Annotated in this window: 91 protein-coding genes, 2 rRNA genes and 1 riboswitch (1 of these 94 running past the window's edge); of the genes, 52 read left to right on the forward strand and 41 right to left on the reverse strand. The window is 64.7% G+C overall.

Translation table 11 applies throughout. From position 1 onward, the window contains the following. The 3 genes from DZC52_RS10655 to DZC52_RS10665 all read left to right on the forward strand — a co-directional run. A 23S ribosomal RNA gene (locus DZC52_RS10655) occupies nucleotides 1–2,580 on the forward strand (it extends 305 nt beyond the left edge of the window). Between the two features lie 164 nt (nucleotides 2,581–2,744). Further along, a 5S ribosomal RNA gene (gene rrf, locus DZC52_RS10660) occupies nucleotides 2,745–2,859 on the forward strand. A gap of 298 nt (nucleotides 2,860–3,157) precedes the next feature. Continuing rightward, nucleotides 3,158–4,378, forward strand: a complete 1,221-nt coding sequence (locus DZC52_RS10665) for a multidrug effflux MFS transporter (protein WP_116651214.1) — start codon at nucleotides 3,158–3,160, stop codon at nucleotides 4,376–4,378. A gap of 32 nt (nucleotides 4,379–4,410) precedes the next feature. On the opposite strand, the gene DZC52_RS10670 is transcribed toward DZC52_RS10665, so the two are convergent. After that, nucleotides 4,411–5,709 carry a dicarboxylate/amino acid:cation symporter gene (locus DZC52_RS10670; protein WP_116651127.1) on the reverse strand — a complete coding sequence of 433 codons (1,299 nt, stop codon included), beginning with the start codon at nucleotides 5,707–5,709 and terminating at the stop codon, nucleotides 4,411–4,413. Nucleotides 5,710–5,985: 276 nt separating this feature from the next. Between DZC52_RS10670 and DZC52_RS10675 the strand changes: the two genes are divergently transcribed. Then, nucleotides 5,986–7,677, forward strand: a complete 1,692-nt coding sequence (locus DZC52_RS10675) for a glutamine--tRNA ligase/YqeY domain fusion protein (RefSeq protein ID WP_116651128.1) — start codon at nucleotides 5,986–5,988, stop codon at nucleotides 7,675–7,677. A 26-nt stretch (nucleotides 7,678–7,703) separates the two neighbouring features. On the opposite strand, the gene DZC52_RS10680 is transcribed toward DZC52_RS10675, so the two are convergent. The 5 genes from DZC52_RS10680 to aroK form a co-directional block, all read right to left on the reverse strand. Further along, on the reverse strand, nucleotides 7,704–8,333 hold the full coding sequence (locus DZC52_RS10680; RefSeq protein WP_116651129.1) for an energy transducer TonB: 630 nt from the start codon (nucleotides 8,331–8,333) through the stop codon (nucleotides 7,704–7,706). Between the two features lie 117 nt (nucleotides 8,334–8,450). Then, the gene (locus tag DZC52_RS10685) at nucleotides 8,451–9,131 is read right to left on the reverse strand and encodes a hypothetical protein (protein WP_116651130.1); all 681 of its coding nucleotides are present in this window, start codon (nucleotides 9,129–9,131) and stop codon (nucleotides 8,451–8,453) included. Next, a complete protein-coding gene (gene hemE / locus DZC52_RS10690; protein WP_116651131.1) occupies nucleotides 9,131–10,183 on the reverse strand; it encodes a uroporphyrinogen decarboxylase in 1,053 nt (350 codons plus the stop codon). Before hemE ends, DZC52_RS10685 begins: the two co-directional genes overlap by 1 nt. After that, nucleotides 10,180–11,253, reverse strand: coding sequence for a 3-dehydroquinate synthase (gene aroB / locus DZC52_RS10695; RefSeq protein ID WP_116651132.1), 1,074 nt, complete (start codon nucleotides 11,251–11,253; stop codon nucleotides 10,180–10,182). Before aroB ends, hemE begins: the two co-directional genes overlap by 4 nt. Beyond that, nucleotides 11,250–11,783, reverse strand: coding sequence for a shikimate kinase AroK (gene aroK / locus DZC52_RS10700; RefSeq protein ID WP_116651215.1), 534 nt, complete (start codon nucleotides 11,781–11,783; stop codon nucleotides 11,250–11,252). The genes aroB and aroK overlap by 4 nt, the downstream gene beginning before the upstream one ends. Before the next feature lie 233 nt (nucleotides 11,784–12,016). Here aroK and xrtH point away from each other — a divergent pair, with 233 nt between their 5' ends. From xrtH to DZC52_RS10720, 4 genes are all read left to right on the forward strand, one after another. Then, nucleotides 12,017–12,553 (forward strand): exosortase H, encoded by a 537-nt coding sequence (gene xrtH, locus DZC52_RS10705; protein ID WP_116651133.1) that lies wholly within the window; start codon nucleotides 12,017–12,019, stop codon nucleotides 12,551–12,553. Further along, nucleotides 12,550–13,362 carry an SDR family oxidoreductase gene (locus DZC52_RS10710; RefSeq protein ID WP_116651134.1) on the forward strand — a complete coding sequence of 271 codons (813 nt, stop codon included), beginning with the start codon at nucleotides 12,550–12,552 and terminating at the stop codon, nucleotides 13,360–13,362. Before xrtH ends, DZC52_RS10710 begins: the two co-directional genes overlap by 4 nt. Beyond that, a complete protein-coding gene (pdxH, locus tag DZC52_RS10715) occupies nucleotides 13,359–13,955 on the forward strand; it encodes a pyridoxamine 5'-phosphate oxidase (RefSeq protein WP_245960807.1) in 597 nt (198 codons plus the stop codon). Before DZC52_RS10710 ends, pdxH begins: the two co-directional genes overlap by 4 nt. An 81-nt stretch (nucleotides 13,956–14,036) precedes the next feature. Beyond that, nucleotides 14,037–18,575 carry a glycosyltransferase gene (locus DZC52_RS10720; RefSeq protein WP_181918903.1) on the forward strand — a complete coding sequence of 1,513 codons (4,539 nt, stop codon included), beginning with the start codon at nucleotides 14,037–14,039 and terminating at the stop codon, nucleotides 18,573–18,575. 22 nt (nucleotides 18,576–18,597) lie between these two features. On the opposite strand, the gene DZC52_RS10725 is transcribed toward DZC52_RS10720, so the two are convergent. The 3 genes from DZC52_RS10725 to trmH all read right to left on the reverse strand — a co-directional run bounded on the left by DZC52_RS10725 (nucleotide 18,598) and on the right by trmH (nucleotide 21,595). Further along, nucleotides 18,598–19,488 carry a class I SAM-dependent methyltransferase gene (locus DZC52_RS10725; protein ID WP_116651136.1) on the reverse strand — a complete coding sequence of 297 codons (891 nt, stop codon included), beginning with the start codon at nucleotides 19,486–19,488 and terminating at the stop codon, nucleotides 18,598–18,600. Nucleotides 19,489–19,491: 3 nt separating this feature from the next. Then, nucleotides 19,492–20,868 (reverse strand): hypothetical protein, encoded by a 1,377-nt coding sequence (locus DZC52_RS10730; protein ID WP_116651137.1) that lies wholly within the window; start codon nucleotides 20,866–20,868, stop codon nucleotides 19,492–19,494. A 106-nt stretch (nucleotides 20,869–20,974) separates the two neighbouring features. Further along, on the reverse strand, nucleotides 20,975–21,595 hold the full coding sequence (gene trmH / locus DZC52_RS10735; protein WP_116651138.1) for a tRNA (guanosine(18)-2'-O)-methyltransferase TrmH: 621 nt from the start codon (nucleotides 21,593–21,595) through the stop codon (nucleotides 20,975–20,977). A gap of 39 nt (nucleotides 21,596–21,634) precedes the next feature. Here trmH and DZC52_RS10740 point away from each other — a divergent pair, with 39 nt between their 5' ends. After that, the gene (locus DZC52_RS10740; protein WP_181918904.1) at nucleotides 21,635–22,087 is read left to right on the forward strand and encodes a tellurite resistance TerB family protein; all 453 of its coding nucleotides are present in this window, start codon (nucleotides 21,635–21,637) and stop codon (nucleotides 22,085–22,087) included. A gap of 11 nt (nucleotides 22,088–22,098) precedes the next feature. On the opposite strand, the gene DZC52_RS10745 is transcribed toward DZC52_RS10740, so the two are convergent. From DZC52_RS10745 to DZC52_RS10760, 4 genes are all read right to left on the reverse strand, one after another. Then, a complete protein-coding gene (locus tag DZC52_RS10745; protein WP_116651140.1) occupies nucleotides 22,099–22,545 on the reverse strand; it encodes a DUF4426 domain-containing protein in 447 nt (148 codons plus the stop codon). Between the two features lie 286 nt (nucleotides 22,546–22,831). Further along, nucleotides 22,832–23,374, reverse strand: a complete 543-nt coding sequence (locus DZC52_RS10750) for a YggT family protein (RefSeq protein ID WP_116651141.1) — start codon at nucleotides 23,372–23,374, stop codon at nucleotides 22,832–22,834. Then, a complete protein-coding gene (proC, locus tag DZC52_RS10755) occupies nucleotides 23,374–24,186 on the reverse strand; it encodes a pyrroline-5-carboxylate reductase (protein ID WP_116651142.1) in 813 nt (270 codons plus the stop codon). Before proC ends, DZC52_RS10750 begins: the two co-directional genes overlap by 1 nt. A 270-nt stretch (nucleotides 24,187–24,456) precedes the next feature. Beyond that, entirely contained in the window at nucleotides 24,457–25,155 is a 699-nt protein-coding gene (locus DZC52_RS10760; RefSeq protein ID WP_116651143.1) for a YggS family pyridoxal phosphate-dependent enzyme, read from the reverse strand. A 119-nt stretch (nucleotides 25,156–25,274) separates the two neighbouring features. On the opposite strand from DZC52_RS10760, the gene DZC52_RS10765 reads away from it, so the two are divergent. From DZC52_RS10765 to DZC52_RS10785, 5 genes are all read left to right on the forward strand, one after another. After that, on the forward strand, nucleotides 25,275–26,312 hold the full coding sequence (locus tag DZC52_RS10765) for a type IV pilus twitching motility protein PilT (RefSeq protein ID WP_116651144.1): 1,038 nt from the start codon (nucleotides 25,275–25,277) through the stop codon (nucleotides 26,310–26,312). A gap of 30 nt (nucleotides 26,313–26,342) precedes the next feature. Then, entirely contained in the window at nucleotides 26,343–27,470 is a 1,128-nt protein-coding gene (locus DZC52_RS10770; RefSeq protein WP_116651145.1) for a PilT/PilU family type 4a pilus ATPase, read from the forward strand. 219 nt (nucleotides 27,471–27,689) lie between these two features. Next, on the forward strand, nucleotides 27,690–28,382 hold the full coding sequence (locus DZC52_RS10775; protein ID WP_116651146.1) for a response regulator transcription factor: 693 nt from the start codon (nucleotides 27,690–27,692) through the stop codon (nucleotides 28,380–28,382). Beyond that, nucleotides 28,360–29,643 (forward strand): sensor histidine kinase, encoded by a 1,284-nt coding sequence (locus DZC52_RS10780; RefSeq protein WP_116651147.1) that lies wholly within the window; start codon nucleotides 28,360–28,362, stop codon nucleotides 29,641–29,643. Before DZC52_RS10775 ends, DZC52_RS10780 begins: the two co-directional genes overlap by 23 nt. Before the next feature lie 303 nt (nucleotides 29,644–29,946). Beyond that, on the forward strand, nucleotides 29,947–30,213 hold the full coding sequence (locus tag DZC52_RS10785) for a hypothetical protein (RefSeq protein WP_147307665.1): 267 nt from the start codon (nucleotides 29,947–29,949) through the stop codon (nucleotides 30,211–30,213). A gap of 6 nt (nucleotides 30,214–30,219) precedes the next feature. On the opposite strand, the gene DZC52_RS10790 is transcribed toward DZC52_RS10785, so the two are convergent. Both DZC52_RS10790 and DZC52_RS10795 read right to left on the reverse strand, forming a co-directional pair. Continuing rightward, nucleotides 30,220–30,741 carry a hypothetical protein gene (locus tag DZC52_RS10790; RefSeq protein WP_116651149.1) on the reverse strand — a complete coding sequence of 174 codons (522 nt, stop codon included), beginning with the start codon at nucleotides 30,739–30,741 and terminating at the stop codon, nucleotides 30,220–30,222. A gap of 49 nt (nucleotides 30,742–30,790) precedes the next feature. After that, nucleotides 30,791–31,825, reverse strand: a complete 1,035-nt coding sequence (locus DZC52_RS10795; RefSeq protein WP_116651150.1) for a hypothetical protein — start codon at nucleotides 31,823–31,825, stop codon at nucleotides 30,791–30,793. 296 nt (nucleotides 31,826–32,121) lie between these two features. On the opposite strand from DZC52_RS10795, the gene tkt reads away from it, so the two are divergent. Both tkt and gap read left to right on the forward strand, forming a co-directional pair. Further along, nucleotides 32,122–34,119: a transketolase gene (tkt, locus tag DZC52_RS10800; RefSeq protein WP_220338337.1), complete on the forward strand. Its 1,998-nt coding sequence runs from the start codon at nucleotides 32,122–32,124 to the stop codon at nucleotides 34,117–34,119. A 308-nt stretch (nucleotides 34,120–34,427) separates the two neighbouring features. Beyond that, a complete protein-coding gene (gene gap, locus DZC52_RS10805) occupies nucleotides 34,428–35,432 on the forward strand; it encodes a type I glyceraldehyde-3-phosphate dehydrogenase (protein WP_116651152.1) in 1,005 nt (334 codons plus the stop codon). A 203-nt stretch (nucleotides 35,433–35,635) separates the two neighbouring features. Here the strand turns inward: gap and DZC52_RS10810 are convergent, their stop codons facing one another. Beyond that, nucleotides 35,636–36,097 (reverse strand): helix-turn-helix domain-containing protein, encoded by a 462-nt coding sequence (locus DZC52_RS10810; RefSeq protein WP_116651153.1) that lies wholly within the window; start codon nucleotides 36,095–36,097, stop codon nucleotides 35,636–35,638. A gap of 459 nt (nucleotides 36,098–36,556) precedes the next feature. On the opposite strand from DZC52_RS10810, the gene DZC52_RS10815 reads away from it, so the two are divergent. Both DZC52_RS10815 and DZC52_RS10820 read left to right on the forward strand, forming a co-directional pair. Then, entirely contained in the window at nucleotides 36,557–37,720 is a 1,164-nt protein-coding gene (locus tag DZC52_RS10815) for a phosphoglycerate kinase (protein WP_425451394.1), read from the forward strand. A gap of 671 nt (nucleotides 37,721–38,391) precedes the next feature. Further along, a complete protein-coding gene (locus tag DZC52_RS10820) occupies nucleotides 38,392–40,059 on the forward strand; it encodes an ATP-binding protein (protein WP_116651217.1) in 1,668 nt (555 codons plus the stop codon). 88 nt (nucleotides 40,060–40,147) lie between these two features. Here the strand turns inward: DZC52_RS10820 and DZC52_RS10825 are convergent, their stop codons facing one another. Together DZC52_RS10825 and DZC52_RS10830 are read right to left on the reverse strand one after the other, a co-directional pair. Beyond that, nucleotides 40,148–41,014 (reverse strand): integrase core domain-containing protein, encoded by an 867-nt coding sequence (locus DZC52_RS10825; RefSeq protein ID WP_245960808.1) that lies wholly within the window; start codon nucleotides 41,012–41,014, stop codon nucleotides 40,148–40,150. Between the two features lie 245 nt (nucleotides 41,015–41,259). After that, a complete protein-coding gene (locus DZC52_RS10830) occupies nucleotides 41,260–41,634 on the reverse strand; it encodes a hypothetical protein (protein WP_116651155.1) in 375 nt (124 codons plus the stop codon). A gap of 197 nt (nucleotides 41,635–41,831) precedes the next feature. On the opposite strand from DZC52_RS10830, the gene DZC52_RS10835 reads away from it, so the two are divergent. After that, the gene (locus tag DZC52_RS10835) at nucleotides 41,832–42,359 is read left to right on the forward strand and encodes a hypothetical protein (RefSeq protein WP_147307666.1); all 528 of its coding nucleotides are present in this window, start codon (nucleotides 41,832–41,834) and stop codon (nucleotides 42,357–42,359) included. 515 nt (nucleotides 42,360–42,874) lie between these two features. Here the strand turns inward: DZC52_RS10835 and DZC52_RS10840 are convergent. Together DZC52_RS10840 and DZC52_RS10845 are read right to left on the reverse strand one after the other, a co-directional pair. Next, on the reverse strand, nucleotides 42,875–43,267 hold the full coding sequence (locus DZC52_RS10840) for a hypothetical protein (RefSeq protein WP_116651157.1): 393 nt from the start codon (nucleotides 43,265–43,267) through the stop codon (nucleotides 42,875–42,877). Nucleotides 43,268–43,578: 311 nt separating this feature from the next. Further along, on the reverse strand, nucleotides 43,579–44,811 hold the full coding sequence (locus DZC52_RS10845; RefSeq protein ID WP_116651158.1) for an acyltransferase family protein: 1,233 nt from the start codon (nucleotides 44,809–44,811) through the stop codon (nucleotides 43,579–43,581). A 137-nt stretch (nucleotides 44,812–44,948) separates the two neighbouring features. Here DZC52_RS10845 and DZC52_RS10850 point away from each other — a divergent pair, with 137 nt between their 5' ends. The 4 genes from DZC52_RS10850 (at nucleotide 44,949) to DZC52_RS10865 (ending at nucleotide 48,109) form a co-directional block, all read left to right on the forward strand. Beyond that, on the forward strand, nucleotides 44,949–45,824 hold the full coding sequence (locus DZC52_RS10850) for a LytTR family DNA-binding domain-containing protein (protein WP_220338334.1): 876 nt from the start codon (nucleotides 44,949–44,951) through the stop codon (nucleotides 45,822–45,824). A 208-nt stretch (nucleotides 45,825–46,032) separates the two neighbouring features. After that, complete coding sequence (locus DZC52_RS10855) at nucleotides 46,033–46,284, forward strand: GlsB/YeaQ/YmgE family stress response membrane protein (RefSeq protein ID WP_116651160.1); 252 nt, start codon at nucleotides 46,033–46,035, stop codon at nucleotides 46,282–46,284. A 227-nt stretch (nucleotides 46,285–46,511) separates the two neighbouring features. Then, the gene (locus tag DZC52_RS10860; RefSeq protein WP_181918905.1) at nucleotides 46,512–47,768 is read left to right on the forward strand and encodes an FG-GAP repeat protein; all 1,257 of its coding nucleotides are present in this window, start codon (nucleotides 46,512–46,514) and stop codon (nucleotides 47,766–47,768) included. Between the two features lie 95 nt (nucleotides 47,769–47,863). Beyond that, complete coding sequence (locus tag DZC52_RS10865; RefSeq protein WP_116651162.1) at nucleotides 47,864–48,109, forward strand: HP1242/YdcH family protein; 246 nt, start codon at nucleotides 47,864–47,866, stop codon at nucleotides 48,107–48,109. 21 nt (nucleotides 48,110–48,130) lie between these two features. Here the strand turns inward: DZC52_RS10865 and DZC52_RS10870 are convergent, their stop codons facing one another. After that, nucleotides 48,131–48,505, reverse strand: a complete 375-nt coding sequence (locus DZC52_RS10870; protein WP_116651163.1) for a PaaI family thioesterase — start codon at nucleotides 48,503–48,505, stop codon at nucleotides 48,131–48,133. A gap of 203 nt (nucleotides 48,506–48,708) precedes the next feature. Between DZC52_RS10870 and DZC52_RS10875 the strand changes: the two genes are divergently transcribed. Beyond that, the gene (locus DZC52_RS10875) at nucleotides 48,709–49,956 is read left to right on the forward strand and encodes a tail fiber domain-containing protein (protein ID WP_116651164.1); all 1,248 of its coding nucleotides are present in this window, start codon (nucleotides 48,709–48,711) and stop codon (nucleotides 49,954–49,956) included. 108 nt (nucleotides 49,957–50,064) lie between these two features. Here the strand turns inward: DZC52_RS10875 and DZC52_RS10880 are convergent, their stop codons facing one another. From DZC52_RS10880 to DZC52_RS10890, 3 genes are all read right to left on the reverse strand, one after another. Then, nucleotides 50,065–51,156 (reverse strand): strictosidine synthase family protein, encoded by a 1,092-nt coding sequence (locus DZC52_RS10880; RefSeq protein WP_116651165.1) that lies wholly within the window; start codon nucleotides 51,154–51,156, stop codon nucleotides 50,065–50,067. A gap of 85 nt (nucleotides 51,157–51,241) precedes the next feature. Beyond that, nucleotides 51,242–54,382 (reverse strand): ligand-binding sensor domain-containing protein, encoded by a 3,141-nt coding sequence (locus DZC52_RS10885; protein WP_181918906.1) that lies wholly within the window; start codon nucleotides 54,380–54,382, stop codon nucleotides 51,242–51,244. A 37-nt stretch (nucleotides 54,383–54,419) separates the two neighbouring features. Next, a complete protein-coding gene (locus DZC52_RS10890; protein WP_181918907.1) occupies nucleotides 54,420–56,486 on the reverse strand; it encodes a bifunctional metallophosphatase/5'-nucleotidase in 2,067 nt (688 codons plus the stop codon). Between DZC52_RS10890 and DZC52_RS15555 the strand changes: the two genes are divergently transcribed. The 4 genes from DZC52_RS15555 to DZC52_RS10905 all read left to right on the forward strand — a co-directional run bounded on the left by DZC52_RS15555 (nucleotide 56,485) and on the right by DZC52_RS10905 (nucleotide 58,529). Further along, entirely contained in the window at nucleotides 56,485–56,631 is a 147-nt protein-coding gene (locus DZC52_RS15555) for a hypothetical protein (protein ID WP_181918908.1), read from the forward strand. The two genes, DZC52_RS10890 and DZC52_RS15555, sit on opposite strands and share 2 nt — an antisense overlap. Before the next feature lie 95 nt (nucleotides 56,632–56,726). After that, on the forward strand, nucleotides 56,727–57,491 hold the full coding sequence (locus DZC52_RS10895; RefSeq protein ID WP_181918909.1) for a hypothetical protein: 765 nt from the start codon (nucleotides 56,727–56,729) through the stop codon (nucleotides 57,489–57,491). Between the two features lie 294 nt (nucleotides 57,492–57,785). Continuing rightward, a complete protein-coding gene (locus DZC52_RS10900; RefSeq protein ID WP_220338339.1) occupies nucleotides 57,786–58,043 on the forward strand; it encodes a GlsB/YeaQ/YmgE family stress response membrane protein in 258 nt (85 codons plus the stop codon). Nucleotides 58,044–58,097: 54 nt separating this feature from the next. After that, on the forward strand, nucleotides 58,098–58,529 hold the full coding sequence (locus DZC52_RS10905) for a GtrA family protein (protein ID WP_181918910.1): 432 nt from the start codon (nucleotides 58,098–58,100) through the stop codon (nucleotides 58,527–58,529). Nucleotides 58,530–58,565: 36 nt separating this feature from the next. Here DZC52_RS10905 and DZC52_RS10910 read toward each other — a convergent pair whose 3' ends face one another. The 3 genes from DZC52_RS10910 to DZC52_RS10920 form a co-directional block, all read right to left on the reverse strand. Next, nucleotides 58,566–59,456, reverse strand: a complete 891-nt coding sequence (locus DZC52_RS10910) for a hypothetical protein (RefSeq protein ID WP_147307668.1) — start codon at nucleotides 59,454–59,456, stop codon at nucleotides 58,566–58,568. A 261-nt stretch (nucleotides 59,457–59,717) separates the two neighbouring features. After that, complete coding sequence (locus DZC52_RS10915; RefSeq protein ID WP_116651172.1) at nucleotides 59,718–60,350, reverse strand: DNA-3-methyladenine glycosylase family protein; 633 nt, start codon at nucleotides 60,348–60,350, stop codon at nucleotides 59,718–59,720. Between the two features lie 25 nt (nucleotides 60,351–60,375). Then, nucleotides 60,376–62,433, reverse strand: a complete 2,058-nt coding sequence (locus DZC52_RS10920; protein ID WP_181918911.1) for a tetratricopeptide repeat-containing diguanylate cyclase — start codon at nucleotides 62,431–62,433, stop codon at nucleotides 60,376–60,378. Between the two features lie 269 nt (nucleotides 62,434–62,702). On the opposite strand from DZC52_RS10920, the gene katG reads away from it, so the two are divergent. The 3 genes from katG to DZC52_RS10935 all read left to right on the forward strand — a co-directional run bounded on the left by katG (nucleotide 62,703) and on the right by DZC52_RS10935 (nucleotide 67,623). Further along, entirely contained in the window at nucleotides 62,703–64,865 is a 2,163-nt protein-coding gene (katG, locus tag DZC52_RS10925; protein ID WP_116651174.1) for a catalase/peroxidase HPI, read from the forward strand. Nucleotides 64,866–65,231: 366 nt separating this feature from the next. Next, entirely contained in the window at nucleotides 65,232–66,641 is a 1,410-nt protein-coding gene (locus tag DZC52_RS10930; protein ID WP_116651175.1) for a DedA family protein, read from the forward strand. A 154-nt stretch (nucleotides 66,642–66,795) separates the two neighbouring features. Then, nucleotides 66,796–67,623, forward strand: coding sequence for an alpha/beta hydrolase (locus tag DZC52_RS10935; RefSeq protein ID WP_116651218.1), 828 nt, complete (start codon nucleotides 66,796–66,798; stop codon nucleotides 67,621–67,623). 52 nt (nucleotides 67,624–67,675) lie between these two features. Here DZC52_RS10935 and DZC52_RS10940 read toward each other — a convergent pair whose 3' ends face one another. After that, nucleotides 67,676–69,049, reverse strand: coding sequence for a hypothetical protein (locus tag DZC52_RS10940; protein WP_116651176.1), 1,374 nt, complete (start codon nucleotides 69,047–69,049; stop codon nucleotides 67,676–67,678). Nucleotides 69,050–69,107: 58 nt separating this feature from the next. Here DZC52_RS10940 and DZC52_RS10945 point away from each other — a divergent pair, with 58 nt between their 5' ends. The 5 genes from DZC52_RS10945 to DZC52_RS10965 all read left to right on the forward strand — a co-directional run bounded on the left by DZC52_RS10945 (nucleotide 69,108) and on the right by DZC52_RS10965 (nucleotide 73,856). Then, nucleotides 69,108–69,611 carry an MgtC/SapB family protein gene (locus DZC52_RS10945; protein ID WP_245960809.1) on the forward strand — a complete coding sequence of 168 codons (504 nt, stop codon included), beginning with the start codon at nucleotides 69,108–69,110 and terminating at the stop codon, nucleotides 69,609–69,611. A 59-nt stretch (nucleotides 69,612–69,670) separates the two neighbouring features. Then, a complete protein-coding gene (locus DZC52_RS10950; protein ID WP_116651177.1) occupies nucleotides 69,671–70,276 on the forward strand; it encodes a DNA polymerase ligase N-terminal domain-containing protein in 606 nt (201 codons plus the stop codon). Continuing rightward, nucleotides 70,273–71,187: a non-homologous end-joining DNA ligase gene (gene ligD, locus DZC52_RS10955; protein ID WP_116651178.1), complete on the forward strand. Its 915-nt coding sequence runs from the start codon at nucleotides 70,273–70,275 to the stop codon at nucleotides 71,185–71,187. The genes DZC52_RS10950 and ligD overlap by 4 nt, the downstream gene beginning before the upstream one ends. A gap of 68 nt (nucleotides 71,188–71,255) precedes the next feature. Continuing rightward, nucleotides 71,256–73,028: a M14 family zinc carboxypeptidase gene (locus tag DZC52_RS10960; RefSeq protein WP_116651179.1), complete on the forward strand. Its 1,773-nt coding sequence runs from the start codon at nucleotides 71,256–71,258 to the stop codon at nucleotides 73,026–73,028. A gap of 156 nt (nucleotides 73,029–73,184) precedes the next feature. Further along, nucleotides 73,185–73,856: a hypothetical protein gene (locus DZC52_RS10965; protein ID WP_116651180.1), complete on the forward strand. Its 672-nt coding sequence runs from the start codon at nucleotides 73,185–73,187 to the stop codon at nucleotides 73,854–73,856. Nucleotides 73,857–73,966: 110 nt separating this feature from the next. On the opposite strand, the gene DZC52_RS10970 is transcribed toward DZC52_RS10965, so the two are convergent. Together DZC52_RS10970 and DZC52_RS10975 are read right to left on the reverse strand one after the other, a co-directional pair. After that, entirely contained in the window at nucleotides 73,967–74,650 is a 684-nt protein-coding gene (locus tag DZC52_RS10970; RefSeq protein ID WP_116651181.1) for a hypothetical protein, read from the reverse strand. Between the two features lie 18 nt (nucleotides 74,651–74,668). Beyond that, nucleotides 74,669–74,896: a hypothetical protein gene (locus DZC52_RS10975; RefSeq protein ID WP_116651182.1), complete on the reverse strand. Its 228-nt coding sequence runs from the start codon at nucleotides 74,894–74,896 to the stop codon at nucleotides 74,669–74,671. Nucleotides 74,897–75,037: 141 nt separating this feature from the next. Between DZC52_RS10975 and djlA the strand changes: the two genes are divergently transcribed. Both djlA and DZC52_RS10985 read left to right on the forward strand, forming a co-directional pair. Continuing rightward, nucleotides 75,038–75,826 carry a co-chaperone DjlA gene (djlA, locus tag DZC52_RS10980; protein ID WP_116651220.1) on the forward strand — a complete coding sequence of 263 codons (789 nt, stop codon included), beginning with the start codon at nucleotides 75,038–75,040 and terminating at the stop codon, nucleotides 75,824–75,826. An 83-nt stretch (nucleotides 75,827–75,909) separates the two neighbouring features. Beyond that, complete coding sequence (locus DZC52_RS10985; protein ID WP_116651183.1) at nucleotides 75,910–76,560, forward strand: hypothetical protein; 651 nt, start codon at nucleotides 75,910–75,912, stop codon at nucleotides 76,558–76,560. 9 nt (nucleotides 76,561–76,569) lie between these two features. Here the strand turns inward: DZC52_RS10985 and DZC52_RS10990 are convergent, their stop codons facing one another. From DZC52_RS10990 to DZC52_RS11010, 5 genes are all read right to left on the reverse strand, one after another. Further along, entirely contained in the window at nucleotides 76,570–77,322 is a 753-nt protein-coding gene (locus tag DZC52_RS10990; RefSeq protein WP_181918912.1) for a phosphotransferase, read from the reverse strand. Further along, a complete protein-coding gene (gene pnuC, locus DZC52_RS10995) occupies nucleotides 77,319–77,960 on the reverse strand; it encodes a nicotinamide riboside transporter PnuC (RefSeq protein WP_116651184.1) in 642 nt (213 codons plus the stop codon). Before pnuC ends, DZC52_RS10990 begins: the two co-directional genes overlap by 4 nt. A 20-nt stretch (nucleotides 77,961–77,980) precedes the next feature. Continuing rightward, nucleotides 77,981–80,098, reverse strand: a complete 2,118-nt coding sequence (locus tag DZC52_RS11000) for a TonB-dependent receptor (protein WP_116651185.1) — start codon at nucleotides 80,096–80,098, stop codon at nucleotides 77,981–77,983. Nucleotides 80,099–80,178: 80 nt separating this feature from the next. Beyond that, nucleotides 80,179–80,282, reverse strand: a riboswitch (TPP riboswitch). A 52-nt stretch (nucleotides 80,283–80,334) separates the two neighbouring features. Continuing rightward, complete coding sequence (locus DZC52_RS11005) at nucleotides 80,335–81,543, reverse strand: leucine-rich repeat domain-containing protein (RefSeq protein ID WP_181918913.1); 1,209 nt, start codon at nucleotides 81,541–81,543, stop codon at nucleotides 80,335–80,337. A 306-nt stretch (nucleotides 81,544–81,849) separates the two neighbouring features. Beyond that, nucleotides 81,850–83,142, reverse strand: a complete 1,293-nt coding sequence (locus tag DZC52_RS11010) for a lactate 2-monooxygenase (protein ID WP_116651222.1) — start codon at nucleotides 83,140–83,142, stop codon at nucleotides 81,850–81,852. Between the two features lie 288 nt (nucleotides 83,143–83,430). On the opposite strand from DZC52_RS11010, the gene DZC52_RS11015 reads away from it, so the two are divergent. Continuing rightward, nucleotides 83,431–83,865, forward strand: coding sequence for an Sbal_3080 family lipoprotein (locus DZC52_RS11015; RefSeq protein ID WP_116651187.1), 435 nt, complete (start codon nucleotides 83,431–83,433; stop codon nucleotides 83,863–83,865). 10 nt (nucleotides 83,866–83,875) lie between these two features. Here the strand turns inward: DZC52_RS11015 and rraA are convergent, their stop codons facing one another. Both rraA and DZC52_RS11025 read right to left on the reverse strand, forming a co-directional pair. Then, the gene (gene rraA / locus DZC52_RS11020) at nucleotides 83,876–84,355 is read right to left on the reverse strand and encodes a ribonuclease E activity regulator RraA (protein WP_116651188.1); all 480 of its coding nucleotides are present in this window, start codon (nucleotides 84,353–84,355) and stop codon (nucleotides 83,876–83,878) included. Between the two features lie 3 nt (nucleotides 84,356–84,358). Beyond that, nucleotides 84,359–85,144 (reverse strand): NUDIX hydrolase, encoded by a 786-nt coding sequence (locus DZC52_RS11025; protein WP_116651189.1) that lies wholly within the window; start codon nucleotides 85,142–85,144, stop codon nucleotides 84,359–84,361. 129 nt (nucleotides 85,145–85,273) lie between these two features. Here DZC52_RS11025 and DZC52_RS11030 point away from each other — a divergent pair, with 129 nt between their 5' ends. From DZC52_RS11030 to DZC52_RS11045, 4 genes are all read left to right on the forward strand, one after another. After that, complete coding sequence (locus tag DZC52_RS11030; protein WP_116651190.1) at nucleotides 85,274–86,380, forward strand: hypothetical protein; 1,107 nt, start codon at nucleotides 85,274–85,276, stop codon at nucleotides 86,378–86,380. An 88-nt stretch (nucleotides 86,381–86,468) separates the two neighbouring features. Continuing rightward, nucleotides 86,469–86,954 (forward strand): RNA polymerase sigma factor, encoded by a 486-nt coding sequence (locus DZC52_RS11035; protein ID WP_116651191.1) that lies wholly within the window; start codon nucleotides 86,469–86,471, stop codon nucleotides 86,952–86,954. Between the two features lie 10 nt (nucleotides 86,955–86,964). Further along, nucleotides 86,965–87,765 carry a DVU3141 family protein gene (locus tag DZC52_RS11040; RefSeq protein ID WP_116651192.1) on the forward strand — a complete coding sequence of 267 codons (801 nt, stop codon included), beginning with the start codon at nucleotides 86,965–86,967 and terminating at the stop codon, nucleotides 87,763–87,765. A 38-nt stretch (nucleotides 87,766–87,803) separates the two neighbouring features. Beyond that, a complete protein-coding gene (locus DZC52_RS11045; protein WP_181918914.1) occupies nucleotides 87,804–88,841 on the forward strand; it encodes a surface lipoprotein assembly modifier in 1,038 nt (345 codons plus the stop codon). A gap of 27 nt (nucleotides 88,842–88,868) precedes the next feature. Here DZC52_RS11045 and DZC52_RS11050 read toward each other — a convergent pair whose 3' ends face one another. Continuing rightward, a complete protein-coding gene (locus DZC52_RS11050) occupies nucleotides 88,869–90,944 on the reverse strand; it encodes a S8 family serine peptidase (protein WP_116651194.1) in 2,076 nt (691 codons plus the stop codon). A gap of 178 nt (nucleotides 90,945–91,122) precedes the next feature. Further along, nucleotides 91,123–92,508 carry a hypothetical protein gene (locus DZC52_RS15560; RefSeq protein ID WP_181918915.1) on the reverse strand — a complete coding sequence of 462 codons (1,386 nt, stop codon included), beginning with the start codon at nucleotides 92,506–92,508 and terminating at the stop codon, nucleotides 91,123–91,125. A gap of 266 nt (nucleotides 92,509–92,774) precedes the next feature. Here DZC52_RS15560 and DZC52_RS11060 point away from each other — a divergent pair, with 266 nt between their 5' ends. Beyond that, the gene (locus DZC52_RS11060) at nucleotides 92,775–93,107 is read left to right on the forward strand and encodes a YegP family protein (protein ID WP_116651195.1); all 333 of its coding nucleotides are present in this window, start codon (nucleotides 92,775–92,777) and stop codon (nucleotides 93,105–93,107) included. Nucleotides 93,108–93,197: 90 nt separating this feature from the next. Here the strand turns inward: DZC52_RS11060 and mgtE are convergent, their stop codons facing one another. Continuing rightward, a complete protein-coding gene (mgtE, locus tag DZC52_RS11065; protein WP_116651196.1) occupies nucleotides 93,198–94,583 on the reverse strand; it encodes a magnesium transporter in 1,386 nt (461 codons plus the stop codon). 162 nt (nucleotides 94,584–94,745) lie between these two features. Here mgtE and DZC52_RS11070 point away from each other — a divergent pair, with 162 nt between their 5' ends. The 5 genes from DZC52_RS11070 to DZC52_RS11090 all read left to right on the forward strand — a co-directional run bounded on the left by DZC52_RS11070 (nucleotide 94,746) and on the right by DZC52_RS11090 (nucleotide 102,727). Continuing rightward, complete coding sequence (locus tag DZC52_RS11070) at nucleotides 94,746–95,498, forward strand: nuclease-related domain-containing protein (protein WP_116651197.1); 753 nt, start codon at nucleotides 94,746–94,748, stop codon at nucleotides 95,496–95,498. A gap of 72 nt (nucleotides 95,499–95,570) precedes the next feature. Then, nucleotides 95,571–96,275 carry a type 1 glutamine amidotransferase domain-containing protein gene (locus DZC52_RS11075; protein WP_116651198.1) on the forward strand — a complete coding sequence of 235 codons (705 nt, stop codon included), beginning with the start codon at nucleotides 95,571–95,573 and terminating at the stop codon, nucleotides 96,273–96,275. Between the two features lie 99 nt (nucleotides 96,276–96,374). After that, a complete protein-coding gene (locus DZC52_RS11080; protein WP_116651199.1) occupies nucleotides 96,375–98,405 on the forward strand; it encodes an alpha/beta hydrolase family protein in 2,031 nt (676 codons plus the stop codon). Next, nucleotides 98,389–99,411, forward strand: a complete 1,023-nt coding sequence (locus DZC52_RS11085) for a patatin-like phospholipase family protein (RefSeq protein WP_116651200.1) — start codon at nucleotides 98,389–98,391, stop codon at nucleotides 99,409–99,411. The genes DZC52_RS11080 and DZC52_RS11085 overlap by 17 nt, the downstream gene beginning before the upstream one ends. A gap of 154 nt (nucleotides 99,412–99,565) precedes the next feature. Beyond that, complete coding sequence (locus tag DZC52_RS11090; RefSeq protein WP_116651201.1) at nucleotides 99,566–102,727, forward strand: Ig-like domain-containing protein; 3,162 nt, start codon at nucleotides 99,566–99,568, stop codon at nucleotides 102,725–102,727. 150 nt (nucleotides 102,728–102,877) lie between these two features. Here the strand turns inward: DZC52_RS11090 and DZC52_RS11095 are convergent, their stop codons facing one another. Then, on the reverse strand, nucleotides 102,878–103,405 hold the full coding sequence (locus tag DZC52_RS11095) for a pseudouridine synthase (RefSeq protein WP_116651202.1): 528 nt from the start codon (nucleotides 103,403–103,405) through the stop codon (nucleotides 102,878–102,880). Between the two features lie 202 nt (nucleotides 103,406–103,607). Here DZC52_RS11095 and DZC52_RS15390 point away from each other — a divergent pair, with 202 nt between their 5' ends. From DZC52_RS15390 to DZC52_RS11110, 3 genes are all read left to right on the forward strand, one after another. Next, a complete protein-coding gene (locus DZC52_RS15390; protein ID WP_147307670.1) occupies nucleotides 103,608–103,946 on the forward strand; it encodes a hypothetical protein in 339 nt (112 codons plus the stop codon). Nucleotides 103,947–103,999: 53 nt separating this feature from the next. Beyond that, nucleotides 104,000–104,500, forward strand: coding sequence for a hypothetical protein (locus DZC52_RS11105; RefSeq protein ID WP_147307671.1), 501 nt, complete (start codon nucleotides 104,000–104,002; stop codon nucleotides 104,498–104,500). An 80-nt stretch (nucleotides 104,501–104,580) separates the two neighbouring features. Continuing rightward, nucleotides 104,581–105,147: a hypothetical protein gene (locus DZC52_RS11110; protein ID WP_147307672.1), complete on the forward strand. Its 567-nt coding sequence runs from the start codon at nucleotides 104,581–104,583 to the stop codon at nucleotides 105,145–105,147. Nucleotides 105,148–105,505: the final 358 nt, after the last annotated feature.

Raw genomic sequence — 105,505 nt, forward strand, 5'->3', positions numbered from 1 at the left:
CGGCCATAGACGGTGATAGCCCGGTATGCGAAAGGGCACATGAGGTGAAATCGAGTAAGGCGAGGCACGTGAAACCTTGTCTGAACATGGGGGGACCATCCTCCAAGGCTAAATACTCTCTGCCGACCGATAGTGAACCAGTACCGTGAGGGAAAGGCGAAAAGAACCCCGGAGAGGGGAGTGAAATAGAACCTGAAACCGTGTGCGTACAAGCAGTCAGAGCCCGTAAGGGTGATGGCGTACCTTTTGTATTATGGGTCAGCGACTTACTTTCAGTGGCAAGCTTAACCGTTTAGGGAAGGCGAAGGGAAACCGAGTCTGAATAGGGCGTATAGTCTCTGGGAGTAGACCCGAAACCGAGTGATCTAGCCATGAGCAGGGTGAAGGCCGGGTAACACCGGCTGGAGGCCCGAACCCACTAACGTTGAAAAGTTAGGGGATGACTTGTGGCTTGGAGTGAAAGGCTAAACAAACTCGGAGATAGCTGGTTCTCCTCGAAAGCTATTTAGGTAGCGCCTCGTGTCTCACCTCTGGGGGTAGAGCACTGTTATGGCTAGGGGGTCATACCGACTTACCAAACCATGGCAAACTCCGAATACCAGAGAGTGCAATCACGGGAGACACACGGCGGGTGCTAACATCCGTCGTGGAAAGGGAAACAACCCAGACCGCCAGCTAAGGTCCCCAAATCATTGCTAAGTGGAAAACGATGTGGGAAGGCCCAGACAGCCAGGAGGTTGGCTTAGAAGCAGCCACCCTTTAAAGAAAGCGTAATAGCTCACTGGTCGAGTCGGCCTGCGCGGAAGATTCAACGGGGCTTAAGCAATGTACCGAAGCTGCGGATGCAAGTTTTCTTGCATGGTAGAGGAGCGTTCCGTACGCCTGCGAAGGTGAATCGAGAGGTTTGCTGGAGGTATCGGAAGTGCGAATGCTGACATGAGTAACGATAAAACGGGTGAAAAACCCGTTCGCCGAAAGCCCAAGGTTTCCTAGCGCAACGTTAATCGGCGCAGGGTGAGTCGGCCCCTAAGGCGAGGCGGAAACGCGTAGTCGATGGGAAGCAGGTTAATATTCCTGCACCAGTTGTTACTGCGATGGAGAGACGGAGAAGGCTATGTGCGCCGGGCGATGGTTGTCCCGGTCCAAGCAAGTAGGCAGGTCCCTTAGGCAAATCCGGGGGATCAATGCCGAGATGTGATGGGGAGCCCCCTATGTGGGGCGAAGGTATTGATGCCATGCTTCCAGGAAAATCTTCTAAGCTTCAGGTAACAACTGACCGTACCGTAAACCGACACAGGTAGGCAGGGTGAGAATCCCAAGGCGCTTGAGAGAACTCGGGTGAAGGAACTAGGCAAAATGGTACCGTAACTTCGGGAGAAGGTACGCCTCTGGCGGTGATGAGACTTGCTCTCTGAGCTTCCGGAGGCCGCAGTGACCAGGTGGCTGCGACTGTTTATTAAAAACACAGCACTCTGCAAACACGTAAGTGGACGTATAGGGTGTGACGCCTGCCCGGTGCCGGAAGGTTAAGTGATGGGGTTAGCTTCGGCGAAGCTCTTGATCGAAGCCCCGGTAAACGGCGGCCGTAACTATAACGGTCCTAAGGTAGCGAAATTCCTTGTCGGGTAAGTTCCGACCTGCACGAATGGCGTAACGATGGCCACACTGTCTCCACCCGAGACTCAGTGAAATTGAAATCGCTGTGAAGATGCAGTGTACCCGCGGCTAGACGGAAAGACCCCGTGAACCTTTACTATAGCTTCACATTGAACTTCGGTTATTCCTGTGTAGGATAGGTGGGAGGCTTTGAAGCGTAGACGCCAGTCTGCGTGGAGCCAACCTTGAAATACCACCCTGGTGTAACTGGAGTTCTAACCTCGAACCGTTATCCGGTTCAGGGACAATGTGTGGTGGGTAGTTTGACTGGGGCGGTCTCCTCCCAAAGAGTAACGGAGGAGCACGAAGGTACCCTCAGCACGGTCGGACATCGTGCGCTGAGTGCAAAGGCACAAGGGTGCTTGACTGCGAGATCGACGGATCGAGCAGGTGCGAAAGCAGGTCTTAGTGATCCGGTGGTTCTGTATGGAAGGGCCATCGCTCAACGGATAAAAGGTACTCCGGGGATAACAGGCTGATACCGCCCAAGAGTTCATATCGACGGCGGTGTTTGGCACCTCGATGTCGGCTCATCACATCCTGGGGCTGTAGCCGGTCCCAAGGGTATGGCTGTTCGCCATTTAAAGTGGTACGCGAGCTGGGTTTAGAACGTCGTGAGACAGTTCGGTCCCTATCTGCCGTGGGCGCTTGAAACTTGAGGAAATCTGCTCCTAGTACGAGAGGACCGGAGTGGACGATCCGCTGGTGTTCCGGTTGTATCGCCAGATGCATTGCCGGGTAGCTACGATCGGCAGGGATAACCGCTGAAAGCATCTAAGCGGGAAGCCCATTCCAAGATTAGGTTTCACTGGACCCTCGAGGTCCCTAAAGGGCCCTGGAAGACGACCAGGTTGATAGGCTGGGTGTGGAAGTGCAGTAATGCATGAAGCTAACCAGTACTAATTGCCCGTGAGGCTTGGTCATATAACACCAAAGCCAATTGGAGAGCTTCCGCTCTCTTGCGATGACACGACTGAAACGCTCTTGAACAGATTCCGACTCCTTGCTGGTTGCTAATAGCAGGGAGGTCCCGGCTCAAGGCCGGGATCAACGGACATCAGCCGCAGGCTGATGTACAGTTGACTTTGCCTGGTGGCAATAGCGGCGTGGAACCACCCGATCCCATCCCGAACTCGGCAGTGAAACGCGCCAGCGCCGATGGTAGTGCGGCATTCGCCGTGTGAGAGTAGGTCACTGCCAGGCATTTACTCTAGGAACCCCGTAGCCTCCTTTGGCTGCGGGGTTTCTTTTTATCTGGAAGCCGCTTCAGCGCCCTGGCAGTGCCTACGGTCACGCGTGGCCGCCCTCTGCGGCGGCGCTTCTTGCGCCTGGCGGCGCAAACCGCACCACCGCGCCGGGCTACGCTGCCAGGCATTTACGTTGTGCGCTGCCCTACGGTCAGCGCGATTGTCATAATTCATTAATCCGTCTTGCAGACACCGCCACTCTTTCGGGATGGGAGCTGTGGCAAGCTACCATCTGATTCACCTTTGGCCGCTTGGTGTCCACTCTTCGATTCGCCATTCTTCTGGGCATGACCGTCGCTATCGGGCCGTTTGCGCTCGATACGTATTTGCCTGCATTTCCGGAGATCGCGGCCGATCTTGGAGTGGATCTGCCGGCGGTCGGGCGGACGCTGAGCATCTACGTGTTTGCCCTGGGGCTGACGCAGCTGGTTGCAGGGCCGCTTTCGGATCGGTACGGGCGTCGTGTCGTCCTGTTTACCGGGCTGGTGATCTTTGCGGCGGCCAGCCTGATGCTGGCACGCGCGGAATCCCTGGGCTGGATGATGGCCTGGCGGCTCGTCCAGGCGATGGGCGGGGCCTGCTGTGCGGTGTCGGTTCCCGCCATCGTTCGGGATCGCACGCACGGGCAGGCGTCTGCCAGCCTGTTTTCTCTGATCGGCATTGTCATGCTCGTGGCGCCCGCCCTGGCGCCGGCAATCGGATCCAGCCTGCTCTATGCATTCGACTGGCCGGCGATTTTCGTCTTCCTGGCCGCGTATGCCGCCGTCGTTGCGCTGACGCTTCACAACCTCCTGTTCCGTGGACTGCCTCCTGCGCCCAAGGTCACGACGCCCGTCCATACCCTGGTGACCAACTATCTGACAGTGCTTCGGCACGGCACGACCATGCGCTTCATTGCAATCCAGACGTTGGCTTTCAGCGTGATGCTGGTGTTCATCACCCACGCAGCCTTCATCTACCAGGAGTGGTTCGGCGCTTCGAACCGCCTGTTCTCCATCCTGTTCGCCTGCCAGGTTGCCGGGATGGTGGCGGCGAACTTCCTCAACCGCCGGCTGCTCCGCACATTCCACTCGACCCGGATCCTGCGCACGGCCTGTGCGGTTCAGGCCCTGGCAGTCCTGGCGTTGCTCGCCGCCATCGTCCAGGGGGCCGGACTGGTCACGGTTGCCGTCTGCATGGTGGTCATCGGCGGCTGCCTGGGGACCATCATTCCCAACAACATCGCGAATGCGCTGGAGTTCTTTCCCCGGCTCGGCGGCACGGCCAGCGCACTGCTCGGGGCAACGCAGTTCGCGCTTGGCGGACTGATCAGCGCGACATCGACCTGGCTGGCGGACGGGACACCGCTACCGATCGTGCTGGTGATGGCGTTTTGCACCCTCGCCGCGCTGGCCTTCGCCGCCGGCGCGCCCGGGGCCATGGCCCGGGCTCTGGAAATGGACGCGGCCAACCGCGAGACGGTCGGCCGACGCTAGCCTGTAGGCCTGCCGGATAACTGCCGGCGCGCTCAGCCGCCTTCCCGCGCCGGCTCGTCCCCGCTGTGGAGATCGTTGAAGCGGTCGGTGTCGAGCTCGTTCTCGCTGTTGGCCACGATGCAGGTCACGGTCGCGTCGCCGGTGACATTGACGGCGGTGCGGGTCATGTCGAGCAGCCGGTCGACACCCAGGATCAGGGCGATGCCTTCCTTGGGCAGTCCGACCTGGGCCAGTACGCCGGCGAGGAGAATGAGGCCCACGCCCGGAACACCGGCCGCCCCGATCGAGGCCATGACCACCATGAAGATCACCATCAGATACTGCGTCACCGTGAGGTCCACGCCGTAGTACTGGGCGATGAAGCCGACCGCGATGCCCTGCATGATGGCGGTACCGTCCATGTTGATGGTTGCACCCAGGGGAATGGTGAACGAACTGATTCGGTTGCTGGCGCCCATGCGCTCCTGCACCGCGCGCAGCGTCACCGGGATGGTGGCGCCGGAAGAGGCCGTTGAGAACGCGAACGCCATGACGTCCCGGAACTGGCGGTAGAAAGTCAGCGGACTCAGGCCCGTGAAGGTCTTGAGCAGCGTCGGGTAGACCACGGCTGCGTGGAAGATCAGCATGCCAAGCACGAGCAGGACATACTTGATCACCCCGAGAAAGGTTTCCCAACCGGTGGTCGCCGCCATGCCCGCGATCAGGGCGAAGACGCCGTAAGGGGCGATCAGCATGACGATGCCGACAAGCTTCATGACCACTTCCATGAAGTCGTTGAAGAACTCCCCGATCCGCTGCCCTGACTTGCCGGCGAACGACATCGCCAGGCCCAGCAGGATCGAGAAGATAATGATCGGCAGCATGTTGCCTTCGGCCATGGCATTGACCGGATTACTGGGCACCAGGTCGATCAATACCTGGGAAAAAGGCGGCGCATCGGAAATTTCCGGCGTTGCCATGCCCACCGGGCTGGCGCCCACGCCGGTCTGGAAGACCATGCCGGCCAGCAGGGCCAGTACGATCGCGATGCAAGTGGTGATCAGGTACAGCCCGATCGCCTTTCCGCTGACCCGTCCCAGACTCTTGGGATCGGCCAGCGATGCGACCCCGGAGATGAGCGATACGAACACGATCGGCACGATCAACATGCTGAGAAAACGGACGAACATCTCGCCAACAACCTCGAAAACGCCGTTAACGAGCCAGTTCTGCACCCAGCCGACCTGCCCCAGGAAAAGGTTGATCGCCAGCCCGGTGGCCAGGCCGAGAAGAAGGGCGATGAAGATCTGCTTGCTCAGCTTGTGGTGGTCGAAGCGGTATTCCTGGCTCATGTCCCGTCCCGTTCCCTGATAATTTTCGATGGCTGAGGGTAGCTTATTGGCTGCCGAGGGTCCATCGAGTCAGGAAGGGGTTCGGGGTTCCGGGTTCGGGGTTCCGGGGGTTGGGTGGGGCGTCGGGTGTTTGGGCTGAAGGATGGGTTTTTAGGTTTCAGGGTTCAGGTTTCAGGTTTCAGGCGACGCGTCGTGCCGGGTGTGCTGGGGCACAAGGATATGGGCCGGGTCGCTTGACCGGTATAATGCGCGGCTCAGATCAACCGTGCCGATCCCATGACCAGTAGCGACACCACAGCCGCGCCGACGAACTTCATTCGCAACCGGATTCTCAAGGAACTCGAGGCCGGGCAGTACGACGAGATCGTCACCCGCTTTCCGCCGGAGCCGAACGGTTACCTCCACCTGGGGCACGCCAAGTCGATCGTGCTCAACTTCAGCCTGGCCGAAGAGTTCGGGGGCTACACGAACCTGCGCTTCGACGATACCAACCCGGCGAAGGAAGAGCAGCGCTATGTCGATGCCATCAAGGAAGACGTCGCCTGGCTGGGCTTCGACTGGCAGAACGAGTGTTATGCCTCGGACTATTTCGAGACGCTCTTCGAGTACGCCCTGCACCTCATCGACAACGGACTGGCCTATATCGACGGCCAGGACGCCGACGCCATTCGCGAACAGCGTGGAACCCTGACCGAGCCGGGCACGCCCAGCCCGGACCGCGACCGGGACCCCGCCGAGAGCCGCGACCTGTTCAAGCGCATGCGAGCCGGCGAGTTCGAGGACGGCGCCTTTGTCCTGCGCGCGAAAATCGACATGGCCGCGCCGAACATCAACCTGCGCGACCCGGTCATCTACCGCATCCGCCACAAGGCCCATCCCAGGACCGGCACCGCATGGTGCATCTATCCCAGCTACGATTTCGCGCACGGCCAGTCCGACGCCATCGAGCACATCACCCATTCGCTGTGCACGCTGGAGTTCGAGGATCACCGCCCGCTCTACGACTGGCTGATCGAGCATCTTCCCGTGCCTGCCCGGCCGCACCAGATCGAGTTTTCCCGGCTCAACCTGGATTTCACCGTGCTGTCCAAGCGCCGGCTGACCCGACTGGTCGACGAAGGCTACGTCTCCGGCTGGGACGACCCGCGCATGCCGACCATCGCCGGCATCCGCCGCCGCGGCTTCACGCCCGACTCGATCCGCCACTTCTGCACCGAAATCGGCGTGACCAAGTCAGAGAGCATCATTCCCTTCGGCGCGCTCGAGCGAAACCTGCGCGACGATCTCAACGCTCGCGCCCCGCGCCGCATGGGCGTGCTCCGCCCGCTCAAGCTGGTCCTGACCAACTTCCCCGAAGGCGAGACCGAGTGGGTCCAGGCCGCCAACCACCCGCAGAATCCGGACATGGGCACCCGAAAGGTGGCGCTCACCCGCGAGCTCTACATCGAGGCCGACGACTTCATGGAAGAGGCGCCGAAGAAGTTCTTCCGCCTCAAGCCCGGCGGCGAGGTTCGCCTGCGCAACGCCTTCATCATCCAGTGCGACGAGGTCATCAAGGACGAAGCCGGCAACGTCGTCGAGCTGCGCTGCAGCTTCGATCCGGACACGCGTTCGGGACAACCGGGCGCCGACCGCAAGGTCAAGGGCACCATCCACTGGGTTTCGGCAGAGCACGCCGTCAAGGCCGAGGTCCGGCTCTACGACCGCCTGTTCAATGTGCCGCACCCGGCCGGCGACAAGGAGCGCGACTTCGTCGAGCACCTCAACCCCGATTCACTCGAAGTGCTGGAAGACGCGCGCATCGAGGCCGGCACCGAGACCGCCCGTCCCGGAGAGTTCTTCCAGTTCGAGCGTCTGGGCTATTTCGTGCCCGACCCGGACACCACGACGGAAAAACCGGTCTTCAACCGCGCCGTGACTCTGCGCGACACCTGGGCCAAGCTGGAAAAGCAGCTCAGGCAGGGCTAAGCCGAAGTCCGCTTTCCCACCCGTCTTCAGGACTCGTCGAGCTCGAAGGTCAGTTCCTGCACCACGCGCTGGGCGGTGGGCTGGCCGTCGATGATGGCCGGTTTCCAGGTCCAGCGACGAACCGCCTGGACGGCCGCCTGATCGAACACGCCGCGGGGATCGGCCTCGAGCACCTCGACGTCGCGCACGCGCCCGGCCGCATCGATCTCGACGGCTAAGCGCACCCAGCCTTCCAGGCCCTGCAGGGCGGCTTCGCGCGGATAGGGCGGTGGCACGGCCGCGACCGGACGTGCGGTCGCGCTGCCGTTGCCGCCGCCCGGCCCGCCGGTAAAGCCGCCGGTGTAGATGCGGTTCGCGCCCGGCGCCGGCTCGAGCGTGCGCTCGATGTCGATCGCCCGATCGATCTTCTCGACCTGGGCGGTCACCCGGCTCGGCGGCGGCGGTTCCTGCCGTTCCGGTGGTTCCGGCCGGACCCTCGGGTCGGGGTCCGGTTCATCCGGGATTTCCACCGGACCGAAATAGATGCTGGTCACCGGCGGCGGACTCACCGCCGCGGCGGCGTCGTGGTCGATGAGGCGGTGCATCAGGTAGAACGCCGAAAGCGTGATGATCGCGGCGATGGCGACCGTGGCGAGGTAGCGAACAACGGATCCCATGAGCGGCCCTCCCTGCTCTGGTGTGTGGAACGAGAAGCGCCATGTTTCACGCCCCCGTACCCGTTCCGACCGGGTCTGCGCTCCGTGGTTCCCTCGCTTGTTTTCCCCGCCCCGGCCCTACAGCGGCTCGGCCAGCCGGCAGCCGTCGAATTCGGGATGCCCGCGCATGAAATAGACCCGCAGCGCCGGGTCGGCATCCAGCGGTGGCTCCAGCGACCAGTCCGTGCCTTCGGGCGTGGTCAGGCCGTAGCCCGAACCGCTCGGTCGCCACTCGCCGAACTCGCTGCCGGCATCGACCAGGGTGTACTCGTCTCGCCAGCGCTGCTTCTTCAGCCGGTAGCTCCGATCGACGCGCAGGAACAGTTCGACCGGCCGCTCGCCGCAGTCCCCGGCCAGGTGGGCGCGGACTTTCAGTTTCGGCTCCGGCGGCGGAGCGGGAAGGTGGATGTAGAGACCCAGGTTGCCGGCGGTGAAGTGGTGGTTGCCGTAGCCCTCGCGGGCGATCCGGATCTCGCGGCCCGGTGCGGCCAGCAGCGCCCGCAGTTCCTGCGCCCGGTTGAAGGCCTTGGCGCCGTCGCCGTGGACGATCACCGTCTCGGCCACTTCCAGGCCGCCCGGGGTTTGTGCGTAGGTGATCCGGTGGCTGTAGCCGGCCTGCTCGAGTCGATCGCCGACGGCCCGCACCCGTTCGTCGCCGGGCTGGTTGGAAAAGATGTGGACAGTGACGTCGTCGACCGGGCGCGTGGCGCAGGCGGCCAGCAGGGCCGCCAGCGCCAGCGCGACCAGCCGGCGAAGCATCACTTCACCCGGCTGTGCTCGCGCACGGTCTCGACCAGCACGGAGACGTGCTCGGGCGGCACCTCCGGCGTGATCCCGTGGCCCAGGTTGAAGATGTGGCCCGGGCCGGAACCGTAGCTGTCGAGCACGCGCCGGGTCTCGGCGGCGATGACCTCGGGATTGGTCAGCAGCACGGCCGGGTCGAGGTTGCCCTGCAGCGCCACTCGGTCGCCCACGCGCACGCGCGCCTCCGACAGGTCCAGGGTCCAGTCCACGCCCAGGCCGGCGCAGCCGGTCTCGGCCAGGTTCTCCAGATGCTGCCCGCAGCCCTTGCCGAACAGGATCACCGGCGTGTCCGGGCAGGTCCGCTTGAGCTTGTCGACGATGCGCTGCTGGGAGGCCAGCGAGAACCTTTCGTACAGGCGCGGCGAAAGCACCCCGCCCCAGGAATCGAACACCATCAGCGCGTCCGCCCCGGCGGCAACCTGCGCGGCCAGGTAGTCGGCGGTGGCATCGGCCAGGTGATTCATCAGCCGCTCGGCGCCGTCGGGCTCGGCCAGCAGCAGGCGTTTGGCGCGGGCGAAGTCCTTGCTGCTGCGCCCCTCGATCATGTAGGTGGCCACCGTCCAGGGGCTGCCGGCGAAGCCGATCAGCGGGGTGGCTTCCGGCAGCGATTCGCGGATCAGGCGTACCGCGTCCATCACGTAGCCGGTGTCGTCCTCGGGATCGGGCATGGGCAGCGCGTCGATGTCGGCCACGGTCTGCACCGGCCGCTCGAAGTAGGGGCCCTCGCCGGGCTTGAAGCCCAGGCCGCGGCCCATCACGTGCGGCAGGATCAGGATGTCGGAAAACAGGATCGCGGCGTCGAAGCCGTAGCGGTGGATCGGCTGCAGCGTGACCTCGCAGGCCAGTTCGGGCGTGCCCGCCAGGTCGAGAAAGCTGCCGGCCTTCTCGCGGGTGGCGCGATACTCGGGCAGGTAGCGTCCGGCCTGGCGCATCAGCCAGATCGGGGTGCGTTCGACGGGCTCGCGCCGCAGCGCGCGCATGAAAAGGGAATCGGATCTCGGGCTCATGAACGTTCCAGTACTTCGCGAATGTCGTCGGTCGGACAGGTTTCCACCGTGGCGCGCCCGAGTTCCTCGAGCAGCACCAGGCGGATCCGGTCGGCGCGGTTTTTCTTGTCCAGGCGCATCAGGGCCAGCAGGCGCTCGCGGTCGACGTCGCCGGGCAGCGCCGTCGGCAGCTTCAGGTGTTCGAGCAGGTGGACCAGGCGTTCGGCCGTTCCGACACGAACCTTGCCGAGCAGCTCGCTGAGTCGGGTGGCGAGCACCATGCCGATGGCCACGGCCTCGCCGTGCCGGAAACGCGCATAGCCTGTGGCCGTCTCCAGGGCGTGGCCGAAGGTGTGACCGAAATTGAGCAGGGCGCGCTCGCCGGCCTCGCGCTCGTCGGCCGCCACCACTTCGGCCTTGTGCTGCACCGAGGCGTGCACGGCTTCGAGCAGGGCGTCGGGCATGTGCGCATTGATCGGCTCGGCGCGGCTCTCCAGCCAGGAGAAGAAGCGCTCGTCGCGGATCGCGCCGTACTTGACCACCTCGGCCAGGCCGGCGCAATAGTCCCGGTCGTCGAGGCTGATCAGGGTATCGATGTCGGCGACCACGGCGGCCGGCTGATGAAAGGCGCCGATCAGGTTCTTGCCGCTGGTGTGGTTGACGCCGGTCTTGCCGCCGACGGCGGCGTCCACCTGCGCCAGCAGGGTGGTCGGCATCTGCACGACCCGAATGCCGCGCATGTAACTGGCCGCCGCAAAGCCCGCCAGGTCGCCGACCACGCCGCCGCCAAGCGCCAGCACCGTTGCGTCGCGCTGCGCGCCCAACTCGACCAGGGCGTCGAGCGCCCGCTGCCAGTTGGCCACCGTCTTGGCTTCTTCTCCGGCGGGCAGCACCAGCGAGCGCCACCGACGTCCTTCTTCGTCGAGCACGCGCCCGACCCGTTCGAGATAGAGCCCGGCCACGGTGTCGTCGCTGACTACCAGCACCCGACCGTCGAGGTGGCGCTGCCAGATGCTGGGCATGGACAGCAGGCCCTGGCCGACATAAACGGGATAGCTGCCTCCGGCAGTTCGTACCTGGGTGACCTTCATGACACCTGTGCCCCGTCGATGTGTTGCCGGATTCTCCGTGCCACGTTCGCCGCCATGGCCGGTGGGGAAATGCTCGAAGAGCGCACCACCAGGTCGGCGCAGGACAGGTAGATCGGATCCCGCTGCTCGGCCAGTTCGGTCAGGCGCTGCCGCCGATCGGGCGCCTGCAGCAGCGGCCGCTGCTTGTCGCGTTCGAGCCGCTTGAGTTGTTGGTCCACGCTGGTTTGCAGGTAGACGACCAGGCCGCGCTCGGTCAGCATGCGCCGGTTCTCGGCGCTGAGCACGCTGCCGCCGCCGGTGGCCAGCACCAGGCCGTCGCGCCGGCTCAGTTCGTCGAGCAGCGCCGACTCGCGCTGGCGGAATCCGGACTCTCCTTCGATCTCGAAGATGACTGCCACCTCGACGCCGCAACGCGCCTGCAGCTCCAGGTCCAGGTCGAGAAAATCCATGCCCAGGCGGCGCGCGAGTTGCCGGCCCACGGTGGTCTTGCCCGATCCCATGGGCCCGATGAGGAAAACGCGTTCCGGCATGATTCTATCGGCTTGCTCGCTCATGCCGTCCGCAAGACGGCGCTGCGCCGAGCGGCGATGATCGGGTCGTGCCAACGACTGTTCATTCAATGCGGCAAAGGCCATGATCAACCGGGGTTCAATGCTATCACGCCGAACCTGTTCCGGCCCCTCCGCGATCAGCGCCATCGCGCCGTCATCGCGCCGGTTTGGTACCATGTTCGGCCTTCGCCATCGAGTGCTCGGACCGGATCATGCTGCGCTTTTCGATTCTCTTCGTCGTCCTGTTGCTGGGCCTTTTCACCGTGGAGGTTCTCCAGCCCGTGCAGCAGCACGTGATCCTGCCGTTCACGGCCGGCATCGCCAAGGTCAGCGTCTTCCTCATCGAGCTGTTCGACAGCGGCGTGGCGTCCTCGGGCAAGGTCATCCAGGACATCCAGTCGGGGTTCGCGGTCAGCATCGAGCCGGGCTGCAACGGCGTCGAGGCGCTGATCATCCTGTTTGCGGCCATCTTCGCGTTTCCCGCCTCGTTCAAGCACAAGCTCATCGGTTTCGCCATCGGGTTCGTTGCGATCCAGGCGCTCAACCTGGTGCGCATCATCAGCCTGTTCTACCTCGGCCAGTGGAACATGACCTGGTTCGAGTGGTTCCACCTCTACCTGTGGCAGGCGCTGATCATTCTCGACGCCCTGGTGGTCTGGTTGATCTGGCTGCGCAAGCTGCCGCCGCGATCTTCCGGCGGCGGTGACGATGACGGCGGCGGACCGCCGCCGGAGCCGGCCACCACGTGAAGCGCCTGCTGATCGCCGGCTGCGGGGACCTGGGGGTCCGGCTCGCCGATCGACTGGCCGGCGACACCTGGCAGGTGCACGGCCTGCGCAGGAACACCGAAGCCCTGCCGGAAGGCATCATTCCCGTGCGTGCCGACTTGAGCGATCCTGCCAGCCTGGTCCACCTGGACGCCGACTGGGATGCCGTCGTCTACCAGGCCACGCCCGACGCGTACGACGAGGCCGGGTACCGGTCAGCGTATCTGGACGGCCTGGCCAACTTGTTCGACCGCATCCGCGCGCGCCGGCTCGTGTTCGTCTCCAGTACCGCGGTCTACGGCCAGGAATCGGGAGAGTGGGTCGACGAGGAAAGCGATACCGAACCGGCGCGGTTCAACGGCCGGGTGCTGATCGAGGCCGAAACGCTCGCCCGGCGATCGGCGCCGGAGTCGGTGGTGGTGCGATTTGCGGGCATCTACGGTCCGGGCCGCGACTACCTGCTGCGCAAAGTCGCTGCCGGTGAAGCGCGTTGCCGGGAGCAGCCGCCGCAATGGACCAACCGCATTCATTCCGAAGACTGCGCGGGCGTGCTCGAACACCTGCTCTTGCTCGACGGCCCCGCACCGCTCTACTGCGCCAGCGACGGCAAACCGGCACCGCGCTGCGAAGTGCTCGACTGGCTGGCCGGCCGGCTGCATGCGCCCGCGCCCGTTCGCGATCAATCGAGCGGCGGGCAGGGCAAGCGCGTGTCCAGTGCCCGGCTGCTGGCCTCCGGCTACCGGCTGATCCATCCCGACTACCGCTCCGGCTACCAGGAGATGCTGCAATGACCGAATTCGTTTCCATGACCGACGCCATGGTCGAGCGCTTCCGCGACGGCTTCAAGCGCGCCGAGGACGGCGGCATCCCCGAACCCACCGCCATGACCCTGGCCACCGTCGATGAGAACGGCCGCCCGGCGGCGCGCACCGTCCTGCTCAAGGACATGGACGCCCATGGCTTCGTGTTCTACACCAACCTGGGCTCGCGCAAGGGCCGCCACCTCGAGGTGCATCCCGATGTGTCGCTGGTCTTCTGGTGGCGTGAGAACGCCGAACAGGTGCTCGTCGACGGCCACGCCGAACCCGTCAGCGAGGCTGAAGCGGATGCCTATTTCGCCAGTCGGCCGCGCGGCAGCCAGATCGGCGCCTGGGCATCGCAGCAATCACGCCCCATGGCAAGCCGCGAGGAGTTTCTCGCGCGCGTGGCCGAATTCGAGAAGAAATTCGAGGGCCGCGACGTCCCGCGACCCGAACACTGGTCGGGATTCAGAGTAAAGCCCCGCCGCGTCGAGTTCTGGTACGGCCGGGAGTTCCGCCTGCACGAGCGCATCTGCTTTTCCCTGGTCGACGGCGCCTGGCAGGAGTCCCTCCTGTATCCGTAGAATCGGGTACTCGGCGTCCGAGTGGAGACGGCCATGCCGCCAACCAGGCTCCGGGACCTCCGATGCGGATCGGACTTCCGTGTGAGCGACAGCAAACCCTGCGCCCGCCCGACGCCGACGATCGTCGTTCCGGTATTCGACGGCTGGCCGGCGGTCGAGACCTGCATCGAGTCCCTGTTCGAAACCGTCCCCGCCGAAACGCCCGTGCGGATCATCGACGACGCCAGCCGCGATGCCCGGGTCATCGAATGGCTCGACACGCTCGAGGCGCGCTTCCCGGGTCGGCTGACGCTGGTCCGGAATGCGGCCAACAAGGGTTACCTGCGAAGCGTCAACGAGGCGCTGGCGATTGTCGAAGGCGACGTCGTGGTCGCCAATTCGGACACGCGGTTCACGCCCCGATGGCTGGAGGCGCTTGTCGCCGTGGCCGCCGATCCGGCCGTGGGCATTGCCAATCCGATATCCGACAACGCCACGATTCTGAGCGTGCCGGGACTGGAGCGCGCCTCCGAGGACGCCCTGGCCGAGCTGCGCGAGACTTTCGCCGGAAGATGGTACGAACTGCCCACGGCCGTGGGCTTCTGCATGTATATCAAGCGCGAAGCACTCGAACGGTACGGCGGCTTCGACCCTTTCTTCGATCCGGGTTACGGCGAGGAATGCGATTACTCGATGCGCCTGCGGCGCGACGGTTTGAAAATCGCCGCCGTGCCGTCTTCGATCGTCTTCCACCAGGGATCGTGCAGTTTCGGGGGGCGCGCCGCGAGTCTCCGGGAGTCGCACGAAAAGCTCCTTTCGCTCAGATGGCCGTCCTACCAGCGAGACGTTCTCGAGTTCTCCCGCGGCAATCCGATTCGCGGGATTCGCGAGTTTCTCGCCTCGGTGGGTTCCAGGGCCGGCACACGCGTCCTGCATGTCCTCCACGAGCTGGACTACCTGGGCGGCGTCGAGTTGTTCACCAAGGAGCTGCTGTCGCGCTTCTCCCCGGAAACCGAGCACGTTGTTCTCTGCCAGGGCCGCATGCACGATGCCTTCTCGGACCTGGTCGAATCCAGGCTCCAGCCCAACGTGCGCGTCATTCGATTCGATCCCCGACGGTATCGCCACGCAGACATCCTGATGGCCATTCCGGCGGGCAGGAGTCATCCGGAACTCGACCAGCTGTTCTGCCGGATTCTGTCGGGCGGGCGCTTCAACTGCGTGCACTTTCACACCCTGGTGCGCCTGGGCACCTTGTCCTGGCCGGCAATCTGCACGGCCCTTGGCGTTCCCTACGTGCTGTCCATGCACGAATTCTTCCATCTGTGCCACGACTACAACATGGTCCTCGGGCCGGGCGACAACGGGTTCTGCGGCAAGCCGGTCTGCCACGAACAGGACGAGGACTGCCTGCGCTGCATGGGCTCGCGAGTGCAGAGCCTGGGCGAGCCCCTGCCGCGATTCATCGAGCATCGTCGCCGCGCCTGGCGCGAGATCCTGCACGGAGCGGAGCGAATCTACACCAACGGCGCGCTGGTCTCCCGGACCGTGATCGAGGCTTACGGCGAGTCCCTGCAGGGCGCGATCAGCGAATTCGAACCCTATTTCTGCGGCGAGCGCCGCGCCATCGGGCCCATCGAGGTCTCGAATGCCGAGCGACCGCTCCACGTCGCATTCCTGGGGGCGTTCTCGCCCCGCAAGGGCGGCGATGTGTTCCTCGCCGCCCGCGACCTGCTGGCGGACCGGCCCATCCGCTGGTCGGTCATCGGCAATGTGGACAGCCGGCTCAAGACCGCGCTCGACCAAGCGCCGGTCGAGGCGACCGGCCCCTACGACACTTCGCAGCTGGATCGCCTGCTCGAGGATGTCGATCTGATCGTCCAGGCGCCCACCGGCCCCGAAACCTACAGCATCACCCTGAGCGAAGCCTGGGACCGCGGTCGCCCCGTGGTCGCGCCGGAAGTCGGGGCCTTCAAGCACCGCATCGAACATGGGAAGAACGGCTGGCTGTACCCGCCCGGAGACGCCCATGCCCTGGCCGGGCGAATCGACTATCTCGCCAGCCGGAAAGGCCGGACCGAGCTGGGCGAGGTCGCGCGCCGCCTGGCGCATATCGCTCGCCGCGACAATCCCATCGCGTCCGAGCTCGAGGCCTTGTACGCACGCTTCCCCCGCCGCTGCCTGCTGGCGGCGCTCGAGGAGGCCGGCTGGGTCGGGAACGAACTGCCCGAGCCGGTCGATGCCCGGACGACGACTCGCAAGTGGCTGGAGCAGCCCATGTGCCTGGAAGCCGAGGACGACTGGGCCGATCCCGGCGACCTGGCCTGCCTTGTCGCCCGCGCCGACGGCGCTCGCGGCGCCGGCCTGAAGGCCGCCCTGGCCGAGCAAGCGCCCCGGGCCCGGCTTGTGACGGCATCCGATCTCGCCGGACTGGCCGACGATGCCACCGTGCTGGTGCTTCAGGACGACACCGAGCCGACCGCGAATGTCGGCAACTGGGTGGATTCCTGGCGAGACTCCGGCAAGCCTTTCGGCACCTGCAACTACCTGCTGCACGACGCCGAAGGCGAGCCTTACGGCCCGGTGTTTCGGGGCGAGGGCGACGCCACGTTTCCGGCGCGCCAGCCGCGTCGCTGGGCCGGTGTCCTCGCGCGCGCTGGGCGAATCCGCGACCTGTTGGAGCGCCTGGACAAGGACGAGCTCTTCGATGCGCCGCTTGATCGATTGCTGCGCCCAGGGGACCTCGCCCACTACGACGGCTGCGGCCTGTCCATGCTCGACCACCGCTGGTCGCAGCTGTGGAAGGCGGATCTCGCCGAGACGGCTACCGAAGCGCGCCGGGCCGAAGCGAGCGTGGGTGTCCTCGTGCAGGGCGGGGGTGGGCCCGGGACGCGCCGTTTGCTGGCCGACCTGGCGATGCAGAATGGCGTCGACATGACCGGCGTGGCGGTGATGCTGCCGCCCGGCGTCGAGCTTGACGACGAGACTCGCCGGCCCAGCAACGTATTCGTCTGCGAATGGAGCGTGCGCGATCCGGCCGGGTCGATCAACCGGGCCGAGCGGGCGCTGCCGGACGCCGGGGTGATCGTCTTTGTCGGCGACAACGTCCGGCTCGAGAATCCCCGGCTCCTGCAGGCCATGATCGGGGACATGCGCCGTCACGACATCGCCGCGATCAGTCCGCTGCTGCCATCCGACCGCCGCGGCCACCAGTTCGTCGCCCGACGATCGGGCTGCGGCGGCGGGGGGCTGCCGGGATACGGCCCGCCCGTGTCCACGCCGTTCGACGTGCCCGGGGTGCCGCTGGCCGCCGACTTCCTCGACGACGACCTGTTCGTCGTCGATCGCCGCGCCTGGCGGGATGTCGGGGGGCTCCCGTCGCGCGGTCGGCTTTTCTATCGCTCGATGATGTTCAGCGAGCGTCTGCGCTCGGCCGGGTTGGCGCTGGCGAGAAGCGCGCAGTTCGTCCGGAAGGCCGCGCTGCCCGCCACCGACCTGGCCGCTGATCCCGAACGCCAGCCGCGGGAAAGGGCGGACGTTCTTCGGGCACTGGTTCGGTCCCAGGCCCCCTCGGCCTGGTCGAAGTCGATGAGCCTTCAGTCGCCCTTTGGCCTGGAGTGCCGCAAGCATGCCTTCAAGGGCGGCGGTCGTCTGCCGCGACTGCTGGCCTACGCCCACGACGTCTGGGCAAGCGGCTTCTATCGCGTGCGCGCGCCGGCCGCATCCCTGGCGGCCGCCAACCGGGCATCGTGTCACTTCCTTCCCGAGCAGCGCGAGCGTTACGAACCCAACGTCATGGAAGTCGTCAACTCCGGCGCGTCCGTGCTGCTGCTGCACAGCTTCCTGCACGACGCGCAGCTGGAGAAGCTGGCCGACTACCATCGATTTCTCGACATCCCGGTCGTCTTCAGCCTCGACGACTGGCTGCTGGAACTGCCGGACTACAATCCCTTCGCCAGGACGAACTATCCCGATATGCCCCGGCGGGTTCGCTTCGCGCTGGATCACTGCGACCGCCTGGTCGTGCCGACTCCGAAGCTGGCCGAATACTACGCCCCGTATGTCCCGGACATCCGGGTCGTTCCCAATCGCATCCCGCGCGCGCTCATCCATCCGGCGCGGCCCCGCAAGAGCGGCATGCTCCGGGTCGGGTGGACCGGGGCACCCCAGCACTCGGGCGACCTGGACTGGCTGGCCCCGGTCGTTCGGGCAACCCGCGATCATTGCCGCTGGGTGTTCTTCGGCCAGAAACCGGCCGGTCTCACCCCGGAAGAATGCGAGTTTCACCCGCCCGTCGCCCTCAAGGGTTACTTCGAGAAGCTGGCCGGGCTCGACCTCGATCTCGCCGTCGCGCCGCTGAGCGACAATCCCTTCAACCGGGCCAAGAGTCACCTCAAGCTCCTGGAATACGCCGCGCTCGGGCTGCCCGTGGTCTGCACCGACTGCGAGGCCTACCGTGCCGCCCCGGCCTTGCGGCTGGAAAACGAAGCCGGGCTCTGGACAGAGGAACTGATCCGGCTGGCCGACGACCCGGAGTCGCGCGCCGGGCTGGCCGCCGCCCTTCGCCGCTGGCTGGAGGCCGGGCACGTTCTCGAGGATCACCTGGACGAGTGGGCGCAGGCGTTGTCGCTGCAGCCCTGAACGGGCGGTCGGGCAGGCGGCGTCAGTAGCCCAGGCGCGCCGCCAGATGGGCTGCGGCGGCCTGGCTTTCGCGCAGCTGGCGGCGCGTTTGCTCGAGTACGACGTCGACGTCCTGCAGCCGCCTGATCTGCGCCTCGTAGTGGTCGAGAAGTTCGCCGCCGGCGTCGTTGAAGGCGTGCCAGCCCGGCAGGGAAACGTTCCGGGTCACCTCTTCGGAGCGTCCACAGACCGCAATCAGGTACACGTGATCCCCGGGCCCTCGCTCCACCGTCCGCGCACCCGAGGAGTCGGCATAGGTGACCTCGGCCGAAGCAGGTCCCCTGGCCTGGATCTCGTCGATGACCGACAGGAACTGGAACTGCTGCCCGAAGGTGCGCACGGAGGGGAAGAACCCGCCCAGGAGTTCGCTGAATTCGCGGGCGCTCAGCTCCCGGACATGATGCTCATTGTGTCTCACGCCGTCGGGGCTGTAGAGATCGCGATCCGGCGTGGAAATGATCGCCAGCCCGTCCGAGCGAACGACGCGGGCGATCTCGGCGACCATCCTCTCCTGCTCGGCCAGGTGTTCCAGCGTCTCGAAGGAGACGAGCAGGTCGACGCTGTCGTCGCGCAGCGGCAGGGATCGGGCGTCGCCGCGGATGAACTCGACGCCCTCGCGACCGTACTTGCGGCGCGCCGATGCCAGCGCGCCCTGGTCGGCATCGATGCCCAGCGTCCGGACGGCGCCGCGCGCCAGCAGGTCGGTACCGTAGCCCTCCCCGCAAGCCACGTCGGCGACGACCTTGCCGTTCGCAAGCCCGCTGGCCCAGTGGTAGCGATGCCAGTGCTCGTACCAGATCTGGTGGCGAAAGGCGGGATCGAAGCGCTCCGGTGAAGCGTCTTCCTCAGCCGGTGGGCCGGACGGCGTCTCCATCACCTAGTCGTAGAAGTCTTCCCGTTGGAAACTGTAGGTGCTGATCTCGTCGATATCCGAGAAGCAATACAGGTGGGCCGGCGTGGAGCACGCCTTCACGTCGTTGAAGATCATGCGCAGGTCCGCGTAAGTCGCCGACCCCACCGAAGTCGCCTGGTTCGGGGAACTCGAGGTCCACCCGCTGCAGGTGTTGGCCAGCGAGGTTCCCTGGGTGTCCATGCCCGTCCACACGTCCGTGATCTCGACGAGCGGCAGCCCCTGCTCGTCGAGCGCGACATTGGTCAGGATGTCCTCACCGGGCTCGAACAGGTTGCCCAGGTTCTCGACGATCTTGACGTGGTCGACGCGGTACCAGCGGTTCTGGAAGTCGAAGCGCTGGTAGACCGAGGTGGTGTCGTCCGACAGCAGCGCCTTGAAGTCGTCCGAGCGGTCGAGCTCGGCGTCGGAGGCGAGCGAGCGACAGATCTGGTCGGCGGCGTCGCTGCCGCTCAGCCCCATCTGGCCGGGCGTGCCGCCGCCCGGCAGTTGCCATTCCGAGAATCTCGCCGGGCCCGAAAGGCTGCTCACGAAGCCGCGACGATCCGAACTCGTGTAGGGCGCCATCGGCGGCAGCCCCATCCCGGAGGACGCGGTGGACAGGCAGGTCAGCCTGGCGGCCTGATCACAGGCAAGGATATCGTCCTGGGTCCAGTTGACCACGGTGGCGTTGGTGTCGCCGGTGAGGCCCAGGTAGAGGTCCGAACCGGTTCCCGAGGTGCTGGCGGTCCAGTCGTTGCAGTGGAATCCGCTCGACGTTCCGTCCGCCGAGGTGCCCGTCCACACCCGCTCCGGGAAGAAGAAGGGCGAGCCCAGGGCGTTCAGGTCGACCGGCCGGTAGACTTCGCCGTCCTCGACGATGCCGGGCAGGTCGCCGCCGAAAAGCTGGTTGTCGGTGCGCAGCCAGGGGCCGGCGGAAGCCGGCAGGCCGCCGCTGGCGCCGCAGTCGTCGTCCTTGGTGCCGTAAAGACCGTGGGCCCGGCAGTAGGCATCGTTCTGGCTGTCGGAAATCCAGGCGACGTAGCTGCCCGCGTTGGGCAGCCCGGCCCCGCTGGCCTCCAGCTGGCAGATATGGTCGGCGGCCGCCATGCCGGCCAGTCCCGCCCCGCTGGTGGCGGCGGACCATTCCTCGAACGAGCCCAGGCCCGAGGCGCTGGTCGTGAAGATGTACTGGTCGTAGGCGCCGGCACCGCGTACCGCGTTGGCGTCACCCTCGTAGTTCTCTCCGGGGCGTCCGGTGAACGATGCGCCGTCGTCGCCGCGGTCGTCCAGCTCGCGGGCCAGCGCGTCGTTGGCCTGCAGGACCAGCCCCATGACTCCCATGGCTGTCAGCGTCTTTTTCATGTTCCCTCACTAGCCGCCGGAGGCGCCAGCATTTATTTAGAATCCCAGCATAGCGCCGCGCCCGCCTCCCCGGCAAGGGGCGGCAGGGCGCGAGGATTGGCGGCCCCTAGTCCGAGTCGGGCTCCGGCGGCGGGTTCCTGCGCCGGTCGAGGTCGCGCCGGATCCAGGATTCGGCCAGTGATTTCCAGGGTTCTTCCTCGAGGGAATGCGGTTTGTACATGCCGGCGGCCTGGCGCTGGCGCTGGGCTTCGTAGAGGATCAGGGCGGTGGCGACCGAAACGTTGAGGCTCTGGGTCATGCCCGCCATGGGAATGACGATCTCGCCGTCGCACTCGGCCAGGGCCTCTTCGCTGACGCCGAACTTCTCGGTGCCCATCACGATGGCGGTCGGTTGGGTGTAGTCGGGCTGGCGGAAATCGACCGCCTGGTCGGAGAAGTGTGCGGCGTAGAGCGAAAAGCCCTTCGCCTTGAGCGAACGCAGGCCTTCGCCGGCGTCGTGGTGGCGGTGCAGTTTCACCCAGCGCTGCGCGCCCTGAGCGGTGTGGTTCAGCGGCGGGATGCCGCCGGTGGGCGGCACGGCGTGGGCTTCGAGCACGCCCACGGCGTCGCAGGTGCGCAGGATGGCGGCGACGTTGTGGGCCTTGTGCACCCGCTCGAGGAAGACGGTCAGGTCGGGATGCCGGCCGGCGGCCACCTGCTCGATGCGGGCCTTGCGTTCGGGTGTCATGGCGATATGTTAACCCCGAATCTGCGAGAATCCCCCGCCATGACTGACTGGTTCAATCAACTCAAGTCCTGGGTGGCGCCGAGCGCCGAAGAGACCGTGGACATCCAGGTCATCGCCCGGGCGGCCGCCATCATCCTGCTGGAGATGGCCGCCACCGACGAGCACCGCGACGACGATGAACTGGCGGTGATCCATGACGCCATGCAGGACGCCTTCGGTATCGACCGGGCCGAGCTGGGCCAGATGCTCAAGGATGCCGAAAAGCTGCGCCGCGAGGCCGTGTCCCTGCACGACTTCACCCGCGATCTCAAGGCCCATCTCGATCGCGACGAGCGCGACCAGCTCGTCGAGTGGCTGTGGCGCGTGGCCTGGGCCGACGGGCGAATCGACCGCTACGAGGAGCAACTGCTGCGCCGGCTCTCCGACCTGCTGGGCGTGCCCCACCACGAATTCATCAAGCGCAAGCACATGGCCGCGCCCGACGATTCATGAGCGGGCGCTGATCACTCCTCGACGTAGAACTTCTGCTGGAAGCTGAACTCCGACGGCGGCTGGCTGCTGCCCTCAGGACGCACGCTGATGTCGAAGGTCAGCGTCTCCTCGTTGGCGATGCGGAAGGTGCCGATGTAGTAGATCGCGTCTTCCTCGGTGATCTCCTCCAGCTCGATGGTGCGCGGCTGGCCGGTGAGGTTGACCGCCGAGGCGTTCACCGTCGCGCGCACGGGCTCGCTCATCGCGTCGTCGCTGCCGGCGGCGCGCAGTACCGTGATGTTGATCATCGCCCGGGTCCCCGAGCGCTGGATGCCGTAGGCCCGCGCGACCTCGGCGGGCAGCATGCGCGTGTTCATCGCGCTGTAGTGCACCTGATAGCCGCCGATGTCCTCGAACTGCTGCGCAGCCGCCAGCAGGAAAAAACCAAGGGCAAGAATGCCCGCAAGCTGTCGGATCATCTCATTCCCGTCCACCGTTGAATTGCCCCGATGCTACGCCGTGTTGGGGCGAGGCGGCAAGCCGTTGTGGCGTCATACAGGTCGTCGGGTTCTCGCAATGGCGCAATGGCGCAAGGGACGCAATGCAAGAGCGAATGGATTGCTTGAAGGGAATGCCTTGGAAATGGCTGACAGATCTTTCGCCCACCATCTTTCTTCTGTCCCTCCTTGGCGTCCTTCGCGCCTTCGCGCCATTGCGAGAAACAAGGGGAAATGCCCGCACTGCAACGAATCGCCCCGCGCCTGATCAGACCCCCAGCAGGATGATCAGGAACTGGATGACGATGATGGCCAGCAGGGGGGAGAGGTCGAAGCCGCCCAGGGGCGGGAGGATGCGACGGATGGGGGCGAGCACCGGTTCGGTGAGCTGGTAGATCAGCGGCACGATGGGGTGTCGGAAGCCCTGGCCCACCCAACTGAGGATCACGTTGACGATGATCAGCACCAGGTAGAGCACCAGCAGCATGCGCATCAGCCGCAGCGCGGCCAGCAGGAACAGTACCGACCAGTCCATCGCCCAGCCGTTGAGGGTCATCAGGACGACCAGCAGCACCAGCTCCAGGATGTAGAGCCAGGCGATGCCGGCCAGGCTGACCGAGCCCACGCGCGGGATGAGCTTCGACAGCGGCTTGACCAGCGGGTCGGTGATCCGGATCAGCGCCTGGCAGATCGGGTTGTAGTAATCCGCCCCGAAGGCCTCGAGCAGCACGCGCAGCATCAGTGCCGCCAGGTAGAGCTGGAACAGCGTCTCGATCAGGAAGGAGAACGCCTGGTTGGCCGAGCCGCCCATCAGCCTTCTCCCAGTTCGCGGCCGCGCTTGACGGCGGCCTGCACGGCTTCATCCACGATGCGCTCGAATTCGTTGCTCGCCAGGCTCTCGAGTGCGGCCGCGGTGGTGCCGCCCGGCGAGGTCACGCGCTTGCGCAGCTCGCCGGCATCGACGTCGGACTTTGCCAGCATCGTGCCGGCGCCGTAGGCCGTCTGGCGAGCCAGCCGGGCCGCCGTGACTTCGGGCAGGCCCGCGCGGGTGCCCGCGGCGGTGAGCTGCTCGACCAGCGAGAAGAAATAGGCCGGCCCGGAGCCGGACACGGCGGTGACCACGTCCATCAGGGCTTCGTCGTCCACCCAGGCGACTTCGCCGGCGGCTTCGAGCACCTGCGTGGCGCGTTCACGGTCGGTTTCGCTCACGCCTCCGGCCGCCGCCAGCCCCGTCATGCCGGCCTGGTAGAGCGCCGGGGTGTTGGGCATGGCGCGCACCACGCGATCGTGGCCGCCGAGGCCCTTGCAGATGCGCGCCAGCGGCATGCCGGCGGCCACCGAAATCACCAGGGTGTGGCCGTCGATGGCGTCGGCCACCGAGGCCAGCACATCGTCCATGACCTGCGGCTTGACCGCCACCACCAGCACGTCGGCCAGGCGCGTCGCCTCGACGTTGTCGTCGTGGACCGTCACACCGAGATCCTCTGCCAGCGAGCGGCGCTGATCTTCGCTGGGATCGGCCACGTGGATGGATTCGGCCCGCATGCCGTCGGCAATCAGGCCACCGATCAGCGCGCGACCCATATTGCCGCCGCCGATGAATGTGATTCTCACGTCTTCCATGTTTTCTATTGTAAGGGTCCTGATGGGCCCTGCACGTTAGTTCGTGCGTTGCACGGGGGTTCCGGGAAGCCCGAGGTCCCGGATCGGAGTCCGGGATGACGCTTCGCGTCAGTTCGGGGTTCAGGGTTCCGGATGGGCTCCGGTGGGTTGTCGAGGTGGGGAGGAGATAGGTTTCAGGGTTCAGGTTTCAGGTTTCAGGGAAAACAAGAAACAGATTCCCGAACCCCGAACCCGTCTTTTTCTTTCCTGAAACCTGAACCCTGAAACCTTTCAGTCCCTCGGCCCGAACAGAGCCGTTCCAATACGAATCTCCGTCGAACCTTCGAGAATGGCTGCTTCCAGATCGCCGGTCATTCCCGCCGAGATGGTGTCGACCTGGGGGTGTCGTTCTTTCAGCTGATCGAACAGCTCGCGCAGCTTCGCGAATGCCGCGCGCTGTTCCTCGTGGTCCTCGCGCGGGGCGGGGATGGCCATCAGGCCGCGCAGTTTCAGGTGCTCGGCATCGGCGATGCGGTCGGCCAGTTCGGCGATTTCTTCGGGCGCGCAGCCGGCTTTCTGCGACTCGTCGTCGAGGTTGACCTGGATGAGCACGTTCAGGGGGGCGAGGCCGTCGGGGCGTTGGTCGTCGAGCCGGCGCACGATCTTGGCGCGGTCGATCGATTCCACCCAGTCGAAGTGCGCGGCGATCAATTTCGTCTTGTTCGACTGGATCGGGCCGATGTAATGCCACTCCAGGTCCAGGTCGCCCAGCGCGGCGATCTTCTCAACGCCCTCGTCGACGTAGTTCTCGCCGAAGGCGCGCTGGCCGAGCGCGTGCAGCTCGCGGATCGCCTCGACGGGCTTGCGTTTGCTCACGGCCAGCAGCCGCACGGCGCCGGCGGGCCGGTCGGCGTCGCGGCAGGCCGCGTCGATGCGCTTGCGCGTTTGCTCGAGACGCTCCCGGGCGGTTTTCGAGGCGATTTGATTCATGGCCGAGTTACGCTAAGATCGGTTGGTGTGCTGGACAACGGGGGTGTGCGTCGGCCGCCCGCTTGGCGGAGCCGCACACGTCACCGGCAGGCCGAAGGCCACAGGCAGGGAGTTTCCCCATGGATATTACAGAACTACTCGCATTCACCGTCAAGAACAAGGCATCCGACCTGCATATCTCGGCCGGTCTGCCGCCCATGATCCGCGTCGACGGCGACGTTCATCGTATCAACACGCCGGCGATCGAGAACAAGGAGATGGCCGAGCTCATCTACTCGACCATGAACGACCACCAGCGCCGCGACTACGAGGCCAACCTGGAGGTCGACTTCTCCTACAGCGTGCCGGGCTTGGCGCGATTTCGTGTGAATTCATTCCACCACCATCGCGGCATGGGCGCGGTCTTCCGCGTGATTCCCAACGACATCTGGACGCTCGACGATCTCGACGCGCCGGCCATCTTCAAGGACATCGTGGAAGTCCCCCGCGGGCTGATCCTGGTCACCGGGCCGACCGGTTCGGGCAAGTCCACCACGCTGGCGGCGATGATGGACTACCTCAACAAGACCGTGCCGGGCCATATCCTCACCATCGAGGACCCGATCGAATTCATCCACACACCGCAGCGCTGCCTGATCAACCAGCGAGAGGTGCACCGCGACACGCACGGCTTCAACCAGGCGCTGCGCTCGGCGCTGCGTGAAGACCCCGACATCATCCTGGTCGGCGAGCTGCGCGACATGGAAACCGTGCGCCTGGCCCTGACCGCCGCCGAGACCGGTCACGTGGTTTTCGCCACCCTGCATACCTCCTCGGCGCCGAAGACCATCGACCGAATCATCGACGTCTTCCCCGGCGACGAAAAACCGGTGGTGCGCTCGATGCTGTCGGAGTCGCTCAGAGCGGTCATCTCGCAGACCCTGCTCAAGAAGGTCGGCGGCGGCCGGGTGGCCGCGCACGAAATCATGGTGGCCACCTCGGCCATCAAGAACCTCATTCGCGAGGACAAGGTGGCGCAGATGTACTCGGCCATCCAGACCGGGCAGAACGCCGGCATGACCACCCTCGACCAGTCGCTCATCGAGCTCGTCCGACGCGGTCTGGTCAACAAGCAGGAGGCCGTTCGCAAGGCCCAGAACAAGTCGGCGCTGGCCTGACCGGCCCGCGCCATCAATTAAGGAGACGGCATGAACACCATCCAGGACTGGCTGCACAAGCTCCACGACTCAAAGGGCTCGGACCTGTTCGTGACCGTGGGTGCGCCGCCCTGCATCAAGGTGCACGGCAAGATCAAGCCGCTGACCCGCGAGGCGCTCACCCACGAGATGGTCAGCGACATCATCGACTCGATCATGACCGCCGACCAGCGCGAGGAATTCCATTCCACGCACGAGTGCCAGTTCGCCGTCTCGCTCGAGGGTGTGGCCCGCTTCCGCGTCTCGGCCTTCTACCAGCGCAACAGCGTCGGCATGGTCTGCCGCCGCATCGAAACCAAGATCCCCACCTTCGAGGAACTCGACCTGCCCGGGTCGCTCTCGGAGCTGGCGATGCAAAAGCGCGGCATCATCATCCTGGTGGGGGCGACCGGCACCGGCAAGTCGACCACCCTGGCGGCCATGCTCGGCGAGCGCAACATGAAGGCCTCGGGGCACATCATCACCATCGAGGACCCCATCGAGTTCGTGCACAAGCACCGCAAGAGCCTGGTCACCCAGCGCGAAGTGGGCATCGACACCGAAAGCTTCGAGGTGGCGCTGAAGAACACGCTGCGCCAGGCGCCCGACGTGATCCTCATCGGCGAGATCCGGACCCGCGAGGCCATGGAGCACGCCATCACCTTCGCCGAAACCGGTCACCTGTGCCTGACCACGCTGCACGCCAACAACGCCAACCAGGCGATGGACCGCATCCTGCACTTCTTCCCGGAAGACCGTCACCCGCAGGTGCTGCTGGACCTGAGCTTCAACCTCAAGGGCGTGGTCGCCCAGCAGCTCGTGCCCTCGATCGACGGCAGCCGCCGCCACGTGGCCCTGGAAATCCTGCTCAACACGCCGCTCATCCAGGAGAAGATCCGCAAGGGCAAGATCGAGGAGCTCAAGGAGCTCATGAAGGACTCGCGCCACCACGGCATGGTGACCTTCGACCAGAGCCTGCTCGAGCTCTACCAGGAAGGCCTGATCTCCTACGAGGAGGCCCTGCGCCACGCCGATTCGGCCAACGATCTGCGCCTGGCGGTCAAGCTCAGCGAGGGCGGCGATGCCGACTCGCTGTCCGGCAAGCTGCAAGACCTCAACCTGATTGATGACGAGCGCTGAGGCCTGCATTTAACACGCAACTTACCGCTGTAACGGCATTTTCTTCCCCGTTTAACATCTGGTTAACCGTTCGGGGCGTAGCATTTGTCTCGTTGGTGCTCAAAGCGCGAGCCAAGTTTCTGCACCGACGGTTACGGGGCAATGTGGGCCCGGACGGAGTCGACCCCTCCGTCCGGGCATTTTTTTACCGCACTTTCGACTCAGGGGAATAATCGGCTGATGCGGATCCTCATTATCGAAGACAATCGCGACATCGCCGCCAACCTCGGCGATTTCCTTTCCGACCGGGATCACGAGGTCGACTACGCCTACGACGGCGTCACCGGCCTGCACCTGGCGGTGGTCAACGAATTCGACGCCATTGTGCTCGACCTGGCGCTGCCCGGCATGGACGGCCTGGAGGTCTGCCGCAAACTGCGCGAGGACGGCCGCAAGGACACGCCGGTGCTCATGCTCACCGCGCGCGACCAGCTCGAGGACAAGCTCACCGGGTTCGAATCCGGCGCCGACGACTACCTGGTCAAGCCCTTCGAGCTGCGCGAAGTCGAGGCACGGCTGGAAGTGCTGGCCCGCCGCGGCCAGCGCGTCAAGCCGCGCGAGCTGCAGGTGGCCGATCTCGAGTACAACCTCGAAACGCTCAAGGTCAAGCGCGCCGGCAAATCCATCGATCTCAACCCGATCGGCCTGAAACTGCTCGAGAAGCTGATGACCGCCTCGCCGGCAGTGGTCACCCGCCGCGAGCTCGAGCACCACGTCTGGGGCGAGGAACTGCCCGACAGCGACAGCCTGCGCGTGCACATCCACAGCCTGCGCGCGGCCATCGACAAGCCCTTCGACACGCCGCTGATCCAGACGCGACACGGCATCGGTTACTGCCTGGTGGCACCGGATGAAGTATCGGCGTCGACTTAGAAGCCGACTGATCTTCTCCTTTCTGGTGTTCGGCACGCTGCTCAGCGTGCTGTTCGCCGCGGCCGTGCTGCTCGTGCAGAGCTGGCTGGTCGACGCGCTGATCTCGCGCACCCTGGCCGACGAGATCGACCAGTACGTCGCCGGCCTGCGCGAAGACCCCACGCTCGTCGAGCCCTTCTACACCCGCATCGAAGGCTACGTCACCCGGCCGGGTCGGGCCGAGATCGTGCCCGAGCCCTTCCGCAGCCTGGCCAGCGGCGTGCACGACGTCACTACCGACGACGCCCAGTACAAGGCGGCCGTGCGCAAGGAAGACGACTTCTGGGTGTTCCTGACCTACGACGTCTCGGAGAACCAGGAACTGGCGCGCCGCCTCGAGATCGCCCTGGCCGCCGCCGTGCTGATCTTCATCCTGTTCTCGCTGGCCCTGGGCATCTGGTCGTCGAGCCGCGTCATGGCGCCGGTGACCGAACTGGCGAGGCGCATCGAGGCGATGGACGAGCACGCCCCGCCCGGCGACCTGGCCCGGCATTTCCCCGACGACGAAGTCGGCCAGCTCGCCGCCGCGCTCGATGACTACGCCCACCGTCTCAAGGACCTGGTCGAGCGCGACAAGGCCTTCAATGCCGACGTCAGCCACGAGCTGCGCACGCCCCTGGCAGTGATCTCCGGGGCCACCGAGCTGCTGCTGGCCCAGCCCGAGCAGGACGAGCGCACCCACGAGCGCCTGCTGCGCATCGCCCGTGCCGCGCGCCAGTCCACCGACATCACCACCGCGCTGCTGCACCTGGTGCGCGCCGAACGCGACGCCGATGGCAATGGCCACGCCCACGACGTCGCCCAGATCGCCCGGCAGGTCGTGGGCAACTACGAACCCCTGGTCGGCGACCGCGATCTCGAACTGGCCGTCGACGAGCGCGAGCAGGTCAGCGTCATCGCCCCCGAGGCGGTCATCGCCGTGGTGCTGGGCAACCTGGTCGGCAACGCCATCCGCTACACCACCGAAGGCGAAGTGCGCGTGCGCATCCAGCCCGGCGAAGTCAGCATCCTGGACACCGGCCCCGGCATCGACGAAGAAGAACTCCCCCACGTCTTCGACCGCCACTTCCGCGGCCACCAGGCCGGCGGCACGAAGGGCTCCGGTCTCGGGCTGTCGATCGTGAAGCGCCTCTGCGACCTGTATGGCTGGCGGATCGAGTTTGCCAATCGGGAAAGTGGCGGGTTGTGTGTAACTTTGCGATTCTTTCCCGATCGAGGTTGATTAGGTTTCAGGGTTCAGGTTTCAGGTTTCAGGAAAACACAAGACCGGCTCCGGGCTGCTTGTTGGCTCCCACTGGTTTGAAGTCTTCGGCGGGTACGGCGCTGGGCTTTCCGGCAACGCATTCCCGGCCTCGCCAAGCGCCCCTGAAACCTGAACACTGAAACCTATCCGCTTTCAAACTGGCAACGATTGACGCAGGCCCGCTAAACTAAGCCCATGGCCATTATCAATTGCCCAAATTGCAGTAAGCGAATTTCGGACCAAAGCACCTTCTGCGCCCACTGCGAATTGCCGCTGGGTGAGATGTCTCAGGCGGATGTCGCGCGGCTGGAGCTGCGCCGGTGGCGGCGCCGTGTGTGGCAGTCCAAGAACGTGACCTACGCGGCGATGACCGCGCTGGTGGTCGGCGCCATCTGGTGGTGGCTGGCCGAGCCGCAGGGTTGGACCCTGCCGCCGCCGGTGCTGCCGATCGGGCTGATCGCGCTGGGTGGGGTGGCCTACCTGGCCGGGCGCGTGTGGCTGTTCTGGCTCAAGATGGAGCGCAACCGCCCCAGGCCCCCGCGCGACTGAGCGCGCTTATTCGACGCGGTCGACCTGGACCTGCTTGTTGTAGCCTTCGACCTGCAGGCGCCAGCCGCCGAACATGCCCTGCTTGATGGTCACGCGCGGGCTCTCGACTTCGGAGACGAAGTAGGTGTCGGGGGCGCTCTGCTCCCAGACCATGCCGTTTTCCAGCTCGAAGCGGGTGTCGCCGCGCCAGCCGTTGAAGTTGCCGACCAGCCGGCTGTTGATGGGCGGGGCGTTGCTGCTGCCGCGATCCTCGAAGCCGCGCATGTCCTGGTCGGCCGTCATGCCGCCGCCCTGCTGCGCGCGCTGCCGGTTGAGCTCGATGGCTTCCTCCTGCGTCAGCGACCGTTCGCGAATCCACTGGTTGAGCGCGGCCAGTTCTTCCCTGCTGAGCTTGTGCAGCCCGGTTTCCATGAACTCCTGGCCGGTCATTCTCTCTTCCAGGGTGGAAAACGATTCCTGCGCCAGGGCAGCGGAACAGAAGGCAAGCGCGATCAGCGCGGTGCTGAAACGGAAGGCGACAGTGGGCATGTCCAGGAATCCCCCGGTGAGTTCTCGATCAGGTTAAGACGAAATGAGCTTACAGGTCTTGCTTGTAGCGCACGTAGGGAATGCGACCGTAGACGCTTTCGAGCGGATCTTCAAGTGCGGCGGCGTCGGCGCTGGCCTCGTCGGCGCGCGGGGCCGCGTCCATGACGTTGCTCACGCCGATCGACAGCGAGGCGTTGCGCTGCGCGTGCCAGGAAAACTCCAGGTCGAAGGAGTTGAGCGTGCCCGGCGCCTGGTCGGCGCCCATCCACAGCGGCAGTTCGCGGTGGTGGCCCATCATCTCGCCGCTGAAGTTGCCGCGGCGCCAGCCCAGCAGGACCTGGGCGGAGTTGGTGTAGAGCGTGTCGTTGCGCGAATCCAGCGATTCGAAGGGCATGCCCAGGTCGGCCAGGGTCATGCGCTGGCGGTAGCGGGCCAGCTGCAGGCCCACCAGGAAATCGCCGATGCGCTCGGTCTGGATGCCGAAGCTGACGTTGACGTCCAGGCCCTCGACGGCGCCGTCGACCGTGGTCTCGGACGGGCGGCGGGCGAGCAGTTCGGGGTCCAGGTCGAAGCCGAAGGGCTGTTCGGCCCGGTTCGGGGTCTCGTCGCCGCGGAAAGCGCTGAAACCCAGTTGCAGGCCGGGGGCGGCCATCCAGTCGCCGGAGACCTGCAGCAGGTTGACCGAATCGCTGGGCAGGGGCTGGTCGACAAAGCGGCAGTCCTGCGCCAGGTAGGAATTCATCGTCATCATGCCCTGGCTGCACTGGATGTGCGCCAGGCTGGCGGTGTTCATCTGCCAGGCCTTCAGCGACCAGGAAAAGGCGCTGCCTTCACCGTCGTCGTCGGCCGCGGCCAGTCCGCGGCGGCCGTTCAGCGGCAGGGTCATCGAAAGGCGCGGGCGTTCGCCGGGCAGGCCCAGCGGCGAGCGGTCGGCGATGACCTGCACCACCGGCGCCTGCGCGGCGGCCGGCTCGCCGGCCTGGCTGTCGGGCACGATCGACCACGGTACGTCGTCCACCGTCTGGGCCTGGGCCCCGGCGGCGATCAGCGCGAACATGATCAGGATGTGCTTCAAGCGAGTCATTTCCCTCGTACCCGTTTGGTCGATAAATCTGCCAGTCTGCCCCCGCTTTGACGTCGCTGGCGCGATAAAGTTTTTCCGAGTTTGCAGTGTATCAGGGTTTTGCGCAGGATGCACTCGCAAAAAATCTCGCAAGTGCCGGAAATCGCCGCATTTGTCCTGGGAGCCGACCGGGCTCCGAACCGCGTGTGAGCGGTTGCCGGGCCCCGCGCCTTGCCCCGCACCCGGCCGGGGCGGGTAAAATGTGCGGTTTCCTCGCCCACATACCAAGCAGGCAGCACAGTTTCATGACCCAGCCGATCAAGGATCGCCGAGAACTCGCCAACGCCGTCCGTGCCTTGTCCATGGACGCCGTCGAGCGCGCCAACAGCGGCCACCCGGGCATGCCCATGGGCATGGCCGATATCGCCGAAGTGCTCTTCCGCGACCACCACAAGCACAACCCGGCCAACCCCGACTGGTGGGACCGCGACCGCTTCGTCGTCTCCAACGGTCACGGCTCGATGCTGCTCTACAGCGTGCTGCACCTGACCGGCTACGACCTGCCGATGGAAGAGCTCAAGAATTTCCGCCAGCTGCATTCCATGACGCCCGGCCACCCCGAGCGCAAGGACGCGCCTGGCGTGGAGACCACCACCGGCCCGCTGGGGCAGGGCCTGGCCAACGGTGTCGGCATGGCGCTGGCCGAAAAGCTGCTGGCCGCGCGCTACAACACCGACGAGCACAGCATCGTCGACCACCACACCTGGGTGTTCGCCGGCGACGGCTGCCTGATGGAAGGCATCTCGCATGAGGCCTGCTCACTGGCCGGCACGCTCGAGCTGGGCAAGCTGGTCGTGTTTTACGACGACAACAACATCTCCATCGACGGCAACACCGACGGCTGGTTCAACGACGACACCCCGGCGCGCTTCAAGGCCTACGGCTGGCACGTGGTCGAGAACGTCGACGGCCACAGCGCCGAGGCCGTCTCGGCCGCCATCGACCGCGCCGTGGCCGTCCACGACAAGCCCACCATCATCTGCTGCAAGACCACCATCGGTTTCGGCGCCCCCAACAAGGCCGGCACCGCCGGCGTGCACGGCGCCGCCCTGGGCGCCGACGAGATCAAGGCCGCCCGCGAGCAGCTCGGCTGGAAGCACGGCCCGTTCGAGATTCCCGACGATATCCGCGCCGCCTGGGATGCCCGCGAGAAGGGCGCGGCCGCCGAAAAGGAATGGAACGAGCGCTTCGAAGCCTACAAGGCCGCGCACCCGGACAAGGCCGCCGAGTTCGAGCGGCGCATGAAAGGCGAGCTGCCCGAGAACTTCGACGGCCTGGTCGAGCAGATCCTGGCGAAGCTGCAGGGCGACGACAAGAAGGTCGCCACGCGCAAGGCCTCGGGCGCGAGCATCGAGGAATTCGCCCCGCACCTGCCCGAACTGATCGGCGGCTCGGCCGACCTGACCGGCTCGAACAACACCAACTGGTCGGGCAGCGTCGACGTGCTCGACGACGCGGCCAACGGCAACTACATCTACTACGGCGTGCGCGAGTTCGGCATGACCGCCATCGTCAACGGCCTGTACCTGCACGGCGGCTTCATCCCGTATTCCGGCACCTTCCTGGTGTTCAGCGACTACGCGCGCAACGCCGTGCGCATGTCCGCGCTGATCCCCACCGGCGCCATCCACGTCTACACCCACGACTCGATCGGGCTGGGCGAGGACGGCCCCACCCACCAGCCGGTGGAGCACACCACCAGCTTGCGCATGATCCCCAACCTGGACGTCTGGCGCCCGGCCGACAAGGTCGAAGCCGCCTCCGCCTGGGCCGAGGCGCTGAAGCGCCGCAAGGACCCGACCGCGCTGGTCCTCACCCGCCAGGGCTTGCCGCACCTGGACAAGACCCAAGACCAGATCAAGGCCATCTCGAAGGGCGGCTACGTCCTGAAGGACGCCGAAGGCGGCCAGCCCGAGGTCATCCTGATCGCCACCGGCTCGGAAGTCGGCCTGGCCATGGACGCCGCCGCCGAGCTGGAAGGCGAGGGCAAGAAAGTCCGCGTCGTCTCCATGCCCAACCCCGGCCGCTTCCTCGAACAGGATGAGAGCTACCGCGAGTCCGTCCTGCCCAATGCCGTCAAGGCCCGCGTGGCCCTGGAAGCGGGCGTCACCTACTACTGGTGGCCCTTCGTCGGCGAAAAGGGCAAGGTCATCGGCATCGACACCTTCGGCGCGTCCGCGCCGGCCGAAGACCTGTTCAAGGAATACGGCTTCACCACCGAGGCGGTGGTCTCGGCCGTCCGCGAGGTTCTATAGCGGAGTGTGCGGGCAATAGCCTTTTTCCTCTCGCAATGGCGCGACGGCGCAAGGGGCGCAAAGGAAAAGAAGGAAAGATGGATATTTGAAACACTCGTTGGTTAGCGGCAAGCGCTAGCGCTTCCTGTCCGGCCTTTCAGTCCCTTTATTCTTTCTTTTTTCTTTCTTTGCGTCCTTCGCGCCGTTGCGTCTTTGCGAGAAACCCCACAGCAGCAAGCCCAAATAACCCCCACAAGTTGGCCCTCCGGCCCCAGCCGCAGTAAAATACCCGGATTCCTCGAAATCCAAGACTTGCGGAGATTCCTGTCATGTCCATCAAGGTTGCCATCAACGGCTACGGCCGCATTGGCCGTAACGTGCTGCGCGCGCTCTACGAAGCCGATCGCACCGGCGAAATCCAGATCGTCGCCATCAACGACCTGGCCGACGTCGAAACCAACGCCCTGCTGACCCAGCGCGACACCGCGCACGGCAAGTTCCCGGGCGAGGTCTCGGTCGAGGGCGATCACCTGGTGGTCAACGGCGACAAGATCCGCGTGTTCGCCGAGCGCGATCCGGCCAACCTGCCCTGGGGCGAGCTGGGCGTCGACGTGGTGCTGGAGTGCACCGGCATCTTCGCCAGCAAGGAAAAGGCCTCGGCCCACCTGAAAGGCGGCGCCCGCAAGGTGCTGATCTCCGCGCCGGCCGGCAAGGACCTGCCGACCATCGTCTACGGCGTCAACCACGACATCCTCAAGGCCGGCGACGACATCGCCTCGAATGCCAGCTGCACCACCAACTGCCTGGCGCCGCTGGTCAAGCCGCTGCACGAGGCCATCGGCATCGAGCAGGGCCTGATGACCACGATCCACGCCTACACCAACGACCAGGTCCTGACCGACGTCTACCACAAGGACCCGCGTCGCGCCCGCGCCGCCGCGCAGAACCAGATCCCGACCAAGACCGGCGCGGCCGCCGCCGTCGGCCTGGTCATGCCCGAACTCGACGGCAAGCTCGACGGCTACTCCATCCGCGTGCCCACCATCAACGTCTCGGTCGTCGACCTGAGCTTCATCGCCAGCCGCGACACCTCGGTGGATGAAATCAACGCCGCGGTCAAGAAGGCCAGCGACGGCCCGCTCAAGGGCATCCTCGGCTACAACACCGAGCCCCTGGTCAGCAGCGACTTCAACCACAACCCGCACTCGTCCATCTTCGACGCCACGCTGACGAAAACCTCCGGCCGCCTGGTCAAGGTCTTCAGCTGGTACGACAACGAGTGGGGCTTCTCCAATCGCATGCTCGATACGGCCCTGGCCCTCAGCAAAGTCTGAGAATGCCCGTCGTCCCGGCCCCCGAGCCGGGACCTCCCGGATCGAAGCCAAAAAAAGCCCGGCCACAGCGCCGGGCTTTTTCTTTTCTCTTTCCGGAACCCCGAACTGACGCGAAGCGTCATCCCGGACCCCGATCCGGGACCTCCCATCTCCGAACCCTTTTTTTCATCTTTTCCTGAAACCTGAACCCTGAAACCTAATAGTCAGAGCTTCCTCCCAAGCTTCTTCTCCGCAATCCGCCGCTCCATGTTCTGAAACGGCAGCCGGATGATCTCGTAAGCCATCAACCCCTGGAACACCAGGCCCAGGCCGACGCCGCCGAACACGATGTACAGCAACGGCGTATCGAACCCCCAGCTGGCAAAGAAAAAGATCGCCAGGATGAAATACACCACCACGCCGCTCAGAAAGTCCTTGACTCCCTTCGCGTACTCCATGGCCTCGATCTCGTCTCGTTTGACTTCTTCGCGTTCTGTCATGTCGTTTTCCTCCGAAGTGAATGTGGAAAAATCCACCTCGAACACCGCCGCCAGCGCCTTCGCCGTCTCCAGACTCGGCTTCCCGCCGCGCTCGATCCGCTGAATCGTGCGAACCGTCACGCCGGTAAATTCCGCCAACTGATCCTGCGACCAGCCGCGCCTGAGCCTGAGCTTCCGAACAATCATGCGCTACGTCCTTCGGTTTCGAGGTGACCCCATCCTCACCACGGGCCACGAAATTGAACACGACACCAACCCGAAATCTACCCGAAACCGACGCGAAGCGTCGCCCCGGACCCCGATCCGGGACCTTTTTGCTGAACCCCAACGAGCCCTGCAAGCCTCATGAAGGAGCGGCCTCCAGACCACGATCCTCCCCCAAAGACGCCACTGCCCCGGGAAGCCGACTCAGACCATCCCCGTAGCCGCGTGTCCCCGGAACCCCGAACTGACGCGAAGCGTCATCCCGGACCCCGATCCGGGACCTCGCATTCCCCGAACCCGGAACCCCTCCTTCCTCCGATCCCCCGACCCCGTCTCTTCCCTCCTGAAACCTGAAACCTGAACCCTGAAACCTAATATCGGCCTTGAGCCCAACCCCACCCCTATCTAAACTGACCCCATCAGCCAACCGAAACTCCAGGAATCAGAATGAAAACGATCGACCAGGTCGATATCCAGGGCAAACGCGTCCTAATCCGCGCCGACCTCAACGTCCCCATCCGCAACGGCCAGGTCACCAGCGCCGCCCGCATCGAAGCTGCCCTGCCCACCATCAAGCAGGCCGTCGACGCCGGCGCGGCGGTCATGGTCATGTCCCACCTCGGCCGCCCGGAAGAGGGCAGCTTTGATGAGGAATTCACCCTGGCCCCAGTCGCCGAAAAGCTCACCGAAATGCTCGGCCAGCCCGTCGAGCTCAAGCGCGACTGGATCGACGGCGTCGACGTGGACCCCGGCCAGGTCGTCCTGCTCGAAAATGTCCGCTTCCTCAAGGGCGAAAAGGCCAACGACGACACCCTGGCCCAGAAAATGGCCGACCTGGCCGACGTCCTGGTCTTCGACGCCTTCGCCACTGCCCACCGCGCCCAGGCCTCCACCGAGGGCGTGATCCGCCACAGCAAGGTCGCCTGCGCCGGCCCCCTGCTGGCCCGCGAAGTCGAATCCCTGGAAAAGGCCCTGGCCAAACCCGAGCGCCCCATGGTTGCGATCGTCGGCGGCGCCAAGGTCTCCTCCAAGCTCACCGTCCTCAAAGCCCTGATCGAAAAGGTCGACCAGCTCATCGTCGGCGGCGGCATCGCCAACACCTTCCTGGTCGCCGCCGGCTACGACGTGGGCGGCTCGCTCTACGAAAAGGACCTGGTCGACACCGCAAAGGACCTGATCAAGCGCGCTGAAGAAAAGGGCGCGGCCATCCCGCTACCCACCGACGTCCTCACCGCCGAGCGCTTCCACGAAGACGCCCACGCCACGCTGAGATCAGTTGGCCGTGTGCGCAAGGACGAGATGATCCTCGACATCGGCCCCGAATCGGCCGGAAAACTCGCAGCCATCGTCCGCCAGGCCGGTACGGTGATCTGGAACGGGCCGGTGGGGGTGTTCGAGTTCGAGGCCTTCCATTCCGGCACGCAGGCCATCGCGCATGCCGTGGCGGCCTGCAAGGGCTTTACGCTGGCCGGTGGCGGCGACACCATCGCGGCGATCGAGAAGTTTCATGTTGCCGATCGAATTGATTACATTTCGACCGCGGGTGGAGCGTTTTTGGAGTATGTGGAGGGGAAGAGCCTACCTGCATTACAGGCTCTTTCCTGACGGAGCTCGTTTTCTAATCGCAGCGGACATGATCTGTCCGAGAGCCACTTTACATTAATTATTGAGCGGCGGGGCGATGATAGGGACGCGCGCGAATTGGTGATACTTTATAGTGATCATACAGTTGGCGAAGTAGTTTGGAGTAGACCTGTGTCACGACGGGCACCCGCAGCAGACTTAGAATTCATTGCTAAGTCTAAGAAAGAGCGATTGGATTATCTTAATGCCGGCGTCTCTCTGGTCAGCAGAACTGGCTACACGATTGACGAGCTCCAAGAGAAAGCCGTGTTCGACAGATTGAGGCTTGCGTCTTCTATCTTAGCGGATGGGCGATCATCCTTAGGCTTGGCGCGTCCATCGTTCCGAATGTCGATTAGTCGATCGTATTACTCAATGTACCATTCAGCGAGAGCGGTTTCCTTTTGCGTAAATGGCGGTGATGATCAACAGGACCACTCCAAGCTTCCGGGGGCGCTGCCGTCCGATTTTCCTGACAGGGCAGATTGGGAGAACGCGCTCAAGAACGCTAGGTATGAAAGAAACCGAGCAGACTACGAGCCCTATCCAAGGAACGAACGGGCCTTAAAAGAACTGGCTGAGGAGCAGGCAAAGCTGGCTGCCGATTTCCTTGCTGAGTCTAGAAATTATTTAAGATCTAGAGGATGGAATATATGAGCGTCGACTTTGACATTAAAGCGCTTGTTGCTCGGAAGTTTAATGAGGCCGGGGTTCTCACGGATTCGATAGATGTAAGAACCTATCCGTCTGAGGTTATTGTCATAGTTCATGTCTCAAGAGACTTTGATCAGGCATTGCGTGTTGCTCAAGATATTGATGGGCTCATTGAGGACGGTTTTGTTACTGTTAAACGCTCTAAGGGAAGCAAGACTAAGAAGAAGGGAAAGAAGATTACTAGTGTCCACGATGAGAGGGTGGATGAGCTAATTGAGCTTCTTAGTGCGCGGTCCCGAACCTCTGAAAGCCAGCCAAGCTTGCGATACGTTTACGATGCGGATGAGAGGCTTAAGGTCGCACGTTCTCCTCGCCATCATCTCGTGTTTGGTCGTAGAGGTGTTGGAAAGACAGCGCTCCTTCTCGAGGCCAAGCGATTGCTTGAACGAGATGGCGACTATACGCTTTGGGTGAATATTCATTCACTCCGTGGCTTGAGATATGAGGAAGCGTTCTTGACCATAGCTCAACGGCTTTCAGATCTGGTTATTGGCGCGCTTCAAGGGTCTGGCTCAATGACCGGCGCGCTTAGAATGATGGCCTCTGTTCGGGAGGATCTCGAGTCACAATTGGGTCTTGCCAGTGAAGGGAAAGTGAGGCTTTCCAGGGTTGTCCCAAAGCTTCAGCAGGCTCTGTCGAGATTTTGCATGGAGGCTGGCTCGGCCATTTATGTATTTTTGGATGATGTTCATTATTTGCCTCCTGAAGACGTCCCTCGTTTGCTCGATTGTCTTTTAGGTATCACACGAGACAACGAGGTGTGGCTAAAGGTTGCTGGCATACAGCACCAGACGAGGTGGTTCGTCCCCGAGCCGCCAACTGGCTTGCAGACAGGCCATGACGCTTCAATTATCAGTCTAGATGTCACATTAGAAAAGCCCGAAAAGGCCAAGGAGTTCCTGACAAGTATCCTGAAAGGATATCTTGAGGAAGCTAATGTGCTTCCCCTAACGGGATTCTTGAGTTCTTCAGCAGTAGATAGGCTGGTGTTAGCTTCGGGCGGTGTTCCAAGGGATTTCCTGACGCTCTGTGCAACATCACTACAGCAGGCTAGGCAGAGAGCCAACGCGCGCTTGGTCGGTGTTCAGGATGTAAATAATGCTGCAGGTATCGCCGCCAGCACTAAACTTCAGGAGTTGGAAGATGACGCTGCCGCTGCCCGAGGCCGATCAGCTGCTTTGGTAAGTACGCTTCATACCACTAGAGAATACTTGCTGAACGAGCAAAAGATCACGTTTTTTAAAATTGACTTGAGAGACAAAGAAGAGAACCCTAGAGAGTATGGTTTTATCCAGGCGCTAGCCGACCTCCGTATGCTCCATTTAATAAATTCAAGCTTGTCTGATCCTCATCAAGCTGGGAGACGGTCGGAAGTTTACTTACTGGATCTCAGTCAGTATTCAGGGTCTCGGCTAAAGCATCACCTCCGAGTCCTTGACTTCGAAAAAGGGCATTTGGTTTTGAAGAGAACACGGAGTTCTGATTCGACAAAGGTCGGGGATTCTCCAAAGAAATTGATGGCCATTCTCCGTGGTGGCCCAATAATGGAGTTGGCATACTTGAGGAAGCTTTGCCTCGAACCAACTCCTGTGGAATCAAATCTGTGAATTCACGCATCCACGAATTGCCGAAGGGATTTCGAAAGCTGTACAAGTTGAGTAATTACCCGACACTCGGGGTCTCCAGTAGCCCTGATTATGCCGCCTCTGCAACCTCGCTTGTAGGCTCCTTCGGAATGATCGGCGGCAACTTCTTTCGGCCTAGTGCATCGCGCAACGCCTGAGCCGGTGTTCGACCCTTCAGGCGATAGCCCTGATGGGTGCGCTTGAGGTTGTAGAAGGCCAGAAACTCGTCCAGATCAGCCTGGATCTGAGCGGCTGATTCGTACCAGTTCTCACGGCCCTTGATGCGGAAGTGCTCATCGAGCAGAGTCCGGTTCATACGCTCCACGAAGCCGTTGGTTCGCGGCGATCTGACCTTGGTTGTCCGGTGCTCGATGTCGTGCAAGGCCAGGAGCAGCTCGTAGGGATGCCCTTCGGGCTTGCCACAGAACTCCCGGCCGTTGTCGGTCAGGATGGCCTGGATGGTGACACCCAGGGCATCGTAGAACGGCAGGACGCGGTCGTAGATCAGATCGGCGGCCGTGATCGGCATCTTCGAGGTATAGACCTTGGCGAAGGCCAGGGAGCAGAAGGCGTCGATCACGACCTGGACGTAGATCTTGCCGACACCCTTGAGTTGGCCCCAGTAGAGCGTGTCCTGGTTTAGCAGCTCGCCGGGTGCGGAGGTCTCGACATGGCGCCTCCGGAACTCGGGAGAATGACGCTCCAGTAGCCGGATCTGCTCGTCGGAGAGGGCGAAGGTCTGCTCCTGGGCCTCGGCTTCCAGCCGCAGGAGGCGCTTGTAGCGCGTCTCCAGATCATGTCGCAGCCAGACGCCGCGTACCCCGGAGGGGCTGACGTCCACGCCCTCCAGCCGCAGGTCGTTGGCGACCCGCTGGGCGCCGTAGGTCGGCTTGGCCAGACAGAACTCGAGAATGCGCTTCTCGGTCGCTTCCGGCACCCGGTTCGGGTGCGGATTCCTGGGCCCGCGGCGCTGCTCGACCAGCAAAAAACCAGGACAGCCACGAAATTTTTGGCGGAAGGGCCCTGTTCCTAGGTGGTTGGCGGCTCGGAATCTTCTGAGCGCGACGTCAGTCGGGCGCGAAATTGTCTATAAGGCGCTGGATTTTGGATCTTGGCCCGAAATCGCCCATGAGGAGGCGCCCGGAACCGACGGTTTTGGGTGAAGTCCTGGTCAGGAGGGCGTTACCAGGGTATCGGCTGTTCTCGTAACTTCTTGAGCGCGAACTCGCCGGATACACCCTTCATCCAGCGCTGGCCCAGATCGGCGGCCTTCTGCATCAAGGCCTCGGCCGAGCCGATCGCACGGTAGTAGCGGCTTTCGGTACCCTGTACGCGCCGCATCCACTCGCGAGGGTGGTTTGCGACGCCCCATAGCGCTTCGGGCGGTCGTCCATCGGCCGCGGACAACTTGCCATGCTTCTCCCGGTGGGTTTGAAGGCCCGTCCAGCGGACAAGATCGACATAGCTGGGCTCTGTGAGGTCGGCTAGGGTGTCGACATCCAGTTCCGCAACCGGCTTGAGCGCCTGGTCCTTGGAAGGGCCGCCAAGCACCTTCAAAACGGCAGATCGAGTCGATTCGAGTCGCTGCCGGACGGAGGTATGCTCGGAGGCCCGGGGCGGTTCAGTGTCCCGGTTAGACTAGTTATCGATGGAGACCAGATAACTGTCTTCGATGAAAATGGCTAGATTATTGAGGAAGTCGATGGGTGCTATTGAATCGCTAAGCGCCAAGTCTTGCTTTCTGGAGGTTGGTTATGAATCGCTTTGCCTACATTTTTATACTTGCGATCTTCCTGATGGCCATCTGGAAAGAGGCTGTTCCAGGTGAGTCTGCTTTTGACCCTGCATGCCCTACCCCTTCCAGCGAAGTGGAAGAGCATATGATGCGTTTCAAGACTGCCAGCGCATACTGGGACAACGACAAGGCAAAGAGAGCCCTTGCCAACATTGAGCCATTAGCGCTAACTGATAAATCGGATCGCGGGACCTGTGAGCGTTTGTGGGACGGGGTTGCCCGAATGCTGGCAATCCGAACTCAACGTGATGGCGCTGAGTACTTCAAATACGACTTTGGCTTCTACAGGTATGGAGAATATTATGCAGTTGCCTTGGTTGAAAATCCAATCGATCCTAATCGCAAAGATGTTCATCCCCTAGAAAGGGTGCATCCGGGGGGCGAATCCAGCATCGTTCTCTTCAACTCTGATCTGCAAAGGTTGGGTGCTTACGACTATCGCGGGATTTCATTTGATGAAGATCCGGACTTGGTTTTGAGGCAATAGACGCGGAATTCGTTAGTCAGAAACCAAGGCGCCCAAGAAAACTCGGACTGAATCGCTCTTGGCCCGGTCGGTGACACTTTGGGCGCTTCTGAGAGTGGGCTGATTTGGGCGCGAGATCGGCTATTGGTTCCGTGGCTCAAGTTCTAACAGAATCCGGGGCTCCCACGAGACATCTGGCTGACGGGCCCAGTTCCTAGGTTGTAACAGCTCGAGTTCTTCTGAGTGCTGGGTCAATGGGACGAGAAACTGTCTGTAAGGCGCTGGATCTTGGCCCGAAAGCGCCTATGAGGAGGCGACCGGCGCCGCCGGCTCCGGGCGAAGTCTTGGTCGGGCAGGCACTACCAGGGTATTGGCTGTTTGCGCCGAGCCTAGTACATTTTCCGTCGACTTGCAGACGAACGCATGCCAGTGCGAGAAACCTGTCTCCCGCAGCCGGAGGATCCAGTGTAGTGATGAAATCTTGGACTGGTTTGATGATGCCGGCCCGGCGAAGCACCGGGCCGGCGCGTTTCCGTTTACTCGATGTCGAGGTCGTCCATCAAGTCTTGGACGGCGTTCTGGACCATCTCGACGGCTTGCGTGCAGGTGGGCGCCGTTGCCTCGATAGTGACTTCCGTGCCACCCGGGCTGCCCACGGTTGCACTGGCCGTGCAGCTGGTGTTCAGTGTGCTGAAGTCGCCGTCGTTGCTCATTGACTGGTCGACCGAGACGTCGGTGATGCGCGCGCCCTTGGCAGAAGTGATCCGCTCCAGAGAATCCTGGAAGGAGACCAGAGCGTCCTCCGCCTCAGCGCTCAACTTCGCGCCGAAATCGACATCGCCTTGACCGTTCGCAGGCGAGGCAATGGCCTGCGGACCTGCGGCGGCGAGCGCGGTGAATACGAACAGAAGAATGTTCAAAAATTTCATTGAAATCCTCCTACCGAATTTGATGCGTGAACCCCTTTTGCGCCAACTCGAGTTCAACATTTGGGACGCTAACATTCGCCGTCGAATAGCGTCAAAATCGCCCCCGACACTCAGGTTGGGCGCCGACTGAAAACCCCGAGGGCGGAACCAAAGGAACCAGCACACTCAGGAAATCCCCGTCTGAATCGCCCTCGTCCCGGTTGGTGACGCTTGGGGTGTCCCTTCCCCTGGAATCGGGCCGCGGAGATGCGCCATGGTGGGCGTCATGAGGAGCGGGTAGTCGGGCCGGTAGCACACCCGCTCCGAAGCTCTTACGCCGCCGAACCCCGGCGCGTCGCAGGGATTGTCGGTCTCGGCGCAAGCCGCATACCCATGAGCGGCTGAAGCCAGCGGACTCTGAGTAAGACGAAGTGATGAATCATGGCACAGCCGGCAATCGTGCCGGTGAGCACGAGCATGGCCTCGACCGGGCCGGGCAGGGACAACGGAATCAGCACTGCGGCGAGCGGTACGATCAGGCTCTGGTGGAGGATGTACCAGGGATAGACTGCCCGGTTGGCATACGGCATCCAGCGCCTCGGCCGGTTCAGCCATGCGGCGGCGTAGCCGAGTATGGCCAGCAGCGCGTTCCAGGCGTAGAGCGCGTGGGCGCTGTCGGAGATTGCACGCCAATTCAGATCAGGTAATGCAGCCAGTTCTTCGGGTGGTAGCACGCGCCCGGCGATGCGAAGCGCCATGTAGATGCTCAGGCCGGTCATGGCCAGCGCGAGTGGGGCTCGCCGGTACTCGCGAGCCGCCGTCCACCATGCGCGCCGGCGGGCCAGGAAGAACCCGAACAGGAAGACCGGGAAGTACTTGGCGTGCTGGGCCCAGTCGCCGAGCAGCGCCTTGGTGTCGCCGAATTGCGGTTCGAGTACATACAGCACGAAAAACCACCACAGCACGGGCAGCGTCACCAGGCAGGTGATGCCGATCCGTCCGACCGGCGCCTGCGTCTGTGCCGGGTTCGGGGTCCGGATCGCCCGCTGCAATGCCACGCCGGCCGCGAGCGCCAGCGTGTAGGTCCACAGGTAGGCCAGGTACCAGAGGTGATTCCAGGTCACCCCGAACTCGGCCCCGGCGAAGCCGCCGCCGGGCCAGGGCTTAAGCTGCAGGTACCGCAGCATGAACGCGCCGAAGCCGGCCTCGAATGCGCCGTTGGCGCGCGCTTCCACCCAGGCCTGGATCGGGACGATGGCCAGCATGCCGAACACCAGCGGCACCAGCAACAGGCTGGTGCGGCGCAGTGCTATCCGGCCGGGGCGCAGTGCCAGTGCGCTCAAGCCTAGCGCCAGGCCCGAGACCAGAAAGATGAGCGGCATCCGCCAGCGGTTGATGGCCACCATGGGCCACTGCAGCCACTCCGCGGTGCTGGGGCTCTTGATGTGAAAGCCCCAATCGGCTACGTAGACCATGCCGACGTGGTAGAGGATCAGCAGTGCAAAGGCGCCGGTGCGCACGGCATCCACGTCGTGGCGTCTTTCTGAAGCGGTCAATCGGTCCATGATCGAAGTCTGAGCGAGATTTGCGCTATCTTCCTGCGGCCGACTCCTGCCGGAAAGCGGCAAGGGACGAACCGTTGGCAGGCAGGGACCAACCGCCGGATGGCGGGACGAAGCTCGGCTAGAATCGCGGCATGCGAATGGATTCCCGATCATTCCTGGACTGGTACGCACCCTATCGGACAGGCTTCGAATGGGGGTTCTGGATCGTTCTCTACCTGGTCAACGGGGTCGCCAACAGCCTGGTCCGGGTGCTCGAGATCGAAGCCGCCGACTCCACGGCCCGCTGGGAGCCGATTGTCTGGGAATGTTCGAGCGCTCTGGCGCTACTGCTGCTGGTGTGGCCGGTGGTGGTGTTTACGCGCCACTGGGCCTGGAGTTGGTCGCACCCCGTCCGGTGGCTGGCCGGTCATGTCCTTGCCAGCGTCGTGTTTTCGCTCGCCCACGTGCTGCTGATGGTCGCGATGCGCGAAGTCGCCTATCGCCTGGCCGGCGGCAACTATGATTTCGGATACTGGCCGGGCGAGCTGGTCTACGAATACCTGAAGGATGCACGAACCTACGCCGGCATCGTGCTCTTCATCGAGGGCTACCGCTTTATTCTCCGGCGCCTCGCCGGCGAGGCGCGCTGGCTCGACGCGCCGCCGGACGGCCGGCCCGACCGCGAGTCGGACGACGACGCAGCCGATGGCCCGCCCGACCATTGTGATCGCTTCCTGGTCAAGATGCTGGGCCGGGAATTCCTGGTGCCGGCCGCCGACATCGACTACGCGCAGGCCGCCGGCAACTACGTCAACCTGGTCGTCGGCAGGCGCGAGTACCCACTGCGGAGCACCATGAAAGGCCTTCTCGAGCGGCTCGATCCCGAGCGCTTCAGGCGGGTTCACCGCAGCTACCTGGTCCGGATCGACCGCGTCGCCGAAATCGAGCCGCTCGAAAGCGGCGATGCGAAGCTGAAGCTTGTCGATGGCACCGAGCTGCCGTGCTCGCGCAGCTACCGCTCCGGACTGACCTGATCGAGAAAGCAGGGCATATAGGTCCAGCGTTCGCGGGGTTCGGTTCCCCGAACGGTCGAGTCAGTCAGGGCTTCGCTTTGAGCGCTGCGGTCTGAGGTTCCTGCCGACTACGGGTGGCGCTTGCAAGCCGTCAACAAAGAGATTACCGTCAACACAGGCGCTGTCGCAGCACGATCGGGGCCGCCCACTCAGCTTAAGGGAGACTGTTATGGAAGGGATTCTGATCTGGTTGATTGTTGGGGGTATCGCGGGCTGGCTCGCGGGCTTGATCGTCAAGGGTGGTGGTCAAGGTATCTTGATCAACATCGTTGTCGGCATTGTCGGTGCGGTCATCGGCGGCTGGCTGTTCGGCCAGTTGGGCGTGGCTATCGGCACCGGCATACTCAACAGCATCGTCACCGCCGTGATCGGCGCGGTAATCCTGCTTCTCATCATCGGGATGATACGGGGCAAGCGCTGAGTCGAGCGCTGCGACAGATTCCGGCACCTGATCGGGCGTGGTCCTGCTCGGTCATTTCCTCGACAAACGCCCGTAGGGCACGCTCTCGGTTCCTGCCCCGCTGGATCATCCAGTGGCGGGTAGGTCCGCGTGCTGGCAGAAATTCATCGAGTCTCACGTAAGTTGAGAGCCATGCCTTCGAGGCCGTCTGCCTCGATATGATTTCATTCGCATTCTCTGGAGACAACATGCCGATACGTAGACTGGCTGTTTGCCGGCTATCGCCCGTTCTGTCCTGCGCCCTGATTGTTGCTTTCGGCAGCTTTCTTGCCACCAACGCTTGTGGCGCATCGCCGATGACTTTCGTGGCGCCCGATGCCGCTGATGGGGACCTGTTCGGGACGGCGGTGGCGATGGATGCCGACCGCATTCTGGTCGGTGCGTCGTCCACCGACCTGGAGCGCGAGGACGTCGGTGCCGTCTATCTGTTCAGCACAGGCGGCGACAGCGCCGTTGAGCTGACGGCAACCTTGACGCCCGATGATGGCGAGTTGGCCGATGCGTTCGGTGCGTCAGTGGCCATCAGTGGCGATTCGGTTCTCGTCGGCGCGCCGCGGGTCATGCTGGGCGAACTCAACGAAGGGGCCGCTTACCTGTTCGAGCGCGAAGGTGGAACGTGGCGTCAGGTGGCCAAGGTTCAACGCGAAAGCCCCGGGAAGAACGACATGGCCGGCGTGGCTGTGGCCCTGGACGGTGTGCTTGCGGTGGTCGGCGCGCCGGGCGCCGATTTCGTGGGTGAAGACTCCGGCGCGGCGCTGGTCTACGAGCGCGGCGACGAAGGATGGCAAAAAGTGATGGAGCTGGCGCCGGAGTCGGCCGGTGAGCGCTTCGGGTCGGCCGTTGCCGTGGATGGCGATCGCATCCTGATTGGTGCCAGCGGCAACGTGCCGGCCAAGGACACCAGCGGAAGCGCCTACGTGTTCGAGCGCAGCGGCGGTCAATGGCGACAGGTTGCACGCCTGACGCCCTCCGACGGTGCCGGTGGCGACGGCTTCGGTGATGCCGTGGCCCTGGAGGGCAGTCGTGCCGTGGTCGGAGCGCGCTTTGCCGACCTGGGCGGTAGTGATGAGGGCGCGGCCTATGTCTACGAGAAAGGCGACGACGGCTGGCGGGAAGTTGCCCGCTTGAGCGCGCCTGATCCGTCCGATCGCGACCAGTTTGGACATGCCGTGGCGCTGGTCGATGGCTTGGCCGTAGTGGGTGCGCCGCGTGTGGACGACCCGGAGCGTGATACCGGCGCGGTTTGGGTGTTCGCCCCGGGCGAGGCGGGCTGGACGATGCGCGAGCGCCTGGCGCCGTCGGCAGCGGGCGCTTACGACCGTTTCGGGTCAGCGCTCGGCGCGGCAGCAGGCCGGGTGGTTATCGGGGCGCCGGAGGATATTCCCGAGGACGCCGAGGGCGAAGTGGTTACGGGAACGGCTACGTTGTATATTCGCGCTCGCTGATGTCGCGCTAGGTGTTACCTTGAGCTGATCCCCAATCAGGTGGCCGGCTCGTAAGCCGGTGGCCGTGAAACCACTTCCGAGCGAGGAGTTCTACAATGACGCATACCCCACATGAACTGGCCGAGGAGTTCCCCGAGTACGCGGAAACGATCCACCAGCTGAAAACCACCGACGCTCACTTCAAGAAGCTGGCCGAGGAGTACCACACGGTCAACCGGCAGGTCCACCGGATGGAAACCGAGGTCGAGGCGGTCAGCAGCGACACCGAGAAGCAGGCCCGGGAACGTCGCCTTCATCTCAAGGACGAGATTGCCGAGTACCTGAAGCAGCACGCCGGCTGATCCCGGCACTGCGGGCGTGGCCTACCTGGAAAGCACATGGCTGGTCGTGACATCCGCGATCAGCTTCCCCTCTGCGCCCGTTACGGTGGTTCTGACCACGCTGACCGTTTTGCCTTTCTTGACGAAGACAGATCTGGCCCTGAAGTCTCCCTCCGATTGATTTGACAGAAAATTGGCGTTCAGCGAGATGGCGAGCGGAAACCCCTTCATCCCGGCTGAGGCCTCCATTTTTCCCATGACCAGCACACTGGCCGTGACATCCGCAAACCAGAGGATGGCCCCGGCATTGGCCACCCCGAATGGATTGTGGATTCCGGCCGTAACGGGCATCTCCGAAACGACCTCGGTAGTGCTCTGCTGGACAATGGTGAACTCGACATTTCCCTGAACTATCACGACTCGGCTCCTTGTGGGTGGCGATTGGGAACGGACTTCTAGAGTACGACCGTGGGCCGCAAATCCAGGACTCCTGCAATTTTCAGCTCAAGTGGCGCGAAGGGCCAACTGCGGCTAATCTAATGGCGGTTTCGGTCTAGATTTCGGAAGCCCCGCATTCGGTGGCTTATTCCACCTATCGACAATAAAAAGGGAAAACCTCCATGAAAACCAGCGTATCGGCAGCCTGCAAGTTATCCAACAGGCGGCGGCTTTCCGTAATTTCTTCGATTGCTGCAAAAAGCATCCCCTTGCTTTCAGCCATTGTCGCGAGCGTCGCGATGGCCTCTACAACGCCTTCCACATTCACCTATCAGGGACAACTCCAGAAATCCAACGCGCTGATATCGGACGCCTGTGATTTCGAATTCATGCTGTACGACGCTGAAACCGACGGTTCGCAGGTCGGCAGCACCAATGCGTTTCAGGACGTGTCGGTTCAGGGCGGTTTCTTCCAGGTCGATCTGGATTTCGGCGCCGGTGCTTTCGAGGCCGGGCAACGCTGGCTGTCGGTCCTGGTCGACTGTGGCGGGACGGGCCCGCTCGTGGAACTAGCGCCTCGCCAGAGGGTTGACCCCGCACCGCTTGCCCAGTATGCCGCCACCGCGGGTACGGTGCTCAACTCGCCCGAGAACGGCTGGACCGTATCGGGTGATGATGTTTACACCAGTGTGCCGGGTGGCGTCGGAATTGGAACCACGTCCCCGATCAATGCGCTGGATGTGAATGGAAAGATTTCGCTCACTCAGTCGCCCGGTAGCGGAACGGTCATCAACGCTTCACCCAACTGGCAGCACGGCGCCGGCCCCCAAGTATTCGGCAATGGCGGGTCCTCCTTTCTCTTGGCCTCCTACGAAGGCTCTTTCGAATCGGCGGGCATCCATGGCGACGGCGATTCCGTGACGATCTGGTCGCCCGGAGACGGCGCGGACGGTCAGCCTGCCGCGCTTCTCTATATCCTCGATGAAGACTCCTTTGACGGATCGGACACCGATCCATACAACGGTAGCGCTCTCGCGGCCTACGTCAACACGTCGGGCGCCTGGGTGCAGGCTTCGGATGCAAACAGGAAGTCGGATGTGGAGCCGATGCAGGGCGCTCTGGATAGGCTGCTGCAGGTCAACGGCTATCAGTATCGGATGGGCCGCCCGGGACGCGATTCCAAGCCCGAGCAGGTGGGCCCACAACAGTATGGGTTGCTTGCTCAGGAAATCGAAACGGTCTTTCCCGCCGCGGTGGAAAAGAGCGACGCCGGCGACTACTTCCTGTCCTACTCGGCCCTTGTGCCGGCGCTCATCGAAGCCATCAAGGAGCAGCAGGCGACCATCGATCAACTGAACGCGCAGAATGCGGCACTTGCAAGACGGCTCGACACTATCGAAGCGAATTTGGCCGGGCAGCCCGGGAGCTAGATGGAGGAAAGGGCATTTAGGGCAGCAAGCGTAAATACGGGGCACCTGCCAGGTCTAAGGGCGGGTGCCCCTTTCATCAATTGAGGGGCCAGGCGCGCATATCGATGATCATCCGGCGCCTTTTCTGCAGACCACCATGTGTGGCTCGAAGACCGAGCCGATCAATATTGTCTGATCACGCGCCGTGGCGACGCTAGCGCCGGAGATCAGCTCGCCGTCGTCGAGGAACAGGGTCTCGATTCTTGGCTCGGGGTGGAGTCGAACGCGCGCGGCCTGCGACGGGGCGAGGACTTCGGCATCGCCGGCATGACGGGTGAAGGTCAGCAGCTTGACGTGGCCACCTAGCAGCAGGTCGCCGTTGTCCGGATCGACTTCGATGTTGTCGACGCCGAAGCCCACGTCGAAACGGCGCAGCTGTTCGAGGCTGCCGTCTTGCAGATCGCGGAGGTAGTCGCGGATGCGGCCGTGGGTAACTTCGGCGACGTACAGTCGCATGCCGTCGGTCGAGAGATTGATCCCGTTGGCATAGCTCAGGCCGTCGGCCACCTCGCGGTATTCGCTGCCGTTGAAGTAGACCACGTTGGCCCGCCCCAGGCGCAGATAGTCCTCCAGGGTGCGTTGCCAGCCCGGCGCGCTGCCGTGATCGTTGGTGAAGTAGAAGCGTTCGTGGTCCACGGCGACGATGTCGTTGGGGCTGATCATCGATTCGTGTGCCAGGGTTTCGCGGTGCACGAGGCGTTGGCCTTGCAGGTCGAAGACCTCCACGGCGTGGGCCGGCCCGGCTGACTTGCCGGGCTGGTCGCCGAACAGTGACTCGCCGGGGTGATTGACCACGAACAGCGTCCCCCGGCCCTCGTCATCGACGAACAGCGAAATGCCGTGCGGCCTGAAGTCCTTCCCGGCGTCGGGGGTCAGGTTGACGGGCGAGTCCATCGAACCGTCGAGCGCCCAGGCGTAGATGCCGCCGGGCCGGACATCGCCGGCGATGGCAGCGCGGCGGTTGAAGCTAGAGACGAGCGCAAGATCGCGCTCCGGGTGCAGCGTGATGTCTTCGGCGCCAGGCACACCGGCGATCCGACGGCATTCGCCGGGGTGGAGATTCTCTACGCTGCGGAACTCGCCGGCATCGACCGCGAGGTAGAGCACGTAGGCGGCAATCAACAGCACCGGCACGCCGATCAGCAGAATCAGTTTGCGCATGGGAAATCATCGCTCGTGTTCGACGAGGATTATGCCCGCCGGTCGGCTTGAGCGCGAATCGAGCCCGGTGCACTCCGCAGGGGCTTCAGCTCGGCGAGGATGACACGGTCTCCAGGAGGCCGCGCTCGATCAGTTCGTCCAGTTCTCGCGTCGACAGCGCTGTTGCGATCTGGTCCTCGCGGGTTTGCGGGCCGGCCACCAGACCGCGCCAGCCGTCCTTGCCGGCCGCCTTGGCCGTGTACAGGGCGTGGTCGGCCAGGTCGATACTGACTTCCCAGCTGTTCGGGCTGCCGGCTTGTTCCAGCAGGGGCCAGGCGGCGTAACCGATGCTGCAGGTGACGCTGACTTCCTCGTCGTTGCTGGTCACCAGGGGCTGCTCGGAAACGGCCCGGCAGATGCGCTCGGCCAGCGCGGCGCCCCTGGCGGGGTCGATGTCGTTGACGACCAGCAGGAACTCTTCGCCGCCCCAGCGCACCAGGATGTCTTCGGCCCGGCAGAACTCGCCCAGGCGCTGGCCGAAGGCCACGAGCACGCGATCGCCCACGGCGTGGCCGCGCTGGTCGTTGATTTGCTTGAAGTCGTCGATGTCGATCATCAGAAACAGCAGCCTCGGCCGCGACCGACGGTCCCGGTTCTTTCGGGCCTTTTCCATCCAGTCGAGAAAGTCCCGCCGGTTCGACAGGCCGGTCAGCGGATCGCGCCGGGTGGCCTGGTCGAGCTTGCGGTTGCTTTGCTGCAGTTCTTCGTTGAGGCGCTGGAGTTCGGCGGTGCGCTCGGCGACCTGCTGGTGCAGCACTTCCACCTGCCGGCGCTTGTTGTGCATGTTGCGCTGCACGCGCCAGACGATCAGGGCCAGCAGCCCGAGCAGGCCGAGCACGTAGAACGCGTAGGCGATCGGGTGGCGCCAGGGCGGGGGCGCCAGCACGATGTCCAGGGCGTGCGCGTTGCGGAACTGGCCGTCGCGGCCGGCCGCCTCGACCTGCAGCCGATAGCTGCCCGCCGAGAGATAGTTGACGGAGAATTCCGCCTCCGGGCCGTGCACCTGCACCCATTCGTCGTGCAGGCCCTCCACACGGTAGCGCAGCCGGGCGGCCCCGGGCGCGTTGAAGTCCAGGGCCACCATGCGCAGCGCGAAAATGCCGTTGTCGTGATCCAGCTGCAGTTTGCGGGCATAGGGCAGGGCGGCGTCGAGCCCGTCGAAGGCGTCCAGTACGCCGATTTGGCGATGCGCGATGGTCAGCCCGTCGATGACCGGCCGCGCCGGCGGGCTCTCGAAAGAGAATTCGCTGCTGGCGACCGAGTCGACGCCGTCCATGCCGCCGAAGTAGAGCATGCCGTCGTCGCCCTGCCAGGCCGCGCCGGCGTTGAATTCCTGGTTGACCAGGCCGTCGCGCCGCCCCAGCTGCTGGACTTGCCCGCTCTCGGGCTCGAGCACGGCCAGGCCCTGGTTGGTGCTCAGCCACATGCGCCCGGCCGGGTCGCGGAGGAGGCGATAGACGACATTGTTGGGCAGACCGTCGGCGGTGGTGATCTGGCGCTGGACGCTGCCTTCGCGGTCGAGCTGCAGCAGGCCGCCGCCGAAGCTGGCCAGCCAGACACGGTCGTCTTCGAGGTGGATGGCCCAGATCGAGCTACTGGAGCGCTCGCGCGAGCCGGCGAAGAAGTGCTCGCTCGACTCGCCCGGGCGGAAACGATACACGCCGTTTTCGTTGCTGCCGACCCAGAGGCTGCCGTCCTCGTCGATGCGCAGCGTGGTCAGGAACGGGTCGCGCAACACATCCGGAACCAGATCAGGTTGCAGCCGGCCGTCGGCCAGCACGGCCAGCCCCGACTGCGTGGTGATCCACAGGCGGCCGCCGTGTTCGACCAGGTCGGTGATGCGCTCGTCGGGGAGCTCGCCCGGAACGACTGGCTCAGGCGCTTCGGGCGGTTGCCAGCGCCAAAGGCCGTGATAGCTGCCGACCCAGTAGCCGTCGCCGGAGGTCTCGGCGGCCAGCGCGAGGATCGGGATGCCGGCCAGCGCTGGCAGCTGCCGCCACGCCTCGCTGCCAGTGGCCCGCACGTACAAACCGTTTTCGGTGCCCAGCAGGCTGAAGCGCTCGTCGCGCCGGACCGCCCAGACGATCTCCTCGGGCCAGGTGATGGGTTCGTCGGAGGCGGGTGCGCCGCTGGCCAGGACGGTTTCCGCCAGCGGCAGCACGCGGTGGAGCCCGTCGGCGAAGGTGCCGATCCAGAGCACGCCGGCACTGTCGCGGAAGATGCGGGTGACCTCGCTGTCGCCGATGTCCATGCGCCAGCGCGTGTACTGCGAGGGCCGGGCCGGATCCCAGGCCAGCACGCCGCCCTTGCTGTCACCGATCAGCAGTCGTCCGTCCGCTTCGGCATAAAGGCTCGAAACCCAGGGCGTGCCGCCATTCGGGCGGATCGGCGGGGAAACGACGGAGATGTTACCGGGACGCACGCGCACCAGCTCGCCGTTCTCGGTCGCCAGCCAGGCCGTGCCGTCCGGCGCCTGGGCCACTGCGTTGCACTCCGGCGAGCCGGGCAGATCCGGTTGCCGTTCGCGGCCGTCGCTGAAGACCAGCCCGCAATCGCGATCGGCGGCCAGCCAGTCGGACTCGCCGAACCGGGCCAGGCCGATCAGGCCGTTGCGGGCGACCAGCCTGGTGACGCGCTGCCCGGCCAGGTCGATGCGGTCGACGCCGGCGGCCGTGGCGACCAGGGCCGACTGCCCCGAAGGCGATGCGGCCACGTCGACCACGCGCAGGTGGGACAGGCCCTGCTCGGTGGCGAAGCGCCAGCGCTCGAGGGTTTCCAGGTCGATGACCTCGATGCCGGCGTCGTTGCTGCCCAGCCACATGCGCTCGTCGCCGTCGACGGCCAGGGCGTCGATGGTGGAGCTGATCAGAGCGTCCGGGGTGTCGGGCCGGTGCGTCAGCACGTCGAAGCGATGGCCGTCGAAGCGGTGCAGGCCCTCCTGCGTGCCGAACCAGAGGAAGCCGTTGCCGTCCTCGGCGATGCTGATCACGCTCGATTGCGACAGGCCGGCATCCAGGCCATAGGACTCCACCGCGAGCGTGCGTTCCGAGGCAACCCCGCTGTCATCGTCGGCTGCAAAAGCGCTGCCGGAAACGACCCAAAGCGCTGCGAGGAGCAATCGTCCGGCCATCATGGCGGGCAGGCCCCGGTCGGGACAGGGGCGTGAGGCGGGTCTTTCGCGATCCAAGCTCAACTCCGGCCTGCGCGGTTGCATGCGCTTCAGTTTACATGCCGGAGATCTCGATCAGCCAGGCCTGCTCGCCCTCGGGCCGGGGCGGAAGCTGGATGGCCTGTTCCGGCGTGGCGTGGAACTCGGCCAGGTAGGCGGCCAGCGCGAACTGCTCGGTGCCGGGGGGCGCGAAGTCGACGTCGATGCCCGGGTAGTCGAGCCCGACGAGGTGGCGTAGCTTGGGGTCTTTCAGTTGCCGGAAGGGATAGCCGTCGCCGCAATGCGTGATCTTGTCGGTCGGCTGACCCGAATCGTGTACGCACTGGGCCAGGAAGTGCAGCGTGATGATGCGCAAGGGCTGGTCCGGGTCGCTCACCCATTCGCCGTCGCTCAGCAGTTGCGTTGTGCTGCCGTCCGGCGCCACCACCGCCAAGTCGCGCACCCGCTCGCCGTTGCTTTCGGCGCCCTGGTTGATGTCGCCCTGGCCCGGTTGAATGGGGCGTCTTGACGGGCGTGAGGCGTCGTAGCGCATCCGCAGGCCGGCAAACTGCGGAAAGTAGCCCGGCGTGGCGCCGGGCTCGATGCCCGAGACGGCGTATTCCATGACGTCGAGCAACTCGCCGGCGGTGACGGTCAGCGCGACCAGCCTGCCGTTGAAGGCCAGCGCGGCTTCGACATCCAGTTGCGAGATCGCGTTGGCCGGGCGAAAGCGATTGGCCGATGGCGGCCTGAGTTGGACGCCGCGGGTATCGCGGCTGCCCGGCGGCACGTTCGCCTCGCCGATCGGGGCGCGAATGCCGCCGCCGTTGCGCACGGCGACCACTGCCTCGGGTTCCTGCCGGCGGGCCAGCCAGAGGCTGGCCTCGGCCCAGAGCCGGCCGAGGTTGGTCTCGCGCGTTCGAAGCATGACCCGGCGTCCGTCCAGGAACTGGTCGGTGTAGCCGAGGACGTTCGATTCCTTGTCCTCGAGAATGCGCCAGAAGGCATCGCGGATGCTCACCACCTGGCTCACGGGCTCGGCGCCGCGCGCTTCGGCCAGCGAGTCCAGGCTGGCCCAGACACCGGCGGTGTCTTCGTCGAGGTGTTCGAGCGAGATGACGCCCTCGGCGTCGAACTGCAGCAGCAAGCGCCCCAGGTAGCGGTAGTCGCCGCCGGTGTTGACCAGCAGCACCGGTTCGTCCAGCGGCGAACGATAGACCAGGGGATAGTCGTCCACGGCCACGTCGCCGGGATGCAGCGGGCGCTTGGAGTCGGCCAGGATGGTGTTGGAGCCCCCGCCGATGATGACGTCCACACGCTCGAGGCGCTCGGCCAGCGCCCGCTCGACGTGCAGCTGCTGCATGTGTGCGGCCAGGATGATGACGTTCACGCCTTGGGCCGCCAGCGCGTCCACTTCATCCTGGATGACGGCCGCCAGCGCGTCCATGTCGTCGGGGTCGCCGGGCCGGATGTCGATCTCGCCGGTGGTCGTGATCTGGTCGAGGCTGGGCGTCGAGGCGCCGACCACGCCGATGCGGCGGCCGTCGACTTTCAGGATCACGGAGCCGGTCAGCCGACCGCTCACCTCAGCGGCCGGCAGTCCGTCGGGGCTGACCCGTTCGGCCAGGAACGGTTCGCTGCCGAAATCCAGGTTGCTCGCCACCCAGGGATAGCGCGCCCCCGGCCAGCCTTGGTCGTCGGGTTGGATGATGCCGGCAAACTCCTCCGGGCCGCCGTCCAGGTCGTGGTTGCCTACGGCGCTGACATCCACGCCCAGGGCATTGGTAAACGCGATCTCGCCGCGGCCCACGCCGGGTGAGCCCACGATTGGCGCCATCTCGGGGTCGTTGCTGGCCTGGTAGAGCGGGCCGGGAATGTAGTTGTCGCCCGAACTGATCAGCACGGTGTGTTCCGGCATTTCCGCGCGAAACGAAGCCGCCAGGGCGGAAAACGCCGCCACGTGATCCAGCGCTCGCGTCCCGCCGCCGTCGACATCGGAGAAGTGCAGCAGCTGCAGCTCGAGCCCTTCCCGGGGCTCGGTGCCGGCATCCGGGGCGATCGGCTTGTGGCTGCAGGCCAGGACAAGGGCGGACAGTGCCAGCGTGATCAGTACGCGCAGGTACGCGCGAGCGGGAGACGTCATGCAGACCTCTTCGAAAAGCGATTTCAGCGGGCCATTCTTCGGCAGCGGGCGGCAGACTGCAAGAGATGATCGACGATGCGGCGCGGAAGCGCATTTCAGCCATGAACCAGCGCTTGAGTATGTGACGCGCGTCACAAATAATTGATTTAATGAGAAGCGTGGCGCTATATTCGGGGTGCGGGATCGGATTTGGGGCCTGGTATGACACTGAGCCATCCGGTCCATCGAGGGAGACACATCATGAATATCCGGAAGAAACTGCTTGTCGCGGCCCTGGCCGCGGCGGTCTGCATGCCCGTTGCCGCCGACGATCACGAGGGCGAAAAGGACCCCATGCTCTTCATCATGGAACTCACCGTCCAGCATGGGCACGGCAAGGCCTTTCGCGACGCGATGACCGCGTACATGGGCTGCTACGAGGAAAACGGGGGAGAGACAGGATGGTCGACCTGGGCACCGGTCGACGGCGAGCCCAACGAGATGTGGGTCGTCTCGAGCATCGACATGTGGTCCGAGCTGGACAACCAGGATGCGGCCGAGGAGACCTGCTGGTCAGAGCATTCGACCGAACTCACCTCGCATGTCTCGAACGCCAATCGTCGGATCTACCGGCGGATGGGCGATTGGAGCGGTGATGCCGAAGGCTACAGCGTGGTCAAGCTGCACAACTTCCGGGTCGACGACGGTGAGGCCTTCCGCGAAGTCGTGGGCGAAATCGTCGACATGATGAAAGACGCCGAATCGGAACACATGGGCACCTGGTACGGCTCGGTGAGCCAGCAGCGCTGGGCGGCCGACTACTTCGTGGTGGAGCACTTCGACAATTTCGCGGCGATGGACGCGGATCGCGACGGGCCCAACGACGTCATGACCGAGGCCCTGGGCGAAGAGGGCGCGTCGGAAGTGTGGGATCGTTTCGACGATGCGCTGGCCGACATGGAGCCGTACTGGAACAACATTCTCCGGCGCGTCGATTCCCTGAGTTACTCGCCCGACGACGAATAGAACGGGAAGGGGAACGGCGCGTCGCAACGCGCCGCTTGCGTAAACAAACGGCCCGGCGCGTCCGGGCCGTTTTCTTGCCCAATCCCGGGCGCTATTCCGGATAACTCACCGAAAAAACCACTCGGGTTTGATGTCAGTGCCTGCGAGATGCCGTCAGCAGGCGCTCTATCGGGCGGGCGCCGTGGCGCTTGATGCGTGGGGCCGCAAGGTGCTTGCATCCGACCGGGCAACAGGATACTTTCGGGACGCGGTTGTCGCTGTCAGGCAATGACCGATACCTCGTGCTTATGGGAGATTGTCATGGAAGGGATTCTGATCTGGTTGCTCGTCGGGGGCATCGCGGGCTGGCTCGCAGGGCTGATCGTCAAGGGCGGCGGTCAGGGCATCGTGATCAACATCGTCGTTGGCATCGTAGGTGCGGTCATTGGCGGCTGGTTGTTCGGTCAACTGGGAGTGGCCATCGGCACCGGCATCATCAACAGCATCATCACGGCCGTGATCGGGGCGGTGATTCTGTTGCTCATCATCGGCTTGATACGAGGGAAAGGCTGAACCGGAGGGCTGCCCATTCCGGTCAGGAGCTCCTGGAATCTGCTCAAGCGCGGCGTGCGCTCGCACAGTTCGCGGGCGACTTTCTTTCGGTTCGCGGTCGTCGGCAGTACGATCGCGCTGATCGATGCCGGCCTTCTGTACCTGCTCAAGGATTTGCCGGGATTCAACGCCTACATCGCCCGGGTGTTTTCCTACACCGCGGCGATGGCGGCCGGCTACGTGCTCAACCGCTATTTCACCTTCCACCACATCGAATCCGGGCGGGTCCTGCTCGATGAGCTGGTGCGCTTCTTCGGCGTGCATGCCCTGGGCGGTGTCCTGAACTTCGGCGTGTTTTCCCTGGTCGTGTTCCTGGGTGAGCGCGCCGAGCTCACGCCTTTCTGGGATGCCGTCATGCCCCTGCTCGGCGTGTGGATCGGCGGCGTGGTGGGCATGAGTTTCAACTTCCTGGTTTCGAGAAAGCTGGTTTTCGACGGCGGGAATTGACCAACACTTGGTCTGCGGCTCTTGCCAGAGGCTCGTCTACCGAGCGGATTGATGATTCAGTTCCGGCTCGTCCTCGATTGCGTGGTCGGGTACGGCATAGAAGATGCCGCGCCTCCATTTCCTGGCCAGCCAGGAAACTTCTTGATGATCCTGCCAGAGGTAGTAGTTGCCGGGCGGCTGGATCCTGATCAGTTCATCGGTATTCTCCAACGCCGGGGTACCCTGCTTCAGGTGGGTCTCGAGCATGCCCACCGTGTGCGCCATGCCTGTTTCGATCAGGGCGACCAGGTCTTCCCGGGGTCGCTCCAGCCAGGCCGCTGCGGCTTCTTCTCGCTCGAGGTCATCGCCGTCTGCCAGCGGCCACAGGAACCGGTAGGTCTGGCTGAATCCTTTCCTGGACGGTGTATAGCCGTCACGCGGAAAGAACTCCCAGACCTCGATGTCGACCAGCAGGCTCCGCATGTCGCTGCTCAACTGTACCCGGGGTTCGATCGTGATCAGCCTGCGCTCGATTTCTCTGTCTTCGGGCGGTCCCGGCGGATCCCACACGACGGGTTCGGCATCGGCGACCAGCCGCTCGGTGATGTCGGCAGACTGAATGCGTGCAGCGAACTGACTGCCGAAGTCATACCCGTCCAGGCGCTCGCGAAGGGGAGCGAGCGCCTTTGTGGCGTCCTCCTTTTTGGCATCCATCATCCCAAAGCCCACCAGGCCCATGGCCAGGCCGCCGCTTGCACCCGCTAGCGCGGCGCCGGTGCCTACAAAAAGCGGATGGGGTCTCCAGGCCTCGCTTTCGATTTCCTGCTGGGTGGCCAGGATGTCGAGGTCGGCATTCCTTCGCGGAAACTCGCCCTCGGTATAACGAGTCGTGGCGCAAGCCGAGAGCAGCAAGCAGGCGGTAAGCGCGGCAACACTGTAGTTTCTCATCGAGATGCTTCCTTGTGCGACGAGCGTTCCGATCGCGAATCCCCCTCGCTTCGGATGTTCGGGCAGGGAGCATCCTCGAGCTCGCCCAGGGCACGGCTGATGACAGGCACGTTATTCGAGTCTGGATTGAATGCTGAAACGCCCCGGGTGCAAGCGTGAACCGAAAAAGCCCCAATGATCCCTTCCGGACGAACGTAGCCGAGAGCTCGAGTCCCCGTCAACTGACGGCAAGGGCTCGCCCTTGCAGGCCGGGCTCCGGGTTCAGCCCATCGGCGCGTTCGAGTAGTAGTGCCAGACCAAGATGGCCGCGGCGCCGCGATACGGTCGCCAGGGCCTGGCCACGGCGTCGGTCTTCTTGCGGTCGGGTCGCTGGCGCATGTTCTTGATGCGGTGTACGCCGGCCTGGATGGCCAGGTCGTCGGCCGGCCACACGTCGGGACGCCCGAGCGAGAAGAGCAGGAACATCTCCGCGCTCCAGCGCCCGAAGCCCTTCAGGCGGGTGATCTGCGCCATGACTTCTTCGTCGGGCAAATCGACCAGCGCCGCCGGCACCAGCGAGCCTTCGAGCACGGCCTGTGACAGTCCCCGTGCATAGCCGATCTTCTGCCTGGAAAGCCCCAGGGCCCGAAGCTCCTCGTCGCTCATCGCCAGCAGGCGCTCGGGCCGGAAGTCGCGCTCGAGGGCAGCCTCGACCCGCCCGAAGATGGTCGCGGCTGCCTTCACCGACAGTTGCTGTCCGACAATGATTCGCAGGAAGTGCTCGTAACTGGGCTCGCCCATTCTGCGTTCTTCCGGATAGCCGACCGTGGCAAGAGCGGAGGCCAGGTGCTTGTCCCGCCCGGCGAGTTCGTCGAGCGCGGTGCGAAGGTGGTCGGCGGTCAGTTGGAATTCCATGTCGGGGTTTGCGCTTTGTCGGTGTTCAGTGTTCCAGGCGTCTCCTGGCCAGCGCGCCGCGCGCGACCAGGGCTTCGATGTCGAGCGAGCCCTCGAATATCTTCGGGTCGTCGACTCGCCTTTCAAACCCGGCCCAGCCGTTGCGGCCGGAATCCTTGGCTTCGTAGAGTGCGGCGTCGGCGATCTTGAGCGCGAGGTCGAAGGCGGCCTGCGGGTCGTCGGCGTCCAGGTCGACCGGCGCGACGCCCATCGAGCAGGTGATCGAGAGACTGCGTCCGCCGGTCATGAACTCGGTGGCGCGGACGCGGTCGGCGAGGTTGCGGCAGCGATCGGCGGCCTCGGTCATGCGCGCTGCGGGAATCAACCAAAGGAACTCCTCGCCGCCCCATCGGGCCAATATGTCATCCGGCCCGGCCACTTGGCGCAGGGTTTCGGCAAAGCGGGCCAGCACGCGATCGCCGACCGGATGGCCGAAGGTGTCGTTGATGCCCTTGAATCGGTCGAGGTCGATCAGCACCAGCAGCGCCGGGGAATCGACCAGGGCGTCGGGCAGTGCGGACACCAGCAACTGCCGCACAAAGCGGCGGTTGCCCAGGCTCGTCAGTTCGTCCTCGATGCTGTGCCGCTGCAGCTGGATGTGGCTTTCCTCCAGCGCCCTGTGTTGTTGGTCGATCTCCGCGTTCTTCTCGGCCAGCAGCCGATTGGCTCGTGTTCGCAATTGCAGCAGGCGCAGCAGCAGGAGCAGGATCAGCGCGAGCGCGACCACGCCCGTCGTCAGCAGGGTTCGCAGGTGCTGCTGCCGAGTCTGCGCGGCTTCGATCGAGGCCAGGCGCGTTTCGCTGGCCAGGCGTTCACGCTCGGATTCGGCCAGTTCGCGCTCCTTGCGCTCCAGGTCGAAGGCGCCCTGGAGTTCGGCGACGCGCGCCTGGGCGTCGGCCGAGGCGATTTCCTCGCTCAGCTCGCGATACTCGCGCATCATCGCCAGGGCTTCGGGGTAGCGGCCGAGTTGCTCCAGGTTCTCGACCAGGACCGGATAGAGTTCGAGGCGCTTGGGTTTGATGTCGGCCTGGCGATAGGCGGCCATGGATTCCTGCAGCACCGTGTCGGCCTCCTCGCGGCGACCGAGCTGGATCAGGGTCTCGCCCATGTTCTTGAGGGTGATGGCCATCGAGCCGGTGTCGCCCTCGGCGCGGTCGATTGCCACCGCGCGCCGGAAATGGGTCAGGGCTTCTTCGAGGCGTCCCTGCTCCCGGACGACGTAGCCCAGGTTGCTGACGACCGCGGCACTGGGCCGGCCCTGCGCCTCGCCGATGGCTATGGCGGTCTCCAGGACTTCGGTTGCTTCTTCGGGCTGGTCCTGTTCGATCAGCGCCGCTGCAAGATTGGAATACAGGCCGGTGATCTGGGGATCGTCCGGGGCGGTCTTGTCGAGGGCGAGTCGCGTGAACTCCACGGCCTGGTCCCAGTCCTCGAGATAGATGGACAGCCCGCCGATGTTGCGCAGCAGGTTGGCCGACGGACCGGCTTCGGTCTGCTCGAACAGCCGGAAGGCCGCCAGCATCGTGCCCAGGGCTTCGTCGAGCTTGCCCTGCTGGGCGAGCGCCACCCCCAGGGAGTTCTTGAGGTCGGCCTGGACTGCGGTGTCGTCCTCCCGGTGTTCGGCCGCGGCCCGGCGAAAGAGCGATTCGGCGACATCGAAGCGACCGCGCCAGAGGTTGAGATTGCCGTAGGCGCGATGCAGCTTCGAGCGCAGCTCGCCCGCGGAGAGGGTATCCGCCAACTCCTGGTAGGCGGGGCCGGCCTGGTCTTCGATATCCAACCTGGACGCCGCGTGAGCGGCCGCTATGGTCTCGATCAGCGCCCGGGCGCGCAACTCGGGAGTTTGCTCGGGGTCGGCGAACAGTTCGGCGGCCCGTGGAAGGGCGGCCTCGAAGTCGCTGTCGAGCGACTCGGCCAGGGCTCCGAGCGTGGCGGCATGCTCGTCTGCGGCCGCATCGGGCCCGGACTGTCCTGATTGCGGAGCGGCTGCAACGGTCTGAACCAGGAAAAGCAAGAGGGCGGTGACGACAGGAAGGAAATTCATGGCTGCTGGCTCCGGTAGTTTCGCCACCGGCAGGTCGCCATTCGCCCGGGGCGGTTTGGCGTCGTTCGATGTGCAAGGCACCGAGTCTACCCGAACCGGGCTGCATCGAACCTTCGAGGCCGATTTCGTCATTTCCGATGGCTATGGGAGTCATCCGTTCTTTGCATGGGGCTTGCGTCTGCAGTCCTGTATATTAGGGATCACTAATTGAGTGGCGGCGGTGATCGAGCTGTTCCGCCACACGTGAACCCGAAACCGGAGAATCGAAGATGGCGAACGAAGGCAAGTGCCCCGTGATGCACGGTGGCAACACGGCTAGCGGCAATTCCAACATGGACTGGTGGCCCAAGACCCTGAACCTGGACATCCTGCACCAGCACGACACGAAGACCGATCCGCTGGGTCGGGACTTCGACTACCGCAAGGAGCTCGAGAAGCTCGATGTCGATGCGTTGAAGAAGGATCTTGCCGATCTGATGACCGATTCCCAGGACTGGTGGCCGGCCGACTGGGGCCATTATGGCGGCCTGATGATCCGTATGGCCTGGCACGCGGCCGGCACCTACCGCGTGGCCGACGGCCGCGGCGGCGGCAACACCGGCAACCAGCGCTTCGCGCCGATCAACAGCTGGCCCGACAACGCCAACCTCGACAAGGCGCGCCGCCTGCTGTGGCCGATCAAGAAGAAGTACGGCAACAAGATTTCCTGGGCCGACCTGATCATCCTGGCCGGCAACGTGGCCTACGAGTCGATGGGCTTCAAGACCTTCGGCTTCTCGTTTGGCCGCGAAGACATCTGGCATCCGGAGATCGACACTTACTGGGGCTCGGAGAAGGAATGGCTGGCGCCGAGTGACAACCCGGAAAGCCGCTACTCCGGTGATCGCGAATCGCTCGAGAACCCGCTCGCGGCGGTCATGATGGGCCTGATTTACGTCAATCCCGAGGGCGTCGACGGCAACCCCGATCCGCTCAAGACGGCCATGGACATGCGCGTGACCTTCGAGCGCATGGCGATGAACGACGAGGAAACCGTCGCCCTGACTGCCGGCGGCCATACCGTAGGCAAGTGCCACGGCAACGGCGACGCGGCCAATCTCGGTCCCGAACCGGAAGCCGCCGACGTCGAAGAGCAGGGCCTGGGCTGGAACAACCATGTCACACGCGGCATCGGCCGCGACACCGTCACCAGCGGTATCGAAGGCGCCTGGACCACGCATCCGACCCAGTGGGACAACGGCTACTTCGCCCTGCTGCTCAACCACGAATGGGAGCTGAAGAAGAGCCCCGCCGGCGCCTGGCAGTATGAGCCGGTCGATATCGCCGAAGGGGACATGCCGGTCGACGCCGAGGATCCCTCAATCCGCGTCATGCCGATCATGACCGACGCCGACATGGCGCTGAAGGTCGATCCGGAGTATCGCAAGATCTCCGAGAAGCTCTACAACAATCCCGAGTACTTCGACGAAGTGTTTGCACGCGCATGGTTCAAGCTCACTCATCGTGACCTGGGCCCCAAATCGCGCTACATCGGTCCGGAAGTGCCCGACGAAGACCTGATCTGGCAGGATCCGGTGCCGGCCGGCAGCACCGACTACGACGTCGATGCCGCCAAGGCGAAGATCGCCGATTCAGGCCTTTCGATCGGCGAGATGGTTGCCACCGCCTGGGACAGCGCGCGGACCTTCCGCGGTTCGGACTATCGCGGCGGCGCCAACGGCGCGCGCATTCGCCTCGCGCCCCAGAAGGACTGGCAAGGCAACGAGCCCGAGCGCCTGGGCCGGGTGCTGTCGGTGTACGAGAAGATCGCCGCCGACACCGGTGCCAGCATGGCCGACGTGATCGTGCTCGGCGGCAGCGTGGGCATCGAGCAGGCCGCAAAGGCGGCCGGTCACGACGTCAGGGTGCCGTTCGACCCGGGGCGCGGCGATGCCACCGACGAGCAAACGGACGCCGACTCCTTCCAGTACCTCGAGCCCCTGGCCGATGGCTACCGCAACTGGCAGAAGAAGGACTATGTCGTCAGCCTCGAGGAAATGATGCTCGACCATACGCAGCTGCTGGGCCTGACCGCTCCGGAAATGACGGTGCTCGTCGGCGGAATGCGCATGCTCGGCACCAATCACGGCGGCACAAAGCATGGCGTGTTCACCGACCGGGAAGGGCAGTTGACCAACGATTTCTTCGTCAACCTGACCGATATGTCGAACCGCTGGGTGCCCAAGGGTGACAACCTCTATGAACTGCGTGATCGCAAGACAGACGAGGTCAAGTGGACGGCAAGCCGTGCCGACCTGGTGTTCGGTTCGAACTCGATCCTGCGTTCCTATGCCGAGCTCTATGCCCAGGACGACAATCAGGAGAAGTTCGTCAAGGACTTCATCGCCGCTTGGACGAAGGTGATGAACGCCGATCGGTTCGATCTGACCTGATTGCCCCCTGGGAAGTAGACGTTCCACCCGCAACCCCGGCGCCGGCAATGGCGCCGGGGTTTTTTTATGTCAGCCAGTGACGAAACGCCGCAACCATCACGCGCCTGCCGCTTCGTGGCTGCTCTTATGCATGCTCGGGTGGCTTGACCAGGCCCGCACGATCGAAGCCGATCTTGTCCAGGATCGACAGCAGGCCTGAGCGCCACACGTCGCAGAATCGCTCTGTCATGAGTGCGGCGGATATACTGCCTGCAGGGGGCGATTCTGGGCGGCGTTCCCTCACGACCCATTCGGGAACGCCCGGGCACTTTTGGCGATCCCCGCTGTCCGGGAGGGGACGCACCGCAACGCGGCAAAGCTGGACTCATGGAAAAACTGCTCCAACCGCTGTTCGAGTTGCCCGCGCTGACGGTCTACATCCTGATCGGGGTGTTGTGCTGGACCGAAGCCGCCTTCTTCCTGGGATTCGTGACGCCGGGGGAACTGGCGGTGGTCACCGGCGGGATACTGGCCTCGCGCGGGCAGATCGAGCTGGATGTGCTGCTCGGCGTCGTGCTGGCCGCGACGGTGGCGGGCAACGCCACCGGCTTCTATCTGGGCCGGCGCTTCGGCGGGCGCATGCTGGGCTGGGAGCCGCTGCAGCGACTGTTCGGTCACTCCATCCGCCGGACGCAGGACTTCATGTTCCGCCGCGGCGAGTGGGCGATCGTGCTCAGCCGGGTGTCCACGCCCACGCGCGTGATCGTGCCCTTCCTCGCCGGCGCCTCGGAAGTGCCCTATCGCCGTTTCGTGCTGCTCGACATTCCGGCCAGCCTGGTCTGGGCGCTGGTCTGGAGCGTACTCGGCTACGTGCTCGGCGAGTCCTGGGACGTGATCAAGGAGGTCAGCGGCACCGCCGCGCTGCTGGTGCTGATCCTTTTTCTCACCGCCGTGATCATCCGCTGGGTGGCCGCGCGTGTGGCGGCCAACCGCCGTCGGGTGCAGGCGCTGGGCCGCCTGACGCTGCGAGCGACGGGCACGCGGGGCATCGCCCGCGCGCTGGCGCCGGGCTTTCGTTGGCTGAGCCGGCGCTTCGATCCGCGTCTGGCCCGCGGCCTGAGCCTGACTGTCTGCTTCCTGGCCCTGATGGCTGCCGTCGGCGGCGTCGGCCTGGTGTTCAGCCAGACCCAGGCCGTGCAGGGCCTGGCGCTGATCGACTTTCCCGTGCTCGAGTGGATGGGCAACACGCGCACCGAGCAGGCCGTTGAAATCGCCCGGACCGGCCTGTTCGCCTTCCACTGGCCGGGTGTGTTCATCGTGGCCGTGCCGCTGATGGCCGTCGGGCTCTGGAGCCGCGGATGGCTGGCGGCGCTCGCCATCGGCGTGGGCGTCGTCGGTGCCGCCGGGGGCGCCTATTTCCTGGACCGTTTCGTGCTCGAGGGGCACGTGCCCAACGCGGAGTTCCCCTCGGTGTCGGTTGCCGCGGCGGCCGCCATGCTGGTCCACGCCACGGCACTGGCGGCCCGGTCGCTGGACTGGGCCGGCGGTGTCGCCAGCGCGGCCGTGGGCCTGTTCGTGCTGTGCACGGTCGGCCTGGCCACGCTGGTGGCCGGCTGGGCGGCCCCTTCGGGTATCGCCCTGGGCCTGGCGCTGGGGGTCGCCTGGGCGAGCGCGCTCGAATTGCCCGGCACGGCCCTGCGCCGCAAGCCCGTCTCCCCGGAAGACGATCGCGGCGATCCCGAGGCTGATCCCGGTTCCGACGACGACAAGCGAAAGCCGGATGCACCGGCCTCCTAGACCCGGTTTGCGGAGGAGCTCGGCCGGCAAAGTGCCGTGTGTCTCATAGTCCAGCGATACGAGGACGAGTTTTTCACGACCGATCGAAATGCCCAAGCGGGGAATCAATCCTCTCGTGCTAGTTTGGCTGCTGGTTTCCTCGACGATCAATGACATGAAAACGAATCCGTTTCGCTACGGCGCACTGCTCCTTCTGTTTATCGGCATCCATGCCCTGGCCGGCGAGAACGCCGGAGAGCTGGCGATCGGCGAGACTTTCACGCTGCACTCCGAGCAGCTCGAAGAAGAGCGCCGGATCAACGTGTTCCAGCCCACGGTCTACGGCGAAGCCGTGGCAACGCCCCTGCCCGTGCTGTACATGCTCGACGGGGGGATCGACGAGGACTTTCTGCATATCGCCGGCCTGCTGCAGGTTTTCGTTTCCAACGGTAGCGTCCGGCCGCTGCTGCTCGTGGGCATCGAGAACACCGAGCGCCGCCGCGACATGACCGGGCCGAGCGACGATCCGCAGGACCAGGCGATAGCCGAGCACATCGGCGGCGCGGCGGCCTTCCGGAGTTTTCTGCGCGACGAATTGATCGAGACGATCGAAAGCCGTTATGACGTGACGCCCGAGCGGGCCATCATCGGCGAGTCACTGGCCGGGCTTTTCGTGGTCGAAACGCTGGCAAACGAACCCGGCCTGTTCGATACCTACATCGCCGTCGACCCCAGCGTGTGGTGGAACCAGTACGACCTGACCGGTCGCATTGCGCAATCCCTGCAGCAAGAATCGGCCGCCGAACGCCGGCTGTTCGTGGCCGCAAGCGAAGAGGCCAGCAGCGCCGAACGCTTCCAGGCTTTCATCGTGCAGGTCGAGCAGGCGTCGAGTCGAATGACCTTCGAGTACGCGCCGATGCCGCAGGAGTCGCATGCCACGCTGTTTCATCCGGCGGCGATGAAAGCCTTCCGTACGATGTTTTCCGCCAGCGCAGAAGACTGATGTCCTGACCGCACAACCAAGTCCGCAAGCGACCGTTGGAGCCGGGAATCTGTCACGAACTCCCCGCAGAACGATGGAGTTCGGGCGGCAACGGAACAGACCAGTACTCGCCGCGCGTCGTGTCGTAGAGCGGGACGCGAAGGGTGCGTCCTTCGGGGCCGAACTCGATATCGCGCGCCGGGCTCTTGAGCTCGTCGGGTCGGGCGGCGAGCAGTTCTGCGGGTGAACGGCCCTCGTCGGCGTGGCGGCGCATCCAGGCCAGGGTGCCGAGAACGCGAAGCTTGGTGCCGTAGTCCTGAAGGCGGTGGCGGTAACCCGTGAAGACGGGGTTCTGCGCGACGCCGTTGACCATGCAGCCAATCGGGTTACCGACGCAGGCGAAGCGCCACATCCCGCGGGGCGCCGGTTGCGATGATTCGCGGCGGTCGGCCAGCAGTCGCTCGCGCTCGCTGGATGCACACATGGCGTGGTAGCTTTTTGCCACGGCGCCCAGGGTTGCCTCGCCGTCGTAGAACATCGACCAGGCCAGTTGCTCGAAGAAACCGCCTTCGCTCGCGGTTTCCGGCAAGTGCCTGGAAACGGAAGCCATGATGCCGAAATCGCTCTTCAGTGCCCGGCACAGGGACAGATCATCGATGCCCGGAGCGACCAGGGCCTCCCCGCAGGGTTCGGGCAGGGGGGTGCCGGCCGGCAGTTCGGACAGCATGTCGGCGAGCGTATGGCCGTACTGGTCGGTTGCCGCCTCGGCGCCGATCAATCGAGTGATCAGGTTGTCGGCATTAGCGCCCAGGCGTCGCCAGGTGGCGATCTCTCGGCACGTGGCGGCAAGCGCCTGGTTGGTATCGCCCTGTGCGAAGCGCAATGCATGCCGGGTTCTCGGCAGGAAGACGCTCTGATAGTTCGGGTTGAGCATGCCCAGCTTGTGGGGTAGTTCCGAGCGCACGTAGTCGTATTCGTGCAGTCGCCCGACGCGCTCGAGCAATTCGTCGTGGCGGTCGATCAGGGCGGCGTAGGCGTCCAGGTCTTCACGCACCCGGTCGAGGCAAGTCTCGCCCCTGCCCCTGCAGAACATCTCGCGATCCGCGCCTTTCGGGCTCAGGTCGGGATAGTCGCGGGCGGCCGAGACGAACGTCGACAGATCGTCATCGTCGGGGCCGGGCACCGGTGGAATGTCCGAGGCCCGATCGACATCCTCGGCCATGACGGAGTCGATCTCGTCGAACGGCACGTCCCGGTCGATCATCCACAGAAGGGAAAAAGCGTTGTCGCCGGAGCGTTCGGGCTGGTGCTCCATCGCGGCAATCGCCTCGCGTTGCGCTTCGGTCGGGTAGATGGCACGGGATACGGCCCAGGCGATCGCCAGCACGACGAACAGGAAAAGCAGGGAAAGAAACCCCCACTTCATGACGCTCTTGAGTCGATTCATGAATCTGCCAAGCGGTGGAAGCCGGGCCTCATGCTAGCAAACGACTCGGTCGGCTTCGATGGCCGTTCTGCTAGGCTGGGCGCCCGAACCCGCAAAGATGGTGGCGCGCATGGAAACGGAAGTTCCCTTCTGGGACATGGTTATTCGACTGCTGGCTGCAGCGGGCTTCGCTTCGGTGATCGGGCTCGAGCGTGAACTCAACAAGCGCCCCGCGGGGCTGCGCACGCACATGCTCGTCTCGCTGGGTGCGGCGGCCTTCCTGCTGGTGGGCTACGAGATCCTCTTCGCCACCGCCACCGGCGATCCTTCGGCGCAAATCGATCCGACGCGAATCGTCGAGGGCGTCATCGGCGGCATCGGCTTTCTCGGCGCCGGCAGCATCATCCAGGCGCGCGGCGACGTGCACGGCATCACCACCGGCGCTGCGATCTGGATCGCCGGCGCGATCGGGGTGGCCTGCGCCACGGGCAACCTGATCCTCGCGGCCATGCTCACGGGTATCTCGCTGGTCATCGTGCTCGTGCTAGGTCACTTCGAGAAGAAGGCGCTGAACTCCGACTGACCGGCCTGCCGCGGCAGTTCTGCTATCGTTGAAGACACGATCCGCACGGAGGGGCCGACGTGTCGACGAAAGAGTACGAGTCGAAACGGGATTTCGATCGCAGCCCCGAGCCGCGCGGCGCCAAGGGAAAGGCCGGCGCGGCATCGGGCAAGCGGCCCCGCTTCGTGATCCAGAAACACGACGCCTCGACCCTGCACTACGACTTCCGCCTGGAGATCGACGGCGTATTGAAGTCCTGGGCCGTTCCGAAGGGCCCGTCGACCGATCCCCGCGACAAACGCCTGGCCATCCCAACTGAAGATCATCCCCTGGAGTACGGCGGTTTCGAGGGCGTCATTCCCGAGGACGAGTACGGCGGCGGGACGGTGATGATCTGGGACCGCGGCACTTTCCGGAACATCACCGAAAAGGACGGCGAACTGCAGCCGCTGGACAAGGCCTGGAAGAGCGGCCACCTGCTGGTCGAGCTCCAGGGTGAGAAGATCTTCGGCGGTTACGCACTGCATCGCACCGGCTCGAAGAAGGACGCCAACTGGCTGCTGATCAAGATGGACGACGAGGCCGCCGACGCCCGCCGCAATCCGGTCTCGAGCGAACCGAAGTCCGTTGAAAGCGGCCGAACGATCAAGCAGATCGCGAAAGAGGAAGGCGGGGGCGATGAATGAGCGAACAGGCTGAAACGCGCGTCCTGGAGGTCGGCGGTCGCCGGGTCGAGATCAGCCGCCCCGACAAGCTGTTGTTTCCCGACGACGGCATCAGCAAGTACGATCTGGCCGATTACTACGCGCGTATCGCACCGGTCGCGCTGCGGCACTGCAAGGATCGCGCGCTGACGATGCACCGCTTTCCCGACGGCATCGGCGAGGAAGGTTTTTTCCAGAAGCAGATCGGCGAGCACTTTCCCGACTGGGTCGACCGGGTAACGCTGCCGAAGCACGACGGCGAAGTCACTTATGTCGTTGCCGAAAATGAAGCCACGCTGGTGTATCTGGCCGACCAGGCTTGCATCACGCCGCATCTTTCCCTCTCGCGCAACGATCGTCCGAAGTATCCCGATCGGATGATCTTCGACCTCGATCCCTCCGACGACGATTTCGACAAGGTGCGCCGCGCGGCGACGACACTGAAAGACTTGCTCGACTGGATGGGGCTGAATACCTATGTCCAGACGACCGGCTCGCGCGGCCTGCATATCGTCGTCCCGCTGGATCGTAACGCCGACTTCGAGTCGGTCAGGGAATTCACGCACGCGCTTTGCCGGCGCGCTGCGGCCGAAGACCCCGAGAACATGACCACCGAGCAGCGCAAGAACAAGCGCGGCAATCGCGTCTTTCTCGACGACCTGCGCAATGCTTACGGCCAGACCGCCGTTGCCCCTTACGCCGTCCGCGCAAAGCCGGGCGCCCCGATCGCCACGCCGATCCGCTGGGAAGAAGTCGACAGCGACCTCCATCCGCAGCGCTACCACATCGGCAACATCTTCCGGCGCATGAGCCGGGTCGAGGATCCCTGGCGGGGCATCGCCCGGCATGCCTGCCGATTGCCCTCGATCGAGAGTATTCCGTCTGTCGACTGAACGCATCGGGGCGCGATTGCCGGAAGGCGACCGGTGCTAATATCCGCGCCTTTGGTCTGGATAACATCATGTCGAGAAAGCTCGCTGTCGCCCTTGCCTGGTTCGTGATCTGCAGCGCGTCGGTATCGGCGGGCTCGCCGAAAACGGTCTTCGAGCACAGCGGCGGTTCGGGCAGCGCCGACTATGACCAGGTCCTGGCCTTCTATCGCGAACTGGTCGACGCGTATCCGGAGCGCGCCTGTCTGCGCGAGCGGGGCATGACCGACGCGGGCGAGCCGCTGGCCATCCTGTACCTGTCGTTCGACGGCTGCGAGCAGCTGCCGGGCAAGGGCGGGCAGCGTCCGCGCCTGCTGATCATGAACGGTATCCATCCCGGCGAGCCGGCCGGCGTGACGGCCTCGCAGATGTTTGCGCGGGATGCCCTGGCCGAGCCGGAGCGGGCCGGCCTCGACAAGGTCGATATCGCCATCATCGCCGCCTACAACATCGGCGGCATGCGCAACCGGGGCAATCCCACCCGCGCCAACCAGGTCGGCCCGGAGGCCTACGGTTTTCGCGGCAACGCCCGCAACCTCGACCTCAACCGGGATTTCGTCAAGGCCGACTCGCGCAATGCGATGAGCTTTACCCGGCTGTTTCACGACTTCGATCCCGACCTGTTCGTCGATACGCACACCACCAACGGTGCCGACTACCAGCATGTCATCACCTTGCTGGCCACCCAGGCCGACCAGCTCGGCGGCAGCCTGGGCGAATATTGGCGCCAACGGTTCATGCCGATGCTCTACGGGCGCATGGCCCGGCGGGGCGAGAACGCCGTGCCCTACGTCAACGTCTTCGGCCAGGACCCGGGCGAGGGCTGGACGGAGTTTCTCGACACCCCGCGCTACTCCAGCGGCTTCGCCGCCATGTTCCAGGTGCCGGGCATCGTCAGCGAAACGCACATGCTCAAGCCCTTCGAGCAGCGCGTCGAAGCCCAGCGTACTCTGCTGGTCGTTGGCATGCGTCTGCTGGCCGAGCATGGAGAGACGCTGCGCGATCATCGTCTGGCCGACCGCCGCGACTGGCCCACGCGGGACCACCTGCCGGTCGCCTGGGCGCTCGACGAAGACGCCGAGCCCGAGCAACTGGAATTCCGCGGCTACGAAGCGCGGCTGGTCGACAGTCCTTTCGGTCGCGACGAACAGCGCCGGGTCTTCGACCGATCGAAGCCCTATCGCCGGTCGGTGCCGTATCGGAATCGCTACGAGCCGAGCGCGAGCATCCGGCGACCGGCGGCCTGGGTGGTGCCGCGCGGCTGGCACGGTGTGATCGAGCGGCTCGAGGCCAACGACGTGCACATGGTCGAGATCACCGAATCGGTCGCCGTGGATGCCGAAGTGGGGCGCATCGGCCCGGTGGAGAGCCTGGACTCACCCTGGGAGGGTCATTTCTATCACCACCGATACGAGGTCACCTGGGCGCCGGAGCGGAGCGTGGTGCTGCAGCCGGGTGACCACGTGATTCCGTCCGACCAGCCGGCTGTGCGCTACCTGGCCGCCGTGCTGTCGCCGGCCTCGCCCGATGCCTTCGCGCGCTGGAACTTCTTCGATACCGTGCTGGGCCGAAAAGAGCACTTCTCGCCATACATCTTCGAGACTCACGCCATCGAGATGCTTGAGGAAGACGCCGAACTGCGCGCGGCATTCGAGTCGGCCAAGGTTCGCGACGAAGCCTTCGCCGCCAGTCGCACGGCCCAGCTGCGCTGGTTGTACGAGCGCTCGCGCTTCGCAGAATCGGCGTACCGCCGCTTTCCAATCTTGCGCCTGCCCCATTGGTCGGGGGATTCACCCGGGAACTGATACCGGATTTGGATTCGCCGGGGGGGCATGGCTATACTGGCCGCATAAAAGAGGCGCTCAATGCGCCCGGCGTTGGCAGGCGCTCGAAGGCTGGGAGGCTCGCGAGCATTGCCGTGGCTTTCCGTTTTCGGTTCAATTCGTGTTCAAGGGGGAATCATGTCTCGCTTCAGCGTTATTTTCCTGTTTGTCTTCGTTTCTCTGGTTGCCGGTTGCGCTTCCGTCACCACGGGGCGTCACCAGACGATCTCCGTGGACGCGCCCAACTGTCCGCAGGCCTCCTGCGTGCTGACGAACTCGGACGGCACCTTCCATGTCGATCGCACGCCGGGCACGGCCGAGGTCAACAAGTCCTGTTCGGGGCTGACGGTCGAGTGTTCGAAGCCCGGGTATCCCGTTGCCGCACAGCAGGTCAGGGCCGGCTTCCAGTCCATGACGATCGGCAACGCCTTGATCGGCGGGCTGATCGGGCTGGGTGTGGATGCCATCACCGGCGCTGCCTGCATCTACCCCTCGATGATCATCGTGGACATGGATTGCGGCGGACCGGCGGAATCCACCGGCATCGCCGACGCTGCCGGCAATGCCGACGAGGCGCTCGCCGCCGAAGAAGCGTCCGGCATTCCGTCCTACGTGTGGGATGCGGTCTATGCCGGCTACTGCGGCGACCTGGAACACCTGGGCGACGGCGCGGAAGGCGAGAGCTACTACTCGGCCACCTGCCAGGCGGAAAAGAAGCTCCTGACCTGTGCCGACGAGACTTGCGAGCTGTCCGAGTACCGCAGCGATCCGGTAGCGGAAGACGTGGTCTCGACCGAGTCGGCGCTCTGAAACACCGGCAAGGTCTACTCCCGTAACGCCGACTCGAGCGTCCCGAGGAGGCCATGAGCGTATTCCAGCGCGCCAGGATCGACGAGTAGCGGCCCCGCGCCCGATGCGGATCAGCCCGGTCCGGGCCACCAGGCAGCGGCGGTCAGGAGTGCCAGGCCCACGCCGACCAGCGGCGAGGCGATCTGCAGCCCCTTGCGCCATTCCTCGTCGAGTGCGCGCAAGCGCTCGTCGAGCGTGCCGGCAAAGACCTTGAGTCCGCCCAGGCGCCTGGCACCCAGGCCGCGGGTTCGGGCGTTGTAGGCGGCGAGGACGGTGACCGGTTCGTCGATGGGCACGGCGTCCTCGACGACGCCGATCTCCGGTCCGGCGGATCGGGTCGAGGCCACGAACAAATCCTGCGATCGCGGCGCTCGCGCGAACCGGTAGGCGTCGGACAGGGCGCCGCGTGCCCGCGGTTCGTCCACTGTATCGGCCTCCTCTTCCGCCTTCCGGATTCTCGCCAGCCCGCGATCGCCCCAGTCACCGCCTGTCGCAATCTCGCGAAGGTCGGTGTCCACGTCGGGCAAGGCAAGGATCGGGAACGAGCGCTTACCGCAGTCGAGCCGGGCCTCGGCCAGGGCGAAACCGAGCAGGCACAGTTGCTGGCGTGTGTCGTTGTCGGGGCCCACGTTGCGCCGCTGCGCCGTCACCTGGTAGCGGTAGGCCGCGCAGGCCTTGCCGCTGAACGGTGACGTCAGGGACGCCTCCGCCACCCGGATCCGACCCGACAAGGCCAGCGACTGTCCTTCGCGCAAGGCACTTTCCGGGTCGGCTCAATGGCGTTGCAGCGCGCGGCGGTCCAGCCAGGTGATCACCGTGGCCCAGGCAACGATTGCGCCGGCGGCCAGGGCCAGCACGCCGATGATGATCGGGATCCAGCCGATACCGCCGAAGCGGGTGGTGGTTTGCTCGACACTGACTGTCAGCAAGTAAAGCGCACCGTAAGCTCCGAGCAGTAGAAGGGCCACTTTGAAGATGAATCGTTCGCGTCCCTCGTTCATGTGCCGACTCCCGTTGCCGTTCGATGGTCTCCCAAGGATCAATGCCGGCAGCAGCCGGAAGCGCACTCGGATGGCGGCTGACACCCGACATTCGGTCGATTGATCACCCCCTGATTCAAGCGACCGCGTATCATGCGCGGCATGCTTTTATTCCTGATTATCGGGGCGGGCGTCGGGCTTCTGGCAGCCGGCCCGGCTGGACTGTTTCTCGGCGCGGCACTGGGCTACGCCGTCGGGCACTTCATGACGCGCGTGCTTCTGCCGCGCGGCGTGGGCATGATTCGGGAGCAGTTCCTGGAATCGACCTTTGCCGTGATGGGCGCGCTGTGCAAGGCCGACGGCCAGGTAAGCCGTGACGAGATCCGCGTCGCCGAGCAATTCTTCGGCAAGCTGGGGCTTTCGAAGGAGCAGCGCGGTACGGCGCAGGCGGCCTTCAATCGCGGCAAGGAGGAGGGCTTCGACCTGGCTGCCGAAATGGAACGATTGCGCGGCCTGGTGCGCGGCAACCCGGCACTCCTTCAGCTCTTCCTCCAGGTTCAGCTTTCGGCCATCGCCGCCGACGGTGTGCTCCACGACAGCGAACGCCGTTTGCTGGTGCGCGTGGCGCGGCTGCTGGGTCTGTCGGAAGCGGACGTCGAGCGGCTCGAAGCCATGTTCCGGAGCGCGTCGGCGTCGGGCGGCGAACAGGCAGCGGGCGCCGCCCATGGGGCGCCGAGGCTGGACGACGCCTACGCCACGCTCGGCGTGGACGCCTCGGCGAGCGATTCCGAGGTCAAGAAGGCCTATCGGCGCTTGATGAGCAAGTACCATCCCGACAAGCTGGTCGGTAACGGCATGCCGGAGAACATGCGCGAGGTCGCCAAGGAACGCGTGCGCGAGGTGCGCAAGGCCTACGATACGATCACCGCCGAGCGCAAACGAGCGGCCTGAGTCGATCCATTCGAGCTTCGATGGCACATCCGGTTCGTTGATGCCGTAGGGTGGGCACACGGATCAAAACCGGAGGCTCATCGATGCTAGGACTCGACTCCCACAATCCTATCCGTCTCGATAAGCCCGCAAATCGCCGCAGCGGCTCGCGTCCGGCTGCGGCGCTGGGAGCGCTTGCGACGCTACTGCTGCTGTTCTCCGCGGCCGTCGCGGCGGCCAAACCGCCGCACCAGATCCGGGCTTACCTGCTCGAGGAATCCGACCAGGCGGTCAGTGCGGTGAATTCCGTCGAGCCCTTCCACGCCGATGCGATCGACGACTTGCTCACCGCCGGCGTGTGGAAGGTGTCCTACGCCAGCGAGCGCAGCGAAGGCGAAAGCCTGATCTTCATGGCCGTCCACGACGGCGAAGTCCTGCGGCTTCATCGCTTCGACCAGCCGCGCAGCCGTGACGCCCTCGTGAGGCTGCTGCCTGACGACTTCCGTGTCCGGTCCGGGGGCGATGCCAAACGCATCGTCTCGGCCGCCCTGGCGCTTCATTTCGGTTTTCCGTTCAGCGAGCCCGAGATGACGGCCGACGAGATGCGCATCGAGCAGCGCGGCAACGAGTACTTCTTCGTCGACGGCGAGCGCTTCGGTGACGCCACCGGCTATCGCATCGCCAGCGATGAGGACGGCCGTGTCACGGAATTCGAGTACAGCTGGGAATTGCCGGTCGAACCGCCGCAGGATTAGCGGCCCACGCTAGGGCTTGTTCGGCTCTGGCAGTCCGATCAGGCGCTCCCACAGGCCGTTGATCCAGTCCATCATTTCGGCCACGAAGGGTTCGCTCACGGCAGCCGGGTCGACGGTCCACACGTCGATGTCGGGGTGGCCCGGGGCGGCGTATTCCCAGTCGATCAGGCAAAGGCCGTCTGTCGTCTCCAGAATGTTGTCGGGGATGAGGTCGTGGTGAACCAGGCGGGCCGGCCAGTTGCCCCGGTCGAAGGCGCGGAGGCGTGGTTCGAAGTCTCGCCAGGCGCGTTCCAGGGCCGGATCGGTGCGTCCGGCCTGCTCGAGCCGTTGCCAATAGTCCAGCAGGTAGGCGTGGTAGGACCGCCGCGTGCCGGGCGATTCGATTTCATGCAGCCGGTTCAGCGTTTGCCGGAGCCGGGCCGTCTGCTTCGAGTCTTCGAAATCCGCGTGCGTCCAGGTTCGGCCCTCCAGATAGGGAAACACGACGAATCGCTGCGCGGGATCCCAGTGCCGGTAGGGCCGGGAGAGGCGCGCTTGCGCGGTCAGGTCGATGATCCGCCGTTCGCGTTCGCGGTCGATGCCCAGCCGGGCCGGGTCCGGATGATTGATGCGCAGCAGCAGGTCCTCGTCCAGTCCCGGGGCCTGCAGCCGGTAGTTGCGATTGGTCTTGCCGACCTCGATGCGCTCGATCAGGCGCGGACGCGAGACCAGGGGTAGCCCCCAGTCGCGCCAGGTGTCGATGAGCGTGAGGGCTTCGGTCACGACGGCTCCACGGCGGTCTCGGCCGGCTGGCGGCGATAGTCGCGAACCCAGCTGATCCAGCCGAAGACCGAGATCACCAGGTAGGTGGCGTGGAGCAGGGCGGTCAGCGCCATGCCGCGGTCGACGAAAAGCACGATGGCCAGGCTGTTGATGACCATCCAGTAGGCCCAGTTGTCCAGCACCTTGCGCGCGACCATGAAGGTGGTGACCACCGCAGCCCAGGTGACGAAAGAGTCCAGGTAGGGCCAGGCCGCGTCGCTGTGGCGATCGAGCAGGTAACCCGAGGCCAGTGCGCAGGCGGTTATCACGCCCAGCGCAACGGCGTGGTGCTTTGCTCCCCAACGATGGATGGGCAGGCCGCCGGTCTCGTCTCCGCCGTCGCCGTGCTGCCAGTGCCACCAGCCGTAGACCGCCATGGCCATGTAGTAGCCGTTGAGCGCCGACTGCATCACGAGCTGAACGTGCCAGAACAGCAGGGTGAAGATCGCCGTGCTGACGAAGGCGGCCGCCCAGCACCAGCGGTTCTGGCGCACGGCCAGCAGCAGGTAGGCGACGGCCAGGACGACCGCCGCCAGCTCCCAGCCGGACATCTGCGCCCAGCGCTGGGCAAGTTGTTCGAGCCAGCTATTCAACGTCATGGTTCAGCTTCCCGCGGGCCTCAGAAGACATAGGCGGCCGTCACACCCACGACGCGCGGTTCGCCGTACTGGAAGTAGGGCTCCACGGCATAACCGTCGCGCGGGTCGTTGCCGAATCCGCCGAATCCGCGCGTCTTGATATCCTCGTCGGTGATGTTGCGGGCCCACAGCGCCAGGTCCCAGTGCTGGCTGCGGTAGCCGAGGCGGGCATGGAACATCTCGTAGGGGTCGGCCCGGGTTTCGTGCCGGCTCGAAAAGAAGAAGCCGTCCTTGCCTTCGGCTTCGACGCGCGCATACCAGTGCTCGCTCAGCTGGAAGACCGCGCCGAGGTTGAACATGTAGCCGGGTGCGTGCGGCAGCTCGCGGCCGTCCATGTCGTAGGGCTCGCCGGTGTCGGGATCGGCATCGACGTGGGAGTAGTTGAGGAAGTCGTCGAACTGCGACTCCAGCAGGCCCACGCTGGCGAAGGCGCGCACGGCGCGGTTGATGTGCCAGTTGATCTCGGCCTCCAGGCCGTAGCTCCGGCCGGCGGTGGCGTTGGTCTTGTACTCGATGAACTGGCAGGGGCAATTATCGCCTTCGATCGGTTCCACCAGGGACTGCTCGGTCTGGATGTCGTCGCGGTCCTGGAAGAATACCGCGGTCCTGAGATCCAGCCGGCCGTCGAGCAGGCGCGTCTTGAGCCCCAGTTCGTAGTTCCACATCAGCTCGGTGGCGAACTCGCGCTGGCTGTCGGGGATCAGCGAGTTGCTGTTGACCCCGCCGGCCTTGTAGCCGCGCGAGGCCAGGGCGTAGGCAAGGCCGCCACCGGCGGTGCGGTACTCCAGCGCCAGCTTGCCGCCCCACATGTTCTCGTCGGGCTGGAAGGCCGCGCCGTCGCTGTCGCTGTAGCGCACGTCGCGCTGTTCGCGACGGAGGCCGGCGACCAGTTCCAGGCGCTCGGCCAGCGGCACGTCGAGCTGGCCGTAGACGGCCCGGCTTTCGCTGTCGTAGTCGAACAGGAAGTCCTCTTCGATGTAGGTGTACTCACGACGCAGGTCCTGCGATTGGTCGCGGCTGTAAGCGCCGACGACCCAGCCCAGTTCGCCGGCCGAGGTGTTGGACACGGCGCGTAGGTCCACGGTGGTGTTGCGGTCGCCGCGGATGTAGTTGTCGAAGGACGAATAGCCGTCGTAGATACAGTCGTAGACTTCGCAGAAGCCGTCGAAACTCCAGTCTTCGTCGTAGCCGTATTCCAGGTCGGCGTCGGTGCGGCTGGCCAGCGCCTCGATGCTGAACTCGCGGTGGGCGCGCCAGCTAACGCGAACCGATCCGGCGACGGTTTCCTGGCGATCGTGGCCCGGCTCGTCGGAAAGCGTGGTGCGCGTGTTGTCCAGGGAGAAGCCGTCGTAGCCGTTGTCCACGTCGAGGAACAGGCCGGTCAGATCCACGCGCAGGTTGTCTGCCGGTTCCCAGCGCAGCTTGCCGCGAAAGGTCTGCTCATCGATGAGCTGGACGTCGTCGCGGTCGAGGAAGGCGTTGTCCTGGAAGCCGTCGCTCTGGTGGTTGGCGTAGGCCAGGCGGTAACCCAGTTGATCGTTGATCGGCCCGGAAATCACGCCTTCGAAGCGGCGCATGCCGTAGTTGCCCACGCTGGCTTCCACGCGGCTCGTGAAGACCTCCGTGGGGCTGCCCGAGACGATGTTGATCAGCCCGGCCAGGGCATTCGCACCGAACAGGGTGCCCTGCGGGCCGCGCAGGATCTCGATCTGCTCGACATCCAGCGTGGTGGCCGCGCCGCCCAGGCCGGTCAGGTCAATGCCGTCGATGAGCAGGCCCACCGAGGCGTTCATCGGTTCGACGAACTGGCTGCGCGAGCCGATGCCGCGGATCTGGAAGAAGCGGCCGCGCGACGTGCCGGTGGAGAAGTTGACGTTGGGCGCGGTGTTGAGCACGTGCTGCAGGTGCGAGGCGCCGCGCTGCCAGACGGTCTCGCCGTCGATGACGGTCACGCTGGTGCCGAGATCGAACACATCGGGCGCGCGGAAGTCGGCCGTGACCACCATGGGTTCGTCCTGCCAGGGCGGCAGTTCGGATTGTGCCGGAACGGCGATCGGCAAGGCCAGCAGGAGGCCGCCGAGAAGATGGGTTGTTTTCATGTTTGAGTCTCCAGGATGAAAGTCGGTGGAGACCCGGAATGCACGGGGGATTGTCGAAAGCACCCTTGCCGGGGGCGAAGGATGCTCTTTCGTTCCTGTCCCTACGCCGGCATTAACCGGATCAGGTTCAACGGGTCCACCCGGCTGGGTGTCTCAGGCGTAAACGCCACCCCGAGGAATCGGCGACATTGTACCGCAGCCCCACCGCCCGATGCGGCCGGAGCTTGCGTGCCAACTCAGCCGCGAACGGAAAAGACGGTCGGCCGGGCGGCCGCGCCCAACATGAGCAGCGTAAGCAGGATCAGCGCCCAGCTCGCATTCGTGGGCACCGCCAGCGGAAAACGCTGGCATTGCTGCCAGTTCGAGCCCGCAGCGAAATCCCAGGTCGCGTCGATGTCGGCGTCTTCGCTCGAGACGAGCTGGTTGCCGCAGATCTGGGACCCGCCCTCGATCAGCGAAACATCCGACAAGGCGGGCACGGGTCCCGACAGCATGTTGTCGGCCACGTGAAACATCTCGAGCTGGTCGAGGTTGGCCAGCGATGGAATCGGGCCGGTCAACGCGTTGTTTCCCGCATAGAAGAACCGCAACGAAGTGAGGTCATCCAGCGCCGGAATCGGACCCTCGAGATTGTTGTTTGCCACCCCGAACGAGTAGAGCGAAACCAGGCCGCTGAGCGAGGGAATCGTCCCGCTCAGTTCGTTGCTCCGGAAGTTGATGACGCGCAGGCTGCTCAATCCGGCCACCGGGGGAATCGGTCCGGTGAGCTGGTTGTCGCTGAGGATGATGTTGCCCAGAGAGCTTACGGGCTGGAGATCGGGGATCGAGCCGGTGAGGTTGTTGCTGTGCGCCCAGAACAGGTCGATGCCGGTTGGCAGGGCGGGGACCTGGCCTTGCAGCGAGTTGTAGGCCACGTTGTATGCCAACAGGTTCGGTACGTTCTGGAACGGCGGGATCGTGCCGGTCAGCTGGTTACGCTCGGCGGCGAAGTAGGTCAGGCTGCCCAGGCCGTCCAGCACGGGCAGGCTACCGGTAAAGCCGTTGAGCGAAATATCGAAGTCGTACAATTCGCCGAGTGTCGACAGGTCCGGCACCGGCCCCGTCAGGCGATTGTCGCTGACGTCAAAGGTGCGCAGTTCCGGCAGGTCGGCCAGCGAGCTGATACTGCCGACCAGGCCATTGCCGGGCAGTACGATGGCCGAAACATTGTTTTCGCCGGTGTTGCAGCTCACGCCGTACCAGTTGCACTCGGTGCCTGCGGCATCCCCCCAGCCCGAGTTGTCGGTCCAGTTCGGGCCGTCGGTCGAGTTGTAGAGGTCGAGCAGGGCCTGACGCTCCGAAGCGGGGATGACAGCGTGCGCGCTGGAGGCGATCAACATCGCCACTAGAATCAGAAGGGTGAGGCAAGTCGTCTTGCGGGTGTGTTCCTCAAGTTTTTCAATCAAGATCGGATACTCCTGTGTGCCCCGTTCGACGTGGCTCATGCCGCACTGCATCGGCGTGCGAGTTCACACCGCGGGTTCCGTTGACCCGGCCGCAGTGAAGATCTTGCACAAGATCGACGAGCGCCCCTGGCGCACGAGACGATGATCGGCGTTGGTGCGAAAAGCGATGTCGTTCAGGATTGTTTTCTTGCCCGGTCGAGGGGTATGGCCGGGCGACCCCAGCCGGCAGTCTACAGATCGGGCTTCGGCCTTGCCAGTTTCGGACGCTGTCGGTAAAGCGCGATGGACCCGAACTCGGTCCGCACGTCAGGACGAGGCGGAGCTTTCCACCAGCGTTGATCCTTCGCGGATTTCCGAAACTGAACAGCAGCCCGACAGCCCCATCGTCAAGTCGAAATCGGCCTTGAAGTTCTGCAGGCATTCGCGCACGCCCGCTTCCCCGCCGACGGCGAGGGCGTAGGCATAAGGGCGGCCGATGCAGACTGCGTCGGCACCGAGGGCAATGGCCTTGAAAGCATCGGCGCCGCTGCGGATGCCGCTGTCGACGAGGATCTTCATGCGGCCGTCGACCGCGCGGACGATATCGGGCAGGGCGTCGAGTGTGGCCACGGCCCCGTCGACCTGGCGGCCGCCGTGATTGGAGACCACGATGCCGTCGATGCCGTGGTCGACGGCGCGCTGCGCGTTGTCGGCATCGAGGATGCCCTTGAGCAGGATCGGCAGTTTGGTGTGCTCGCGCAGGAAAGCCAGCTCGTCCCAGGTAAGCGAAGGACGCGAGTAGGTTTCGATGAAGTGCTGGACAGCGCGCCGGGCCTTGCCGCTTTTGAGATTGGAAAACGTCGGGCCAGGCACGTTGCGCGCCTGCGCAATGGCGGTGCCGATGGCGTGATGATTCAGCGGCGCCTCGGGCGGCCGCCCGGAATCGGGGCGCTCGCTCACCTGCTGCATGAACACCGGGTCGCTGGTGTACTGGGCGATGCCCTGGCCCCGCAGGAAAGGCAGGAAGGCCAGGTCGAGGTCGCGCGGGCGCCAGCCGAGCATCGTGGTGTCGAGCGTCACGGCGATGGCGGAGCAGCCGCAGCGCTCGGCGCGCTCGACAAAGCTTGCCACCACATCGTTGGACTTGCTCCAGTACAGCTGGAACCAGCGCGGCGAATCACCCATGCAAGCGGCCGTCTCCTCCATCGGCACCGAGGCCTGGTTGGAGAAGATGAACGGCACGCCTTCGGCCGCCGCCGCCCGCGCCACGGCCCGGTCGGCCTGGGCATGCGCCATCTCGAGCACGCCGATCGGCGCGAGCAGGAAGGGGGCGGCCAGGCGGTCGCCGAACAGTTCGGTCGAGGTATCGCGCGATTCGACGTCGCGCAGGTAATGCGGCACGATGCGCCAATTGTCGAATGCTGAACGATTGGCGGCCATGGTGCGTTCTTCGCCCGCACCCCCGGCGATATAGGCAAACGCCTCGGCGCTCATGCGCCCGCGAGCTTGCTCCTCCAGAAGCGTTGCCCGCGTCGAGATCAAAGGTCGCTTGCGTCCGCTGCCGCCTAGGTAGATGGACTTCTGCCGCTCGGTTCCTGTTGCTCGAGGTGAATCAGACATGCTCACTTCCTTGAACGGCGCCATTCAGTATAAGACGGACGATGGGCAAGCTCCAGAGTAAGACGCATTCCCAGTCGTTCGCCACCGCATTCTGGGATCCTGCAGTGGCCGGATGTTTGATATATTCCCAAGCGCTGAAAGGGGGCGCTGTCCACTGCAATCGACTCGCACGATTCCGGTCGAGCGTTATCGTGCCGTCCCCTTGATCGATACATCGAGTTGCCGCCTCGACTCCGACGTCAAATCGGGGGGGAGAGGCTTGATTCCATTCGACGTAGGGTATCCAGAATGAAGAAGACAGCAATCATCGTAGTCGCAGTCACTTTTCTGGCCGGATGTGCCATCTCAGAGAACGTTGTGCCGGTTGATTCGGACAAGACGATTGAAAAGGTATACGTTCGCTATAGCGATGATGTGCACATGGAGGGGCTCAATGACGAGCTGGTTTCGCAATTCCGTTCACTCGGTTTCGATGCCGAACTCTACAGGGGGGATACACCTGATGCAGCCCAACATACTTTCATCTTTACGGCAAACTGGGCCTGGGATCTTGCTATGTACCTGACCTATTTCCACGGCACGCTCTATGAAGAAGGGCGAATGCTGGGCGAAGCGGAATACGACGCGAGATCAGGTGGAAGCAACTTCGGGAAGTTCGGGCCGACGGCCAGCAAGATCAAACCTTTGCTTACCGAAATGATGCAAAAGGTGCAACGGCGATAGGAGACACAGTTCAACTCAGCGCGCCCTTGGAGACAATTATCCCGTTGGCATCGGCGTAGACGTATTCGCCCGGACGGAAGGTGACGCCGCCGAAGCTGACGGGAATGTCGGCCTGGCCTTCGCCTCTTCGAACGCTCTTGCGCGGTATGCAGCCCAGGGCGAGCACGCCGAAGTTGATGTCGCGCAGCACGTCCACGTCGCGGCAGGCGCCGTGGATGATGACGCCGGCCCAGCCGTTGTCGCGCGCATTCGCGGCGATCATGTCGCCGATGAGCGCGTTGCGCAGCGAACCGCCGCCGTCGACGACGAGCACGCGTCCTTCGCCTTCGGTGGCCAGTGTTTCCTTCACGCGCGAGTTGTCTTCGAAGCACTTGACCGTGGCGATCCGGCCGCCGAACTGTTCATGTCCGCCATAGGAATGCCAGTGCAGGCCGGTGACGACGCGAACATCATCGGCGTGGTCGTCGCAGAGATCGGGTGTTGATCGCATGCATTACCTCTCTTGTTCGTGCGTGCTCATGCCGGCGGTCGCGTCTGCCATGAAGACTTCGTAGCTGTCGGGCGCGTCCATGTAGGCTTCCAGGGTCTCGTCCGGCAGTGGCGCGGTCGCGAGTGCGGCCTGGACCACGCGGCGATTGAACGGCGAGGTGGCCTCGCGCGCCAGGTATTCGTCCACCGGCATCCAGAGTGCCTTCTCGAGTTCGTCCCCGTCGAGATGAATGTCGAAGTTCAGGGGGCTGAGCCGGCACACGGCGTAGATGTTGGAGGCGCCGAACTGCCCGCGATGGTGATGACGCATGCCCACCAGGCCGCGAAACTCCGTGCGGATGCCGGTTTCCTCGAACACTTCGCGGATGGCGCCGTCGGCCAGGTGTTCGCCCCGCTCGAGCATGCCCCCCGGCAACTTGAGGTGCTCGGGTCGATCGATCCGGTCGCGTTTCTCGAGCACGACCAGGATCTGGCGGTCCTCGGAGAGCACCAGCCCGCCGGCGCCGATGCTGTGGGTGCAGGCGTCGGGAATATAGGCGCCGTCGACCAGGCGCCGCACCAGCATCAGGGTTTCGTCGCGGCCGTGATGCAGCTTGAACCCCAGGTCCAGGGCGTCCGGGAGCAACTCGCCGCGGCGAGCCGGAATCTCCAGCCAGGCCAGCTTGAGGCCTTCGCGTGACCAGGCCGCAAGCGCCGCGGCCATCGCGTCGCGGAATTCATCGCGGCCGGCCGGCAGTTCCTTGCCGGGAACGAAGACACCGCCGTACCGGTTCTTGAGTGCCTGGAGCATGCCTTTGAAGTTCGAGTGCAAAGGGAAGAAGAGTATACCGGCCTGCAACCATTTCCGACCCTGGCGCGTCCTTGAGTGCAGGTGCGTGAATGCGCGCGGTTCCGATTCGCAATAAGCAAGGAAGAAGAAGTGTCGAGAAACCTGGGGTTCTGCGGCCTGGCGGTCATCGTCTTTCTGGTGACCGTGGTGCGGCCGGTTGCTTCCGGCGGCTGTGCCGATCCGGACCTGTTCCGTGGCTGGGGCGAGACGGCGCCTCCCGTGGCGGTCCTCGGCGCCGGTAGCTGGTACCGGGCCTCGCTGGGCTGGATCCTGGCGCCGGGGGATTGTGCGGCCCGGCAGGTCGCCGAGGAAATGGACGCCGCTTCGGCCGCCTTCGAGCACCACTTCGGCCTGCTGGCGCCCCGCGGCGCAGTCATCGACGTGGCCCACGCCCGCCACGCCCCGGCCCTGAAGGAAGCCGGCGCGGCCTGGGTGCTGCCCTGGCGCTTCGACCAGGCCGACGAGGCCGCGGACGCACGCGCCGAAGCCATCCGGACCCAGGTACGGGCGCAACTGGCGTCCGGCGGCCGCGAGCCCGATGCCGGGCAGGTCGAAGCGCTGGTCGAGCGCGCGCTCGACGAGCTGGGCGAAGACGGTGCGGCCGAAACGTCGTCGCTCGAACCAAAGGCCATTCGCCACGAGATTGCGCACCTGCTGTTCATGCACGCCGTCTGGCCGTCCTCGGCCGGGCGCGGTGAACAGTACGGCGGCGACGCACCGGACTGGCTCGATGAAGCCGCGGCCGTGGTGGCCGAAAGTGCAGACATGACCGAAGCGCGCCGACAGGCCTTTCGCGAGCTGGCGCGATCCGGCCGGACGATTCCCCTCGAGGAATACCTGAGCATGGAACACCCGGTGTTCGCCGCGCGCGAGTTCCAGGCGTTGGTCGACCAGGCTCGTGCACAGGCCGAAGCCGGCGGTGCCGCGGTGGTATCGGCCTCGCTGCCGGCCGAGCACCTCGAGCGGGCGCGGGCCTTCTATGCCCAGACACGCGGCTTCACCGACTACCTCGTGCACAGATCCGGCGACGACCGCGTACTCGCGGAGATCGCGACAACCATGCGCGGTGGGGCCGCTTTCGAAGCCTGGCTGGCGGCTTCCGGAGTCGAATCCGGGCTGCCGGGTGACCTCCAGGACCTCGAGCGTGAATTCGACTCCTGGGCGAGGGAAACCGGAGGCGCGCTTCCCGACCTCTGACTTTCGGTACTGGTGTCGGGACGCCGGACCGGCATCGAGTCATTCGACGGAATAGAATGGCATCGTCATCCGTCAAGAGGGATAAGCGTTGAATCTGGCCGAAGAGGAGCTCAAGCAGGCCATTTCCGAGCACCTGGAAGCGTTGCGGCGATTTTCCGCGGCCTTGACCGGCAACCCGGCCGACGGCGACGACCTGGCCCAGGGCACGGTGGAACGATTGCTCGAGAAGAGTGTGCCCCGCGATGCCACTTTTGCGGCCTGGATGTACCGGGTTTGCCGGAATCTCTGGATCGACCAGGTTCGCAAGAACGCCCGCATGACGACTCCCGGGCAGGATGACCTGGAACGTCGAATGGAGAATCTGGACGGCGAGCGCGCGGTGATGACGATGATGAGAATGGATGAGATCGAGACGGCCATGCAGAAACTCGAGGTCGACCAGCGGGAAGTGCTCGCGCTGGTGGCGATCGAGGAATGCAGCTACCGTGAAGCGGCCGAGATCCTGGAGATTCCCATCGGCACCGTGATGAGCCGGGTGGCCCGGGCGCGCAAGCGGCTCCTGGAGTTGAGTTGAGCAACGAGAGATGACCGACAGTAACCAGACAATTACCGACGAAAGACTTTCGGCCTATCTCGACGGCATGATCGACGAGGCCGAGGCCCGGGCGCTCGAGGCCGAGCTCGAGAACGACCCTGCGGCCGGTCGGCGCGTGGCGGAGATGGCCCGCAACGACCGGGCGCTTCGCCATCACTTCCAGGCGGCGGCGCGGCGGCCCGTGCCCGGTGCCATCAGCGACATGCTCGAACCTGCGCACCGGCCCGAGAAGGGGTCGTGGTTTTCCGGGCTGGCCGAGCGTCTGACGTCCTGGGGCACCGTGCCGCCCCCCCTCCAGGCTGTGGGCGCCGTGGCCGTGCTCGCCGTGGTGGGTATCGGCGTTCTGGCCATGCTCGGTCCGGGCACGGTGTTCAACGGTTCGGTCGGGGAGACCTCCCTGGTTCGCGCGCTGCCTTCGACCAATCCCGGCGTCTCGCGTTTTCTCGACGCCCAGCCGTCCGGAGAAGTCCTTTCGCTCGACGATTCCGCGCGTGCTGTCGTGGACATGAGCTTCGAACACGCCGACGGACGCTACTGCCGCCAGTATCGCGTGGCGCTCTCTGACGCGCCGTCGGCGATCGCCGCCATCGCGTGCCGTTCGGGCAGTGACTGGCAGGAAGTGCTGATGCAGCGTATCGACGGCGCGGTCGGGGAATCGGGCATGTTCCATGCGGCCAGCGGCCAGGCATCGTCCTTGCTCGACGGCTACATCGTCGACAACGCCGACGGCGACATCATCGTCGGCGAGTCGGAAGCGGAGCTGATCAAGAGAAATTGGTCGAGGCCCTGATCGGGCATCGACCCCAATTCAACAGGGAGGAATAGATGATGGACGGATCACTGCAGCCGGGGCGCTGCCCGAGTGCTGGTGCCGGCCGGGCCGGGCGGTTGTCCCGGATTCTGCGGCGGGCGGTTCTGCTCGGGATGATCGCGGCCGTTTCGACTGTCGCGGCCCAGGAGGAAGACGCCGACGACGGACGGACTGCCGAGCAGGACGAGTCGCGCCGGGAAAGCGCCGAATCGGTATCCTGGCCGTTCGACGTCACGCTGGCCGCGGGCCTTCAGTACGATGACCTGGTGACGGTCGACGAGCTCGACCAGAGCCTGGACGAGGGCGACACGGCGGCGGTCATCGACCTGGACGTGGAATACGAGAAGCGCTTCAGCCAGGGGACGGACCTGGATGTCGGCTACAGCCTGTCGCAGAAATCGTACTTCGACCTGTCGGAGTTCGACCTGCAGATCCACAACGTCAGCCTGGGCGTGAAGCAGAACTTCGAGGACTTCGATATCGGGGTGCGCAGCTACGCCGTGCACGCCCGGCTCGACAACGAGGGCTTGCTGAACTTCCAGCACGTCTCGCCCTACTTCACGACCTTCCTGAGCGAGCGTACCTACCTGCGCGCCGGCTACTACTATCGGAACAAGGATTTCCCCGACAATCCCGACCGTGACGGCACGGTGCACGCCGGCGACGCCGACTTCTACTTCTTTCTCGACGGCACGACCAACTATTTTGTCGTGGGCTATGCCTTCGAGCGCGAAGACACCGAAGCCGACGAGTTCGATTTCGACGGCCAGCGAGTGGACGTGCGGTGGTCGCGGCGCTTCGATCTCTACGGCGACCGGCCGGTTCGCGTGCGCCTGGACTGGCGTCTCGAACAGCGCGACTACGATTCGGTGACCCCTTCGATCGGCGTTCGCCGCGACGACGACCGCCAGCGCTGGCGCGCCCGGTTCGATTTCCCGATCACGCAATCGCTGACCGGGCTGCTGACCTACCAGCACCGCTCTCACGATTCCAACCTGCCCTCAGCCGACTACGACGACAACCGGATCGAAGCCCAGCTCGAAATGATCTTCTGAGGGCGCGGGGCCCGTTGGCGCATCGCGCTAGCGGGCAGCTTCGTCGGATGTCTCCTGGAGCAGGCTGGCGCCGATGAGCCCGCGACCGAACACGGGGTCAGGGCCCGGCTCGCCGAGATCGACCACGTCGCCGTCCAGCAGCGATTGAATGTCGTTTTCATCCGACTGTGCCAGGTGGTGCAGGATCAGGCCCGTGACGAAAGGAGTGGCGTAGGACGTGCCGGTAGCGCGTCGATAGCCTTGGGCGGACGCGCCGTCGGCGACCAGCAGGTCCACGCCGGGTGCGGCGTAGTCGAGGTGATCGCCGCGACCGGCTCGCAGGTAGGGACGATTGCGCGAATCGACCGCCGTGGCCGCGAAGACGGACTCGTAGGCCGCCGGATAGCGTGGGGGCGAGGCCGGGCCGTCGTTGCCGGCGGCAGCCACGATGTAGACGCCCTTGCCGCGCGCCAGTTGCAGTGATCGCTGCAGGACGCGGTTGTCGGGCCCTGCCAGGGAGAGGTTGACGACCCGCACGCCGTTTTCCATCAGCCAGCCCAGCGCCTGCACCAGGCTGTGGCCGGTGGCGATCAGGCCGTAATCGGCGTCGCGGAAGAAGACTTCGGCGGCATAAAGTCGGGCCGAGGGAACGATGCCCAGTAGCTCCGGCGAGTGCCCCACCAGTAGCGATGCAACGGCCGTCCCGTGGCTTGCATCGGCTCGCCGGTTGCTCGCCAGGAAGCTGCGAGTGCTGATTCGGGACCGCTGCAGGGCGGGGTGATCAACGGCGACGCCGCTGTCGATCATGCCCACGGCGTAGCGGTCTGTATCGCCGACGGCAGCGGGCCGGTAGCGCTGGGCCGCCAGGGCGACCGGCGCCGGGCGCGGAGGTGCTGCGTCCGTCCGACTGACTTCGTAGCTGTGGTTGTAGTCCACGGCCGCATCGGGCAAGACTTCACGCAGCGTCGCGAGCGCCTGGTCCAGGCGCACCGAATCGGGCACCAGCAGGCGTATGAGGTGGCTTTCCAGTTCCGGCAACCGCTCGTTGCTCAGCTGCCGGTAGCGCGAGAGGCGCTCGAGTTGATCGAGCTGGTCTTCGGGCGCCAGGACGATCAGTTCGTTCCTGCTGACGAGCTGTCCCGCCTCGTTGAAGGTGATGTCGATGATGTCGTCTACGACCGCGTCGACGATCGCGTCGCTCACATCATCGTCGGCATCGCGCGATTCGAATTCCGGCTCGTCATCGAAATCATCGTCGTCGTAGTCATCCTCCGAATCATCTTCCGCATCGTCCTCTGAATCGTCCTCGGCGTCGTCCTCTGAATCGTCTTCTGCATCGTCCTCGGCGTCGTCCTCGGCATCGTCCTCAGCGTCGTCCTCAGCGTCGTCCTCGGCGTCGTCCTCGGCGTCGTCTTCGGCATCCTCCTCAGCGTCGTCCTCGGCATCGTCCTCAGCGTCATCCTCGGCATCGTCTTCCGCGTCGTCCTCGGCATCGTCTTCGGCGTCGTCCTCGGCGTCGTCCTCGGCGTCGTCCTCGGCGTCGTCCTCGGCGTCGTCCTCGGCATCGTCTTCCGCGTCGTCTTCCGCGTCGTCTTCGGCGTCGTCCTCGGCGTCGTCTTCGGCGTCGTCCTCGGCATCGTCCTCGGCATCGTCCTCGGCATCGTCTTCCGCGTCATCCTCGGCGTCGTCTTCGGCGTCGTCTTCTGCGTCGTCTTCTGCGTCGTCTTCTGCGTCGTCCTCAGCGTCGTCCTCAGCGTCGTCTTCTGCGTCGTCCTCGGCGTCGTCCTCGGCGTCGTCTTCGGCATCGTCCTCAGCGTCGTCCTCGGCATCGTCCTCGGCATCGTCCTCGGCATCGTCCTCAGCGTCGTCCTCAGCGTCGTCCTCAGCGTCGTCCTCAGCATCGTCCTCAGCATCGTCCTCGGCATCGTCCTCGGCATCGTCCTCGGCATCGTCCTCGGCATCGTCCTCGATGTGACCGCCGGCACCTGCGATCAGCATGGACATGGTCACCGCGGCCGGCAGCGGTGGCCGGGCCATCAGGTTGGTCGGCTGGCCGGCCGCCAGCGAGAGGCCGGAGAGGAGGGTCAGCAGCAGGGCAGGGACAGTGGAGCGGAGGGCTTGCATAAGCAAATTCGAATAGATCGTTGGCCCGATTCTAGCAGGACGGCGAAACAAAAGAACCCGCCCGGATGACCGGGCGGGTTGTGGGTTGGCCGCCAATTCGATGGCTCACTTCAATGGGGACCATGGCGGCCGTCCCGAGGGAGCGCTTTACGCTCTGCGAAGATGGGCCTGGAGGAGATCAGTCGTCGTCCTCTTCGTCTTCCTCGTCATCATCATCATCGTCGTCGTCATCGTCCTCATCTTCGTCGTCTTCCTCGTCATCGTCTTCCTCGTCATCGTCATCGTCGTCATCGTTTCCGGCATCGTCGTCATCGTCGCTTCCGCCGTCATCGTTTCCGTCGTCATCATCATCATCGTCGCCGGTTCCCAGTTCAGTCGGGAACTGCGCTTCGAGGAAGACGTTGCCGCCCTGTTCGATGGAGATCCACTGGCCGATGGGATCGAAGTCCAGCAGTTCCTTGCCGGCCTCGACCGGGTTGCGGAACTCGATTTCGCCTTCGGTGCCGTCGTCGCTGGGAACCACCTGGATCTCGCCGCGCAGTTCGCCGCCGACCCACAGTTCATAGGTGCCGGTGTCGAGGTCTTCGATTTCCACGTCGAATTCGACGCGATTTGAGCGCTGTTCCAGCTCGGCGTCGCCGCTGGCATCCGGATCGAGACCGGTGTTGATGAGGTCGACTTCGGTTTCCGAGCTTCCGAACGGCGGAGCGTCGCTGCTGTCGTCGTCGCCGCCGTCGTCGCCGGGGCCGGTTCCGTTGGGTTCGAGCACGGCGCTGAAGAGCACGATGTCGCCTTCGGTCACTTCGATGAGCGCGCCGAGGGGATCGAAGTCCAGCAGGCGGTCGTCGCCATCCTGCGGGCTCGAATACTCCACTTCGCCTTCGGTGCCGTCATCCGTGGCAACCACCGTGATCGAACCGCGGTCGATGCCGTCGACCAGCAGGGTGTAGTCGCCGGCGGGGACGTCTTCGATTTCGACGTCGAAATCAATGTTGCCCGGACGTGACTCGTAGTCGGCATGGCCCGAGCCAAGGGGGTAGACGCCTTCGTTGAGAAGGGAAATGCGGAAGTCCTGGACCGGCGTCGCACCGCTATTGTTGTCGGCGGCGGAGCCGGTGCAATTGACGCCGGCGGAGCTGCTCAGGCGCTGCAGTGGCATCTGGCCCGAGCCGAAGTCGGGGTTGCTGCTCTGCCACGTGGCGGTGCCGCTGTTGCAGTCATCGAAGGTCAGGCTGACGGTGCCAAAGGGAATCAGCTCCACGTCGTCGGAGTTGTAGCCGTCGCCGAAGCTGGCGCCGACGGGCTGCGACATCTGCAGGTTCAGCGTGTTGCCGTCGATGTAGTCCTCGCCGACCAGCCAGACCTGGTTGCCGTTGGCGTCGTAGGTGAACCAGAACGCGACGGCGCGTCCGTCGGGCATGACCTGGAGCTGGAAGCCCTGACCGCTGGCTTCGGGATTGAACCAGTTGCCGGTGAAACCACCGGAGATCATGATGGCGTGGCTGCTGCCAATCAGCAGGAACGACGCCAGGAATGCGGCTAGCAATTTCTTGGTCGATATCATTGCAGATTCCTCAGTCTTGGGTTGAATCGTCTTCTCGGACGACTAAAACGCCCGTTTCGGCGCATTTCATGGGGAATGACGAACGTCGGCGGCAGATTATTCCCGCCGATCGAAAAAAATCGGGACGCTACCTACAGTAGGTCTGTTCCCCGAGCTCCTGGCGCGCCTCATGTGATCGATGTCAACGCCCTTTGCGCCCGGCGGGAGCATAATCGTCGAACGGTCGGCATCGGGTCGGCCGACCCTGCTGATGACGGGAGGTCACCATGGCGGGAAAATTCGAGATCTACAAGGACAAGAAAGGCGAATTCCGTTTCCGGCTGAAAGCCAGCAACGGCCAGAATATCCTGGCCAGCGAGGGCTATGCCAAGAAACCCAGCTGCACAAACGGCATCGAGTCGGTGCGCAAGAACTCGCAGGTCGAAGAGCGATTCGAGACCAAGCAGTCGAGCTCGGGCAAGTGGTCGTTCGTGCTCAAGGCCTCCAACGGCCAGGTCATCGGCACCAGCCAGACCTACGACTCCGATTCGGGTTGCCGCAACGGCATCAAGAGCGTGGCGAAGAATGCGCCCGACGCGACGGTCGATGACCAGACCTGATCGTCGCTACGCCTCGATCAGGATGAGGAACCTTTGACAACGTAGCGAGCGGGCGCCCGACGGCGCCCGCGCATTCGTTTTCCGACCTTTTCAGAGCAGGATCAGCGACGCCAGCCCCAGGAAGGCGAAGAAGCCGACCACGTCGGTCACCGTGGTGACGAACGGACCGGATGCCAGGGCGGGATCGATATTGAATCGCTCGAGCGCGATCGGGATGACGATGCCGCCCAGCGCGGCGGCGACCAGGGTCAGCGCCATCGCCAGCGCGATGACCGCCCCGAGCATCGGCACGCCAAACCATAAAGCGGCCACCAGGGCCATCACCACACCGAAGCCCAGGCCGTTGATCGCGCCCACGGTGATCTCGCGCCAGCTCACGCGGATGGCGTTGCGGCGCGTGAGCTCGCGCGTGGCGATGGCCCGCACGGCCACCGTCATGGTCTGCGTGCCGGCGTTGCCGCCCATCGAGGCGACGATGGGCATCAGCACGGCCAGGGCCACCATCTGGTCGATGGTTTCGGCGTAGAGGTTGATGACCATCGAGGCGAAGATCGCCGTGACCAGGTTGACCATCAGCCACACGGCACGGCCGCGCGTGGTCTGCCACACCGTATCGGCCAGGCTGGAGTCCTCGTCCACACCGGCCAGTCGCAGGATGTCCTCCTCGTGTTCCTCGTCGAGCACCGTCATGGCGTCGTCGATGGTGATCATGCCCGCCAGGCGGCCGTTCTCGTCGACCACCGGCGCGGAGATCAGGTGGTAGTGGTTGAACAGGTAGGCGACGTTGGATGATTCCTCGGTCACGTCGACCGTCCGGAAGCTGGGCTCGGTGATTTCGGTCAGCGGTACCTGGCGACGCGAGGAAAGCAGCCGGCCGAGGGTGACGTAGCCGACCGGCTTCATCGCCGGCGAAACCAGGATCACGTGATAGAACTGATCGGGCAGGTCGTCTTCGTCTTCGCCGCGAATGAAGTCGATGGCCTGGCCCACGCTCCAGTCCTCGGGCACGGCGACGAGCTCGCGCTGCATCAGGCGGCCGGCCGAGTACTCCGGGTAGGACAGCGCGCCTTCGACGCCGATGCGGTCCTTGATCTCGAGCGCCTCGAGCAGGCGCGACTGCTGCTCTTCCTCCAGGTCCTCGACCAGTTCGACGACGTCGTCGGAGTCGAGGTCGCGGATGGCCTCGGCCACGACTTCCGGCGGCAGGACCTCCAGCAGGGGCTCGCGCACCGATTCGTTGAGTTCGGAGAGGACCTCGCCGCCGATGCCTTCGCCCCAGAGCTCGACCAGCGCCACGCGCTCGGGCTGGCTGATCTGCTCGATCAGGTCGGCGACGTCGGCGGCGTGCAGCGGTTCGAGCAGCTCGTTGAGCTGGTCGGCGTCCTGGGCCTCCACGGCCTCGATCACCGACTGGATGTGCCCCTGCTCCAGGCCGTCCCCGATCTCTTCCTTGTCCGGCGGTGTCTCTTGCTGCACGGGCTTGCTCCTCAGTTGGATCACGTGGCCTTGGATCGTGTGGCGGCCGGAGGCGGACTCCGGTCGACGCTGTTGGGTTACTGCCCCGAATTATTGCAGGTCTGCGTTGCATGCACGACGATGAAAGCCGCCGAAAGGCGTTGTCGACGGTAGACTGTGCCGATGGCCGACACCCGCTTCGTCGTCGATTACCCGCCCCTGAAACGCCACCGCGAGGAACTCCGCGAGCAGCGCAGGCTTCGCGGCCGGCGCCTGATGGTGGCCGTTCCCGCCGCCGTCTTGTCGGTGGCAGCGGCCGCCGCCTGGAGTGCGCCGCTGGCGGTGATGCTGGCCGGCGTGGCCGCCATCGTCGTGTTCTTCCTGGCCCTGCCGGGCTCGAGTTCCGTCGACCCCGGCCATCTTGCCGGCGTCGAAGGCGAGGCCGCCGTGCTCGAGCGCCTGAAGAGCCTGCCCGACGACTACCTCATCCTCAATCGCGTGCGCCTGCCCGACGAGACCCTCACCAACGGCCAGCGCGAGCTGGACTTCATCGTCGCGGGCCCCACGGGGCTGTGGGTCGTGGAGGTCAAGAACACGCCCGGTCACCTGCAGGTCATGCCCGGGCGCAAGCACTGGCCGCTGGCGCGTCGCGCCGGCTGCGGCAGCCGGCCCAACTGGAACGCGATGGCCAATCCCGTGCCCCAGGCCCGTGCCCAGGTCGAGGCGCTGGAGCGCTGGCTGCTTATCAACGGCATCGAGGCCCGGGCGCGCGGGGTGATCGTGATGGCCCACCCGGAAATCGCCATCACCGACGCCCGCGCCGCCGAGATGCCCGTGCTGGTCCGCGACCAGCTGGCCGAACATCTCCAGGCCGAACCCCCGCGCACCCTGGCGCCCGCCGCCCTGCAGCGTCTGGGCGAGCTGCGGCCCGCCTGATTGCCGGCCTTGACTCTCCCTTTCCGGGCCGCCATGCACACTGTGTGCATTCACTCAAACGGAGCCTGATTCATGGCAGAGACCCTGAGTTCAGCACTCAAGATCCTGATCATCGTGACCTCCTCGGGCCAGATGGGCGAGGGCGGCGAGCCCACCGGCGTGTGGCTCGAGGAACTGGCCGTGCCCTACCTGCACCTGCGCGACGCCGGTTTCGACGTCACGGTCGTGTCGGTCGAGGGCGGCAAGCTGCCCGTCGATCCGCGCAGCATTACCGAGCGCGGCGAGAACCCCGAGCCGGTCGAGCGTTTCCTCGACGACGGGCAGGGTCAGCAAATCCTGGAGAACAGCGCAGCCTTGTCGAGCGTGAACCCGTCCGAGTTCGACGCGGTGTTCTTCCCCGGTGGGCACGGCACGATGTGGGACTTCCCGGCCGACAACATCGGGCAGATCGTGTCGGACTTCATCGCCGCCGACAAACCGGTCGCGGCCGTCTGCCACGGCCCGGCGGCCCTGGTTTCGGCCACCGGAGCCGACGGCAAGCCCATCGTCGACGGCCTGAAAGTCAGCGCCTTCACCAACAGCGAGGAAGAGGCGGTGGGCCTGCAGGACGCCGTGCCGTTTTCCCTGACCGACCGACTGCGCGAACTGGGTGCGCAGGTAAAGACCGCGCCGGACTTCCAGCCCTTCGCCGTGCGCGACGGCCTGCTGATCACCGGCCAGAACCCGCAGTCCTCGGAAAAGGTCGCTGAACTGCTTGCCGCCACCCTGAAGAACTGACGGGCACCGAACATTGGCCCGCTCCGGCCGACCGGGGCGGGCCATGACGGCGCTGCGTTAGACTCGGTTGCTCCTGGACCACCACCGGAGCTGTCGTCAATGCACGCCCCCCGTTTTCTTGCCCTGATCCTGGGCCTGCTACCCGTAGTTGCCGTCGCCGACCAGCGGCTGCAGTCCGCCGACCTGTTCGACCTGCAATACGCCAGCGAGGTGCGCATCTCGCCCGACGGCGAGCGCATCGTCTATACCCGCTCGATCCACGACATCATGTGCGACTGCGTGCGGTCCAACCTCTGGATCGTCGACGCCGACGGCGACAACCACCAGCCCTTGCTTTCCGGACGCGACAGCTACTCGTCGCCGCGATGGTCGCCCTCCGGCGATCGCCTGGCCTACGTGGCCAAGGACGAAGCCGGCAAGACCCAGCTCTACGTTCGCTGGATGGCATCGGGTCGGACGGCGATGGTGAGCAACCTGGTCGAGTCGCCTTCCTCGATGGCCTGGTCGCCCGACGGGGAGTCGATCGCCTTCACCATGCACGTGCCGGCCGAGAAGCCCTCGCTGGCCAGGCCGCCCGAAAAGCCCGAGGGCGCCGACTGGGCCGAGCCGCCGGTGGTGATCGACAGCGTCGTCTACCGATTCGACGGACGCGGCTACCTCGACCCGGGCTTCGAGCACGTCTTCGTCGTGGCCGCGCAGGGCGGTGCCGCGCGCCAGCTGACATCGGGTGACTTCAATCACGGCGGCCCACTGGCCTGGATGGCCGACGGCTCGGGTATCGTCTTTGCCGCCAACCGGGACGAGGACTGGCAGTACGAACTCAACGAAAGCGACTTGTTCCGCATCGGGCTCGAAGGCGAGCTCGAGCAGCTCACCGACCTGCCGGGCATCGAGGCCGCCCCGGCCGTCTCGCCCGACGGCGAGACCATCGCCTTCGAGCGCGACGACCACCAGGGCCGGCAGTACACCATCAACGCGCTGGGCCTGATCGACGCCGACGGCGGCAACCTGCGCATCCTCGGCGAAGACCTGGACCGCTCCATCGAAGGCCCGACCTGGGCGGCGAACGGCAAGTCGCTGTACTTCCACTACACCGACCGCGGCTGGCGCAAGGTCGGGCGAATCGACCTCGACGGCGACATCGACACGATCGTCGACGGCATCAACGGCACGAGCGTCGGCCGCCCCTATCGCAGCGGCGACTATTCGGTGGCCGACGACGGCACCATCGCCTACACCCTGGGCACCGAAAAGACCCCGGCCGACGTCTGGGTTCGGCCGCGCCGCGGCGACCACCGGCGCCTGACCGACCTCAACCGCAACCTGCTCGACCGACGCGCGATGGGCGAGGTCCACGAGATCGTCTACGAATCCGCGGTCGACGGCACGGAAATCCAGGGCTGGTACCTGACCCCGCCGGATTTCGACCCCGAAAAGCAATATCCGCTGATACTGGAAATCCACGGCGGTCCGCACCTGGCCTACGGCCCGCACTTCTCCGCCGAGATGCAGCGCATGGCCGCCGAGGGCTACGTCGTCTTCTACGACAACCACCGCGGCTCCTCGGGCTATGGCCGCGACTTCGGCATGCTGCTCGAATACAAGTACGCCTCGGAAGAAGACTTCGGCGATCACATGTCGGGCGTGGATGCCATGATCGAGCAGGGCTTCATCGATCCCGAGCGCCTGTTCGTCACCGGCGGCTCGGCCGGCGGCATCGCGGCTGCCTACGCCATCGGCCTGACCGACCGCTTCAAGGCGGCTGCCGTGGCCAAGCCGGTCATCAACTGGATCTCCAAGACGCTCACCGGCGACTACTACCCCAGCCAGATCGAGCGCCAGTTCCCCGGCCTGCCCTGGGAGAACTTCGAGCACTACTGGCAGCGCTCGCCCCTGTCGCTGGTCGGCAACGTCAGCACCCCCACGCTGCTGATCACCGGCGAGGAAGACTTCCGCACGCCCATGTCGGAGACCGAGCAGTACTACCAGGCGCTCAAGCTCGCCCGCGTGGAGGCCGTCATGGTCCGCCTGCCCGGCACCTCCCACGGCATCGCCAGCCGCCCGTCGCGCCTGATCGCCAAGATCGACAACATCCTGGCCTGGTTCGAGCGCCATGACGAAGGCAAGTAACAGGACACTGTCGTCCCGGAAGCCGCGAAGCGGCTATCCGGGACCTCCCGGATTGCTGGCCGGTGCGTTGTGCTGGCTGGCCCTGGTGGCCGGAACCCCGGCTGCGGGCGAGGCGCCCGAGACCGCTGCCGAAGCGGCCTGCGCCGAACCGGACGTCGCCCTGGTGCTGGGTTCCGGCGGCGCCGCCGGGCTGGGTCATATCGCCATGCTGCGCGCGTTTGAAGAGCAGGGTATCCGGCCGGCCGCCGTGGCGGGAACGAGCATCGGCGCCATCGTCGGGACGCTCTTCGCCGCCGGCCTGGACAGCGCAGCAATCGAGTCCCTTTTCCGTGATTTCGGCGGGTCGGCCTTCAACCCCTTCGCCGGCTGGATCGGCGACGCCGCCGCCCCCGGCCTGCGCGAACTGATCGAGATCGACCTCGGCAACGGCAGCCTGCTCGACTCGAACCGCTTCACGGATTTCGTCGCCGAGCGCATGTCCGCCCGGCAGTTCGCGGACACGCAGATACCACTATATGTCGTTGCAACAGACTTCTGGAGCGGGGAAGCCCGCGTGCTCCGCAACGGCGACCTGCTGCAGGCCATGCGCGCCAGCATGGCCGTGCCCGGCGTGTTCGCGCCGGTGCCGATGGGAGAAGACCTGTTGATCGACGGCGGCGCCTCCAATCCACTGCCGGTCGACGTGGTGGCCGACCACGACATTGTCGTGGCCATCGACGTCACCGGCTCACGCCGACCCGGCACCGGCGAGCGGCCGGACATCAGCGACCTGCTGTTCTCCAGCTTCGAGATCATGCAGCAGTCGATCATTCGTGCGCGGCTGCGCGAGTACCCGGCCGACATCTACATCAAGCCCGAACTCGACGACATCCGCATGCTGCACTTCGACCGCGTCGACGAGATTCTCGAGCGCACCCGCCCGGCCGCTCGCGAACTGGCCGAGCGCCTGCGTGAACTCACCGCACAGCGCTGCGCGGGCGCCGGCGCCGGCGCGAAAGGAAACTAGCTTCCGGCTTGCCCGGGGAAACCCGCCCGGCGTGTTTCCGCCGGGATCGGCGTGCCGCCATGACGGCGGCGGAAACGAGGGGGTCATGCTTTCGCAATGAATCGGCGCTAGACTTTTGCGCTTTGTTGTACGCAAGAGAATAGGGAGTCCACCCGTGAAGCAATCTGCAACCGCGGCCATCGCCGCGTGCCTGCTGGCCCTTGCGGCCGCCGCGCCCGCCTGGGCGCAGGATCTCTGGATCAATGAATTCCATTACGACAACGACGGTGCCGACGTCGGCGAATTCGTCGAAGTGGTCGTGGCCGATTCCGTCGGCACAGCGCCGGCGAGCATCGAAGTGGTGCTCTACAACGGCAGCAACGGCACCAGCTACGGCACGCACACGCTCGATACCTTTACCGCCACGCCGGTCTCGGGCTTCACCATCTACGACAAGGCCATTTCCGGCATCCAGAACGGCGGGCCCGACGGCATCGCCCTGGTCGAGGGCGGCGCCCTGGTGCAGTTCCTCAGCTACGAAGGCAGCTTCACCGCGACCGACGGCCCCGCCAGCGGCGCCACCTCGACCGACATCGGCGTCAGCGAGGGTGGGGGCACGGCCGTGGGTCAATCGCTGCAGCTCGGCGGCTCGGGTTCCGGCTACGGCGATTTCACCTGGTCGGCGCCTGCTGCCGAAACACCGGGTGCGGTCAACAACGGCCAGACCCTGAGCGTGCCGACGCCGATGCTCAACGAGATCGGCATCAGCGATACCGGAACCGACGCCGAGTTCATCGAACTGGCGGGCCCGGCCGGTGCCGACCTGAGCGGCCTGGACCTGATCGTGCTCGCGGGCACCACGAACGGCAGCGTCAATCCGGGTGTGGTCAGTGTGCACTTCGACCTGACCGGCTCGGTTCCCGCCGACGGCTACTGGGCGATCACGTCGCCCGAAGCGGACGCGACCTACGGCGTTACCGGCGATCAGTCGTTCCCCGACAACACGCTCAGCAACGACTCCACCACCTATCTGCTGGTCAGCGGCTTCACCGGGGCGGTATCCGACGACCTCGATACCAACGACGACGGCGTACTCGACGTGACGCCCTGGACGGCGATTGCGGACGACGTGGCCGTGACCGCGGGCGACTCGCCGGTACTCTACAGCGCCACGGCCGTCGGCCCGGACGGCGCTTTCCTGCCGGCCGGCATCTTCCGCTGCCCCGACGGCGACGGTACCTGGGACCTGCTGAACTTCAGCCCCGAAAACGGCACGCCGGGCGTCGACAACGGCTGCCCGGACACCAACCTGCCCACCGTGACCGCCACCGATCCGACCGACGGCCAGACCGGCGTGCCGGTCAACAGCGGCATCCTGATCGACTTCAGCGAAGCTATCGACGCCACCGCCAGCGCGGTAACCCTGGAATGCGGCGGTAATGCGCAGACTTTGAGCGGTCTGCCGGACAGCGGCGTCACCCAGCTGGTGCTGACTCCGGATGCGGACTATCCCGCGGGCGTGACCTGTAACGCCACCGTCGTCGCCGCCGAGATCGTCGACGGCCAGGGCGATTCGCCCGCCGAAGACTTCTCCTGGAGCTTCCAGACCGATCCGGGCGTGCTCGAGATCTGGCAGATCCAGGGCGCCGGTGCCGCCTCGCCCTTCGCCGGCCAGGTCGTGACCACCGAAGGCAACGTGGTCACCGCCGTCGGGCCCGAAGGCTTCTTCATCCAGACGCCCGATGCCCGGGCCGACGCCAGCGTCGATACCTCCAACGGTATCTACGTCTACACCGGCACGGCACCCACCGTGGCGGTCGGCGACGTCGTCAACGTGGAAGGCGAGATCGTCGAGTATTTCGACTTCACCGAGTTCACCAACAACCCGATCGTGACCGTTTCCTCCGGCGGCGCCACGCTGCCGACGGCCGTGGTCTTCGACGCCAACGTGCCTTCTTCGGACCCGGACGCGCCTTCGTGCGCCATCGAGTTCGAATGCTACGAGGGCATGCGAATCAGCCTGCCCGAGGGCATGGTCAGCTCCGGCAACCAGGGCTTCGGCAACGAGCCGCTGGCCGAGGTGTCGATCAAGGCCGGTGCCGAGCGTGCCTTCCGCGAACCGGGCATCCTCGAGCCGGGCCTGCCCGGCCTGCCCGTTTGGGACGGCAACCCGGAAGTCTTCGAGATCAGCCCCGCCGCGCTGGGCCTGCCGGCAACCGCCTTGTTCGGCGGCACCCGCGTGCAGGCCGAAGGCGTGCTCGGCTACAGCTTCGGCGACTACGAGCTGTGGCCGAGCAGCCTGACCATTCTCGAAGAGCCCACCCTGCCGGGCGCGGTGCCGGCACCGCAGGCCGGTGATGTGGCCATCGGCTCGATCAACGTGCTGCGCCTGTTCGACGACATCGACGACCCCGGCATCGACGAGCCCGTCGAGTCCACGGCCGTCTACGAAGCCCGGCTGGCCCGCTTTGCCGATCACATCGTCAACGCCATGAACGCCCCGGCGGTGATCGCCTTCCAGGAAGTCGAAAAGCAGGGCGTGCTCGACGACCTGGCCGCGGAGATCGCCACCCTGGACGCCACGCTCAGCTACAGCTCCGAGCTGATCGAGGGCAACGACGTCGGCGGCATCGATGTCGGCTACCTGGTGCGTTCGGACGTAACCGTGCTCGGCGTCGACCAGCTGGGCGAGGCGGAAATCCTGGACTACGACGGCTCGCTGCTGCACGACCGCCCGCCGCTGCTGCTCGAGGCGCGCTTCGCCGACGGCGAGGACACGCTCGACGTCAACCTGCTGGTGGTGCACAACCGCTCGCTGGGCGGCATCGACGGCAGCGAGGCCGAGCGCATCAAGACCAAGCGCCTCAAGCAGGCCCAGTCCATCGCCCAGATGGTGCAGGACCTGCAGACCAGCCAGCCGAACGTGCCCGTCGTGGTGATCGGCGACTTCAACGCCTATGAATTCACCGACGGCTACGTCGACGTGGTCGGCCAGGTCGCCGGCACGGCCGTCGATGCCGACAACGAATTCTGGGAAGCGCCCATCACCTCGCCGGCGATGCAGATCGTGACCGAGACCCTGCCGCAGGCCGAACGCTACAGCTTCGTGTTCCAGGGCCAGGCGCAGGCGCTCGACCACGCGCTGATCAGCAGCTCGGCCCGGCCGTTTTTCGTTTCCGCGGCCTACACGCGCGGCAACGCCGACGCACCCGAGAGCTATGAGGAAACTCCGCCCACGGGCGAGGAAGACCTGGGCATGACCGACCACGACAGCCTGGTCATCCAGTTCTCCATCGCCCTCGAGCCGCTCTTCCAGGATCGTTTCGAGAGCAACTGAAGTCTTGCCATGGCGCCGGCGGCCAGCCCGCCGGCGCCAGCGGCAGACCGCGTCAGAGGAGACCGCAAGCAAAGAATCCGTCGTCCCGGAAAGCGCAACGCGCTTGTCCGGGACCTCCCATCTACGGTTTAGACCCCGCACGCACCCCTGTCACCCAATCCGTCGCCACTCCCCGGGCGCCAACCCCTCGACCGACCACTCCCCGATCGACCACCGAATCAGTCGAAGGGTAGGGTGACCAACCGCCGCCGTCATCCGCCGCACCTGCCGATTTCGCCCCTCCCGCAGCACGATCTCCAGCCACACGTCCACCACGTTCTTGCGATACCGCACCGGCGGATCCCGCGGCCACAGGCCTTCGGGCTCGTCGACCCGCCGAACCTCCGCCGGCCGTGTCCAGCCGTCCTTCAGCTCGACGCCCCGGCGCAACTGCTCCAGCGCTTCCTCGGAAGGCTCGCGCTCCACCAGTACGCGGTAGGTCTTCGGCAACTTGAACTTCGGCGAGGCAATCCGGGCTTGCAGCTTGCCGTCGTCGGTCAGAAGCAGCAGCCCTTCGGAGTCCTTGTCCAGCCGCCCGGCCGGGTACACGCCGGGCACGTCCACATAATCCGCGAGCGTCGGCCCCTCGCCGGTAAATTGGCAGAGCACGCCGAAGGGTTTGTTGAAGGCAATCAGCATGCGGGGAAGGATAGACGCTGCCGCGGCCGCCTGCAGGCTGGCATCCCTCGAAGCCTTGAATCGGACTTGCGGAGCGGGCAGTATCTGCCCCTTTTACTGCGCAACGCCTCTCGGGGGTTGGGCGACCTTCAAGAGTTGCAGCTTGCGTGGCAGCCAACCCGGCAAGGGCGAGACAGACCAACCTCTGGATCAGTTGGTGATCATGAGCCTGCAACAGGTCGCCAAGCAGGTAGAACGGCAAGTGTTTTCAGTACAGGAGATTCCGGAGGAGGCCGAGCCCGTCAAGTTCGCTCAGTCGTTGTTCGTGTTCGTGATCCTTGCATTGGGAGCGCTGAATTTCCTCATCGAAGGGGTGTTTTCCTGGATCTTCCCCGTTTCCATACCATTGGCGGGTTACTACGCAATTGCCGTATTCAGAACGGGTTACGCAATCGGCCGATACGAGGTCTACCATCGCGACAAGAATCCGAACATGTACAAGGTTCATCTTCTGGGCGCGGTCGGACTCATGATTCTGGCATTCCTTGCATGGGTCACTTGATATCGAATTCCTGGTGGGCTGCACGCAACATCCGGCAGAAGGGCTGGTCGTCGATGAGCCCGGCATCAAGGTGGGTTATTGCTCTGGTTCCATTGCTGGGACTTTCGGCTTGCGACCAGGCGCCGCGCGAAGTCTATGTTCCCGAATCCGAGCCGCAAGTCGAACTGGCCGTTCGTGCGTCCGCGCTGGAAGTTTCGGTGGGCGAACCCGTCGTGCTCCATGCAGAGCGTTGGAGCCGCGGTGAGTGGAAGCTTGTCGAAAAGCGCGAGTTGGACAGCGGGCAGTGCTGGCTGAGGCATCCGCCGGAAAGTCATGAGGAAGAAGTTGCCGACAACCTCCGCTGGGAAGCTACGCCGTCCGCCGGAGTTCGTTTCAATAAGACCCCTCGATCGGATCACTCACGCAGCGCTGTATTCGATCAGCCCGGAAAGTTCGTGTTGCGCGCAAGCTCCAGAATCTGGTGCCGCCCCGGAAAGCAGGCGGAAGGAAGACCCATCGAGATTCTGGTCCGGGATGACAGCGGTCGAACATCAATTCCGGGCCAGGACCATTGACGCCCGGTTCAAGCGCGGCCGGCCGTTTCGCTGATGTCGTGAATCTGATATATCGAACTCAATCACTCAGGAAGCTTTCCATGCGCTCTCTATCATCGCTACTGCTATTTGCTCTGCTGGCATGTCTTACGACTGGTTCGGGTGCGGCCAGCTGCATTGAGGATAGAGAACGCTTGCTCTCCCTCGATGTTTCGTCGTTCGACCAGGATCTGGACGGCGGATGGCGTCGAGTCGCTGCGATGCCGCACTGCCGGGAAGCCGCAGCCGATCTCATCGAGGAATACAGAAGCCGCAGGGATGAACGCGACATCACGCTGATATTCCACGAAGCCCAGGTGCGTGCGGGATTGGGTCAGACGGAACGTGCAATTGCCCTGTTCGAGCAAACCAGAAAGAGTCCCGAGCGAGACAGCTTCGGTTGGAATCACTACGTCGAGGCCACCATCGCATTCCCGAAGCGGGATCGGGAGGCGCTCGAGCGCAGCCGCGATGCGCTAGCAGGCCTCGAAGCGCCAGAGGATTTCCGGCCCGTGGACCAGGCCGGAAACGAATTGGACATCAGTTGGCCCCCGAATCTTGAAGTCGTCGACGGATTCCTGAAGTGCTTCAATCGCCCTTACTCGGCGGCCTACGGCTGCCGAGACTGATCGGGCCGGTGCCGTCACTCCGAGCGATTTCCAGACCGCGCCACCGCAACCAACCTGGAGTACGGCCCGCCGATGCTGCAGGGCTTGAATCGGCCGGACTGAATGGGCAATATCGGGCGAGGGATAGGGCAAGCGACGCGTGTTATGTGGCAAATTTGCAGTATAGAAATCACCCGTAGAAGCTCAAACGCCAGAAGAATCAGGCGGTTACCCGAGCCCGTCCAATTCCCCTGCAGACTAAACGGCGTTTTTGCCGATTTAGTCGCTATACCACCTTTTTTCCACCTAGTTGCTAGTTAACTGGCGAGTATCAATATGCCTCTAAGATCGGTACTTCTAGTGCTAGCCCTAGCTGCCT

Source organism: Wenzhouxiangella sediminis, from assembly GCF_003410055.1.
GTDB lineage: Bacteria > Pseudomonadota > Gammaproteobacteria > Xanthomonadales > Wenzhouxiangellaceae > Wenzhouxiangella > Wenzhouxiangella sediminis.

Bases quoted from the DNA above. Each gene is read 5' to 3' on its own strand.
- DZC52_RS11060 (WP_116651195.1), top strand. From the start codon at position 92,775: ATGGCGGGAAAATTCGAGATCTACAAGGACAAGAAAGGCGAATTCCGT.
- trmH (WP_116651138.1), bottom strand. From the start codon at position 21,595: ATGACACCCGAACGCAAGGCCCGCATCGAGCAGGTGGCCGCCGGCCGG.
- DZC52_RS10930 (WP_116651175.1), top strand. From the start codon at position 65,232: ATGGAAAAACTGCTCCAACCGCTGTTCGAGTTGCCCGCGCTGACGGTC.
- gap (WP_116651152.1), top strand. From the start codon at position 34,428: ATGTCCATCAAGGTTGCCATCAACGGCTACGGCCGCATTGGCCGTAAC.
- DZC52_RS10770 (WP_116651145.1), top strand. From the start codon at position 26,343: ATGAACACCATCCAGGACTGGCTGCACAAGCTCCACGACTCAAAGGGC.
- DZC52_RS10795 (WP_116651150.1), bottom strand. From the start codon at position 31,825: ATGACTCGCTTGAAGCACATCCTGATCATGTTCGCGCTGATCGCCGCC.
- DZC52_RS10675 (WP_116651128.1), top strand. From the start codon at position 5,986: ATGACCAGTAGCGACACCACAGCCGCGCCGACGAACTTCATTCGCAAC.
- DZC52_RS11085 (WP_116651200.1), top strand. From the start codon at position 98,389: ATGACGAAGGCAAGTAACAGGACACTGTCGTCCCGGAAGCCGCGAAGC.
- DZC52_RS10765 (WP_116651144.1), top strand. From the start codon at position 25,275: ATGGATATTACAGAACTACTCGCATTCACCGTCAAGAACAAGGCATCC.
- DZC52_RS11075 (WP_116651198.1), top strand. From the start codon at position 95,571: ATGGCAGAGACCCTGAGTTCAGCACTCAAGATCCTGATCATCGTGACC.
- DZC52_RS15560 (WP_181918915.1), bottom strand. From the start codon at position 92,508: ATGATATCGACCAAGAAATTGCTAGCCGCATTCCTGGCGTCGTTCCTG.
- DZC52_RS10855 (WP_116651160.1), top strand. From the start codon at position 46,033: ATGGAAGGGATTCTGATCTGGTTGATTGTTGGGGGTATCGCGGGCTGG.
- proC (WP_116651142.1), bottom strand. From the start codon at position 24,186: ATGGAAGACGTGAGAATCACATTCATCGGCGGCGGCAATATGGGTCGC.
- DZC52_RS11095 (WP_116651202.1), bottom strand. From the start codon at position 103,405: ATGCTGATTGCCTTCAACAAACCCTTCGGCGTGCTCTGCCAATTTACC.
- DZC52_RS10935 (WP_116651218.1), top strand. From the start codon at position 66,796: ATGAAAACGAATCCGTTTCGCTACGGCGCACTGCTCCTTCTGTTTATC.
- DZC52_RS11015 (WP_116651187.1), top strand. From the start codon at position 83,431: ATGAAGAAGACAGCAATCATCGTAGTCGCAGTCACTTTTCTGGCCGGA.
- DZC52_RS10895 (WP_181918909.1), top strand. From the start codon at position 56,727: ATGAATATCCGGAAGAAACTGCTTGTCGCGGCCCTGGCCGCGGCGGTC.
- DZC52_RS10920 (WP_181918911.1), bottom strand. From the start codon at position 62,433: ATGAATTTCCTTCCTGTCGTCACCGCCCTCTTGCTTTTCCTGGTTCAG.
- djlA (WP_116651220.1), top strand. From the start codon at position 75,038: ATGCTTTTATTCCTGATTATCGGGGCGGGCGTCGGGCTTCTGGCAGCC.
- DZC52_RS10785 (WP_147307665.1), top strand. From the start codon at position 29,947: ATGTCTCAGGCGGATGTCGCGCGGCTGGAGCTGCGCCGGTGGCGGCGC.
- DZC52_RS11050 (WP_116651194.1), bottom strand. From the start codon at position 90,944: ATGCAAGCCCTCCGCTCCACTGTCCCTGCCCTGCTGCTGACCCTCCTC.
- DZC52_RS11045 (WP_181918914.1), top strand. From the start codon at position 87,804: ATGGACGGATCACTGCAGCCGGGGCGCTGCCCGAGTGCTGGTGCCGGC.
- DZC52_RS10845 (WP_116651158.1), bottom strand. From the start codon at position 44,811: ATGGACCGATTGACCGCTTCAGAAAGACGCCACGACGTGGATGCCGTG.
- DZC52_RS10940 (WP_116651176.1), bottom strand. From the start codon at position 69,049: ATGAATCGACTCAAGAGCGTCATGAAGTGGGGGTTTCTTTCCCTGCTT.
- DZC52_RS10780 (WP_116651147.1), top strand. From the start codon at position 28,360: ATGAAGTATCGGCGTCGACTTAGAAGCCGACTGATCTTCTCCTTTCTG.
- aroK (WP_116651215.1), bottom strand. From the start codon at position 11,783: ATGCCGGAACGCGTTTTCCTCATCGGGCCCATGGGATCGGGCAAGACC.
- ligD (WP_116651178.1), top strand. From the start codon at position 70,273: ATGAGCGAACAGGCTGAAACGCGCGTCCTGGAGGTCGGCGGTCGCCGG.
- DZC52_RS11080 (WP_116651199.1), top strand. From the start codon at position 96,375: ATGCACGCCCCCCGTTTTCTTGCCCTGATCCTGGGCCTGCTACCCGTA.
- DZC52_RS11010 (WP_116651222.1), bottom strand. From the start codon at position 83,142: ATGTCTGATTCACCTCGAGCAACAGGAACCGAGCGGCAGAAGTCCATC.
- DZC52_RS11070 (WP_116651197.1), top strand. From the start codon at position 94,746: ATGGCCGACACCCGCTTCGTCGTCGATTACCCGCCCCTGAAACGCCAC.
- hemE (WP_116651131.1), bottom strand. From the start codon at position 10,183: ATGAGCCCGAGATCCGATTCCCTTTTCATGCGCGCGCTGCGGCGCGAG.
- DZC52_RS10685 (WP_116651130.1), bottom strand. From the start codon at position 9,131: ATGCTTCGCCGGCTGGTCGCGCTGGCGCTGGCGGCCCTGCTGGCCGCC.
- DZC52_RS10865 (WP_116651162.1), top strand. From the start codon at position 47,864: ATGACGCATACCCCACATGAACTGGCCGAGGAGTTCCCCGAGTACGCG.
- DZC52_RS15555 (WP_181918908.1), top strand. From the start codon at position 56,485: ATGCAGACCTCTTCGAAAAGCGATTTCAGCGGGCCATTCTTCGGCAGC.
- DZC52_RS10740 (WP_181918904.1), top strand. From the start codon at position 21,635: ATGACTGACTGGTTCAATCAACTCAAGTCCTGGGTGGCGCCGAGCGCC.
- DZC52_RS10745 (WP_116651140.1), bottom strand. From the start codon at position 22,545: ATGATCCGACAGCTTGCGGGCATTCTTGCCCTTGGTTTTTTCCTGCTG.
- DZC52_RS10860 (WP_181918905.1), top strand. From the start codon at position 46,512: ATGCCGATACGTAGACTGGCTGTTTGCCGGCTATCGCCCGTTCTGTCC.
- DZC52_RS10670 (WP_116651127.1), bottom strand. From the start codon at position 5,709: ATGAGCCAGGAATACCGCTTCGACCACCACAAGCTGAGCAAGCAGATC.
- DZC52_RS11025 (WP_116651189.1), bottom strand. From the start codon at position 85,144: ATGCTCCAGGCACTCAAGAACCGGTACGGCGGTGTCTTCGTTCCCGGC.
- DZC52_RS10875 (WP_116651164.1), top strand. From the start codon at position 48,709: ATGAAAACCAGCGTATCGGCAGCCTGCAAGTTATCCAACAGGCGGCGG.
- DZC52_RS10945 (WP_245960809.1), top strand. From the start codon at position 69,108: ATGGCCGTTCTGCTAGGCTGGGCGCCCGAACCCGCAAAGATGGTGGCG.
- DZC52_RS10835 (WP_147307666.1), top strand. From the start codon at position 41,832: ATGAATCGCTTTGCCTACATTTTTATACTTGCGATCTTCCTGATGGCC.
- DZC52_RS10750 (WP_116651141.1), bottom strand. From the start codon at position 23,374: ATGGGCGGCTCGGCCAACCAGGCGTTCTCCTTCCTGATCGAGACGCTG.
- DZC52_RS10760 (WP_116651143.1), bottom strand. From the start codon at position 25,155: ATGAATCAAATCGCCTCGAAAACCGCCCGGGAGCGTCTCGAGCAAACG.
- DZC52_RS15390 (WP_147307670.1), top strand. From the start codon at position 103,608: ATGAGCCTGCAACAGGTCGCCAAGCAGGTAGAACGGCAAGTGTTTTCA.
- DZC52_RS10850 (WP_220338334.1), top strand. From the start codon at position 44,949: ATGGATTCCCGATCATTCCTGGACTGGTACGCACCCTATCGGACAGGC.
- DZC52_RS10965 (WP_116651180.1), top strand. From the start codon at position 73,185: ATGTCTCGCTTCAGCGTTATTTTCCTGTTTGTCTTCGTTTCTCTGGTT.
- DZC52_RS10810 (WP_116651153.1), bottom strand. From the start codon at position 36,097: ATGATTGTTCGGAAGCTCAGGCTCAGGCGCGGCTGGTCGCAGGATCAG.
- xrtH (WP_116651133.1), top strand. From the start codon at position 12,017: ATGCTGCGCTTTTCGATTCTCTTCGTCGTCCTGTTGCTGGGCCTTTTC.
- katG (WP_116651174.1), top strand. From the start codon at position 62,703: ATGGCGAACGAAGGCAAGTGCCCCGTGATGCACGGTGGCAACACGGCT.
- DZC52_RS10975 (WP_116651182.1), bottom strand. From the start codon at position 74,896: ATGAACGAGGGACGCGAACGATTCATCTTCAAAGTGGCCCTTCTACTG.
- pnuC (WP_116651184.1), bottom strand. From the start codon at position 77,960: ATGACGTTGAATAGCTGGCTCGAACAACTTGCCCAGCGCTGGGCGCAG.
- pdxH (WP_245960807.1), top strand. From the start codon at position 13,359: ATGACCGAATTCGTTTCCATGACCGACGCCATGGTCGAGCGCTTCCGC.
- DZC52_RS10730 (WP_116651137.1), bottom strand. From the start codon at position 20,868: ATGAAAAAGACGCTGACAGCCATGGGAGTCATGGGGCTGGTCCTGCAG.
- aroB (WP_116651132.1), bottom strand. From the start codon at position 11,253: ATGAAGGTCACCCAGGTACGAACTGCCGGAGGCAGCTATCCCGTTTAT.
- DZC52_RS11110 (WP_147307672.1), top strand. From the start codon at position 104,581: ATGCGCTCTCTATCATCGCTACTGCTATTTGCTCTGCTGGCATGTCTT.
- DZC52_RS10840 (WP_116651157.1), bottom strand. From the start codon at position 43,267: ATGAAATTTTTGAACATTCTTCTGTTCGTATTCACCGCGCTCGCCGCC.
- DZC52_RS10820 (WP_116651217.1), top strand. From the start codon at position 38,392: ATGAGCGTCGACTTTGACATTAAAGCGCTTGTTGCTCGGAAGTTTAAT.
- DZC52_RS10725 (WP_116651136.1), bottom strand. From the start codon at position 19,488: ATGGAGACGCCGTCCGGCCCACCGGCTGAGGAAGACGCTTCACCGGAG.
- DZC52_RS11040 (WP_116651192.1), top strand. From the start codon at position 86,965: ATGACCGACAGTAACCAGACAATTACCGACGAAAGACTTTCGGCCTAT.
- DZC52_RS10680 (WP_116651129.1), bottom strand. From the start codon at position 8,333: ATGGGATCCGTTGTTCGCTACCTCGCCACGGTCGCCATCGCCGCGATC.
- DZC52_RS10985 (WP_116651183.1), top strand. From the start codon at position 75,910: ATGCTAGGACTCGACTCCCACAATCCTATCCGTCTCGATAAGCCCGCA.
- DZC52_RS10775 (WP_116651146.1), top strand. From the start codon at position 27,690: ATGCGGATCCTCATTATCGAAGACAATCGCGACATCGCCGCCAACCTC.
- DZC52_RS10890 (WP_181918907.1), bottom strand. From the start codon at position 56,486: ATGACGTCTCCCGCTCGCGCGTACCTGCGCGTACTGATCACGCTGGCA.
- DZC52_RS10915 (WP_116651172.1), bottom strand. From the start codon at position 60,350: ATGGAATTCCAACTGACCGCCGACCACCTTCGCACCGCGCTCGACGAA.
- rraA (WP_116651188.1), bottom strand. From the start codon at position 84,355: ATGCGATCAACACCCGATCTCTGCGACGACCACGCCGATGATGTTCGC.
- DZC52_RS10910 (WP_147307668.1), bottom strand. From the start codon at position 59,456: ATGAGAAACTACAGTGTTGCCGCGCTTACCGCCTGCTTGCTGCTCTCG.
- DZC52_RS11000 (WP_116651185.1), bottom strand. From the start codon at position 80,098: ATGAAAACAACCCATCTTCTCGGCGGCCTCCTGCTGGCCTTGCCGATC.
- DZC52_RS11105 (WP_147307671.1), top strand. From the start codon at position 104,000: ATGAGCCCGGCATCAAGGTGGGTTATTGCTCTGGTTCCATTGCTGGGA.
- DZC52_RS10880 (WP_116651165.1), bottom strand. From the start codon at position 51,156: ATGCGCAAACTGATTCTGCTGATCGGCGTGCCGGTGCTGTTGATTGCC.
- DZC52_RS10960 (WP_116651179.1), top strand. From the start codon at position 71,256: ATGTCGAGAAAGCTCGCTGTCGCCCTTGCCTGGTTCGTGATCTGCAGC.
- DZC52_RS10790 (WP_116651149.1), bottom strand. From the start codon at position 30,741: ATGCCCACTGTCGCCTTCCGTTTCAGCACCGCGCTGATCGCGCTTGCC.